A 104,654-nucleotide genomic window follows, 5' to 3' on the forward strand; every position below is an offset into this window, starting at 1 on the left:
GGCGGAGGCCATGTCGAGGCGGTGTTCGGCGAACCGCCAGCTGGTGTCGGCGCTGTAGGCGGTGCAGGCCATCGCGGCGAGGGAGGCGACGGCGACGGCGGCCGGTGTCCTGCGGAGCGCCCGGAGGAGCAGGCCGAGGACGGCGAGCGCGAGGACGAGGGCGGCGAGCGCGAGGACGGGCTGGGCGACGGTGTTCACTGGCCCCCACCCGCCTTCAGCGCCGCGATGTACTCGTCGACGGTCCGGTAGTCGGCCGGGCGCAGTTCGCTCTGCTTGCGGAGGTAGTCGGCCTCCCACTGGAGTCCGAGGATGGCGTCGCCGCCGAGGACGTCGCGGATGGTGGCCTGGATCCAGGTGATGCGGTCGCTGGCGTGCTGCTCGTACCCGGCGAGGTCGGTGTAGTCGCGGCCGGGGTGGGGCAGGGTGAGGGTCTCGCTGATCGCGGTGAGCAGGGCCCGGACCGGGCCGGTCAGGGTGTCGGGGGTCTCGCTCATCGGGTCACGCTCACCGTGTCGGCGGCGTGGATGGTGGCGAGGGCGTACTGGTCGCGGGCGGCGCCGGCGGACTGGGCGCGGCGGGCCTCGGCCTGCTCGTAGTCGGCGCGGCACTGGGCGTGCAGCTCGGCGGCGCGGGCCGCCGGGTCGCCGCCGGACTCGGGCGCGCTAGGGTTCTGCTGGGTCATGAGGAGGTCTCGTCTCTCTCGTGATCAAGTGCCCGGAGCGTTGCTGCGCTCCGGGGGCGTTGAGGGTCGGGCGGCGCGCGCGCCTCCGGGTGTTCCAGCACCTGGAGAGCTGCTGTCCGGCCCTCGCTTTATGCGGTTGTGTACTTTTTGATCGCGTTCGCCACGGCGGTCCAGCTCAGGTGCTGGTCCTTTGCCACGGCGTAGACGCTGCCGAGGTTGTCGGCCCCTTCTTTCAGGGCCTCCGCTCGTCGTCTGCGGGCCTGTTCCGCTTGGGCGTCGAGCTGTTCCAGCAGCTCATCTTCCGCGCGGATACGGTCCCGCCAGGGGGGCGTTTCCACCTCTCCGAGGCTATCACACCCCCGGTTGTATGTAACCCCGCATTGGATATCAGGCGGCCGGGACGGGCTGGTAGTGCAGCAGCAGGAGCAGTTCGGTCTGGCCCTCGTAGACGCAGCGGCATGCCCGGCACACGAGCCGGGTCTCTCCGGCCCGGTGGGTGATGGCCGCCCCGCACACGGTGCCCTGGTCGTCGGTGAGGGCGATGCACTGGCCGACCACCTTCCGCTGGGGCACGGGGTCCCCGACGACGGCCCGGGCGGCCGCCTCCAGGTCCCGGACCTCGCGGGCGAGGTCTCCGGCCGCCGGGTACTGCGCGACGATCCAGTCCAGCTCCTGGACGAGCCACCGGCAGTCCTCCGCGAGGCCACCCGGCGGCGTCTCCCCCCGGTGAGGCCAGCGGAGACGGCGGACATCTTCGCGCCAGGACCGGAGGATCTCGGCCGCCCGGCCCCAGTTGACGGTGTCGAGAATGTCCTCGTTGATTGGGGAGCGGGGGCCGGCCGCGGCCTTGGTCGCCACGATGTTGCCCCACCCGGTACGCCGGGGGACGAGGCACTCGCCGACCTCGGCGTACAGCGCGGGGAGGGCGCGGAGCCGCGCATCCAGCTTGGCCCGGTGCCAGGTGCACAGGTAGCCGGTGGAGCGGTTGCACGGGTCGCAGGTCACAGGTACCTCCCGGTGGGCACATTGGTCTGGGCGGGCCGGGCGCCGGTGGGGGTGCTGTCTGCGGGGCGGTGGCGGTCCCGGGGCGGGTAGGTGGGCGGCAGGGTGTCTATCTCGTGCTCCAGGGCGGCGGCCAGGGTCAGCCACTCCACAGCTTGTGGACCGTGCGGCCGGACGCCCGCCGCGACGTACAGGGCCTCGATCAGCCGGTCGGCGGCCCGGACGTCGTCAAGGAGTACGCGGATCACGATGCCCTCCCCACGTTGTCGGTCGTGACGATTACGCACAGCGACGGGGGCGTGTCGCTGGTCCACCAGCCGGTGCTCGGCATGTCGCAGTCGGCGCGGGCCAGGTGCCGGTCGGCGTAGACGAACAGCCACTTCGCGGCCTCCATGTGGTCGGCGCACAGGAGCGAGAAGGAAGCGTTGCCGGGGGTGAGGCTCCAGGCGATGTGCCATTCGGCGGGCGCACCGCAGGGCGGAGCGGTGGCGGTGGCCTTCCAGCCGCAGCGGACGAGTCCGGTACGGGGGTTCGTGGTGAGCTGGGGGATGTTCACGGTCGTCTCCCGGTGATGCGGGAGACGTCGGTCTCGTCGGTCATCGGTTCCTCCGTGCTGCGCGCGCGGCGGCGCGGCGGGTGGCTCGGTTCGGTCGGGGGTCGGGGGCGTCGTCGTCGACGAGCTGCTCGATACGGACGAGGTGGGTCTGCCAGGTGGCCCCGGGGCGGGGCGTGTGCTCGCCCCGGGGCGTGGTGCTGGGGCCGGTCACGGCTGGCCGAGGAGCTGTTGGGCGACCGCGAGGGCCTGGGGGCTGGCGCCGATCTCCTGGGCGTCTGCGGCGGCGGCCTCCAGCCAGTCGGCGAGGGCCAGGCCGACGGCGGGGCCCATCGTGGCGGCGTAGGCGGCGTGGTTGACGTACATGTACGACGGCCGGCGGAAGTCGCCGCCGCGGACAAGGCTGGGCCAGGAGACGACGCGGTCGTCATCGAGGGTGAGATGGTCGCCGTGGAGGCTGGCGCGACCGAGCCGTAGGGCGGTGTAGTGCCAGTGGGCGGTGGGGGTGCCGTCGGGGTCGGTGCTGGCTGCGGTGGCGAGGCGCCGAAGGAGCGCGGCGGCGGCGCGGAGTTGGTCGGCGGGGCAGGTCATGGGTCTCCTCGGGGTGGCCGCCCGGCCGTGACAGGCCGGGCGGCAGACAACAGGTCAGGCAGGGCCGGTCACGGCTGTTCCCCCTCGGGCCCTCCCACGCCACGCAGCCGGGTCGTGCTTGTGGTCGCGGTCGGGCATGACGATGGGGTCCCGGCGCAGGCTGTAGCCGATGACCGCTCCGGGCCGCAGGTGCGGGTTCCCGGCGGACGCTCCGGTGCAGGCGCCGTCGGGTCCGCAGGCGTCGCCCTGGTGGCGGCCGTGCTGGCAGCGGTCGAGGTCGATGAGGATCCCGATCCAAGGACAGGTGCCGTCGTGGTGGCCGGCCGGGGGCTTCAGCGCAGTGGCTGTCACGGCTTCCTGGGTGCGCTCCAGGGCGTGCTCGATCCCGGCGATGGCGGCGGTGACCTTGGCGTGCAGCGGCGAGTAGAACACCTCGCTCGCGCAGTGAAGCGCGGCGTTCATCTGGGCGTGAGCGGACAGATGCGATTGGGCGTCGACGAGGGTGAGGCGGGCCTTCTCCAGCTCGCGGCGGAGGTCGATGATGGTGGGGTTCATGGGTGTCTCCCGGTGAGTGCGTGGCGGAGGAGGGTCTGGGCGAGGCGGAGGCTGGTGTCGATGGCGGCGGCGAGGAGGTCGGCGGCGAGGGTGCTCGCGGCGGCGAGGACGGCGATCAGAGCGGGGAGAGGCCAGCCGAGGGTGCGGGCGGCGGCGAGGGCCTCGACCATCACGCCACCCCGCTCGGCCGGGACTTCGCCGTCTCGTAGCGCTGCCTCGCCGCGATGAACGCCTCGCTGCTCCCGCCCCGGTCGGGGTGCGCGGCGGCCATCTGCTGCTTCAGCTCCGCCAGGGATACCGGCTTGGCCTGGTGGGGGATCTCCGGCGGCGCCAGGTGGAGGCGGCGCAGGGTGGCCCCGTGGTAGACCTCGCCGTCGGCCTCGATCTGCTGCCGGTCGACGAACGAGGGCCGGGTCTGGTTCAGGTAGGTGAAGTAGATCCGGCGGCTGGTCTTCTTCGTGATCGGGTGGGCGTGGATCTTGTAGTTGCCGAGGGGGCCGTCATCCCAGTTGGCGTCGTACAGCTCGTACAGGTACTCGGTGGGCGCGAGGTCAGCCACGGTCCGCCCCGTCCTGTCGGGTGGTGCCGCAGTTGGGGCATAGGTCCCGGAGGTGGCCGCCGCGCCGCCGCCGGGACCACCCGGCGGCCCGCCCGTCCGCCCGGACCTCCCGCGCGGTCCACGACGCGAACCGGGCGGCGACGGCGGCGTTCTCGGGGCAGTCGGTCTGCTCGGCCGGCCCGTCGCAGGAGACCTCGACACCGAGCGGGGTGACGGTCATCGCTGCGCCCCGTCCTGCCACGCCCCGGCGGCGGACTGCTCCACGGTGTACGTGGTCGTCTCGCGGACAAGACGGCGCTGCACCGGCGTGCCGTCGGTCCACGAGGGGCGCCTCGCGCTGGACATCCGGAGCTGGTCGACGGCCTGGGCGCGGTCGCGGCGTAGCCCGCTTGCAGGCATCCACTCGTCGCCGTCGAGGATTTCCACGCGCCAGTGGTGAAGCGGCTTGTGCCCCTCGGTCTCGGTGGCTGCCGTCTCGTCGGCCAGGCTGCGCAGCTCGGCCGGGCAGCTGGTGGCCGTGTAGTGCACGGCGCCCTCACCGCAGTCGCACGGGCCGGACAGGCCCTCGTCGTCCTCGGGCTCTGTCTCGTCGGCCACGCGACGCAGCCCGGAAGCAATCGCGTTGGACACGCAGGAGCCGCAGCCACCGCAGCCGCAGGTGTCGTCGTTGCCAGCGAAGTCCGCGGCTTCGCGGAGGGCAGCGGCCCGGACGGCGCGTGCCTTCAAGGCGGCCTGCCTCCATCGGGTGATCACCTCGGCGGCGTCTCGGGGTTCCAGGTAGTCGCCACACCCGCAGGTCTGGCAGACGTCCTCGAAGTGCCTCTCGGCGGGGTGTCCGCAGATGCAGACGGGCGCGGAGACGTGATTCGTGGTCGTGGAGAACGCGGCGGCGAGGCGCAGCAGGCTGCACGCTTCGCCGCGCTCGATCCGTGCAGCGTCCGCCTCCAGCGTCGCTGCGGCGTCGTCAGCCCATTCGCCGCTGTATGTGTCGCGGACGAACGACGCGCAGGCGCGGACCAGCGCGGCGGCCCGGTCGGCGGGCGCGGTGCGGTGGGCGGCAGGGTCGCAGGATGGACAGTGGCAGGGGCCGTCGGCGTAGTCGGGGGTCAGGCACCCAGCGGGCGCGGGCAGCACGGCCAGCACCGCGTCGGCGAGGTCGCCGCGCCGCATGTCGGGCCGGTAATCGGCGCGTTCGAGGGCGTCGGCGATGAGGTCGCGGAGCGCGGCCCGGTCCACGACCGGCGCGGGGACGGGCGGGGTGGTGGGATCGGTCATCAGGGGTTCCTCGGTGTGGAAGGGTGGGGGCACCGGCCGCCCGCGCTCCCTGCGGGCGGCCGCACTGCGGTCACGAGGCGGCGGCGTCCTCGCGCTTCCACTGCTCCTCGCGGTCCTGGAGACGGCACTGGACTTCGACGGCGCCCTCGTAATCGCGGATCTCGCGGGCGGCGGCAGCCAGCTCGGCGAAGGACTGGCGGATCTCGGCCCGCTTCGCCTCGACGGCCGGGCGCTCCAACTCCCTGACGCGCGCGTCGAGGCGGCGGATCTCGGCGAGCAGCACGGGCACGTCGGTCCGGGCGTGAGCCACGAACTCGGCGTCGGCCTGGACCTGCTCCCAGTCCTCCTCGCCCGTCCACTCGGTGTGCGTCGGGTCGTTGTCCATCGGCTCGTCTTCCAGACGGCAGATCTCCCGCCGGGCCCGGTAGCCGGTGCCGGTCTCCTCCAGCCCGGCGGCGATCTCGATGAGGGTGTCGCCGCCGAACTCGTAGGTGCCCCAGGGGCCGTCGGTGGCGGCGTTGGTGCGGGTCTCGATGTCGGCGAGCTGCTGGGCGGTCAGGCGGTCGGTCACGGGGTTCTCCTGGTGGTTTGCGGGACTACCGGTCCCTCGGCGGCGGGTAGGGTGCGGGGCTGGCCCGGCCGGCTATCTCCCGGCCGGGCCGCCGTGTTCACGGGGTGCGGCCGGTCTTGGCGGCGAGCGTGGCGACGGCCATGTCGAACAGGGCGCGGATGCCGGCGGCGAGGGCGAGTGCGGCTTCGTCCGTGCCGGGGGTGATGAGCGCGTCGAAGTGGGCGGCGGCGGTGTCCCGTTGGTGGTTGGCCCACGCAGCGGTGAACTGGGCGGCGAAGCGGACACCAGGAGGCAGGGCTGTGACGTTGACGTGCTTGCCGGTCCTGGAGTCGTAGACGAGGAGCCCGAAGCCTCCGTCCTTGGGCAGGGGCTGATGGCCCATGCGGACGATGACTTCGGCGAGGGCTGCGCAGAGGCCGAGGGCGGGGCCGCGTCCGCCGAGGATGAACGATTCGAAGAGCGGTGCGGCGTTCTCGGGGTGGCCGGTCATGCCGTGGGCGAGCGCGGCCATGATCGTGTCGGCGGGGTTGTCCTGCGGGGTGGTGGGGATGGCGTGGCTCATCAGAGGCTCCAGAGGGTGGGTGTGCGCGCGGGCGCCGGATATCCGAATGGGCGGCTCAGGTCGTGCGCTGTCCGGACTGGGTGGCGAGGTACTCGGTGCATCCCTGGCAGACGCCCGAGTCGCCGTAGGGAAGGGTGATGTCGCACTCGGCGCAGCGGGCGAGGGCCTCGCGGGCTTGCACGGCCGCGAGTGCGGCGTCCCGCGGTTTGGCCGCCTGCTTCTCCCTCGTCGATGACTCGTTCTTCACGGCCTCGCCCGCGCGCTTCGGTGGCTGAGGTGAAAGGCCAGCCAGAGTGTGGTCGGGGAGGGGGTCCCTACCGGAGGTAGGGATGTACTGGTAGACCCCCGACGCGGACGCTGTCCGGACAGCGTCCCCGGACGCGTTCCGGGGGCGTCCGCGGACGCTGTCCGGGGTGTCGGATGCGGGTGTGGAACCCCCGACGCGGACGCTGTCCGGAACCCCATGCGCGGACGCTGTCCGGACCGCGTCCGGGGACGCTGTCCGGGTCACGGCCTCCGCGGCCTTCTCCTTCTCCTTCCGGCGGGCGACGCGCTGCCGGGTCTCGGTCATGTGGTGGATGTGGGTCTGCCAGTCGAGGCCGCCGCCGAGCGGCATCAGCAGCTGGTACATCGCCGAGGCGTTCGGGCGTCGCTTCCGCGCGAGGACCCCGACGCCCATCAGGACACGCACGGCGCGGGTCACGGTCTCCTGCGAGCAGCCCGCCAGGGTGGCGAGGGTGTCGCGGCCGGGGAAGGCGTTGCTGCCGTCGGCGTCGGCGTAGGTGGCGATCCACATGCCGACCGTGACGACGCGCGCCACCTCGGGGATGCGTCGGCCGACGCGCAGGACCTCGGCCCGGAGGGCGTTGGTCCAGGCGTTACGGACGGACTGCACGCGGTCGTCAGTGCTCACCTGGGTCTCTCTCGTTCAGCGAAGCGGGGTGGGGTCTATGCGCGGCGGGCGTGGTGGCGCTGCTGGGGCCGGTGGCGGTCCAGGGCGGCCTGGCAGGGCGGGCACCGGGGCAGGCCGTCGCGGTCGTGGATGTCGGCCCCGCGGGTGGTGCCGCAGTGCCCGGTCCACTGGGGGATGGCGGCCGGGTCGTCGATCGTGTCGTCGTCCCACGCGGCCGGCGGCGCCCACCCGGCTGTTCCGGCCCGGTTGCGGGCGGCGCGGGCGGCGATGTGCGAGACACCGCACAGGCCGGGGCTGGCCCCGCCGAGGCGGGTGAAGGCGGCGGCGACCGCGCGGGCCTCGCTGGCGGACACGACGGCGACGGCGGCGGCCAGGAGCCGGTCGAGGCGGCCCGGGCTCAGGCCGGTCTCCCGGGACAGCCGGGCGGTCGGCCAGCCGACCACGGCCAGGGCCTGGAGACGGCGCACCGTGCCCAGGGAAGGCATGGCCGGGCCGCCGGCGGCCGTCACGCCGCGGCCCGGCGGTAGTCGGCGGTGCCCTGCCAGGTCCGGCAGGCGCTGGAGTGCACCGTGCGCCGCTTCGACTTGGCGTAGCCGACGGCCTCGATGACCCCGGCCGCCGACGCCCGCAGGAACGCGGGCCCCCAGCGCTGCGGGCTGTCGGGCTCGTCGACCAGGCCCTCGGCGATCAGGTCCGCCGCCTGGAAGACAACGCCCCGGCGGGCCATCAACTCGATCGCCGCGGCGCACGCGTCCGCCCACTCGACGGGGGTGTTCGCCGCGGCGCGCGCCATGCCGGCGCTCTTCGCTCTCTCCCCGGCGGCCGGGTCGACGGTGCCCTGCACGGGCTCGGGGAACTGGAGCTGGAGCTGGGTCATGCCTGCCTCCGGTGCAGGTGGGACATGGCGTCGCCGACCATCGCGGCGAGCTGCTCGTCCGAGGCGGCGAAGAACGCGTCCGGCACGGTCACCTGGTCCCAGAGGTCGCGGACCCAGCGGGCGTCGCCCAGCGCGGTGTGCGCGACGTCCGGCGCCGGGGGCTCGACCTGCACGAGCCGGGACACGTCGCGGGAGTGCCACGGCCAGCCGACCGCGCGGGCGACCTTGCTGTACCAGGTGGCGTCGCAGTCGGCGCGGGTCCGCTCGGCGGCCCTCCCGTACAGGGCGCCGACGGCCAGGGTGGTGGTGTCGATGGTCCGGTAGTGCCAGGGGCGGGGCTGGTCGAAGTACCGGCCGAGCAGGTGGGTGAGCATCTCGGCGTCGAACGCCGGGTTCGAGCCGACGAGGACCGCGCCGTCCAGCAGGGGGTGCAGGCGGCGGGCTGCGGCCTCACGCTTGTCCCAGACCCACGCCGGGTCCGCCGTCCGCGCGTGGAAGCGGTTGATGCGGAGGGCCTCGGGGGTGGCGTTCGTGAGGTCCGGCTCGATCCGCAGGATGTGCTCCTGGTCCTGGCCGTCGGCCCGGAGGATGACCGCGATCTCCCACGCGTCGTGCAGGAAAGGGTCCAGGCCCGTGGTCTCGGTGTCCACGAAGGCGATGAGCGGCGGCGGCTTGCGGGTACTGGGCATGGTGGTGCTCGCTTTCAGGGAGGGGCTGTTGACACCGGCCGGGCGGGACGGATGCACCGCCCGGCCGGTGCGCTACTCGTCGCCCTGGCGGGCGAGGCCGAGGACATCGAGGAGGAAGCGGAGGTCCTCCCGGTCGCGGGCCTCACGGAGGACGAGGCGGGACGCGGCGACGCGCTCCTCGGGGGTCGTCTCGCGGACGGCGGTGACGATGCGGTCGCTGCCGCGCTCGCGGTTCACCGCTGGACCTCGACCGGGCTGGTGGTGAGGCATTCGCCGCAGGTCCAGCCGCCGGTGTGGGCGGCGCCGGCGGTGGCCTTCCCGCAGGGCGGGCAGTCGGCCCAGCACGGGGTGAAGGACTCACCGGTCCGGGGCTCGGGCCAGGGCCCGCCGAGCAGGTCGTCGAGCAGAACAGGCGTGTGGCCGGTGGGGGCGACGATCTGGTGAAGGGTGGCCAGCGGGCTCATGCCGACCCCTCCCGCGCGGCGGGCGTCTTCCGGTACGCGCGCCTGAGCCGTCCGACCGCGGTCATCTCCCACTGGATGGGGCCGTGGCACTTCCGGTACGGGTCGTGGAACCATGCGCGCCGGATCTCCTCGCGTCCGCACCCGGGGCACCGGATCAACGGGCCGATCGTCCGCTCCTGCCGGGTCGCAGCCGCCCGGAACGCCTCCTCCCGCTGGTGCCTGTCGGGCCGCTCGAAGTCCAGGTAGCCGTCGATGACCACGGCGTCCTTGAGGGGAATGTCGCAGTAGTCGTCGGCCCAGTAGGCGAGTGCCTTGTCCTCGGTCTCGGCGTCCACCCAGAGCACGCGGGTGACGGTCTCGGTCACGATGATCGGGAATCTGCGCTTGTTCACGCCCCACGCGTCAGCGGGGGTCGCGTCCTCCAGCAGTTCGTTGACGTCCCAGTCCGGGGCGGCGGGCTGGACTCGCGGCCAGCTACCGCCCAGGTAGGCGTGACGGCCGCGGTGCCCCAGCTCCTCGTCACAGGTCTGGTAGGTGCCGTCAGGCTTCGGCTCACCGCACTTCACTGGGCACCCCCCGTCTCGCCCTTCAGGCGGGCGATCTCCGCGCGGGCCTCAGCGAGTTCCTTCTGGGCGGCCCGCTCGCGGGTGGCCTTCTCGACGGTGTCGTCGCGCCAGCGCTGGACAGCGGCCAGGACCCGGTCCGCGATGACGACCTGCTCGTCCAGCGGCATGTCGGATCCGAACAGCAGCGACAGGTGGGGACCGGAGCCCATCCCGTCCGGGTCGATGTACAGGGACCCGAGCGGAGGCGGATACGACCGGACGTCCGCCCGCTTGCCCCAGAACATGGTGATCTGCACGCTCACTTGTCGACCCCCTCGTGGTAGTCGGAGGTGACCTCCAGAGCGGTGACGACGTAGCCGGTCGGCCGCTCGTCCTCACTGAACGCGGCGACCAGCTCGGCGACGCCGTCCTCGTCGTCCTCGATCCAGTCGAGGGAGGCGCCCGGGATGTCGCGCCGCATCTCGGTCTCGCAGTGCCGCCGGGCCTCGGCGGCCGTGATGTACAGGCCCATCACGATCGACTCGTGCGACGCCTGGTAGAACTTCGGCACGGTCTCGCCCGGCTGCATCGGCGTGCCGTGCGTGGCCTGCTGAAGGAGGTAGAGGGCCCCGAGCGCCGCGGTGCCGGGGTCCGGGTGGTCGTGGCAGAAGGAGGCGAGCGCGGCTCGTCCCTCGACGGCGGCCTTCTCCAGCGCGGCGATGCGGGCGGTGGCCGTCTCGTACTCGTGGTCGTTCGCCGCCTGGTCGTCCCGCAGCCGCTGCATCGCGGCGGCGGTCTCGGGGGACTGAAGGAGTCGGGCGGAGTCCAGGGCGTTGGCGAGCGCGGCCGGCAGGGTGCAGCCCTGCTGCATCGCGCGGGAGATGACGCCTGCGGCCGTGTCGACGAGCCGGGTGCTCCTGCTGGACCCGGCGGTCCGGGTACTGTGTGTGGTCACGGTGACCTCTGCTTTCTCAAGTGAGTGGGGGCGCCGGTCGGGGGTCGCCAGGCGGGCAAAGCTGGGCGGCCCTTCGGCGCGTTAAGGGCGGGTCAGACCTTCGAGGGCCGACGAGGCCGACGGGCACTCAGGGGCTCCGGAGGCCGGAGCTGGGTTGCAGCCCTGCGGTTCGACGGGCGGTCGTCCGACAACTGCGCTGCCTCGAACGCCTCCACGGCGGTGATCGGGAACAGCAGGCCGGTACCGCGCTTGAAACCCTGAGGGGCCTTCCCCCGGTGCCGCGCGATGTAGATCGCGTTGGGGGTGGTCTGCCACCTGGCGGCGAGTTGCTTCGCGGTGAGGTGAGGGGAGCCTGCGCTCTCACTCTGAGGGCTGCTCATCGCCCTGCCTTTCGGTGTCGGTGATCTCTGCGATGGCCTCCCGGGCCCGCTGCTCCTTGCGGAGTTCCTGGGCGATGCGCCGCATGACGCCCGGGCTGGGGTTGGCCTGGTCTCGTTCGATCCGGGACAAGTACGAGGGGGAGATCCCGATGCGGTTGGCGAACTCCGTCAGGCCACGGCCCGACTCCTCGCGATTGCGCCGGATGCTCTGTCCTCGCGCCTTCACAGTGGAAAGATTAGGAAAGAAAACGCAGGGTTGCAAGCCGTCAACAGGAAAAGACTGGAAAGTTCCCGGAGGTGCAGGTCGGAGACGGAATCTCGTCTGTTAGGCGGGCCTAACCGATTGGTAGGTTGTTTCCTGTTGTTGCTTCTCATTGCCTCTGGAGACCCGAGCGGAGACCCGATGAACCACGACCCCACGGCGTGGGCAGCGCTGGGCCGCGCTATCCGTAGTGACCGCAACCGGCAAGGCATCACGCGCGAGCAGCTCGCGGAGCGCGTGCGCGACCGGGGCGGGGAGATCAGTGCTCGCAGCATCGCCAGCCTGGAAACGGGCAAGGTGCCCAAGCGGGCCAAGCCGCCAACCCTGGAGCCGACGGTGGCGGCGCTCGGCTGGCGGGCGGGATGGACCGATCGCATCCTCGCGGGTGAAGATCCGGGCGCGGTCCTGGAGGGGGCGGAGGCCGCGGTCGCGAAGGAGGCCACGCCGAGGCAGCGGCTCTATGAGCTGCTGCCGGGTGTGTACGAGTTCGCACGCACGGCTGTGCTGTGCGGTGCACCTGTCAAGACTCGCGACGACTTCGAGATCGCCGTGCAGCGACTCCTGGCCGACGCCACCACCGGGGGAGGGGGGCGGAGCGGCTACGAGCTGGCTGCCTACCGGCCGCACGCCGTTGGTGAGGGAGTGCCGGCCGACGATGCAGCCCGCATACGCAACGCCCTTGAGCGGGGCGACGGCTGACCGTACAACCAATCGGCCCGGTGAACCGTCTGTCGCCCCCCGCGGTGCAGCCCTGCGGAAGCCCCGTCAGGGTGCCTGACGCTGTCCCGAATCGCCGGGACGCGAAGGAAGTTGAAAGACTTCCTACCGTTTCCTTCCATTGCCTGTGACTCTTCGGGTAGGAATGAACACTCCGGCGCGCTTCCCACCCGTCCGACCCCTGGGGGGCGCATGTCCATAACGTCCTCGCTGCTGAACGCCCAGACGGGCCTTCAGTACGCGCCTGCGGTGATCCTGGAACAGTTGGGGATCACCATCATGCGGATGTGGCTCCGGGACACCTGGGGAGCGTGGTCCCGGGAGCACCGCCGCGTCGTCGTCGCGTCTGGGCTAAGTGCTGTCCAGGAGCGGTGCGTCCTCGCCCACGAACTGGAACACGTCATCGCCGACGACGTCGGCTGCACAGACCGTGCCGCATCGATCCGTCAAGAGCACCGTGCCGACCGCGAGGCCGCCCGTAAACTGATCGGCATCTCGGACCTCGCCGAGGTCGCCCAGTGGACGACCGACCTCCACACCGCAGCAGCCGAACTGCAAGTGACGGAGCGCCTGCTTGAGGTCCGCCTCAACGACCTGCGGGGGGAGGGCTGGCCGTGGCGACGTCAGGGTGGATCGAGGACCGTTGGCTGACCAAACGACCCAACCCGGAGACCGGGAAACGTGAGCGCACTGCGCTCTACAAGAAGTGCTTGCGCTACCGGGTGGCTGGCATACCCGGCGTCAGAAAGCGCTCCTTCGCCACGCTCGACGAAGCGAAGGAGTGGAAGACCAAAGCCATCCTGACGACGAAGAAGAAGGAGTTCATCGACGACCGAGACGGGGCGATCCTCCTCGGCGACTACATCCGGGACGAGTGGTGGCCCAAGCGCACCGACCCGGTGAACACCGCGACGACGATGCGGTCGAAGATTTTCAACCACATCGTGGACACCAGCCTCGGCAGGACACCGATGAACGTCATCGGTGACACCCACCTGATGGAGTGGAAGCGTGAACTCGCAGGCCGCGGGCTGGCCGCCTCCACCCTTGAGGTGATCTGGAACCACCTGTCGAGCGTCTTCAAGTCGGCTGTCGGCAAGCGCATCGCGAAGAACCCGTGCCGGGAGGCAGACAAGGGAGTGCGCCCGGCAGGAGCAGGTCACACGAAGGCCCGCGCCTGGTCCAGGGCAGAGGCGGAGGCGATCCGCGCAGCGATGCCCAGCCGGTACCAGATCGTCGCCGATCTCGGTATGCGTGCCGGCATGCGTCAGGCGGAGACCTTCGGCTTCAGCCCGGACGACATCGACCGTGACCTGATGGTGCTGCACCTCCGTCGGCAACTTCTCTGGGAGAACAGCACGCGCCCGTACTTCAAGCTGCCGAAGGGCGACAAGGAGCGGGACATCCCGCTGTCCCCCGGGCTGCTGAAACAGCTCGACGAGTACCTGGTGGCCTACCCGCCGGTTGTGGTGACGCTGCCGTGGAAGGGGCCGGGAAACCACAACCGTCCGAACGCCACCGTGCAGGTGCTGGCCACGAGCGCACACAGGAACCGCATTCACCCGTCCACGTTCAACCAGAGGGTGATGAAGCCCGCGCTCGCCGCGGCGGGCCTGATCGCCCCGCGCGAGGACGGCGCGAGCTGGGAACCGTCCCGGGAGATGATGCACCACCGGTGGCGACACACCTACGCGAGCGTGCAGCTCGGCGCAGGCGAAGACGTCATCTCGATCTCTCACTGGATGGGGCATGCCTCACCCGACATCACCCTCAAGATCTACGCACACTTCATGCCGGACCGAGGCATGCGCGGGCGCACGGCCGTCGACAACTGGCTGGACCCTGGGGCCGGAGCAGCGGTGCGGCCGGCGGCGCCGGACCTCTGGGCGGTCGAGCCGCTCGCCTTCACGGAATCCACGTCGATGTCCCCGCCCGCGAAACGGAACCTTGAGTCGGTGGAGGTGTACGTGCAGGGAGCCCGGTACGCGCGTGGCCCGTGGACAGTGGGCGCCATGCTGACCGCGGCCGGACTGCCCGAGGGGGAGATCCGCACGGAGCCGGATGACAACCCTGACCGTGCGCTGGCCTCGGCACTGGTCTGGGTCAAGGAGTACGCTGCGGTGCACGGGATGGCTGTGAGGCGAGCAGAGAACCTGAACGATCAGGTGGCCGATCCGCTCAGGCCGTTCCAGGCGCTGGGGCGGTTCCTGCTCGTGCCGCATGAGGGAGTGATGTGACCTCCCACCAAAACCCCCTGAGAACTCCCTGAGAGGCGTAGCGATCTTGAAGGGCCGTTGCCGAGATCACCGGTGACGGCCCTTCAACGTGCTCGGGAGCGGGGGCGTGGCGAGTGTCCGAGGATCTGTTTGCGCAGGTCAGCCGTAGCTGTAGAAGCCGGAGCCGCTCTTCCGGCCCAGACGGCCCGCGTCGACCATCCGCTGGAGCAGCGGGGGAGCGGCGTACAGCGGCTCCTTGAACTCCTCGTACATCGAATGGGCGACCGAGGCGACCGTGTCCAGGCCGATCAGGTCGGAGAGCTTCAGCGGACCCATCGGATGCGCGCAGCCCAGCTCCATGCCGTTGTCGATGTCCTCACGGCTGGCGATGCCCGACTCGAACATCCGGACCGCGGAGAGCAGGTACGGGATCAGCAGTGCGTTGACCACGAAGCCGGACCGGTCCTGGGCGCGGATGGCGTGCTTGCCGAGCACCTTCTCCGTGAAGAGCTGCGCCCGGCCGAGCGTGCCCTCCGACGTGGTCAGCGCCGGGATCAGCTCGACGAGCTGCTGCACGGGGGCCGGGTTGAAGAAGTGGATGCCGATGACGTGGTCGGGCCGAGAGGTGGCGACCGCCAGCTTCACCAGCGGGATGGAGGAGGTGTTGGAGGCCAGGATCGCGTCCGGCCGGGTCACGATCTGATCGAGGACCTGGAAGATCTCGGTCTTGACCTGCTCGTTCTCGACGACCGCCTCGATGACGAGGTCGCGGTCGGCGAACTCGCCGAGGTCGGTGGTGAAGGTCAGCCGGGCCTGGGCCGCCTCCAGCTCCTCCTCGGTGATCTTGCCGCGCGCGGCGGCCTTGGTCAGGGAGGTGAACAACCGGGTGCGACCGATCTCCAGCGCCTCGCCGGTGGTCTCCGCGACCTTCACCTCCAGTCCGGAGCGGGCGAACACCTCCGCGATGCCCGCCCCCATCTGCCCACAGCCCACCACGCCGACGCGTGCGATATCTCCCGAGGTGCCGGTCACATCGTCCCTTTCGCTGGTCCACGGCGGTGGCAGCAGACCTCTCCGGGGTCTCCGGCGCCTGCTCCGATCGTGCACGTTACCTCCGACGAGCCGTGGATCGGGCCTCCGGGTGGGGCATGCTGAGGGGCTGTGTCCGAAGAGTCACCGGATGTGTGTGCAACGTCACGGAGGTGGTGTCATGGGCCGGATGTCGCGTCGGGCCTTCACTGCGGCGGCGCTGTCGGCTGTCGCGGTGCGGCCCGGCACCGTGTCGGCCTCGTCCCCGCCCCCCTCCCTCCGCGACCGGGGCCCGCGGAGCGCGGGCCACCGAGCCGCCACCGGGATGCGGGGCATGTGGCTGGCCACCGTGGCGAACCGGGACTGGCCGAGCCGCGCGGGACTGCGGCCGGGGGAGCAGCGGGCCGAGCTGCTCGCGCACCTCGACACCGCCGTCCGCCGCGGGCTGAACGCGGTGTTCCTCCAGGTGCGGCCCACCGCCGACGCCCTGTGGCCGTCGGCGGTGGAGCCGTGGTCCTCGTACCTGTCCGGCAGCCAGGGCCGCGATCCGGGCTGGGACCCGCTGGACACCGCCGTGCGGGAGGCCCACGCCCGCGGACTGGAACTGCACGCCTGGTTCAACCCCTACCGGGTCGCCGTCGACGACGACCCGGCGCGCCTGCTGCCCTCGCACCCCGCCCGCGAGCACCCCGACTGGGTCGTGCCGTACGGGGGCGGGCTGTACTACGACCCGGGCCGCCCCGAGGTGCGCGCCTTCGTGCAGGACGCGGTCTTCGACGCGGTGGAGCGGTACGCGGTGGACGGCGTCCACTTCGACGACTACTTCTACCCGTACCCGGTGGCGGGGCAGCGCTTCGACGACGACGCCTCCCACCGCGCCCACGGGGCGGGCTTCGCCACCCGGGCCGACTGGCGGCGGGACAACGTGAACCGACTGGTGCGCGAGACGGCGGCGCGGCTGAGGACCACCCGGCCCGCCGCCCGCTTCGGCGTCAGCCCCTTCGGGGTGTGGCGGAACGCGGCCACCGATCCGCGCGGCTCCGACACCGCCGCCGGCGTCCAGTCGTACGACGACCTCCACGCGGACACCCGCACCTGGGTCCGGGAGGGCTGGATCGACTACGTCGTGCCGCAGCTCTACTGGGAGATCGGCCGCCCCGGCGCCGACTACGCCACGCTGCTCGACTGGTGGTCGGGCGTCGCCGAGGGCAGCCGGACCCGCCTGTACGTGGGGGAGGCGCTGTACAAGGCCGGGGATCCGGCGCGGTCCGCCGCCTGGCAGGACCCGGCGGAACTCTCCCGGCACCTCGCCCTGGCCGCCCGCACCCCCGGGGTTCGGGGGCACGTCTTCTTCGCGGCGCGGGAGGCCGCCGAGGACCGGATCGGCGCGATGGCGCGGGTCACCGCCGACCACTACCGGGAGGCCGTGGGCCCGCCCCGCTGATCCGTGCCGACCGGTCGGGCCCGCCGGTCAGGTCCGCATCTCGCGGTGCCTGATCTCGGAGTCGGGCCCCGGGGAGCAGACGGCCTCGTGCCCGTCCTGGAAGCGGACGCGGTACGGGGGACCGCCCCGCGGACCCATCACCTCGACGATCTCCGCGACCTTGTCGTGCTCGCCCACCACACGGCCGTGCTGGACCAGTTCGTCGCCCTTGGATGCGCGCATCTGTGAGGCCTCCTCGCCTGTCTGCCGCTCACCCCCGGGCCCGCTGGGTGACCGCGATGCACACCAGCACCGCCACGGCCGTCAGCGGTGCGGCAACCGTCAGCCGCTCGCCCAGGAGAAGTACCGACCACACCAGTGTGAGCAGCGGCTGGGCGAGCTGCAACTGGCTGGCCCGGGGGATGCCGACGGCGGCCATGCCCCGGTACCAGAACACCAGGCCGAGGAACTGCGATCCGGCGGCCACCCACAGCAGCCCGGCGACGCCGTGCCCGGTCAGCCGCACCGGCTCGTGCGCCAGGGCCACCGCGGTGAGCGGCACGGCCAGCGGCAGGGACAGTACCAGCGCCCAGCCGATGACCCGCCAGCCCGGCATCACCCGCGCCAGCCGCCCGCCCTCGGTGTATCCGGCGGCGCACACCAGCAGCGCCCCGAAGAGATAGGCGTCGGCCACCGTGAGCGCACCCCCGCTCTGGGCGACGGTGAAGACGGCCACGGCCGCGGCGCCCGCGCAGGCGGCGGCCCAGAAGGCGCGCGAGGGCCGGGCGCCCACGCGCAGCGCGGACAGCAGCGCGGTCGTCAGCGGCAGCAGGCCGACCACGACGGCGGCGTGCGCGGTGGTGGAGGTCCGCAGCGCGAGCGTGGTCAGCAGGGGGAAGCCCAGCACCACCCCGGCGGCCACCACGGCCAGCCCCGGCAGGTGCCGCCGTTCGGGCAGCGGGGCCCGCAGCACCAGCAGGCAGCCGCCCGCCAGCACCGCCGCGAGCACACTGCGCACCGCGACCAGCGACCAGGGGCCGAAGCCCTCCAGGCCCCAGACGGTGGCGGGGAAGGTGAGGGAGAAGGCGACGACGCCGAGCGCGGCCTGGGCCGTGCCGAAGGAGGAGGTGGTGGTGCCCCCGGCCGGTCCGTCCGGGCCCGCCGCGCGGTCGGGGGCGAGGGTGCCGACCGATATCGTCCGTGATTCGGTAGCGCTACTCTTTGCTCTCATGTATGAGCGTAGCAGTGTGACGGAGTTGGCTGGTCTCCTGCGAAGAGAGCTGGACCGCTACTCTCCCGGTGAGAAGCTGCCGTCCAGTCGGGCCCTCGTCGAGCGCCACCGGGTGAGCCCGGTGACCGTCTCGCGCGCGCTGGCCCGGCTCGCCGCCGAGGGGCTGGTCGTCACCCGGCCCGGCGCCGGGGCATTCCGCGCCGCTCCGCACCCCGCCGCGGCTCCCGCCGGGGACACCTCCTGGCAGGAGGTCGCCCTCAGCGCCGACGGCGCCGCGGATCTCGTACCGCGCTCCGTGGACGCCTCCGGGGTCCTCGCCTCGCTGGCCGGGCCGCCGCCCGGGGTCATCGAGTTCAACGGCGGCTATCTCCACCCCTCGATGCAGCCCGAGCGGGCCATGGCGGCGGCGCTGTCCCGGGCGGGGAGGCGTCCCGGTGCCTGGGGCCGGCCGCCCATGGAGGGGCTGCCGGAGCTGCGGGAGTGGTTCGCGCGCGGCATCGGGGGCACCGTCACCGCCGCCGAGGTCCTGGTCACCGCGGGTGGCCAGGCCGCCCTGACCACGGCCCTGCGGGCGCTGGCACCGCCCGGAGCCCCCGTCCTCGTCGAGTCGCCCACCTACCCGGGCATGCTGGCCATCGCCCACGCCTCCGGCCTCCGCCCGGTCCCGGTGCCGGTCGACGCGGACGGCGTCCGCCCCGGGCTGCTCGCCGAGGCGTTCCGGGCGAGCGGTGCCCGTGTGTTCGTCTCCCAGCCCCTCTTCCAGAACCCGACCGGCGCCGTGCTCGCCCCCCACCGGCGCGCCGAGGTGCTGGGCATCGCCCGCGCGGCCGGTGCCTTCGTGATCGAGGACGACTTCGCCCGGCGCATGGTCCACGAGGACGCGGGGCCGCTGCCGAGCCCGCTCGCCGCCGACGACCCCGACGGCGTCGTCGTCCACGTCGCCTCGCTGACCAAGGCCACCTCGCCCAGCTTCCGGGTGAGCGCCCTCGCCGCCCGGGGCCCGGTGCTGGAACGGCTGCGGGCCATCCAGGTCGTCGACACCTTCTTCGTGCCCCGGCCGCTCCAGGAGGCGGCGCTGGAACTGGTCGGCTCGCCCGCCTGGCCGCGTCATCTGCGCGCCGTCTCCGCGGAGCTGAGGGCCCGCCGGGAGGCCATGACCGCCGCGCTGCGCGGCGGTCTGCCGGAGTTCGCCCCGGCCCACGTCCCGTCCGGCGGCTACCACCTCTGGCCGCGCCTGCCCGACGGCACCGACGAGGCGGCCCTCGCGGCGGCGGCCCTGCGCGCGGGTGTCGCGGTCGCCCCGGGCCGTCCGTACTTCAGCGCCGAACCCCCCGCCCCCCACCTGCGGTTGAGCTTCGCCGCGGTGGCCGGGACCGCGGAGATCACGGAGGGCGTACGGCGGCTCGGCACCGCCCGGCGGGAGACGCGCGGATGAGCCGATAACCGCTCGACGCCGCCCGCCCCGCGCTGGGAACCTCTCGCCATGACCGACACGCCGGCCCTCCCCGAGGGCTACGAGACATCCACCGACCCGGACCGCCTCGACGCCGCCCGCGTCCACCACTGGCTCTCCACCGACGCCTACTGGGCGCTCGGCCGCCCCCGCGACAAGCAGGACCGGGCCATCGCCAACTCCCTCAACTTCGGGGTCTACGACACCGTGTCGGGAGAGCAGGCGGCGTACGCGCGGGTCGTCACGGACCTGGAGACCTTCGCCTACCTCTGCGACGTCTACGTCGACCGCGCGGTCCGCGGCAAGGGCCTCGGCGGGGCGCTCGTCGCCGCCGTCCGCGACCACCTGCGGCCGTACGGGCTGCGCCGCATCCTGCTCGCCACCCACGACGCGCACGGGGTCTACGAGAAGCTGGGCTTCGCGCCGCTGGAGCGGCCCGACGAATGGATGCTGCTCCCCTTCGCCCCGTGACCCCCGCGCCACGCCAAGTCACCCGTCGGCGGCACCCCTTGACCGGCCCCTCCCCGGGGCCCACCATCACGGCATGGCGCTTCGGGTCACGTTCGTCGCGGCGGCGCGCAGCTCCCCGCTGCTCGCGGAACGCTTCGGGGACGACCGGCCGCTGGACGGGGCCGGCCGGCAGGAGGTGCTGCGCGCGGCCCCGGACCTCCCGTACTTCTCGGCCGCCGAGCTGCGCTACTGCTCGCCGACCCCGCGCAGCCGGGCCACCGGGGACGCCCTCGGCTACGCCCCGCTGCTCCAGCCCGCCCTGCGGGAGTGCGACATGGGCCGCTGGCGGGGGCTGACGCTCGGGGAGGCCATGGCCAGGGAGCCGGCGGCGGTGGACGCCTGGCTGGCGGACCCGCGCTCCGCCCCGCACGGCGGCGAACCGCTGCTCGGGTTCATCACCCGGATCGGCGGCTGGCTGGACACCCGGCCCGGCGAGGACGGCGGCCGGCTGGTGGCCGTGGCCGAGCCCTCGGTGATCCGGGCGGCGCTGGTCTACGTGCTGAAGGCGCCGCCGTCGAGCTACTGGAACCTGGACGTCCGTCCGCTGTCGGCGACCACCGTGGCGGGCGGCGCGGGCCGCTGGAGCCTGCGCCTCGACGGTGCCGCCGCTCAGTTCTCACGGGTGTAGCCGGTGCTCAGCAGCAGGTCCTTGGCCGGGCCGCGCACCCGCCACACCAGATGCCAGTGGTCCCGGTCGCGGACGGTGAACTCGCCCCGGTAGTGGTCGGCGGCGCAGGGGTGTTCGGCGACGTGGTGCCCCGTGCCGAGGTCCAGGGTGTGGAAGGGGCGCCCGTCGGCGAAGCGGACCTCGGCCGTGCCGGGCGCGCCGCCCGCGGCGTAGCGCAGGGTCCTTCCGGCGGGCCGGGTCGCACCCCGCCAGGTGAGGGTGCCGGACTCGCGGCAGAGCAGTTCCCCGTCCGCCGCCGCCCGGAACACTGTGGTGCCCTCGAAGCGGCCGGTCACGTCGCCCGCGAGGTCCCGCACCGTCCGCCCGGTGTGCCAGCGGCCCGTCAGATACGCCAGTACGTCCGGTACCGGCCAGTGCCCGTCCATCCGGTGCGGCCTCCCTCCGCCGCGCCGGGGGCGCGGCCCGGTCACCATGGTGCCGGAGACGGCGCGGCTCAGTCCGCCCGGCCGGGCCAGGGCGTGAACCGGGCGCACTCGACGGGGTCGTCCTCCTCGTCCAGGGCGTACAGCCCGGCGGTCGAGAGGCGGCCGCGCTGCCAGCGCAGCAGGGTGTCGGTCAGCCCCTGCTCCAGCGGCGGTCCCTGGTCGGCGTGGCGGGGCCAGACGGTCAGCGGCCAGGCGTCGGGGTCGTCGCCCGTGGTGAGCCAGCCGAGGTGGTCGCCTTCGACGGTGTGGGCGAAGGGCAGGAATCCGCCGGGCCGGGGCCAGGTGACGAGCGGGAAGTCCTCCGGGTCGTCGGCCCGCAGCACCTCGTACCCCGCCAGGATCTCCTCGGCGTGGGTCGCCAGGTCCCGGCCGGGGGCGCCCAGCGGCGGGGGGAAGCAGAGCCATCGGTTCCAGCAGCCCGCCCCGTACGTCTCCATCAGCCGCACGTACTCCCCGGGGAGGGCGAGGCCCAGCGCCCCGCTCGTCCGCTCCCAGTCACCGTCCCCCAGGTGGGGGCGCGCGGGTGGCGGGGTCAGCAGACGCAGGGCGTCGAGGCCGGTGCCGGTCTCCAGGGCGACGCGCCGCTCGCCCTCGGTGAGGCGCGGCGGCACCGGTTCCGGCGGGGTCCAGGGGGCGGCCGCCGGCAGGAAGGCGGTGCGCCCGAAGACGCCGGGCAGGGGGCGGACCGGCGCGGCGGGGTCCGGGTCGGCGCGGACGGCCTGCCGCAGATACGCGGTGAGCGTGAGGTCGTACGCCTGCCAGGGGGCCGGTGTGCCGCCGGGGACGCCGTCCCGGTGCCGGACGACGACCGTCCACGCGTCGGGGTCGGCGGAGACGGAGGTGTCCCAGAAGAGGACGTCGGTGGCACGGGTGTACCCCCAGGCCAGCAGCCCGCCCGGCTCGGGATGGACGGGGCGGTGCTCCCCGGCGGGCAGTTCGCGCCGGGCGATGCGGGTCTCGCGGTGGATCGCGCGCAGCCAGTCGCCGTAGTCGAAGCGGCCGTCCTGGGCGCAGGGAACGTGGATCCAGAGGAAGCGCCCGAAGTCCAGGGGGCCGTACCGGTCCGCGAGCCGCCGGTAGTCGCCCGGGAGCCGTGTGCCGAGCCATGCCTCGACCGCCGCCCAGTCCACGGGCACGGCGGCGGGCGGCCGCTCGGCGGACGGCTCGGCGAACTCGGCGATGTCGGTGGTGTCGGCGGTGTCGGCGTCCACGGGGCCTCCGGGGGTCGGTGGTGACGGCGCCGATTCTCCCGCCCGGCGGTGGGCCCCGGACGGCGGGGCGGGTGTGCCGGGGCCCGGGCGGCGACCGCCGGGGTTCCGGCGGGCCGGGACGGCACGGGCTCCGGCCGCCGCCCTCGCCGAGGGCCGGGAGCCGGCGGTGCTGGTCCTCGCCCGCGCGCCGTCCGGGGAGCGGGTGCGGACCGGGACGGACCGGGCCGTGGCGGCCCACCGCCTCACGATGGCCCTGGTGGACGGCCCGCGCCCGGTGGCCGACCCCCGGGGCACGGCCCCCGCGGCGGGCCGCCTGCTCGCCGACCAGGTCCGCGCCCTCATGACGGAGCACGGCCCCACCCGCGCCCGGCCGGCACCCCCGCCCCGCTCCCGCACCCCCGGGAACAACCGCTGACACCCCGCCGCGCCGGTCCCTTTCCCGACCGGCTGCGCCGGAGGACCCACCGCAGGTCCGGCACGGCCGTGCCGGAACTCGTTGCATAAACCTGCGTCGGTACGTATAGTCATGCCATCGAGGAGGAGGGTTTTCTCATGGCGGTACGTGCGGCGGTTGCCGGGGCCAGTGGGTACGCGGGAGGGGAGCTGCTGCGTCTGCTGCTCGCGCACCCCGGGGTCGAGATCGGCGCCCTGACCGGGAACTCCAACGCGGGACAGCCGCTCGGTGCGCTCCAGCCGCATCTGGCGCCGCTGGCCGACCGCGTGCTGGAGCCCACCACGACCGAGGTCCTCGCCGGGCACGACGTGGTCTTCCTCGCCCTGCCGCACGGCCAGTCCGCCGCCGTCGCGGAACAGCTCGGCCCGGATGTGCTCGTCGTCGACATGGGCGCCGACTTCCGGCTGAAGGACGCCGCCGACTGGGAGAGGTTCTACGGCTCCCCGCACGCCGGCACCTGGCCCTACGGCCTTCCCGAACTGCCGGGCGCCCGCGCCGCGCTGGAGGGGTCCAAGCGCATCGCGGTGCCCGGTTGCTACCCGACCGCCGTCACCCTGGCGCTGTTCCCGGCCTACGCCGCCGCCCTCGCCGAGCCGGAGGCCGTGATCGTCGCCGCCTCCGGCACCTCCGGCGCGGGCAAGGCGGCCAAGCCGCACCTGCTGGGCAGCGAGGTCATGGGCTCCATGTCGCCCTACGGCGTCGGCGGCGGCCACCGCCACACCCCGGAGATGATCCAGAACCTCGGCGCGGTGGCGGGCGAGCCGGTCACCGTCTCCTTCACCCCGACGCTCGCCCCCATGCCCCGGGGCATCCTCGCCACCTGCACCGCCACGGCGAAGCCCGGCGTCACCGCCGAGGCCGTCCGCGCCGCCTACGAGAAGGCGTACGCCGACGAGCCGTTCGTCCGCCTCCTGCCCGAGGGCCAGTGGCCGGCGACGGCGTCCGTCCACGCTTCCAACGCCGTTCAGGTACAGGTCGCGTACGACGCCGCCACGCACCGGATCATCGCCATCAGCGCCATCGACAACCTGACCAAGGGCACCGCGGGCGGTGCCGTCCAGAGCATGAATCTCGCCCTCGGCCTCGACGAGGCCACCGGGCTGACGACGATCGGAGTCGCGCCGTGAGTGTGACGGCAGCACAGGGATTCACGGCGGCGGGGATCGCCGCCGGGATCAAGGAGAGCGGCAACCCCGACCTGGCCCTCGTGGTCAACACCGGCCCCCGCCGCGCCGCCGCGGGCGTCTTCACCTCCAACCGCGTCAAGGCCGCGCCCGTCCTCTGGTCCGAGCAGGTCCTCAAGGGCGGCGAGGTGACCGCCGTCGTCCTCAACTCCGGCGGCGCCAACGCCTGCACCGGCCCCAAGGGCTTCCAGGACACCCATGCCACCGCCGAGCGGGCCGCCGCGGTCCTCGGCACCGGCGCGGGCCAGGTCGCCGTCTGCTCCACCGGGCTGATCGGCGTCCTGCTCCCGATGGACAAGCTGCTCCCCGGCGTGGAGAGCGCGGCCGCGCAGCTCTCCGAGCACGGCGGCGAGAAGGCCGCCATCGCCATCAAGACCACCGACACCGTGCACAAGACGTCCGTCGTCACCCGGGACGGCTGGACGGTCGGCGGCATGGCCAAGGGCGCCGGCATGCTCGCCCCCGGCCTCGCCACCATGCTCGTCGTCCTCACCACCGACGCCGACCTCGGCGGCGACGTCCTGGACGCGGCGCTGCGGGACGCCACCCGGGTCACCTTCGACCGCGTCGACTCCGACGGCTGCATGTCCACCAACGACACGGTGCTCCTGCTCGCCTCCGGCGCCTCCGGCGTCACCCCCGGGCAGGCCGACTTCGCCGAGGCCGTGCGCGCCGTCTGCGACGACCTCGGGCAGCAGCTCGTCCGGGACGCCGAGGGCGCCAGCAAGGACATCCGGATCGAGGTCGTCAACGCCGCGACCGAGGACGACGCCGTCGAGGTGGGCCGCTCCATCGCCCGCAACAACCTGCTCAAGTGCGCCATCCACGGCGAGGACCCCAACTGGGGCCGGGTGCTGTCCGCCATCGGCACCACCTCCGCCGCCTTCGAACCGGACCGGCTGGCCGTCGCCATCAACGGCGTGTGGGTCTGCAAGGACGGCGGGGTGGGCGAGGACCGCGAGCTCGTCGACATGCGCTACCGCGAGGTGCACATCGTCGCCGACCTCGCCGCCGGCGACGCCACCGCGACGATCTGGACCAACGACCTCACCGCCGACTACGTCCACGAGAACAGCGCGTATTCCTCATGAGCACCCGCAAGCACACCGCCCTGCCGAAGGCCCGCATCCTCATCGAAGCCCTGCCCTGGCTCACCCGCCACCACGGCCGCACCGTCGTCATCAAGTTCGGCGGCAACGCCATGGTGAACGAGGACCTCAAGGCCGCCTTCGCCCAGGACGTCGTCTTCCTGCGCCACGCCGGGCTCAAACCCGTCGTCGTGCACGGCGGCGGCCCGCAGATCAGCGCCGCCCTCGACCGGCACGGCATCGTCAGCGAGTTCAAGTCCGGCCTGCGCGTCACCACCGAGGAGGCCATGGACGTCGTGCGCATGGTGCTCGCCGGGCAGGTGCAGCGCGAGCTGGTCGGGCTGCTCAACCAGCACGGCCCGTTCGCCGTCGGGCTCACCGGCGAGGACGCGCACACCATCACCGCCACCCGGCACCGGCCCGAGATCGACGGCGAACGCGTCGACATCGGCCGGGTCGGTGAGATCACCGCGATCGACACCGGCGCCATCGAGGCGCTGCTCGCCGACGGCCGCATCCCGGTCGTCTCCTCGATCGCCCGCTCGCAGGACGACGGCCACGTCTACAACGTCAACGCCGACACGGCGGCCGCGGCACTCGCCGCGGCGCTGGGTGCCGAGACGCTCATGGTCCTCACCGACGTCGAGGGCCTCTACGAGGACTGGCCGGAGTCGGACGAGGTGATCAGCCGCCTCACCGCCGCCGAGCTGGAGGACCTGCTGCCCGACCTGTCGGCCGGCATGGTGCCGAAGATGGAGGGGTGCCTGCACGCCGTGCGCAACGGCGTCACCACCGCCCGCGTCATCGACGGCCGGGTCCCGCACTCGATCCTGCTGGAGATCTTCACCGACGAGGGCATCGGCACCATGGTCGTGCCCGACGGGGCCGGGGAGCGGGGCGCCACCGGGCGGAACGAACCGAACGAACCCAACGAACCGAACGAGCAGGGGGAGTCGTGAGCAACGAGGAACTCACCACGCGGTGGCAGGGCGCGCTGATGAACAACTACGGCACGCCGCGCCTGCCCCTGGTCCGCGGCGAGGGCAGCAGGCTCTGGGACGCCGACGGCACCGAGTACCTCGACTTCGTCGGCGGCATCGCGGTCAACGCCCTCGGCCACGCCCACCCGGCGGTCGTCGAGGCCGTCTCCCGGCAGATCGCCTCCCTCGGCCACGTCTCCAACCTCTACGTCGCCGAGCAGCCGGTCGCCCTGGCCGAGCGACTCCTCCAGCTCTTCGGCCGCGACGGCAAGGTCTTCTTCTGCAACTCCGGCGCCGAGGCCAACGAGAGCGCCTTCAAGATCGGCCGGCTGACCGGCCGGCCCCGCATGGTGGCCACCCAGGGCGGCTTCCACGGGCGCACCATGGGCTCCCTGGCCCTGACCGGCCAGCCCGGCAAGCAGGAGCCGTTCCTGCCGCTGCCCGGCGACGTCACCCATGTGCCCTACGGCGACCCGCAGGCGCTGGCCGCCGCGGTCACCGAGGAGACCGCCCTGGTGATCCTCGAACCGGTCCAGGGCGAGAACGGCGTGATCGTCCCGCCGCCCGGCTATCTCAAGGCCGCCCGCGCCATCACCGCCGCCACCGGCGCCCTGCTGGTCCTCGACGAGGTGCAGACCGGCGTCGGCCGTACCGGGCACTGGTTCGAGTACCAGGCCCACGAGGGCGTCCTGCCCGACGTGGTCACCCTCGCCAAGGGGCTCGGCGGCGGGCTGCCGCTCGGCGCCACCGTCGCCTTCGGCCGGGCCGCGGAGCTGTTCGGGCCCGGTCACCACGGGACGACCTTCGGCGGCAACCCCGTCGCCTGCGCCGCCGGGCTCGCCGTCCTCGACACCATCGCGGGCGAGGGGCTGCTGGAGAACGTCAAGCGCCAGAGCGCGGAGCTGCGCGGCGGGATCGAGGGCCTCGGCCACCCGCTGGTCGCCCATGTCCGGGGCGCGGGCCTGCTCCTCGGTATGGTGCTCACCGAGCCGCTCGCGCCGCAGGTGCTCCAGGCGGCTCAGGACGCCGGTTTCCTCGTGAACGCGCCCGCCCCCGACGTCGTACGGCTGATGCCCGCGCTGAACCTCGGCGACGACGCGGTGGCGGCCTTCCTCGGGGCCCTGCCCGGCATCCTGGACCAGGCCCAGCAGGCCGCCCACGGGGACGGACGATCCGGAGAATGAGTCGACGATGAGCCAGGCGCAGGACCACGAGCAGACCGCCGGGCCTGCCGTACCGCAGACCCGCACCGCACGCCACCGCCGGATCGTGGACATCCTCAACCGGCAGGCGGTGCGCTCCCAGAGCCAGTTGGCGAAGCTGCTCGCGGACGACGGCCTGACCGTCACGCAGGCGACGCTCTCACGGGACCTGGACGAGCTGAACGCGGTGAAGATCCGCAACCCCGACGGCGACCTGATCTACGCGGTGCCCAGCGAGGGCGGCTTCCGTACGCCCCGGGCGCCGCTGGGCGGGTCGGTGAAGGAGGAGCGGATGCGCAGGCTCTCCGCGGAGCTGCTGATCTCCGCGGAGGCGTCCGCCAACCTCGTGGTCCTGCGCACCCCGCCGGGTGCCGCCCAGTTCCTCGCCTCGGCCATCGACCAGGCGGAGCTGCACGACATCCTCGGCACCATCGCCGGGGACGACACCGTGCTGCTGATCAGCAGGGAGCCGACCGGCGGGCAGGCGCTGGCCGACCACCTCCTGCGGCTGGCCCAGAACGACCACTGAGCGGCCGGGTGCGGCGCCCCGTCCAGGCCCGGGCGTGGCGCCCCGCTCAGTAGCGGGTGACGGCCGTGGCTCCGTCCCCGGTGCCGATGGCGATGTGCGGGCGGGCCGCCGGGCTCGCCCAGCGCAGCAGCCGCCGCATCGCCTCGGCCGGTACGGACACGCATCCGGCGGTCGCCCCCCGCCCGTCGACGTGCAGGAAGATGCCCGCGCCGCGCCCGCGCACCGGGTGGCGGTAGTTGAAGCCGACGACGAGGGCGTGGGCGTACTGCGCCGGATAGCCGGCCAGCCGCTCGGCCTCCCCGGCGCGGCAGTCGGCGGGCAGCGGCGCGGCCCAGCGGTTGTAGGAGCGGGACGCGTTGTCCTGGCACCACCAGGAGTCCTCGCGCACCGGCCGGTAGGGGTACACCGTGCCGGGCGGCGCCGGGGCGGTGCCGAAGGCGAACGGCAGCCCGTACAGCCCGGTGGGGGTGGTCTCCGTGCCCTGGCGGCGGGTCGCGCCGTCGGCCAGCCCGTTCGCCCCGAAGCGGGCGGGCGCGGTACCGGCCTGGACCCATCCGCCGTCGCGGCGGTCCCACCAGGTGAGCGTGCCGGTCGTGGAGGCGGTCCGCGCGGCCACCGCCGTGATGAGCTGGTCGCCGCCTCCGGTGTCCGCCATCCGGTACGGCAGCGGTGGCTCCCCGGCGGCCCGGGCGGGGGCGGCGGCGAGCAGCAGGGAGGCGGACACCAGGACGGACAGGGCACCGGGGCGCATGGCTCGGACGGTAGACGGGGGCGGCGGCGACGGCAGCCCGGGGACGTCCGTTCGGGCCCGTGGCCGTGTGGTCCTTCCCGGTGACGCGGGCGTCGGGGGCGTCGTCCGCGTCGCGGAGCGCCGGGCGTGCGGTCCCGGTCGTCCTCGTGGGCCGGGGAGAGGACGGCGGATCCGCGGATGTCACGGACGGAGGGGAGTCCGCAGGCCGGCCCCGCGCGGCAAATTGACGAAACATGCAGTGTTCTGCATAATCATGCAGGCCATGTCGGTACGGTGAGGAGCGCAACCAGTGAGCAGCAACAGCGGTGACGTACGGCTCTGGGGCGGCCGTTTCGCCGACGGTCCCGCCGAGGCCCTGGCGAAGCTGTCCGCGTCGGTCCACTTCGACTGGCGCCTCGCGCCCTACGACATCGCGGGCTCCCGCGCCCACGCGCGCGTCCTGCGCGGTGCCGGACTGCTCACCGACGACGAGCTGACCCGCATGATCGCCGGGCTCGACCGGCTGGAGGCCGACGTGGTCTCCGGCGATTTCACCGGCACCATCGCCGACGAGGACGTCCACACCGCGCTGGAGCGCGGCCTGCTGGAGCGGCTCGGCCCCGACCTCGGCGGCAAGCTCCGCGCCGGGCGGTCCCGCAACGACCAGGTCGCCACCCTCTTCCGGATGTACCTGCGCGACCACGCCCGCACCCTGGGCGGCCTGATCGCCGACCTCCAGGGCGCCCTGGTCGGTCTCGCCGAGGCCCACCCCGACGTGGCCATGCCCGGCCGCACCCATCTCCAGCACGCCCAGCCGGTCCTCTTCGCCCACCATGTGCTCGCCCACGTCCAGGCCCTGTCCCGGGACGCCGAGCGGCTGCGCCAGTGGGACGAGCGCACCGCGGTCTCCCCGTACGGCTCCGGCGCCCTGGCCGGCTCCTCGCTGGGCCTCGACCCGGAGGCGGTCGCCCGCGACCTCGGCTTCGAGCGCGGCAGCGCCGCCAACTCCATCGACGGCACCGCCTCCCGCGACTTCGTCGCCGAGTTCGCCTTCGTCACCGCGATGATCGGCGTCAACGTCTCCCGGATCGCGGAGGAGATCATCATCTGGAACACGAAGGAGTTCTCCTTCGTGACCCTGCACGACGCCTTCTCCACCGGCTCCTCGATCATGCCGCAGAAGAAGAACCCGGACATCGCGGAGCTGGCCCGGGGCAAGAGCGGACGCCTGATCGGCAACCTGACCGGTCTGATGGCGACGCTCAAGGCCCTCCCGCTCGCCTACAACCGCGACCTCCAGGAGGACAAGGAGCCGGTCTTCGACTCCATCGACCAGCTCGAGATCCTGCTGCCCGCCTTCACCGGCATGATGGCCACCCTCACCGTGCACCGCGAGCGCATGGAGGAGCTGGCCCCGGCCGGGTTCTCGCTCGCCACCGACATCGCGGAGTGGCTCGTCCGGCAGGGCGTGCCGTTCCGGGTCGCGCACGAGGTGGCCGGCGAGTGCGTCAAGGTCGCCGAGGGCGAGGGCAAGGAACTCGACGAGCTGACCGACGAGCAGTTCGCCGGGATCTCCGAGCACCTCACCCCCGAGGTCCGCACGGTCCTCGACGTCCCCGGCGCCCTCGCCTCCCGCGACGGCCGCGGCGGCACGGCCCCGTCGGCGGTCGCCGTCCAGCTCGCCGAGGTCAAGGAGGACCTGGCGGTCCAGTACGCGTGGGCCGGCGCCGGGAAGTAGCGCCGGTTTGCCCGGAGGGCATCGCGGTTACGTTGGTCGCAGGCCCACCGCAGCCGACCGAACGGAGCCCGCGATGCCCTTCGCCCGCCTGGCCGCCGCGACGACCCCGACCTGCCACCTCGGCCTCGGCCTCGCCGCCGTCGGCCGCCCGGGGTACCTCACCCTCGGCCGGGACCGGGACCTGGGCCCCGACCGCGGCGCCGGGGCGCTGCGCACCCGGACGGCCGAACTCCTCGACGCCGCCTACGCCCAGGGCGTGCGGTACGTCGACACCGCGCGCTCCTACGGGCGGGCGGAGGAGTTCCTCGCGGAGTGGCTGCGCTCCCGCCCGGACGCCGACGACGTGGTCGTGGGCAGCAAGTGGGGCTACGCCTACACCGCCGACTGGTCCACCGAGGCCGAGCGGCACGAGGTCAAGGACCACTCCCTCGCCGCCTATCGGCGCCAGCGCGCCGAGACGGACGGACTGCTCGGCGACCGGCTCGACCTCTACCAGATCCACTCGCTGACCCCGGAGAGCCCCGCCCTGGCCGACCGGGAGCTGCACGCGGCGCTCGCGGAGGCCGCGGCCGGCGGCCTCACCGTCGGCTTCTCCACCAGCGGTCCCGACCAGGCCGCCGCCATCCGCGCCGCCCTCGCGGTCACCGTCGGCGGCGAGCCCCTCTTCCGCACCGTCCAGGCCACCTACAACGCGCTGGAGACCTCCGCCGGTCCCGCTCTGGCCGAGGCGCACGACGCCGGGCTCACCGTGATCGTCAAGGAGGGCATGGCCAACGGGCGCCTCGCCGCGCCGCACGCGCCCTCCGCGCTGTGGGCGGTGGCCGACGAGACGGGCCTGGGCTGCGACGCGGTCGCCCTCGCGCTGGTCCTGCGGCAGCCCTGGGCGGGCGTCACCCTCTCCGGCGCCGCGACCACCGCCCAGCTCGGCTCCAACCTGCACGCCGCCGCCGTCGACCTCGACGAGGACCAGGCGGCCCGTCTCGACGCCCTCGCCGAGGACCCGCGGGCCTACTGGGACCAGCGCGGACGGCTGCCCTGGCACTGACGCCGGGGCAGCGCCCCGGTGGCCCCGGGCAGCGTTCCGGCGGCTCCGGAGCAGTGCCGCGGGCCCCACCGCTGCGGCGCCCCGCCGGGTTCGCCGCCCCGTCGCCGCGGTGCCTCCACCGGCTTCGCCGCTCCTGCTCGGCACCGCTCAGTGCGCCCCGCCCCTTGCAGCCGACCGCCCGACGACCCCGGCCCTCCGTCGTCCCGCCGCCCGGCCCCCTCCGCCGCCCTGGGGCGGTCCGGCCCTCCGCCGCCCTGGGCCCCCGCCGCCCCGGCGCGGGCCTCCCGCCGTACTCCCCGCCCAGGTGAGCCCGCCCACCGGGGCGTCCGGGCCCCGCCCGGCCCCGTGCCCCGCCTCCGCCGCCGGTCCCGGGAGCCCCCTCCGTGAGTGACGTGTCACACATACCCACGGTGAGACAAAAATGTCTCATGTGCTCTACCTTCGTCTCATGGCTGTTGACCGAGAGCAGGTACTGCGCAGCGCCGCCGCCCTGCTGTCCCGCAAGGGCGCCGCGACGATGGACGAGGTCGCCCGGGCCGCCGGGATCAGCCGGGCCACGCTGCACCGCCACTTCGCCGGGCGCGACGCCCTGGTCCGGGCCCTGGAGGCGCTGGGCATCGCGGAGTGCGAGGCCGCCCTGGAGGCTGCCCGCACCGACGAGGGCCCGGCCGCCGGGGCGGTGCGCCGCCTGGTGGGGGAGCTGCAGTCCGCCGCCGGGCTGCTGTCCTTCCTCTACAGCGAGAACCAGCTCTTCGAGGGCGAGGAGCAGAACGCGGGCTGGGCCCGGCTGGACGCCCGCCTCACCGAGCTGTTCCGCCGGGGGCAGGAGAGCGGCGAGTTCCGCATCGACCTCACCCCGGCGTGGCTCACCGAGGCGCTGTACGGCCTGCTGGCCTCCGGCGCCTGGGCGGTGGCCGAGGGCCGTGTGGCCCGCAACGACTTCACCCGCATGATCGTCGAGCTGCTGCTCGGCGGCGCACTTCGGAGAGAGTGACCCATGACCCGCACCCTGAGCCCGGCGCCGCCCGCCGAGGAGGTCAGGAACCCCGGCCGCTGGCTCGCGCTGTCCGTCCTGGTCCTGGCCGTCCTGCTGGTGGCCGTCGACGCCACCGTGCTCGGTCTCGCGACCCCCTACATCAGCGAGGACCTCGCGCCCTCGGGCACCCAGCTGCTCTGGATCGGCGACGTCTACTCCTTCGTCATCGCCGGACTCCTGGTCTCCATGGGCAGTCTCGGCGACCGGATCGGCCGCAAGCGCATCCTGCTGGTCGGCGCCACGGCCTTCGGCGCGGTCTCCGTGCTGAACGCCTACGCCTCCACGCCCGAGACGATGATCATCGCGCGGGCGCTGCTCGGCGTCGCGGGCGCCACCCTGATGCCCGCCACCCTCGCCCTGATCCGCAACATCTTCCACGACCCGCGCGAACGCAGCCTCGCCGTCGGCATCTGGGGCGCCACCGCCTCGGCCGGGATGGCGGTCGGCCCGATCGTCGGCGGGGTCCTGCTGGAGCACTTCTGGTGGGGCTCGGTCTTCCTGATCAACCTGCCCGTGATGGCCGTCCTGGTCGTGGTCGGCATCAGGTTCCTGCCCGAGTCGCGCGATCCGTCCCCGGGGCCGTGGGACACGCCCAGCGTCGCCCTCTCCCTGGTCGGCATGGTCGGCGTCGTCTACGCCGTCAAGGAGGCCGCCGCGGACGGCTTCGCCTGGGGCACCCTCGGGGCGGCCCTGGCGGGCACCGCCGCGCTCTACGGCTTCGTACGCCGTCAGCTCACCATGCCGGTGCCGCTGCTGGACATGCGGCTGTTCCGCAGCCGGGGGTTCAGCGGGGCCGTCCTGGCCGATCTGCTGACCATCCTGGGCCTGTCCGGGCTGGTCTTCTTCCTCTCCCAGTACCTGCAACTGGTGCAGGGCAGGGGACCGTTCGAGGCGGGGCTGGCCGAGTTGCCCGCCGCGATCGGCGCGGTGGCCGCCGGTCTGATCGCGGGGCGCGCGGCCCGGCGCTTCTCGGTCCGGGCCGTGGTCAGCGGGGGCCTCGCGGGCATCGGCCTGGCGCTCGCCGCGCTGACCGTCCTCGGGCAGCACACGGGCTACCCGCTGCTCGGCGCCGCCCTGCTGGTCGTCGGCCTGGGGGCCGGGTTCGCCTTCACGGTCACGGCCGACGTGATCCTCTCCAGCGTGCCCGAGGAGAAGGCCGGGGCCGCCTCCGCGGTCTCCGAGACGGCCTACGAACTGGGCGCCGCCCTCGGCATCGCCCTGCTCGGCTCCATCGTGACCGGCGTCTACCGGGGCTTCACCGGCCCGGCGGGCACCCCCGACGCCGCCCACGAGTCGCTCGGCGGGGCGGTGGAGGCCGCCGCCCACCTGGACCCGGCGACGGCCGCCGGGATGCTGGACGCCGCCCGGCAGTCCTTCGTGGACGGGCTCACCCTGGCCGCGGGCATCGGCGCGGCGGTCCTCCTGGCGGCCTCGGCGGCGGCGTGGTACCTGCTGCGCGGACAGCGCCTGGAGGACACGGCGCCGCACGCCTGACGGGGGTCACGGGGCGGGCGCGGGCGCTCGGGCCGGGGCACGGGCGGTCCCTGCCGGCGGCCCGGGGCGGCCCGGGGCGGCCGGGGGCGGCCGGGGGCGGCCGGGGGCGGATGCGGAGCCACCCGCGAGGGCGCCCCGGCGGCCCGCGAACCCCGGCTCCGCCCGGCGGGGCCGGGGTTCGCGGCTCCGCTCGGAGCAGTCCCCGCCCGCCGGCGCATCTCCGTCCGACGGGTGAGTCCCCGTCAGCCCGCGCGGGACTCACCCGTCGGACGCCTGTTCGTCCGGTCGGCAGGGCCCGCAGCCACGCGGGCGCCCCACCCGGTGGCGAGGTGCCTGCCCCGGAGCGATCCACGACGGCGACCGCTGCCCTTAGGGGGACGCCCCGCCTCCGTGGGCGGACGCCCCGTCCCCTGGGGGATGCCCCCGGCCGTGGGGACCGGCCTTCCGCACCGGGGCGGGACCGCCGTACGCGTGCGCGCGCCGCCCCGGTGGCCGGGCCGCGCCCTCATGGGGCTACGCCCGGCCCGCAGGGGATGCCTTCACCCGTACGGGCCGCCCCCGGCTCCGTACGGGCCGCCCCGACTTTGCAGGGGGCGCCTCCACCCGTACGGGTCACTCCTGCCTGGAGGGCCCCTACCCGTACGGGCGGCCCGGCGAAAGCCATGGGCTCCGCCCGTAGAGGGATGGGACGCCCCCGAAAGCCGCAGGCACCGTTGCCCGTAGGGGCGCCCCCGGCGCGGGACCGGAGCGCGTGAGGGCGGGCCGCCGTTGTGGCGGCCCGCCCTCACGCGGTGCCCGGTGCGGTGGCGCCGAGCCCGGCGCCGGCCGTCAGGCGGCCTTGGCCTTGCTCGCGTAGATGTCCACGTACTCCTGGCCGGACAGCTGCATGACCTCCGTCATCACGGAGTCCGTGACGGCTCGCAGGACGTAGCGGTCGCGGTCCATGCCCTCGTAGCGGGAGAACTCCATCGGCTCGCCGAACCGCACCGTGACCTTGCCCGGCCGGGGCAGGCCCGAGCCGCCGGGCTGCAGCTTGTCCGTGCCGATCATCGCGAACGGCACCACCGGCGCCCCGGTCATCAGGGTCAGCCGGGCGATGCCCGTGCGCCCCCGGTAGAGGCGGCCGTCGGGGGAGCGGGTGCCCTCGGGGTAGATGCCGAAGATCCGGCCCTCCTCCAGCACCCGGCGGCCCGTCATCAGCGCCGCCACCCCGCCCCGGCCGCCGTCCCGGTCGACCGGGATCATGCCGACGCCGGTGAAGAACCACGCCATCAGCCGGCCCTTGAAGCCCTTGCCCGTGACGTACTCGTCCTTGCCGATGAACACCACCTGCCGGTCGCACACCAGCGGCAGGAGCATCGAGTCGATGAAGGTGAGGTGGTTCCCGGCCAGGATGACCGGACCGTCACCGGGGATGCGCTCCGCGCCCTCCACCCGTAGACGGAACACCAAGCGCAAGACCGGACCGAGCACTGCCTTGATGAACGCGAAACGGGACAACGGAATCCTCCGGTCGGGGATGCGTGCGACTCTGTGCAGGTGAGGACATTACTCGCGGCCCCGGTGGTTGCGCACGTCGGTCGTACGGCCTTCCGGCCCCCTCGTCCACCCGTGTCCACCTGCGGCGCCGGGCCCGCGCGGGCCCTCCTTCCGTTCCCCCGAATGTGAGCCAACTCGCGCTCCCGGAACCGGCGAAACGTCACCCCCCGTCCCTCGCGGCCCCCTTCGCGGCCGTACGTCATCCCGCGTCGTCCCAGTGTTCCGGTGGCGGTCCCTCCGGCGTCACGGACGCGGTCCTACGATCGGCGCGCACCGGAGGTCGACGGCGGGAGAGTGCTGATGGCAACGCAGGAGTCGGACAACCGGACGGCCGGGACCGCGCGGCGCACGCTGCTCGGGGTGGCGGTCCTCGGCGCGGGCGGCGGTGTCCTCGGACCGGTCGGCGCGGCGCACGCGGGGACCGGGCGGGACGGACAGGGGGACAGGGGCGACCGGGGCGACCGGGGCGGGGGCCGCGGGCTGAAGGGGCTCCCCGTCCCCGCGATCATCGGCCACCGGGGGGCCAGCGGCCACCGCCCCGAGCACACCTTCGGCTCCTACGAACTCGCCCTCGACATGGGCGCCGACATCGTCGAGGCCGGTGATCTGGTCCCCACCCGCGACGGCCACCTCGTCTGCCGCCACGAGCCGGAGATCGGCGGCACCACCGACGTGGCCGTGCACCGGGATTTCGCCGACCGCAGGCGGACCAAGGTGGTCGACGGCGTCCCCACCACCGGCTGGTTCACCGAGGACTTCACGCTCGCCGAGCTGAAGACGCTGCGCGCCACCGAGCGCATCCCCGGGAACCGTCCCCACAACACCCTCTACGACGGCCGCTGGGAGATCCCCGCCTTCGAGGAGGTGCTGCGCTGGCAGACCGAGCAGAGCCGCCGCCGCGGCAGGGAGGTCTGGATCTACCCCGAACTGAAGCACCCCACCTACTTCCGCAAGCTGGGCCTGCCCACCGAGGAGCGGCTCGCCGGGCTGCTGCGGCGGTACGGCCGGGACCGGAAGAACTCGCCGGTCATCATCCAGTCCTTCGAGCCCACCAGCATCCGCCGGATGAGCCGGCTCGTCGGCAACCCCCTCGCCGTGCTGCTCTCCGGTGCCGCCGTCCGCCCCTGGGACTTCACCGAGACCGGCGACCCGCGCACCACCGCCGACCTCATCACCCCGCAGGGCCTCAAGGAGATCGCCTCCTACGCCCGGGGCATCGGCCCCACCCTCGACCTGATCATCCCCAGGGACGCGGCCGGCCGCCTCACCGAGCCCACCGCGCTCGTCCGCGACGCGCACCGCGCGGGCCTGGTCCTCCACCCGTACACGATGCGCAACGAGAACCCGTTCCTGCCCGCCGACCTCCGCCGGGGCGCCGCGGCCGACGGATACGGCGACGCGTTCGGCGCCTTCCGCGCGTACTTCGCCACCGGCATCGACGGCGTCTTCACCGACCACCCGGACACCGGGGTGCTCGCCCGCGCGGACTTCGTCAACCGCTGATCCACGCCCACCGGTCCGGGTGGTCTTCGGTCGCCCGGGGCAACCGCCGCCCCGGGCGACCGCGCCGGACCGCCCATGACCGCGCCGCACCGATGATCACCGCGGAGCCGCCCGTCGCTCGCGCCCGGCGCCCGCCGCGGAGTTGGGTATCTCACAGCGGGATCTTGGGGTGGAAAGATCGCTGTGTCCCGGTATGTCCCCGGAGATTGCTCACGCCGGAGGTTGCGGCCGAGCGGGGACGGGGATAGCTCTAGGGGACCATAGTGATCAGGTGAGCGGGAGGCATGCGCACATGGGCATGAGCGTGACCATCTCGGAGGCGGTCGAGCGGGACGCCGAGCAGATCTTCCGGTTGCAGTACCTCTGCTTCCAGAGTGAGGCCGCGCTGTACGGCAACTACCGCATCGAACCCCTCGTCCAGACCCTCGAATCCGTTCGCGCGGAGGTCACCGGCGACTGCGTCTTCGTGGCGCGGCTCGGTGACGAGGTCGTCGGCTCGGTGCGCGGCCGGCTCGCCGAGGACGGCTCCGCCGCCATCGGCCGGCTCTGCGTGCACCCGCGCCTCCAGGGGCACGGCATCGGCGCCCGGCTGCTCCGCGCGGCCGAGACGGCGCTCGCGGGGGAGCGCGGCGCCACGCGGTTCCGGCTGTACACGGGACACCGCAGCGAGGGGAACCTGCGGCTGTACCAGCGCGTCGGCTACCGCACGGTCGGCACCGAGCAGGGCACCGACGGCGTACGGATGATCGTGCTGGAGAAGCCCGCCGAGGAGTACGCGGCGACGGCGTGAGGGCGGTGCCCGGGGGCGCGGCCGACGGCCCGCCCCCGTCCGGTCCGCTCAGGCGGCGGCCGTCTCCCGGGCGCCCCGGCGCAGCCAGTACAGCGCCGACAGCGGCAGCAGCACCGGGATGAAGAGGTAGCCCATCCCGAAGTCCGACCACACGGTCGTGTCGGGGAAGGCGGAGGGGTCGGCCAGCGTCCAGGTGCCGACCGCCACCACGCCCACCAGTTCGGCCGCGCAGCAGATCCGCGCCGCCCGGCGCGCCGTCTCGCCGCCGCGCACCAGGGTGTAGGTGATGAAGCCGTAGACGATCCCCGCGACCGCGGAGAGCGTGTACGCCAGCGGCGCCCGGTCGAACTCGGTGGAGATCTGGTACGCGGAGCGCGACACCGCGCCCACCACCATCACCCCGTACAGCCACACCAGCAGGATCCCGGGCCCCGCGATCAGCCGCCGGCCGCCCGGCGCCTCCCGTGCCGCCACCGTCTCAGCCTCCCCAGATGTCATAGAGCCGCACCTCCAGGACGGCGAGGACGACACCGCCGGCGGCCACCGTGACGGAGCCCCAGCGGGTGCGCTCGGCCAGCGACAGGAACCCCGCCGCCGGGACGCAGGCGAAGGCGCCCAGCAGATACGCGACGAAGATGGTCGTCCCCTGCTCCGGCTCCTCGCCCCGCGCGAGCTGCACGATCCCGGTCACCAGTTGGACGAGGCCCAGCAGCGAGACCACGGCCATGCCGAGGAAGTGCCAGTCCTTCGTCGGCTGGTCACGGTAGGCCGCCCAGCCGCACCAGGCGGCCAGCAGCAGCGCGGCGACGCCGGTCACCAGCGTCAGGACGTCAAGCATGGCAGCGACCCTATTACGGTCCGCGCGGCCCGCCGTCCCCGCCCCCGCGCGAGCCCCGTACCCCGCGGCGGGACCGGCCGGACCTCCCCGTCCGCCTCCGCGCGCGGCGCCTGCGCACCGGCGCCTCCGCGCGCGGCGCCTGCGCACCGGCGCCTCCGCGCGCGGCGCCTGCGCACCGGCGGATCCGGCGGCGGCCCCGGCCACGGGTCCCCGCCGTGGCGTTGGCCACAGCGTGCCCGTGACGGGCGGTGCCCGCGGTGCCCGGGTCCGGGGGGCCGCCGCGCAAGGGGCCGCTGGTCAGCGGCGGTCGGGGCGCCGCACGGGTCGCGCGCCGGGCCCGTCCGCCCCCGTCCACCACCTGTCCATGAATGTCCAGTATCCGGACAACTGGTGCCCGCTCGGACCGGTACGTCTGCTTTACTGAGCCCATGAGCACGACGAGCTACCGCATCCTTGCGACCGAGGCGACCATGACGCCCGGTGCTCGTTGTCTGTGCCGAATGCGCGCCTTCTAGAGGGCCCCCGCACCATCCGCACCTCGCGCCCCGAAGCGAGCGGCCGGTCCGCCGCAGTGCCCCGCGCACAGGACTGAGCCACGCCCCGCGCCCACTGACTCCTCCCGGTCGCGCCGTCCCGGCGCGCCACCGCGGGGACGCGTGCCGCGCCCAAGGACCCGGAACCCGAAGAACAATGCCCCGTGCCCGGAGCGCCCCCGCGCTCCGCGCACTCGACAGTGACGGATATCCACGTGATCACCACATCGGGCCTGACGAAGGTCTACCGCTCACGCGGCCGAGAGGTCACCGCCCTGGACGGCGTCGACCTGCACGTCCGCGAGGGCGAGGTGTACGGCGTCATCGGCCAGTCCGGCGCCGGGAAGTCCTCTCTCATCCGCTGTGTCAACCTCCTGGAGCGTCCCACCTCCGGCACGGTCACCGTCGCCGGGCGGGAGCTCACCGCCCTCGCCGGGCGCGGCGCCCGCGCCGGCCGGGAACTGCGGCAGGCGCGCAGCCGCATCGGCATGGTCTTCCAGCACTTCAACCTGCTGTCCACCCGGACCGTGCGGGACAACGTCGAGCTGCCCCTGGAGATCCTCGGCGTCTCGGGGAAGGAGCGGTCCGTCAAGGCGCTGGAGCTGCTCGACCTGGTCGGGCTCGCCGACAAGGCCAAGGCCTACCCCGCGCAGCTCTCCGGCGGCCAGAAGCAGCGCGTGGGAATCGCCCGGGCCCTCGCCGGCGACCCCAAGGTGCTGCTCTCCGACGAGGCCACCAGCGCCCTGGACCCGGAGACCACCCGCTCCATCCTCCACCTGCTGCGCGACCTCAACCGGCAGCTCGGGCTGACCGTCCTGCTGATCACCCACGAGATGGACGTCGTCAAGAGCATCTGCGACTCGGCCGCCCTCATGGAGAACGGGCGCATCACCGAGTCCGGCACCGTGGCCGACCTGCTGGCCACCCCCGGCTCCCAACTGGCCGCCGCGCTCTTCCCGGTCGGCGGCGAGGCCACCGGCGAGGACCGGACCGTCCTCGACGTCACCTTCCACGGCGACGCCGCGACCCAGCCGGTCGTCTCCCAGCTCTCCCGTACCTACAACATCGACATATCGATCCTCGGCGCCGCCATCGACACCGTCGGCGGCCTCCAGGTCGGCCGGATGCGCATCGAACTGCCCGGCCGCTACGAGGACAACGTCGTGCCGGTCGGCTTCCTGCGCGAGCGGGGCCTGCAGGTCGACGTCGTGGGCGCCGACCGCGCCGCGGTGAAGGAAGGTGCCAAGTGACCTGGTCCGAGATGCGGCCCCTGCTGGAGCAGGCGTCCTGGGAGACGCTGACCATGGTCGGCTGGTCCACCCTGATCGCGGTCGCCGTCGGCCTGCCGGTGGGCGTGCTCCTGGTCCTCACCGACCGGGGCGGCCAGCTCCAGAGCACCGTGCTGAACAAGGCCATCGGCCAGATCGTCAACGTCGGCCGCTCGATGCCGTTCATCATCCTCATGGTCGCCCTCATGGGCTTCACCCGCTGGGTGACCGGGACCAGCATCGGCAGCGAGGCCGCCATCGTGCCGCTCGCCATCGGCGGTATCCCGTTCTTCGCGCGCCTGGTCGAGACGGCCGTCCGCGAGGTGGACGGCGGGCTCGTCGAGGCCGTCGAGTCCATGGGCGGCAGCACCTGGACCGTGGTCCGCAAGGTCCTGGTCCCGGAGGCGCTCCCGTCGCTGATCGCCAGCACCACCACGACGGTCATCGCCCTCATCGGCTACTCCGCCATGGCCGGCACGGTCGGCGGCGGCGGCCTCGGGGACCTCGCCGTCCGCTACGGCTACCAGCGCTTCGAGACCGGCCTGATGTGGATCACCGTCGCGCTGCTCGCCGTCGCCATCTCCGTCATCCAGTTCGCCGGCGACCGGGCGGCCCGTTCCGTGCAGCGCCGCGGCACCCGCACCGGTGCGGCCGGCCGGGGCCGACTCCGGCCGGTGAGGCCCGCGAAGGCCGCGAAACCCGCTCCGGCCGACGCCGGCGAGGCCGCGTAACCCGCCGCACCGCACTACCCCCCCAGGACTTCCCCGTTCCACCGAGACGGGGTCGCATCACCCCGTACCACCCTCAGGAAAGGCACTTTTCGTGCGTAACGCCGCCAAGATCACCACCGCCGTCCTCGCCGCCGGAGCCCTCACCCTCGGCCTCAGCGCCTGCGGCTCGGACAAGGACGACGCCTCGGACTCCTCCGGCGCGCTCGTCGTCGCCGCCAGCCCCGTCCCCCACGCCGAGATCCTCACCTTCATCAAGGAGAACCTCGCCGAGAAGGCCGGCCTCGACCTCCAGGTCAAGGAGTTCACCGACTACGTCACGCCGAACACGGCGACGGAGGACGGCTCCGTGGGCGCCAACTTCTTCCAGACCAAGCCCTACCTCGACGACTTCAACAAGAAGAAGGGCACCCACATCGTGCCCGTCGTCGACGTGCACCTGGAGCCCCTCGGCCTCTACTCCAGCAAGATCGACAAGGCCGACGACCTCAAGAGCGGCGCCACCGTCGCCGTGCCGAACGACACGGTCAACGAGGGCCGCGCACTCCAGCTCCTCGCCGCCAACAAGATCATCACCCTCAAGGACGGCGTCGGCACCACCGCGACCCCCGCCGACATCACCAGCAACCCGAAGAACCTCAAGTTCAAGGAGCTGGAGGCGGCCCAGACCCCGCGCTCCCTCGCCGACGTCGACGCGGCCGTCATCAACGGCAACTACGCCATAGAGGCCGACCTCAAGCCGGCCGAGGACGCCCTCGTCCTGGAGGCCGCGAAGGGCAACCCGAACAGCAACCTGCTCGCCGTCAAGGAGGGCCAGGAGAAGGACCCGCGCGTCCAGAAGCTGGTCAAGCTCCTCACCTCGCCCGAGGTGAAGAAGTTCATCGAGGACAAGTACGACGGGGCCGTCCTCCCCTCCTTCTGATCCGCCTCCCGCCCGCACCGCGGCCGGTCCGGCCGCACCACGGGGCCCCCTCCGCACCGGAGGGGGCCCCGTGGTGCACCGGGGTGCTTTCATGCTGCATGCTGGACAGCTCAGCGGGTCTGACGGTCACCCAGGTTACGGAGCGGCGCATGACGAGCACCTTCCCCAACATCTCCATCAGCACGGAGCGGTTGGTGCTGCGCCCCCTCGAAGAGGAGGACGTCCCCGCCCTCCAGGCCATGATGAACGACGAGCAGGTCGCCGCCTGGACCCACGTCCCCCAGCCCTTCACCGCCGAGGACGCCCGCGTCGCGGTCACCGAGTCCGCGCCCGCCCGCCGCGCCGACGGCCGCGGCATCTCGCTGGCCGTCACCGAGTTCCTCACCCAGCGCCTGGTCGGCACCGTCCAGCTCACCAGGACCGACTGGCACGTGCGGTCCACCGAGCTGTCGTACGTCGTCGCCCCCTGGGCCCGCGGCGAGGGCTACGCCTCCGAGGCCGCCCTCGCCACCGCCCAGTGGCTCTTCGGCGACCAGAAGTTCGAGCGCGTCGAGCTGCGGACCGCCGCCGACAACACCGCCGCCCAGCAGGTCGCCCAGCGGATCGGCTGCATCAGCGAGGGCGTCCTGCGCAACGCCTGCATAGCGCGGGTGCGCACGGACGACGGCATCTGGAGCGAGGTCCGCACCGACCTCATCGTCTGGAGTCTGCTGCCCGAGGACCTGGAGGGCGCCGCCGAACACCTGGCCGACGGCGGCGGTTTCACCACCTTCCCCGACTGGAACTGAGTACCGGGGCGCCGTCGGCACCCCACCGCCCCGCGCACCGGGTACGCTCACGGAGCCCGCCCGGCAGGGAACCCGCGCCCGCGGCACACCGACTCGCCCCGCGACTTCCTGGAGACTGACGACGATGGCCGACCGGGTCACGGTGATCGGCTGGGACGGTTCGCCGCTGACCGAAGCGGCCCGCGGCGCCCTCGGCGCCGCCACCCTGGTGGCCGGAGCCGCCCACCACCTCGCCCTCCCCGAGGTGCCGCCCGCCGCCGAACGCGTCCGGCTCGGCAGCGTCCCCCTCGCCGCCCGCCGCATCGCCGCCCACCGCGGCACCGCCGTCGTCCTCGCCGACGGCGACCCCGGCTTCTTCGGCGTCGTCCGCAGCCTGCGCGCCCCCGAACACGGCCTGGAGGTCGAGGTCGTGCCCGCGGTCTCCTCCGTCGCCGCCGCCTTCGCCCGGGCCGGCATGCCCTGGGACGACGCCCACGTGGTCGTCGCCCACGCCCGCACCCTGCGCCGAGCGGTGAACGTGTGCCGGGCCCGGACCAAGGTCGCCGTGCTCACCTCGCCCGGCGCCGGGCCCGCCGAACTCGGCCTGCTGATGGAGGGCGTCCACCGCACCTTCGTCATCTGCGAGGAACTCGGCACCGCTCGCGAGCGGGTCACCGTCGTCACCTCCGACAAGGCCGCCGGCCACACCTGGCGCGACCCCAACGTCGTCATCGTCGCCGGCGGCTCCCACGGGCCGTCCCCCGCCCCGGGGGACGGCGGCTGGATCGCGGGCCACGCCCCGGTCACCGGACCGCGCGGCTGGTCGCTGCCCGCCGGGGCGTACGGCGGCACCCCGGGCGAGGGCGAGAGCGAACCGCTGCGCACCGCCCAGCTCGCCCGTCTCGGGCCCCGACTCGGGGACCTCGTCTGGGACATCGGCTGCGGCGGCGGTGCCTTCGCCACCGAGGCGGCGCGCGGCGGCGCCGCCGTCATCGCCGTCGACCTCGACCCCGGTGCCTGCGCCCGCACCGGCGCCACCGCGCGGCGCTTCGGCGTCCAGATGCAGATCGTGCGGGGCACCGCCCCGCACGTCCTGGAGAACCTCCCCGAACCCGACGTGGTCCGCGTCGGCGGCGGGGGAGCGCCGGTGGTCTCCGCGGTCGCCGACCGCCGCCCCCAGCGCATCGTCACCCACGCCGCCACCCGCGACGCCGCCGAACTCGTCGGCCGCGCCCTGACGGAACACGGCTACCAGGTGGAATGCGCCCTCCTCCAGTCCGTCGGCCTGGACAGCCGGTCCTGGACGGAGACGGAGCGGAGCGTCGCGTTCCTGCTCAGCGGCGTCCTCGCGGACCGCTCCCAATGATCAGGTTGTCCCACCACCGGGGTAGGCTGGCCGATTGTTGTGCCGCACCAGGGCCACCGGCGGTTCGTCGGCCAATGTCCTGAAAAGCCGCCAGTTCCGACGGTGGTGTGGTACGGCGGCAGGGGAGGGACGCGCAACGTGGCGCAGTCCACAGCGGGCCGTCACGGATCTTGCCGCCATGACGGGGGGACGAGCGCGACAATGCCACTGAATGGCTTTGTCGTCTTTGCCGGCGGGTCGTTCGTGCCGCTGGGCACGCACGCTCGTTCTTCACTGGGGCGGTCGGTGCGCCGCCCCGGGCGTAGGAGCACCAACCGATGGGCGAGGGGTTACGCATGACCGACACCGGCCAGATCCCGGGCGAGGGGCTGCCGGAGAACGCAGGGATGGTGGAGCAGCCGGACGTCCACGCGCCCGGTGCGTACACCTACCTCTCCGAGAGCACCGCCGAGGACGAGGACCTGTTGCTGCCGGGCGCGCAGAGCGCCTGGGGCAACGAGGTGGCGCCGCCCGCGCCGGAGCCGGTCGTCGAGACCGTGCACCAGCCGGGCCCCAACGGGACCCTGGGCCCCGACACCGGCTCGGTCGACCTCGGTGCCGTCCGCGCCGCCGAACAGGCCGCGACGCGCCGCCCGTTGCACCTGGGCCCGCCCATCCCGGACGCCTCCGCGAGCCCGGTCCGCTCCCTGGCCGACCGGGGGCCCGCCGACGCCCCGGTGCGCCCGGGGCCCGCGGTCCCCGGTGCCGATCCCGACGGACGGCAGGGCGCCGTCCGGGCCCCGCGGGGAGCGGCGCCCCGGGGCGCCCGGGCGAGGGTGGCCACCGGCGCGCCGGGGGTGGCTGCGGAAACGGTTGCTCCGGTTCCCGGACAGCGGGGCGAGCCGGTCGGCGCCGCCGAGGCCGTGGTCGCCCGGGTGGCGACGCAGGCGGCGACGGCGGGATCGGCGGAGTCCCCGGCGGCCGACGCGGCCGTGACCGGAGCACCCTCGGCCGGAGCGGCTGAGGGTGGCCCAGAGACCGTGCCGTCGACGGTGGAGGCCGCCGAGGGCGGGGCCGCGGACGGTGCGCCCCAGGCCGGTGCCGACGAGACCGGCGAGGGTGGGGCCGCCGTGGGGACCGACGCCGTGGAGACCTCCGCCTCGCAGCCCGGCGCTTCGGAGACCGACGGCGCGGCGGGCCGCGAGCCCGCCGGGACCGACGCGGACGGCGCGGTCCAGGAGACGGCTCCGGGCGAGGACACCCAGGAGGGCACGGGTACCGACGGGGCGAGCGCGGACGGCGCGACCGCCGACGACGGTGCCCCCGAGGATGAGGGGACCGAGGGCGCGGCCGCCGACGCCGGGAGTCCCGAGGGCGTGACCACGGAGGGCGTGACCCCGGAGGGCACCACCGGTGCCGTCCCGGCGGGCGCCCCCGGAACCGGGGCCGCTCAGGAGACGGGCGCCGCACCGGCCCCCGAGGCTGTACCGGCGCCCGAGGCCGCATCGGCGCCCGGGACCGTGTCCGCGTCCTCGTCCGGGACGGCGGAGGAGCCCGGGTCCATGACCCCGCAGGCGGTGGAGGCTCCCGCCGACGGGACGTCCACCGAAGCGGCCCCCGCCGGTGCGGCACCGGACGGCGCGGCCCCCGAGGCCGCTCCCGCCCCGGAGACGGCGACCGTCCCCGAGCCGGCGAGGGAGCCGGAGGCCCTCGGCACCGCGGAGGCGGACCCGGAACCCGTTCCCGGCACCCCGGCCGACGCGGCGTCCGACGTGCCCGGCCCCGGGCCGGCGGCGCGGGCCGACGGAGCGCCCGAGGGCGAGCAGACGGGGGCCCCGGAGGCTTCGCTGCCCCGGGAGACCTCGGGCACCCCGGAGCCGGAGCGGTCCCCGGCGGCTTCGGAGCCGGTGGAGACCCCGGGGCCGATGGAGACCCTGGAACCGGCGGAGACCTTGGAACCGGTGGAAGCCACCGGGGCCCCCGCACCGGAGGCCGACCCGGCCGCCCCGGAGACCGCCCCGGCGGCGGACGGAACGCCCGCTCCCGCGCAGGCGGACGGGGCCGCCGTGACCGCCGAGGGCGGGACCCCGCCGTCGGCCCCGCCGCCCGGGGCGGCGCCCCGGGCCGACGAAGCGTCCGAGGCCGGGCCCGCGCAGGCCGCCTCCCCGGAGACCGGTGCCCCGCAGACCGGCGCCCCGGCCGGCGGCCCGCCGGAGGCCGACGCCTCCGCCGCCGAACCGGTCGCCACCGGGCAGGCACCCGACGCCGTGGCGCAGCCCGCGCCCGCCCCGGTGCGGTCCTCCCCGGCACCGGAGGGGGCCGATCGGGCCCCCGTACCGGAGGCCCAGGAGGCCCCGGGGAACCCCGGGCCCGCGGCGGCCGAGGCCGCCCCCGCGGCAACCGCCGCCGAAGCCGCCGGGGCCGACGTCCCGGAGGAGAGCCCGGAGAACGGCACCGGGACCGCCCCCGCCGAGGACGCGTCCACGCCCGTGGAGGAAGGCACCCCGGCGCAGCCGGAGACCGCCCCTGCGGAGGTGCCCGCCGCAGCCTCGGACACCACCTCCGTCGGCGACGGACCCGCGTCCGCCGAGGACACCTCGGCGGAGCAGGAACCCGCGTCTGCGGAGGAAGCGGCCCCCGTGGAAGAACCTGCGTTTGCGGAGGAAGCGGCACCCGGGGAGGAACCCGCGCCTGCGGAGGAGGCGGCCCCCGTGGAGGAAGCGGCCCCCGCCCCGGAGGCCGGAGCCCTGCCCGGCACGGTGGGGCAGACCCGGCCGGAGGCCCCCGGACCCGCCGACGGCGCGCCCGTGTCCGCGGACCGGCTCGCCACCGAGGACCCGTCCGTAACCGAGGGACGGCCCTCGGACGAGAATCAGCCCACCGCCGAGGACCGGCCCACCACTGAGGGGCAGTCCGCCGCCGGGGATCAGCCCCCCGCCGGGGAACAGCCCGTCCCCGCCGACCGAGCCGGGTCCGAGGCCGCCGTCGCCCCGGAGGCGCCGCACCCCGCCCCGGAGCCCGGCCCCGCCCAGGAGCAGCCGCACCCCGTCCAGGACACCGGCCCCGCCCCGGACGCGCAGCCCCTTCGCGATGACCGGGCGGCCGAGGCGCCCCGGCCGGTCGTCGCCCGGGCGACCGCCCCCGGCCACCCGGAGGACGCGGCGGCCCAGTTGCCCGAGGAGCAGCCCGCGCCCTCTGCCCCCGGCGCCCCGACCGCCACGCAGGGCACCGACGGCACCGCCCCGGCAGCCACCGACAGCACCGTCCCCACAGACGCCGAGGGCGCGGAGGCCGCCGCCGGCACCGGAGCCGTCTCCGCCCCCCTGCCGCAGTCGGAGGACACCCCCGACACTCCCGACCCGGCGACCGGGACCCCGCCCGCTGAGGACGGGCCCGCCCCGGCCGACGGCGAGGAGACGCCCGAGTCCCGGGGGGACGACGGGACCCGGACACCCCCGGCCCACGACCGGGCCCTCCCGCCGGAGGCGGCCGTCACCGCCTCCTCCCCCCGCGAGCCCGGAGCCGACGGCACCGCCGCCCCCGCCGGGGACCCGGCGGCACCGGACGCCGAGGGTGCGCCCGCGGCGGCCGCCCCGCGCAGACCCGCCGGACCGGCGGCACCCGGGTACGACGACGCCGAGCGCGAGGCCGTGCTGAAGGTCATGCGGGAGCGCCGCGACATCCGCAACGGCTTCCGCGACGACCCCATCCCGCACGAGGTGCTGCTCCGGGTCCTGGAGGCCGCCCACACCGCGCCCTCCGTCGGCCACTCGCAGCCCTGGGACTTCGTCGTCATCCGCTCCGGCGAGACCCGCCAGGCAATGCACGAACTGGCGATGCGGCAGCGCGACGCCTACGCGAAGTCGCTGCCCAAGGGCCGGGCCAAGCAGTTCAAGGAACTGAAGATCGAGGCCATCCTCGACACCCCGGTCAACATCGTCGTCACCGCCGACCCCACCCGGGGCGGACGGCACACCCTGGGCCGGCGGACGCAGCCGCAGATGGCGCCCTACTCCTCGGCGCTCGCCGTCGAGAACCTGTGGCTCGCCGCCCGCGCCGAGGGCCTCGGCGTCGGCTGGGTCAGCTTCTTCGACGAGCGCGAGATGGTCCGCGCCCTCGGCCTCCCCGAGCACCTGGAGATCGTGGCCTACCTGTGCGTCGGCTACGTCGACGAGTTCCCCGACGAGCCCGAGCTGGTGCGGGCCGGCTGGTCCAAGCGCCGCCCGCTGTCCTGGGTCGTGCACGAGGAGACGTACGGCCGCCGCGCACTGCCCGGCGAGGAGCCGCACGACCTGCTCGCCGAGACCGTCGCGCAGATCCGCCCGCTGGACGCCAAGGCGCTCGGCGAGGCGTGGGAGCGGCAGAAGCGCATGACCAAGCCGTCCGGCGCGCTCGGCATGCTGGAGATCATCTCCGCCCAGCTCTCCGGACTCTCCCGGCAGTGTCCGCCGCCCGTCCCTGAGCCCGCGGCAGTCGCCGTCTTCGCGGGCGACCACGGGGTGCACGCCCAGGGCGTCACCCCCTGGCCGCAGGAGGTCACGGCCCAGATGGTGGCCAACTTCCTGGGCGGGGGAGCGGTCTGCAACGCCTTCGCCACCCAGGTCGGCGCCGAGGTCTGCGTCGTCGACGTCGGTGTCGCCGCCGATCTGCCCGCCACCCCCGGGCTGCTGCCGCGCAAGATCCGCGGCGGCACCTCCGACATGACCGCCGGACCCGCGATGACCCGCGAGGAGGCCAAACGGGCCGTCGAGGTCGGCATCGAGACCGCCCGCGACCTCGTGGCGGCCGGGAACAAGGCCCTGCTCACCGGTGAGATGGGGATCGCGAACACCACCGTGTCCGCCGCGCTCATCTCCGTCTTCACCGGGGTCGATCCGGCCGAGGTCACCGGGCGGGGCACCGGCATCAGCGACGAGACCCTGGTGCGCAAGACCGAGGTGGTGCGCCGCGCCCTCGAACTGCACCGGCCCGACCCGGCCGACCCGCTCGGGGTCCTCGCCGCGATCGGCGGGTTCGAGCACGCCGCCATGGTCGGCCTGCTCCTCGGCGGTGCCTCGCTGCGCACGCCGGTGATCCTGGACGGGGTCAGCGCCGGTGCCGCCGCGCTCGTCGCCCGCGCCATCGCCCCCGAGGTCCTCGCGGCCTGCATCGCGGGCCACCGCAGCGCCGAGCCCGGTCATGTCGCCGCGCTCAACACGCTGGGCCTGCGCCCGCTGGTCGACCTCGACCTCCGCCTCGGGGAGGGCACCGGCGCGCTGCTGGCCCTGCCGATGGTGCAGAGCACGGCACGGGCCATGCACGAGGTGGCGACGTTCGACTCGGCGGGCGTGACCGAGAAGTAGCCCCCGGCCGGGGGCTTCCGGAGGGACGGTGAGCACCGCGCCCTCCGGGGGATCCCCGGCCCCGGCAACCCCGGCCTCTCGGGGATCTCCCGGAGCCGGGGCGCCGCCCAGGGGGCCACGCCGCCGCCGTCCCCGGGCGCGCGCCCCGCCCCCCCAGGGGCATCCGTCCCTCCCGTGGGGGACATCCGTCCCGGGGGAGGCGGCACCCGCGCACGGCCCGCCCCACCCGTAGGGTCGACCACGGCGCACCCCGCCCCATCCGCGTCTTCTAGAATTCCGCACGTCAGGGCCGCTCCGGAGCCGAAGCGTCCCACCGCACCGCCAGGACGAGGAGCCCCGCCTCATGGCCGAACAACCCGCCTACCCCGTAGGCCTCCGCCTCGCCGGACGCCGCGTGGTCGTCCTGGGCGGCGGACAGGTGGCCCAGCGCCGCCTTCCGGCGCTCATCGCGGCGGGCGCCGACATCCGCCTCGTCTCGCCGGAGGCCACGCCCTCCGTCGAGGCCATGGCCGACGCGGGCGAGATCACCTGGGAGCGCCGCCCGTACGCCGAGGGCGACCTCACCGACGCCTGGTACGCCCTGATCGCCACCAGCGACGCCGACGCCAACACCCGCGCCTCCGCCGAGGGCGAGCGCGGCCGCGTCTGGTGCGTCCGCTCCGACGACGCCGAGGCCGCCACCGCCTGGACCCCGGCGACCGGGCACAGCGAGGGCGTCACCGTCGCCGTCCTCACCGCCAGCCTGCGCGACCGCGACCCCCGGCACACCGCCGCCATCCGCGACGCGGTCGTCGAGGGCCTGCGCGACGGCACCCTCGTCGCCCCCCACCACCGCCGCCGCGGCGGCCACGTCGCCCTGGTCGGCGGTGGCCCCGGCGATCCGGATCTCATCACCGTCCGCGGCCGCCGTCTGCTGGCGGAGGCCGACGTCGTCATCGCCGACCGGCTCGGCCCGCGCGACCTGCTCGCGGAGCTGCCGCCGCACGTCGAGGTGATCGACGCCGCGAAGATCCCCTACGGCCGGTTCATGGCCCAGGAGGCCATCAACGCCGCCCTCGTCGAGCACGCCCGGAAGGGCAGGGCCGTGGTCCGCCTCAAGGGCGGCGACCCCTTCGTCTTCGGACGCGGCATGGAGGAGGCCCAGGCCCTCGCCGAGGCGGGCGTGCCGTGCACCGTCGTCCCCGGCATCTCCAGCTCCATCTCCGTCCCCGGCGCGGCCGGCATCCCCGTCACCCACCGGGGCGTCGCCCACGAGTTCACCGTCGTCAGCGGCCATGTGGCGCCGGACGACCCGCGCTCCCTGGTCGACTGGCCCGCGCTGGCCCGGCTCACCGGGACCCTCGTGATCCTCATGGGCGTCGACAAGATCGGCCGGATAGCCGAGGCGCTCGTCGCCCACGGCAAGTCCCCCGACACCCCCGTCGCCCTCGTCCAGGAGGGCACCACGGCGTCCCAGCGCCGGGTCGACGCCACCCTCGCCACGGTCGCCGGGGCGGTCGTCGCCCGCGAGGTCAGGCCGCCCGCCGTCATCGTCATCGGCCCCGTCGTCGACGTGGGCCCGGGAGAGACCGCCGGACGGCCGGGGGAGGGTGCCTGACATGGCGGAGCCCATCACCGTCGACGACCCCGACGACCCCCGCCTCCGCGACTACACCGACCTGACCGACGTCGAACTGCGCCGCCGCCGCGAGCCCGCCGAGGGACTGTTCATCGCCGAGGGCGAGAAGGTGATCCGGCGGGCCGGGGACGCGGGCTTCGCGATGCGCTCCATGCTGCTGTCGGCCAAGTGGGTCGACGCCCTGAGCGACGTCATCGACCGGTCCACCGCCCCCGTGTACGTCGTCGAACCGGCCCTCGCGGAACGCGTCACCGGCTACCACGTGCACCGCGGCGCCCTCGCCTCCATGGAGCGCAGACCGCTGCCCGCCCCGGCCGACGTCCTGGGCGCCGCCCGCCGGGTCGTCGTCATGGAGTCCGTCAACGACCACACCAACATCGGCGCGATCTTCCGCTCCGCCGCCGCCCTCGGCATGGACGCCGTCCTGCTCTCCCCGGACTGCGCCGACCCGCTGTACCGGCGCAGCGTCAAGGTCTCCATGGGCGCCGTCTTCTCGGTGCCGTACGCCCGGCTCGACCGCTGGCCGGGCGGGCTGGACGAGGTCCGGGGGGCGGGCTACACCCTCCTCGCCCTCACCCCCGACCCGGAGGCCCGCACCCTGGCGGAGACCGCCCCGCAGCACATGGAGCGGGTCGCGCTCATGCTCGGCGCCGAGGGGAGCGGACTCTCCCGCCGGGCCCTGGCCGCCGTGGACAGCCGGGTGCGCATCCCCATGTCCCACGGGGTCGACTCGCTCAACGTCGGAGCGGCGGCCGCCGTCGCCTTCTACGCCGTGGCCACCGGAGGATAGCCGCCCGGACCGTCGACACCCGGTCCCGCCGGTGACGGCGGGTGCTCCGGAGGCGCCGGGGAGAGGAGCCGGGCGTGCTGCGCGCGCGGGCCGCCCCGCTCGCCGCCGAGCCCGTTCGACGGGCCCTGGCAGCCCTGGGCCGCCGCGATGCCCAGCGCGACCAGCAGCGTCACGACGACGAACACGAACAGCCGCTGGCGCAGCAGTCGCGGGTTGGCGGGCCGCAGCCCGGTCCCGGTGGGCCTGGGCCGCGGGCGCCCCGCCCCGCTGCGGGGGCCCGTGCGGCCGGGGCCGGGACGCGTGGCGGTACGGCCCGTCCCGGTGCCGCTGCCGCCACGGGCGGACCGGGGCATGGCGGGCGTGGGGCGCGCGCCCGTCCCGGTGCCCCGGGAGCCGCCGCGCGCCTGGCCGCCGCCCCGGGAGGACGTGCCGCCGCGCGAAGGGGTCCCGCCGCGCGCGGGGCCGGAGCCCCGGCCGGGCAGCGAACCCGGCTCGGCCCCGGAGGCGGGACCGCGGGAGCCGGTGCCCCGCGCGGCCGGGGTGCCCCGGCCCCCGGCGCGGCCGGGGGAGCGCCTCGGCGTCCGTTCCGGGTAGGTGTCCGCGAGCCGGCCGGAGTGCTGGTCCGCCTCCGCCGGGCGGGGCGCGGGAGGTCTCGCGTCGGCGAGGCCCTGGGCCTCCCGGGTGGCGATCTCCCTGAGCCGCAGCGAGAGCTGCAGGGTGGTGGGCCGGTCCTCGGGGTCCTTCGCCAGACAGGCCCGCACCAGCGGGGCGAGGGCGTCCGGGACGCCCTGGAGCTGGGCCTCCTCGTGCACCACGCGGTACAGCATCACCTCGGAACTCCCGTGCCCGAAGGGCGAGTCGCCCATCGAGGCGTAGGCGAGGGTGGCGCCGAGCGAGAACACGTCCGTGGCCGGGGTGACGGCGGCGCCCCGGACCTGCTCGGGGGCGAGGAAGCCGGGGGAGCCGACGGCCGTGCCGACGTGGGTCAGCGTCGAGGCCCCCGTGGCCCAGGCGATCCCGAAGTCGATGATGCGCGGCCCCTTGGGGGAGAGCAGGATGTTGGACGGCTTCAGGTCCCGGTGCACCACGCCCGCCTCGTGGACGGCGACCAGGCCCTCCGAGAGGGCGGCGCCCACGGAGGCGACGTCGGCCGCGCAGAGCGGCCCGTCGTCGACGACCTTGTCGTGCAGGGACGGACCGGGCACGTACTGGGTGGCGAACCAGGGGCGCTCCGCGTCCAGGTCGGCGGCGACCAGCCGGGCGGTGCAGCCGCCGCGGATGCGCCGAGCCGCCGACACCTCCCGGGCGAAGCGGGAGCGGAACTCCTGATCCTCCGCCAGATCCGGGCGGATGACCTTCAGCGCGACCCGCTGCCCCTTCTTGTCGGAGCCCAGGTAGACCACGCCCATCCCGCCCGCGCCCAGCCGTCGGTGAAGCCTGAACGAGCCGACGACGCGCGGGTCCTCGCGCCTCAGGCGCATCATCGCCATGTTCATCCCCGCTGCCCGGTCCTGTGACGTGCCCCAGCTTACGTTTCCCCACCCGTCCGGGGGCAGAGGCCGCGCCCTCCCGGGGCGGCGGATTGTCGGTACGGAACGGGAGAGTTGAGGGAGCGTCGACGGGCCCCGGCGCCGGGCGGCACGCCGCGGTACGGGGCCAACGTCCCAGCGTTCCGCGGGGGTTGGCCATGAGCCGGGACGGGTCCGGGACGTAGGGGGCGGGCGGGGCGGAAGTGGCCTCGGGGTTCCCTGAGGGGAGTGAGGGAAGTCACCCGGGGGATGACCCGGACGACCCTTCCGGGAAGACCCCGAGGCGGGGAAGCCCGTCTCCACCCAGAGGAGTACACCGCGGGCGGCGGCTCATCCTCCGGGAGGCCCGGCAAGCGGTACGAGGGCATGACGTCGGGGAATCGGCGGACGCCTAGATTTGTGGTCGAGCGGCGGGTGGCGTACTCGTCCCCCGAGGTCAGACGCCCGCCGCCATCAGGACGGACCACCGGTACGACATGCGAGACGGCCAGGAGAGGACCATGATCCGGACGGCAGCGCGGACCCCGCTCCGCCCGCGGGACGACCGCGACCGCCCGGAACGCCGCCACCCCGCTGTGGCGACGCTGATGGCCCTGCCCCTGGCGGTCCTGCTCCTCCTCGTCTTCGACGGGTGGGAGACGGTGGCCACACAGGCGTCGTCCGTGGGTGCGGTGCTGGGGCGCTGAGCGGCGCCCCCAGACCCGGAAGAGCGGTCCGGGCAGTGGGCACCCACCCGGGAAACCCCGTGGGGACGGGGGTGCGGCGGACGGCACGATGCCGGCGCGGCTGGGGAAGCCGCGCCGGCATCTCCTCCCGCCCTCCGGCGCGAGGCTCTCCCCTCCGGGCGACCCGCTTCCGTACGGGGGCCCGGCCACCCGGCCCACCCCGCACATGACTCCGCCCCCGCCGCCCGGCATCCGGCCCCCGTCGGTCGCGCCCTCGCGTCCCGCCCGGCGCTACGCTCACCCACCGTGACCCCCGCCCCCCTCCTCGCCGCGCTCGCCGACCGTGTCCGAGCGTTCGCCCACACCCCCGCCGGGCAGGACCCCCCGCCCGCCGTGCCGCACTGCGACTGCCCGTCCGCCACCCTCGTGCAGCACCCCGACACCACCGTCGTCCGCCATGCCGCCGCCGTCGCCAAGGCGCACGCGCCGGACAGCGACCCCGACGGCCTCGCCCACCGGGTCGCCGTCGCCACCGGACTCCCCGGCGTCCTGCTGCCCCCGCTCGCCCCGGCCCCGGCCACCCTCCACGGCCGTCTCGTGACCTACTGGCCCCACGGCCGCCCGGTGGACCCCGGCGACCCCGACGCGGCCCCCTGGGAGGCCGCCGCCACCCTCCTCGCCCGCCTGCACCGCAGCCCCCTGCCCCCGGGGCCGCCCCCGATGCGCGGCCCCGCCAAGACCGCCCGGGCCGTCGCCGCACTGCGGGCCCTGCCCCGCCCCGCGGCCGACACCGCGGCCGTGCTGCGGGCCTGGGACACCCTCCCCGCCTGGGCCCGCGGCGAGGCCCCGATGCCCCGGGAGGGCGCCGCCCTGTGCCACGGCGACTTCCACCTCGGCCAACTCGTGCGGCACCCCGTCCCCCGGGGCCCCTGGCTGCTGATCGACGTCGACGACCTGGGCGCGGGCGTACCGGCGTGGGACCTGGCCCGCCCCGCCGCCTGGTACGCCTGCGGTCTGCTCCCGTCGGGGGAGTGGGACCGCTTCCTGGCCGCCTACCGGGCGGCGCGCGGCCCGGCCGTCCCTCCGGACGGGGACCCCTGGCCCGTCCTGGAGGTCCCGGCGCGCGCCCTCACCGTGCAGACCGCCGCCCGCGCCCTCACCAAGGCGGCGGAGGCGGACCGGCGACCGGACGAGGGGGAGCGCCGCGTCATCGACGCGTGCGCGCGCATGGCCGCCCTCCCCCTGGCCTCCTCGCGCGGCTGAGCCCAGCCGGCGGGCAGTAGGGTGCAACCGACCGCGGCCGGACGGAGTCTGTTCCGGCGAGACGCGAAGCAGTAGCGAACGGCGAGGAGTTGAGCCGACCATGCAGTGCCCCAAGTGCCACGCACCGATGCACACCTACAACCGCAACGGCGTGCAGATCGAGCAGTGCAGCGGATGCCGGGGGATCTTCCTCGACTACGGCGAGCTGGAGGCGCTGACCCGCCTGGAGGCCCAGTGGGCCCAGCCCGCCCCGCCGCCGCCCGCGGCTCCGCAGGCGTACCCGGCCGCCGCGCCCCCGGCCTACCCGGCGGCCCAGGCCCCCGCCTGGGGCGCGCCGCAGGGCCACCACGGGCACTACCGCCAGCGCGGCTTCGGGCGGATGCTCTTCTCCAGCTGAGGACCGTCCCGCGCTCCGCGGTGGACCGGCGCGCGGCGTGCGCCCACCGGGGAGCGCGGGACGGCCTCCGGGGGGAACGCGGAAGCCCCGGCCGTGTGGAACGGCCGGGGCTTCCGGATGCGTGGACGATACTGGGATTGAACCAGTGACCTCTTCCGTGTCAGGGAAGCGCTCTCCCGCTGAGCTAATCGTCCTTGGAGGTGNAGACGGGATTTGAACCCGTGTAGACGGCTTTGCAGGCCGTTGCCTCGCCTCTCGGCCACTCCACCAGGAGTGAAGGGGCCCGGGAGGCCCCATCGTTTCGCGAGCGGACGACGAGGTTCGAACTCGCGACCTCAACCTTGGCAAGGTTGCGCTCTACCAACTGAGCTACGTCCGCCTGTCGGTTCGGTCCGCTTGCGCGTCCCGGCGACGTGTTGAACTCTAGCGGATTCCCGGGCCAGCACAAAAACGCGTTTGCGCAGCGTGCTGCGGTGGCTCCGGTACGGGACCGGGCCGGGGCCCGCCGAACACGGCGTCCGGGCCGCCTCCGTACGGCCAGCCTAGACTCGGACATGTGCACGAACACCCTCCCCTGGCGCGTTTCGGGGACCGCCTCGCGACCGGCCTCCTCGACGTCACGAGCGACCCCGCCGCCCTCGACTCCACCGGCTTCTGGGCCGTCTGCGCCGACTTCGAGGGCCGTCTGACCTGCGCGCGCTTCGCGGATGTACGGACCGTTCCGGTGCCCCCGCCGGTGCCCGGGGGATGGCGCGGACCGGGGCCCGGCGACTGGACGACCTCGCTGGACCGCGCCGCGTACACCGCCGGGGTACGGCGGATCCGCGAGCACATCGCGGCCGGGGAGGTCTACCAGGCCAACCTCTGCCGCGTCCTGTCCGCCCCGGTCGGCCCCGACGCCGACGTCGACGCCCTCACCGCCCTGCTGGCGCGCGGCAACCCGGCACCGTACGCCATGACGATCCGCGTCCCCGGCCACGGTGTGGAGATCGCCGGCGCCTCCCCCGAGCTGTTCCTGCGGCGCGCCGGGCGCGTCGTGGAGTCCGGACCGATCAAGGGCACCGGGGCGACCGAGGGCGATCTGCTGGAGAAGGACTTCGCCGAGAACGTGATGATCGTGGACCTCGTCCGCAACGACATCGGCCGGGTCTGCGTCAGCGGCAGCGTGACGGTGCCCGATCTGTGCGCGGTCGAGAAGCACCCCGGACTGGTGCACCTCGTGTCCACCGTGCGCGGCGAACTGCTCCCGGGCGCGGGCTGGCCGGAGCTGCTCGACGCGGCGTTCCCGCCCGGTTCGGTGACCGGGGCGCCCAAGTCGAGCGCCCTGCGGATCATCGACGCCCTGGAGACCGCCCCCCGGGGCCCCTACTGCGGCGGCACCGGCTGGGTCGACGCCGACCGGCGGACGGGGGAGCTGGCCGTCGGCATCCGCACCTTCTGGATCGACCGCGCCGAGGGGGCCCTGCGCTTCGGCACCGGGGCCGGGATCACCTGGGGGTCCGATCCCGGACACGAGTGGCGGGAGACCGAACTCAAGGCGTCCCGGCTGCTCGCGGTAGCGTCTGGCACGTACGAGGCGAACGGCACGGGAGAGGCACTGCACACGTGAAGATCTGGCTCGACGGCGGGCTCCAGGACATCCGGTCCGCCCGCGTCTCCGTCCTCGACCACGGGCTGACCGTGGGCGACGGCATCTTCGAGACGCTCAGGACGACGGACGGCAGGCCGTTCGCCCTCACCCGGCACCTCGACCGGCTGACCCGCTCGGCCCGCGGCCTCGGCCTGCCCGACCCGGACCTCGACGAGGTCCGCCGCGCCTGCGCCGCGGTCCTGGAGGCGAACCCGATGCCGCTGGGCCGGCTGCGGATCACCTACACCGGCGGCCACGGCCCGCTCGGCTCGGACCGCGGCGAGCAGGGCACCACGCTGGTCGTGGCCCTCGGCGGGACCGAACGCCGCCCCGACACCACCGCCGTGATCACGGTGCCCTGGACCCGCAACGAACGCGGCGCGCTCACCGGCCTGAAGACGACCTCCTACGCCGAGAACGTCGTCGCCCTCGCCCGCGCGCGCGAACGGGGCGCCAGCGAGGCCCTGTTCGGCAACACCGCGGGGCGGCTGTGCGAGGGCACCGGCTCCAACGTCTTCGTCGTGCTCGACGGCGAGATCCACACCCCGCCGCTCGCCTCCGGCTGCCTCGCCGGCGTCACCCGGGCCCTGGCCGTGGAGTGGACCGGCGCCCGGGAGACCGATCTGCCGATGGACGTCCTGGACCGCGCCGACGAGGTCTTCCTCACCTCCACGCTGCGGGACGTGCAGGCCGTGCGCCGGATCGACGACCGCACCCTGCCCGGCGCCCCCGGCCCGGTGACCGCCAAGGCCATGCGGGTCTTCGAGGAGCGAGCCGCGGACGACCTGGACCCGTGACCTCCACGGCCCCCGGGGGCTCAACGGGACTCCCGGGGGCCCACGGGTCCCGGGAGTCCCGCGCGTCCGCCGCGTCCCCCGGAACCCCCGTGTCTCCCCGGCATCCCCGCGTCCCGGGCCGGGCGGCATCGGGAGCGGGCCAACAACCCTGGGAAAAGGGCTGATTCACGCGCTCCCGCCGGGTAGAAATCGCAGGATGACCACTACCCTGCGGCCGACCGAGCCGCTCCAGCAGGCGGCCGACGGGACCCGTTCCCGCCACTTCCAGGTGTGCGTGAACAGCCGTCCCGTCGGTGCGGTGCACCTCGCCACGGATCCCTCGTCCGGTGGCGCGGCGGCCCTGATCCACTCCCTGAGCATCGACGAACCCGACCGCCGCCGCGGCCGGGGCACGGTCGCGGCGCTCGCCGCCGAGGAGGTGGCGCGGAGCTGGGGCTGCCGCAGGCTCGAAGCGGCCGTCCCGGCGGGCTCCGAGGCGGGCACCGCGCTGGCCCGCGCCCTCGGCTACACCCTGCGCAACAGGAACATGGCCAAGCGGCTCGGCGGCGCCCCGCCCGCCCTGCCCCCGGGCAGCACCGCGCGGGCCATGGCGCCGGACGAGTTCGGGGACTGGCTCGCGGCCGAGACGGAGTCGTACGTCCGGGCCTGGACCGAGCGTGGCATGACCGAGGAGCAGGCCCGCGCCAAGGCCCGGCACGACCACGAGAAGCTGCTGCCGCGCGGCGCGGACACCGAGGGCATGCTGATCAGCGTGCTGGAGCACGAGGGCACCCGGGTCGGCACCCTCTGGCTCGCGCTCCAGGACGAGCGGTCGTTCGTCTTCGACGTTGAGGCCGACGCCGCCCACCGGGGCCGCGGGCACGGCCGCACGCTGTTGCTGCTGGCCGAGGCCCAGACCCTGGCCGCCGGGCGCGGTGCGATCGGCCTCAACGTCTTCGCGGGCAATACCCCGGCCGAGCGGCTCTACGAGGGACTCGGCTACGTGACGACGCTGTACGCGTACTACAAGCCCCTGCTGTAGGGGGCGGGACGCGGGCGGTACGGCCGCCGGGCCGTTCCCGACGCGTGCGGGCGTCCGCCCCGGGGGCCGCCGCCACGCGCGCGGCGGCGGCCACGCGCGGGGAGGTCCTGGCTGCCGGTCCCGGCACTTCGGGCACCCCGTGCCCCCGGGACGCCCGCCGGGGGCACCCGGGATCCCGGAGAGCCGGGCCCCGGGACCCCGGATCTCCGGGAACGCCCGCGGGGCGCCCCGGGGACGCGGCCCCGCGGCCCGGATTCCGGCGCGGTGGCTCAGTCCTGCGGGGCGGTGGCCAGCAGCCGGTCCGCGATCTCCTCGATCCGCTCGCGCAGCCCCTCCTGGCTCCTGCCGCCGTCCAGCCGCTCACCGCCGATCACATAGGTGGGGGTGCCGGTCACGCCGATCGCCTTGCCTTCGGCCTGGTCGGCGTCCACGATCAGGATGTGCCGTCCGTCGATCAGGGCGGTGTCGAACTCCTCGGCGTCCAGCCCCAGCCCCCGGGCCACCTCGACGAGCAGCGGCTCACCACCGCGGTCCAGCTCCTCGACCCGCTCCAGCACGGCCTCCGCGTACGGCCACCCCCGGCCCTGCGCCGCGGCCTCCTCGGCGGCCTGGGCGGCGGGGAAGGCCTGCTTGTGCTTCTCCAGCGGGAAGTGCCGGAGCCTGATGTCCAGCCGTTCGCCGTACCGGGCGCGCAGGGCGCGCAGATCGTCGAGAGCGGTACGGCAGTCGGGGCACTGGAGCTCGAACCAGACGTCGAGCACGGCCGCGGGGGAGCGGTCGGGGGCGGAGTCACTCATCCCCCCAGTCTTCCAGCCCGCGCCCGGCCCCCTCGCATCGCCCGGGGCGGCACGGGCCCGGCCGGGGGCGCGGTGGGAGGGTGACCCCGAGATGTCCCTGATGTTCACCCCGGGACGTGGCGCCCGGGGGTGCGGGCGGGGCAGGATGGAAGGGAGACGCGCCACCGCACGACCGAGCCTGGAGGACCGCATGATTGCCGAGACCGTCTGCTCAGCGGTGTCCGCGGCCGGCCTGGGCATCGCCGCGGTCACCGCGTACCGGAGGTGTTTCCTCGCGGCCGTCCGCGTCGCCGCCTACGCCCTCGTCCCGCTGGGCCTGGTGCTCACCGGGGCCGTGAAGTGGCTGTCCGGCCTCGCCGTCAGCCCGACCGCCTGGGTCGGCTTCGCCCTGCTCGGCGTCTCCTGGCTGCTGTTCATGATCGTTCGTACGGTGGAGCGCCGCCGCGCAGGCACCCCGCGCGAGGAGCGCGGAGCGGCCGGGGCCGCACCCCGCGGCGAAGCGGTGGCCCCGGCCGCCTCCAAGCCCGCCGTGGGCGGGGCGTCCCGCGCGGTCGCCCGGCCGGGGAGCGGATCGTCCCGCGGCGAGGACGACTTCAGCGACATCGAGGCCATCCTCAAGAAGCACGGCATATGACGGGGCGGGCGCCCGGCCCCGCCCGGTGCCCGCCCGCTGCCCCGTCGGGCCTGCGGTCCCCCGAGGTCCACGGCCGCTCCGGAACGATCACAAGCCGAACCGGGCAGAGCGGGATCTTGCGGAATTCGGCGAACTCCCGGTCAATGCGGGCAAGGTGATCGCGCGCGGCACCTGAACTGCGCCATCATCGCCGCGAGATGCAGGACACCACTCAGCTGGACACACAGCTGGACACGAGACAGAGCGACCCCGCGCTCCCGGAGCATGAACCGCGCGGCTGCCTCTTCGCCCTTTCCCAGCCACCGCTCATGATCTTCCTCGCGGTGATCGGGTGTCTGCTGCTCATGGCCGCGTTGCACGACCTGCTGTTGCTGTGAGCCGTACCCGCGCTCCCCGGCGTCACCCGCCGGGGGCCGCGACTCAGCCCGCGGCCTCCTTGCGGCGCGCCCGGTAGGCGGCCACGTGCAGCCGGTTCCCGCAGGTACGGCTGTCGCAGTAGCGCCGGGAGCGGTTGCGCGACAGGTCGACGAAGGCCCGCCCGCAGTCGGGGGCCTCGCAGCGGCGCAGCCGCTCCTGCTCCCCGGCGACCACGAAGAAGGCCAGCGCCATCCCGCAGTCGGCGGCCAGGTGGTCCGCGATCGAGGCGCCGGGCGCGAAGTAGTGGATGTGCCAGTCGTAGCCGTCGTGGTCGGTGAGGCGGGGCGTGGTGCCGGCCGCGGCGACCAACTCGTTGATCAGCTCTGCGGCGGCCCGCGCGTCGGACGCGGCGAAGACGGTCGAGAACCGCCCGCGGATCTCCCGCACCGCCGTGAGATCCTCCTCGGTCAGGGAGCCCACGTCGCTGATCTCGTGCGCCGCCACGAACTGCTCCAGGGCCGCGAGGTCCGACAGCCCGTCCGCCGCCGAGGTCTCCTCCGGCACGGTGTTCACCAGATCCACCACGGTGTCGAGCGCGCACCGGGTGTCGTGGGTGATCAGCACGATTCGCTCCCTGGCCTGGGGGTCGGGCGGGCGCCCGCCGATGCTGGCCGATGGTAGTGGCTTCCGCGGCGCGGGGCCCGGGGGAGCGCGCACCGGTGCCGCCCCCGTGCGATCGCGCGGTGACGGCGTCGGCGTGTGCCGTATGCGGTTGTCCGTACCCGTGCCGTCACCCCGAGTCGACGGCGCCGGGCGGCCTGGTGCGCCCTCGCGCCCTAGCTTTCCGCCAGGATGTGCGAGAGCTCCTGATCAAGGTCGAAGTGCCGGTGCTCCGTGCCCGGCGGCACGGCGGCGTCGGTGCGCTTCAGGAAGGACTCCAGGGCCCGCGCGGGGGCCTCCAGCAGCGCCTCGCCCTCCGGGGAGCTGAGGGCGATGCACACGACGCCCTGGCCGTGGCTGCGCGACGGCCAGACGCGGACGTCGCCGGTGCCGGTGGGCCGGTGGAGGCCTTCGGCGAGGAGGTCGCGGGCGAACACCCACTCGACGGTCTCCTCGGCTCCGGTGTGGAAGGTGGCGTGCACGGCGTAGGGATCGGCCGTGTCGTACCGCAGGCCTGCGGGGACAGGCAGGGAGGACTCGCTCGACACAACGAGGCGCAGGTGCAGCTCGCAGCTGACCGTGGTGTTCATAAGCGCCAGGGCCTTTCGCTCAGTGTGCGCTCGGGGATTCGCACGTCGGCGAAATCGACATGCCACCTACGCTGCCGTTGTAAACCCCTCTGCGTGTTTTGCCTGCCTTTATGTAACTCATCCGGCCGAGAGATCGTTTGTCGAGGTGCGTCCATTCCGGTGATCGGATTGCTCGGGTAGGGTTCCGTCATATGAATACGGGGAGTGACGGGCCCGGCGACGGCGGCCCGGAGGAAGACGGAGCGGGGTCGAGCGGCACGGGGCCGGACCGGACCGGGGGCGGGCGGGCGCTCGGCTCCCGGGCGCCGGAGTTCATCAGGGCCCGCCGCGCCCTCCACGTGAGCTGGCAGGTCGGCGTCTTCGTGATCGGGCTGGCGGTCGTGGTCGTCGGCGTGATCATGCTGCCGCTGCCCGGTCCCGGCTGGGTCGTGATCTTCGGCGGCATGGCGATCTGGTCGACCGAGTTCGTCTGGGCCCAGCTCGTGCTGCGCTGGACCAAGCGGAAGGTCACCGAGGCCGCCCAGCGGGCCCTCGACCCCCGGGTACGACGGCGCAATATCGCCCTGACCTCCGTCGGGCTGGTGATCATGGCCGCATTCATCGGCTTCTACGTGTGGAAGTTCGGCCTGGTCGCGCCCTGGAAGGTCGACGACCAGTGACCGGCGGCGGACGGCTGCGGGCGATGGTCACGGGCACCCCCTGACATGGGGTAATGTTCTTCCTGCACCCGGGGCGATTGGCTCAGTGGTAGAGCGCTTCGTTCACACCGAAGAGGTCACTGGTTCGAACCCAGTATCGCCCACCGGATCATCGAATGGCCCGGCCCGAGATCGTGGGCCGGGCCATTTCGTTGGTCGCGCGAGCGGGCGCCGGCGCGGGTGGTACGGCGTCGGAGGTGACGGTCCGTCATCGCCCTTCCCGGCGCGGGCCCCGGGGTGAATCCGGCGGCGCCGACGCGGCGTTCCGCCGCCACAACCGCCGCGAGGCGAAATCAAGGGCCGCTTCCGGCCGTTCATCCGCATACCCGGGAAGCCCAACGCGTGGGCGTCCGGCGGGAATCCGGCGAACGCCTTCCGGGAATGCGCCCGGTTTTTCCCGGAACACCGCGGAGTGAATACCGGCCCGTCCGGCACTCGCGCCGCGGGGGAGCCCGCCACACTGTCCCCATGGACTGGAACCATTACCGCTTCCGCAGCCTGTGGGACCTGCCCGCGCCCCTCCCCGCCGCCCATCGGGCCCTGGACCGGCTGGAGGACTACCCCCGCTGGTGGCCCCAGGTGCGCGAGGTCACCCGGCTCGACCGCACCCACGCGCTCGTCCGCTTCCGCTCCCTCCTCCCCTACGACCTCACCGCCACCCTGCGGGAGACCCGGCGCGACCCCGAGGCCGGGGTGCTGGAGGCGGCGATGGGCGGGGACATGGAGGGCTGGGCACGCTGGACCCTGGCCCCCCGGGGAGAGGGCACCCTCGTCCACTACGACCAGGAGGTGAACGTCCGCAAGGACCTGCTGCGCCGGTTCGCCGTGCCGGGCCGCCCGCTGTTCCGGGCCAACCACCGGCTGATGATGCGCGCCGGGCGGCGCGGCCTGGCCGCGCACCTGAAAGCGGTTTGAACCAACCCCTCGGAGCCCTGTATTGTTCAGTGCGTTCCCGGGCGATTGGCTCAGTGGTAGAGCGCTTCGTTCACACCGAAGAGGTCACTGGTTCGAACCCAGTATCGCCCACCGGGAAGAAACCGGTCCGCGCAGGCGGACCGGTTTTCTCATGCCCGGAGCCCGGAGCCCGGAGCCCGGAGTTCTGGGGCGGGGCGTGTGGACCGCGCCCGGTGTCCGGTGTCCGACGCGCACCTGACGGGGGAGCGGTGCGCGGGGCGGGTCCGCACCACCCCTCACGCCGCCGCGGGCACCGCCGGGCGCAGCGGCCAGGCCGGGTCCACCGGCTCCTCCGAGCCGTTCAGCGCGAACCACGCCTGGAGCCCGCGTGCCTGCCCCGCGTGCCAGGCCGCCTGCCGGGCGTGCAGTTCGGCGGGGGAGAGCCGCTCCAGCCGGGCCGGGAAGCGGCGGCCCAGTGCCCGGACCACATCCATCGCCGCCAGCGCGTCGGCCGCCGCGTCGTGCGCGCCCTCCAGGGGGACGCCGTAGTGCGCGCAGAGGTCGGAGAGGGTGCGGCGGCCCTTGCGGTACCGGTCCAGGTGCTTGTCCAGCACCCACGGGTCGAGCACATGCAGCGCCGCCCGGTCCAGCCAGCGTCCCAGCGAGGAGGCCCGGTGCCGCCGCAGCTCCCGGTCCAGCAGTGTCAGGTCGAACGGCGCGTTCATCACCACCAGCGGGCGCCCGGCCCGCGCCTGGTCGGCCAGCGCCTCCGCCACCTCGTACATCACGGGCGCCGGCCAGCGCCCGTGCCGCTGGAGGTGCTCCTCCGTCAGCCCGTGCACCGCCGTGGCCGCGCCCGGCACCGTCACACCCGGGTTGACCAGCCAGCGGGTGATCCGCGGCCTGAGTCCCGGGGCGTCCTGGAGGACGAGGGCGGCCGACACTATCCGGTCGGCCTCCACGTCCACCCCCGTCGTCTCCGTGTCGAAGGCGGCCAGCGGCCCCTCGAACCAGCTCGCCATGAGGCACCAACTCCTTCACCCTGAGCGGCGGCTGACAAGCCGTCGTCCGTCCCGATCGGGTGATACCCGGGCGGTTCGCGGCGTACGCCGGAAGGGGGAGACGGGAGTGCGGGCGCGGTGGGGCCCGTGCGGTGCGGTGACCCGCCGGGCCCGACGGACCGTCGGCCGGGAAAGCGGACCGTCGCCGCGCCACCGCGCCACCGCGCCTGCCCGCCGATGGCAGCACCCGCTCGCCGACGGCAGCGCCCGGCACGTCCCGGCACCGCCCCGCCCCTGGAGGCCGACCGCCCGGCACCTGCCGGAGCCCGTCCGGCCCCGGCACCTGCCGGAGCCCGTCCGGCCCCGGCACCCCCGTCGGACACGGACTACCACTGCCCGGTGCCGACCGTCAGCACCGGGCGCGGGCAACCGCACGGGCACGCGTGGCGCCCCCGCTCCCTCCGCCTCCTCGATCAGCTCCGCCCCCGAGCGGCCCCGGCCTCCTCCGCCTTCGGCCGGACACGGCCGAAGGCTTCGCCCCGGTACCGTCGGCCCGCCCCGCGCGGGCGCCCCGCCCGCGGCCCGCCCGCCCGCTACCCGCGCAGGGCACCGGCCGAGCACCGCCCCCCGCAGGGCACAGGCGGGGCGCCGCACGCGCAGTGCACCGCGCGCCGTCCCACGGACACCGGCCCGCGTCCGGCCCGCGCCCCAGGAGTCTCCCGGGGCTTCGGGGGCTTCGGGGGTTCGGGTGCTCCGGGGCGCGGGCCGGTGCCGGACGGCGGCACGGCACTGACCGGCGGAACGACGGAGGCCCCCGTGACCCCCGGGCGGGAATCGGCTTCGACCCGGGGCGTGCGGGGTCGGTACGATCGGCGGGTGCGTGCGCTCCGGTATGGCGCCGCAGCCCCCTTCAGTCAGGAGAGACCGGTGTCAGACGTCCGTGTGATCATCCAACGCGATTCCGAGCGGGAAGAACGCGTGGTGACGACGGGCACTACGGCCGCCGAGCTCTTCGCCGGCGAGCGCTCGGTCATCGCCGCCCGCATCGGTGACCGTCTGGTGGACCTCGCCCACGAGGTCGGGGAGGGCGACACCGTCGAGGCCGTCGACATCTCCTCCGAGGACGGTCTCGGCATCCTGCGCCACTCCACCGCACACGTCATGGCCCAGGCCGTGCAGGAGCTCTTCCCCGAGGCCAAGCTGGGCATCGGCCCGCCGGTCCGGGACGGCTTCTACTACGACTTCGACGTCGAGAAGCCGTTCACGCCCGAGGATCTCAAGGCCATCGAGAAGAAGATGCAGGAGATCCAGAAGCGCGGCCAGCGCTTCTCGCGCCGTGCGGTCACCGACGACGCGGCCCGGGAAGAGCTGGCGGACGAGCCGTACAAGCTGGAGCTGATCGGCCTCAAGGGCTCCGCCTCCCACGACGACGGCGCGGACGTCGAGGTCGGCGCCGGTGAGCTGACGATCTACGACAACCTGGACGCCAAGACCGGCGACCTGTGCTGGAAGGACCTCTGCCGGGGTCCCCACCTGCCCACCACCCGGAACATCCCGGCCTTCAAGCTGATGCGCAACGCCGCCGCCTACTGGCGCGGCAGCGAGAAGAACCCGATGCTCCAGCGCATCTACGGCACGGCCTGGCCGTCCAAGGAGGAGCTGAAGGCACACCTGGAGTTCCTCGCCGAGGCCGAGAAGCGCGACCACCGCAAGCTGGGCGCCGAGCTGGACCTGTTCTCCGTCCCGGAGCAGATCGGCTCCGGCCTGGCCGTCTTCCACCCCCGGGGCGGCACCATCCGCCGGGTCATGGAGGACTACTCGCGGCGCCGCCACGAGGAGGAGGGCTACGAGTTCGTCTACACCCCGCACGCGACGAAGGGGAAGCTCTTCGAGACCTCGGGCCACCTGGACTGGTACGCCGACGGCATGTACCCGCCCATGCAGCTCGACGAGGGCGTGGACTACTACCTCAAGCCCATGAACTGCCCGATGCACAACCTGATCTTCGACGCGCGGGGCCGCTCCTACCGCGAGCTGCCGCTGCGCCTCTTCGAGTTCGGGACCGTGTACCGGTACGAGAAGTCCGGTGTGGTGCACGGCCTGACCCGGGCCCGCGGCTTCACCCAGGACGACGCGCACATCTACTGCACCCGCGAGCAGATGGCGGACGAGCTCGACACGACGCTCACCTTCGTGCTGAACCTGCTGCGGGACTACGGCCTCACCGACTTCTACCTGGAGCTGTCCACCAAGGACCCGGAGAAGTTCGTCGGCACCGACGACGCCTGGGAGGAGGCGACCGAGACGCTCCGCCAGGTCGCGGAGAAGCAGGGCCTGCCGCTGGTCCCGGACCCGGGCGGCGCCGCCTTCTACGGTCCCAAGATCTCCGTCCAGGCCAAGGACGCCATCGGCCGCACCTGGCAGATGTCGACCATCCAGCTCGACTTCAACCTGCCGGAGCGCTTCGGTCTGGAGTACACCGGCGCGGACGGCACCAAGCAGCGGCCGGTCATGATCCACCGCGCGCTGTTCGGCTCGATCGAGCGGTTCTTCGCGGTGCTCCTGGAGCACTACGCGGGCGCCTTCCCGGCCTGGCTGGCGCCGGTCCAGGCGGTCGGCATCCCGGTCGGGGACGCGCACGTGGAGTACCTGGAGACGTTCGCCGCCCAGGCCCGCAAGAAGGGCCTGCGGGTGGAGGTCGACTCCTCCTCCGACCGCATGCAGAAGAAGATCCGCACGGCGCAGAAGCAGAAGGTGCCCTTCATGATCATCGTCGGGGACGACGACATGAACGCGGGCACGGTCTCCTTCCGCTACCGCGACGGTTCGCAGGAGAACGGGGTCCCGGTCGACGAGGCCCTCGCCAAGCTGGCGCGGGTGGTCGAGGAGCGGGCCCAGGTCTGATCCGCCCGCCGGAGGCCCCCGGGAGTTCCCGGGGGCCTTTCCCGTCGCCGGGCACGACGCCATATGCTGCACACATGACGATTGAGCCGGAGCAGCAGCGGGGAGTGGGGACGCCGGACGCGTTCCAGCGACTGTGGACGCCCCACCGGATGGCGTACATCCAGGGGGAGAACAAGCCCAGCGGCCCGGGGGCCGACGACGGCTGCCCCTTCTGCTCGATCCCGGCCAAGTCCGACGAGGACGGGCTGATCGTCCGCCGCGGCGAGCTGGTCTACGTGGTGCTCAACCTGTACCCGTACAACGGCGGCCATCTGATGGCGGTCCCCTACCGTCATGTCGCCGACTACACGGAGCTGACCGACGCGGAGACCGCCGAGCTGGCCGTCCTGACCAAGCAGGCGATGACGGCGCTGCGCACCGCTTCCGGTGCCCATGGGTTCAACATCGGCATGAACCAGGGCACGGTGGCCGGCGCGGGCATCGCCGCGCACCTCCACCAGCACATCGTGCCCCGCTGGGGCGGCGACACGAACTTCATGCCGGTCGTCGGCCACACCAAGGTGCTGCCCCAGTTGCTCGGGGACACCCGCGAGATGCTCGCGAAGGCCTGGCCCACGGACTGACGCCGGACCGGCACCGCAGCCCCGCCCCGGGACCGGCATCCGCCCGGCCCCGCCCCGGACCGGCATCCGCCCGGCCCCGCCCCGGCACCGGCATCCGCCCCGGTCCGCCGCACCACGGTCCGCCGCGCCGGGCACCAGCCGCGTCCCGGCGGGCCCGGTCACGGCGGAAGGGGCGGCGCCGCAGCGGCACCGCCCCTCCCGTTCGCTCCCGCCCCCCGGGCCCTCCGCCCGTGGGCGTCACGCCTCGCACGCGGGCGTCACGCGTTGTAGAGGTCCGCCTTCCCCGGCGACGGATCCTGTACGGCCGTGCTGAGGGACGAGGAGCGGCTGCCGAACTTCTCGGTGTCCACCCCGTTCTCCGCCAGCACCCGGATCGCCGCCGTGTGCACCACGCGCAGCACCGGCGTCGCCGCCCGCAGCGCGTCGTCGGCCATGAAGCGGTGCCTCCAGGGCTGGTCCGCCCACACATGCCGCAGCCCGAAGGGCTCGGGCAGGCCGATGGTGCCGCCCAGCCAGTTCAGCAGCGGCGGGTACCAGGTGAGGGGGGCGCGCAGCGCGAGCCGCACCACCTCGTTGGCGTCGACCAGCGGGAGCATCACCTTGCGGGACTCCCACGGCTTGAACGACTTGGTCACCGACTTCGAGGGGGCCTCCGGCTTCCCCATGAACAGCCCGTTGATCGGGCCCAGGGCGTGGCCGGTGACCTCGATGCGCAGGGTGGAGTGCAGCACCGTCACCGTGATCAGCATGGTGAGGACGAGCTGCCCGTCCCACAGCGTCCACTGGACGCCCAGGTAGTGCCGGTCCCCGGCGCCGAACTGCTGCTTGTTGCAGATCTCCTGTATGGCGTGCGGCTTGACCTGGTGCGCCTCGACGTCCGCCCCGGCCGGACGGGAGACGCCCTTGGCGTTCTCCCCGACGGGGGTGACGATCCAGTGCCGGATGGACGGCTTGGTGAAGCCGCCGGTGTTCAGCGGGCCCCGCTCCAGCAGGCTGAGCTGGTCGTGGATGGCGCGTATGACGTCCCAGCTCCGGAAGGGGTGGATCTCGCGGGACGGGTCGGCGGGCACCAGCTCCTCCGCGAGCTGCCAGCTCCCCCAGCGGGTGCCCATGCCGAGGATGCCCTTGGGCCCGGCGTAGAACACGGAGTTGGACTGCTGCTCGGCGCCGAGGTTGGCCAGGGACTGGCGGAGCTGCTCGGCGGCGGTCTCGTTGGGGTTGCTCGGGACGGCCTCGGGGACCTTGGCGCCGATGCCGCCGCCCGAGAGCAGGCCCGACCAGCGGTCGCGCAGCTCGTTGGCCGTGCTCTCGCAGATCCGCTTGGCCCAGAACCAGCCGACGACGGGCATCACGATCGCCGCCCGCCCGTACCAGGCCCAGAAGCCGGTGAAGGGCATCCTGAGCAGGAACAGCACGGCCAGCACGCCGATGGCGAAGAGCACCGCGGTGCCCAGGGCGCCGGCCTGCTTCCGCTCGGTCCTGGCGACGCCCGCGCGGATCTGGAAGCCGAGCAGCCAGACCAGGGTGCCGGGCAGGAACAGCAGGCCGCAGACCATGCTGATCAGGGTCAGCCGGCTGTCGCGGGCCTTGCGGATGCCGTTGGCGGCCAGGCAGTGCTCGACGACCATCTGGGGCTCGGCGCCGAAGGACTGGATCAGCGGCGCGCGCCCGGAGCCCAGCATGCGGGCGGTCACCGCGCGGGAGAACGCCTCCCCGAGGTTGGGCCGGAACAGCTTCGCCCAGGGGCGGCCCGCGTTGACCGAGGTCTCGTACCAGTCGTTGTCGGCCTTCTTGATGTCCTCCACCGGGTTGTCCCGGTAGGCGGCCGACGCCAGCGCGAAGGTGGGCGTCTGCCCTCCGTCGCCCGCGCGCGGCACCTGCGGCCCGAAGAAGTCCGCGAAACCGCCGTCACCGCTCATTCCCGCCCCCGATCGCCACCACTGTCCCTCCTGCGGCCTTCCCGACCGGCCTGCTGCGCACACCTGTTGATCAGGTCATCAGCGTATCCGCCGCCTCCCGGATGCGTCAGTGGTCGTCCAAAGCCGCCCCCGTGTGCGCGGGTTGCACCCGGGATGCGCCGTCGCGCGCCGGGCGCCCGACGCGTCCCGGGCCCCGCGCGGGAGGCCCCGCCGCACCCGCTCCGTACTCGCCCCGCGCCCACCCCGCGCCCGGCCCCGCACCGGCGCTGTCCCGGTCGTCCCGGGGACCGCGCCAACGGGTGAACGGCCCCGGGAACCGCGCCAACGGGTGAACGGCACAGGGGCGTTGACACCGGTGCCGTCGCCCCGGGCCCGCCCGTCGCGGCGCCCGGTGCCGTGAGCCCGGCGCCGTGGCCCGGTGCCGTCCGCGCCGCGGACCCTCCCGTGCCTACGGTTCCTCCCGTGCCTACGGTTCCTCCCGTGCCTACGGTTCCTCGCGCCCCGCCCCGCGCATCCGCCGCGCCACCCGCTCCGGGACCGGCTCGTACCGCGCGCGGCGGCGCTCGAAGCGGGCGGTGCCGTGGGAGAGCGAGCGCAGTTCCGCCGCGTACCGGTCCAGTTCCACCTCGGGCACCTCGGCGCGGACCCGTGTGCGTCCCCCGGCGGCCTGTTCGGTGCCGAGGACCCGGCCGCGCCGTGCGGACAGATCGGTCAGCACCGCGCCCACGAGGTCGTCCCCGGCCAGCACCCGCACCTCCGCCACCGGCTCCAGCAGCCGCAGCCCGGTGCCGGCCGCCGCCTCCCGCAGGGCCAGCGCGCCCGCCGCCTGGAAGGCGGCGTCGGAGGAGTCCACCGCGTGCGCCCTGCCGTCCCGCAGGGTGACGCGGACGTCGGTGAGCGGGTGGCCCGAGCCGAGGTCCCTGGCGGCCTGGGCGCGCACCCCCTTCTCGACGGAGGCGACGAACTGCCGGGGGACCGCGCCGCCGACGACCCGGTCCGCGAACTCGACGCCGGAGCCGCCCGGCAGCGGTTCCACCCCGATCCCGCAGACGGCGTACTGGCCGTGCCCGCCCGACTGCTTGACGTGCCGTCCGGTCCCGGTGGCGGGCGCGGCGAAGGTCTCCCGCAGCGCGACCCGGTGCGGCACGACGTCGACCCGGACGCGGTGCCGGTCGCGCAGCCGCTCCAGGGCGACCTCGGCGTGGGCCTCGCCCAGGCACCACAGCACGACCTGCCGGGTGTCCGGGTCGTGCTCCAGCCGCAGGGCCGGGTCCTCGGCCGTCAGCAGGGCCAGGCCCCGGGAGAGCCGTTCCTCGTCGGGGCCGCCGTGGGCCTCCAGGGCGACCGGGAGCAGCGGGTCGGGCGGCTCCCACGGGGCGATCAGCAGCGGGTCCTCCGGGTCGGACAGGGTGTCCCCGGTCCCCGCGGTGTCCAGCCGGGCCACGAGGCCCAGGTCGCCCGCGATCACCCGGCCGCCCGGCCGGCGCCCGCCCCGGGGCGCGGGCGGGGCCGCGGCGCGCTCGTCGGCGCCGTGGTCCCCGCCGTCCCGGCCGTGCCCGCCGACGTGCACCTCCCGGTCGGCGCGGAGCGTCCCGGAGAAGACCCGCACCAGGGAGATCCGGCCCGCGTAGGGGTCGTCGGAGGTGCCGACGACCTCCGCCGCCAACGTCGCCCCGGGGTCGCAGGCCGGCGTCGGGCGCGGTGTGCCGTCGGGCGCGGTCACCGGGGGGACCGGGCGCTCCAGCGGACTGGGGAAGCCGTGGACGATCAGCTCCAGGATCTCCACCGCGCCGAGCTCCTGCCGGGCGTCCCCGGCGGCCATCAGCACCGGGAAGAGGGCGCCGCGCGCGACGGCCCGCTCCAGGTCCCGGAGCAGGATCCCGTCCTCGATCTCCCCGCCGCCGAGGTAGCGGTCCATCAGGGACTCGTCCTCGCTCTCCGCGATGATCCCCTCGATGAGCCGGGCGCGGGCGTCCTCCAGCGCGGGCACCAGGTCCGGGTCGGGCGGGATCTCCACCCGCCGGCCCGAGGAGTGGTCGGCCCAGGTCCGCGACAGCGCCCCGGCCAGCCCGGTCACCGGCGCGTGCCCGTCGGCCGCCGCGGGGCCGCGCAGCGGCAGGACGAGGGGAAGGACGGCGTCGGGGTCACCGGCGCCGAACGCCTCGGCGCAGAGCCGGGCCGTCTCCTCGAAGCCGCCGCGGCCCGACCCCGGGCGGGTGACCACGACGGCGCGCGGTGTGCCGGCCGCCGCGCACTCCTCCCAGAGCGCCGGGGCGGTGCCGTCGAGGCCGTCGGAGGCCGGGACGACGAAGAGGGCCGCGTCCGCGGCGCGCAGTCCGGCCCGCAGCTCCCCGGTGAAGTCGGCGTATCCGGGGGTGTCCAGCAGGTTGATCCGGACACCGTCCCAGGTGACCGGGGTCAGGGCCAGGCGCACCGAGCGGCGCCGCCGGTGCCCGCTCCCCTCGTGGTCCGGGGCGCCGCCGTCCCCGGGGCAGCCCGGCCGGCCCGTCGCCCCGGCGGTCAGCGCGAGCGCCTCCACCAGGGCCGTCTTGCCCGCCCCGGAGGGGCCGACCAGCGCCACGTTGCGCACGGCGGCGGGCCCCCGCGGGCCGCCGTCCCCGTGCCGGGGGTGTGCCCTGTCGCCCATGTCCTCGCCTCCCGTGCGCGCTGGGGGCGCCGCGGGGGCGGGTACGCGGCACCGTGTGCTCGGCGTCCGGGTGGCTCCCGCGGTCCTTCGAGCCTTCCACTCCCGCCGGTCCGCGTCCAGGCGAACGGCCCGGGGCAGCCGCGCGGCCGTCCCGTGCCGGGCGGACGGGTGCCCGGCGTCACGGGTGCCCCGGCGTGACTACGATGGGCCAGCCGGTGGCCATCAAGGGCCGCGCGGCCACACCGACCGTCGGGAAGGCCATGCTGAACAAGTACGCGCGTGCATTCTTCACGCGTGTCCTCACACCGTTCGCCGCGTTTCTCATCCGCCGGGGCGTCAGCCCCGACACGGTCACGCTGATCGGAACGGCCGGGGTGGTCGCGGGCGCGCTGGTCTTCTACCCCATGGGCGAGTTCTTCTGGGGCACGGTCGTGATCACCCTCTTCGTCTTCTCCGACCTGGTCGACGGCAACATGGCCCGCCAGCTCGGACGCTCCAGCCGATGGGGCGCCTTCCTGGACTCCACCCTCGACCGGGTCGCGGACAGCGCGATCTTCGCCGGGTTCGCCCTCTGGTACGCGGGCCGCGGCGACGACAACGTGCTGTGCGCCGTGTCGATCTTCTGCCTGGCCAGCGGGCAGGTGGTGTCGTACACCAAGGCACGCGGCGAGGCCATCGGCCTGCCGGTGGCCGTCAACGGCCTGGTCGAGCGCGCCGAGCGGCTCGTCGTCTCGCTGGTCGCGGCCGGTTTCGCCGGGCTGCACGCGTTCGGTGTGCCGGGCATCCAGTACCTGCTGCCGGTCGCCCTCTGGATCGTCGCCGTCGGCAGCCTCGTCACGCTGGTGCAGCGGGTCGTCACGGTCCGCCGCGAGTCCGCCGAGGCGGAGGCGGCCGCCCAGCAGGACCAGGACACCGGGGCGGCGAAGTGACGGTCCGGGAGCGACTGGCCGACTCCCTGTACGGGGCCGGCTGGAGCACCGTCCGCCGGCTGCCCGAACCGGTCGCCGTACGGCTCGGCCGGACCGTCGCCGACATCGCCTGGAAGCGGCGCGGCGCGGGCGTCCGCCGCCTGGAGGGCAACTACGCGCGGGTGCGGCCCGGCGCGAGCCCCGACCAGCTCGCCGCGCTCTCGCGCGCGGGCATGCGCTCGTACCTGCGCTACTGGATGGAGTCCTTCCGGCTCCCCGCGTGGAGTCCCGAGCGGGTCCGCGACGGCTTCGATCCCCAGGACGTGCACCATCTCACCGACGGCATGGCCGAGGGCAGGGGCGTCATCCTGGCCCTGCCCCACCTGGGCAACTGGGACCTGGCCGGCGCCTGGGTCACCACCCGGCTCGGCATCCCCTTCACGACCGTCGCCGAGCGGCTGCGGCCGGAGTCCCTCTACGACCGCTTCGTCGCCTACCGCGAGGGCCTCGGCATGGAGGTCCTGCCGCACAGCGGCGGTGCCGCCTTCGGCACCCTGGCCCGGCGGCTGCGCGCGGGCGGCCTGGTCTGCCTGGTCGCGGACCGGGACCTGTCCGCCTCCGGCGTGGAGGTCGACTTCTTCGGCGAGACGGCCCGCATGCCCGCCGGCCCCGCCCTGCTCGCCCAGCAGACCGGCGCGGCACTGCTCCCGGTGACCCTCTGGTACGACGACTCGCCGGTCATGCGGGGCCGGGTGCACCCGCCCGTCGGCGTCCCCGGCGACGGCACCCGGCGGGAGCGGACCGCCGTCATGACCCAGGCCCTGGCCGACGCGTTCGCCACGGGCATCGCGGACCACCCGGAGGACTGGCACATGCTCCAGCGCCTGTGGCTGAAGGACCTCGACCCCGCGCGGGCGCCGGGGACCGGGGGACGGGACGCCTCGTGAGGATCGGCATCGTCTGCCCGTACTCCTGGGACGTGCCGGGCGGCGTCCAGTTCCACATCCGCGACCTCGCGGAGTACTTCATCCGCCTCGGCCACGAGGTGTCCGTCCTCGCCCCCGCCGACGACGACACCCCGCTGCCGCCGTACGTCGTCTCCGCCGGCCGCGCCGTCCCGGTGCCGTACAACGGCTCGGTGGCCCGGCTGAACTTCGGCTTCCTGTCGGCGGCCCGGGTGCGCCGCTGGCTGCACGAGGGCGCCTTCGACGTCATCCACATCCACGAGCCCACCTCGCCGTCGCTGGGACTGCTGACCTGCTGGGCGGCGCAGGGCCCGATCGTCGCGACCTTCCACACCTCCAACCCGCGCTCCCGCGCGATGATCGCGGCCTACGCCATCCTCCAGGCGGCCCTGGAGAAGATCAGCGCGCGGATCGCGGTCAGCGAGTACGCCCGCCGCACCCTCGTCGAACACCTCGGCGGGGACGCCGTGGTGATCCCCAACGGGGTCGACGTCGACTTCTTCGCCCGCGCCGAGCCCCGGCCCGAGTGGCAGGGCGGCACCATCGGCTTCATCGGCCGCATCGACGAGCCCCGCAAGGGCCTGCCGGTGCTGATGCGGGCGCTGCCGGGGATCCTCGCCGCCCGGCCGGAGACCCGGCTGCTGGTGGCCGGGCGCGGCGACGAGGAGGAGGCCGTGGCCACGCTCCCGGCCGCGCTGCGCTCCCGGGTGGAGTTCCTCGGCATGGTCAGCGACGAGGACAAGGCCGCCCTGCTGCGCAGCGTCGACCTGTACGTCGCCCCCAACACCGGCGGCGAGAGCTTCGGCATCATCCTCGTCGAGGCCATGTCGGCGGGTGCCCCCGTGCTCGCCTCCGACCTGGACGCCTTCGCCCAGGTCCTGGACCAGGGCGCGGCCGGCGACCTGTTCCCCAACGAGGACGCCGACGCCCTGGCCGACGCGGCGGTGCGGCTGCTGGCGGACCCGGAGCGCCGCGCCGGGCTGCGGGAGCGGGGCAGCGCCCATGTGCGGCGCTTCGACTGGTCGACGGTGGGCGCGGACATCATGTCCGTCTACGAGACGGTGACGGCGGGCGCGGCGGCTGTGGCGGCGGACGACCGCGCCACGGGCCTGCGCGCGCGCCTGGGCCGCTCCCGCGACTGAGCCCCCGCGGGCCGGGCCCGCGCGACGTGCCCTCCAAGCGAACCCCCCGACGTGCACTCCCGCGACCGGGACCGGTCCGGTGCGGGCCCCGGACCCGGGACTGCCCGTCCCGGGGCCGCCGGGGGCAGGACCCGCCCCCGCCCCCGCCCCCGCCCCGCCGGCCGGGGCACCGGTCCGGACCGCCCGGTGACCGGCGGGCACTCCGGCGGGCGGCGGCGCCCCGCGGACGCGGCGGCCGTGCCCGCCCGGCGGCACGTGACCTCCGCGGCACGCCCTAGGCTTGCGGCCCGTGACCGCAACCCTGATCTGGACCCTGGTCGTCCTCGTGGCGATCGGCCTCTACCTGAGCTGGACGGCGGGCCGCCTGGACCGGCTGCACGCCCGGATCGACGCCGCCCGCGCCGCGCTCGACGCGCAACTGCTGCGCCGGGCCTCGGTGACCCAGGAACTCGCGACGTCGGGCGTCCTCGACCCGGCCGCCTCGATCGTGCTGTACGAGGCAGCCCACGCCGCCCGGCAGGCCGAGGAGGAGCAGCGGGAGGTCGCGGAGAGCGCGCTCAGCCACGCGCTGCGGGCCGTGTTCGAGGACGCGGCGCAGGTGGAGGCCGTACGGGAGGCGCCCGGGGGAGAGGAGGCGGCCCGGGAACTGGCCGAGTCGGTGCGCAGGGTGCCGATGGCCCGGCGCTTCCACAACGACGCGGTGGGCGCCGCCCGGCGGCTGCGCGAGCACCGCAAGGTCCGCTGGTTCCGCCTCGCCGGACACGCCCCCTTCCCACTGGCCTTCGAGATGGACGACGAACCCCCGGCGGCCCTGGTCGAACGGGCCGGGTGACGGCGCGCCGCACCCCCGCCCGGGCCGTGCGCCCCGCCCGATCCGCCGGGCGAAAACGATCCACCGCCCGATCATTGGCCCTTGCCGTGGACCGGTCCCCTCGCGTTGGCTCGGGGTTGCAGAAACCCCCTCTTCCACAGCGAGGTATCCCGTGTCCAGCACGCTCTCCGCACATCCGTCCCCCGAGACCGGCACCGCCCGCGTCAAGCGCGGCATGGCCGAGCAGCTCAAGGGCGGCGTGATCATGGACGTCGTCACCCCGGAGCAGGCGAAGATCGCCGAGGACGCGGGAGCCGTCGCCGTCATGGCCCTGGAGCGGGTCCCGGCCGACATCCGCAAGGACGGCGGCGTGGCCCGCATGTCCGACCCGGACATGATCGACGGCATCATCGGCGCCGTCTCCATCCCGGTCATGGCCAAGTCCCGGATCGGCCACTTCGTCGAGGCCCAGGTCCTCCAGTCGCTCGGTGTCGACTACATCGACGAGTCCGAGGTCCTCACCCCGGCCGACGAGGTCAACCACTCCGACAAGTGGTCCTTCACCACCCCCTTCGTGTGCGGGGCCACCAACCTCGGCGAGGCCCTGCGCCGGATCGCCGAGGGCGCCGCGATGATCCGCTCCAAGGGCGAGGCCGGCACCGGCAACGTCGTGGAGGCCGTCCGCCACCTGCGCCAGATCAAGAACGAGATCGCCCGGCTGCGCGGCTTCGACAACCACGAGCTGTACGCCGCCGCCAAGGAGCTGCGCGCCCCCTACGAGCTGGTCAAGGAGGTCGCCGAGCTGGGCAAGCTGCCGGTGGTCCTCTTCTCCGCCGGCGGTGTCGCCACCCCGGCCGACGCCGCGCTGATGCGCCAGCTCGGTGCCGAGGGCGTCTTCGTCGGCTCCGGCATCTTCAAGTCCGGCGACCCGGCCAAGCGGGCCGCGGCCATCGTCAAGGCGACCACCTTCTACGACGACCCGAAGGTCGTCGCGGAGGCGTCCCGCAACCTGGGCGAGGCCATGGTCGGCATCAACTGCGACACCCTCCCCGAGTCCGAGCGCTACGCCAACCGCGGCTGGTAGGCGCGCGGATGAGCGGCACACCCGTGATCGGCGTCCTGGCCCTCCAGGGCGACGTCCGGGAGCACCTCACCGCCCTGGCCGCGGCCGGCGCCGAGGCCAGGGCGGTGAGGCGCCCCGGGGAACTCGCCGGTGTCGACGGGCTGGTGCTGCCCGGCGGCGAGTCCACCACCATGTCCAAACTGGCCGTCCTCTTCGGCCTGATGGACCCGCTGCGCGCCCGAGTGCGCGCGGGCCTGCCCGCCTACGGCACCTGCGCGGGCATGATCATGCTGGCCGACAGGATCCTCGACCCGCGCTCCGGTCAGGAGTCCGTCGGCGGCATCGACATGGTCGTGCGCCGCAACGCCTTCGGACGGCAGAACGAGTCCTTCGAGACCGCCGTCGAGGTCGCCGGAGTGCCGGGCGGTCCCGTGGAGGGCGTCTTCATCCGCGCCCCCTGGGTGGAGTCCGTCGGCGCCGCCGTCGAGGTGCTCGCGGAGCACGACGGCCACATCGTCGCGGTCCGTCAGGGGGCGGCGCTGGCCACGTCCTTCCACCCGGAGCTGACCGGTGACCACCGGGTGCACCGGCTCTTCGCGGACATGGTGCGCGAGAACCGCGGGGCCGACTCCTTGTAGGATTCCTGCGTTCGTTGCAGGGATGGGTTACGCGAAGGAGACAGGCAGATGTCCGGCCACTCTAAATGGGCCACGACGAAGCACAAGAAGGCCGTCATCGACGCCAAGCGCGGCAAGCTCTTCGCGAAGCTGATCAAGAACGTCGAGGTCGCGGCGCGGATGGGCGGCTCCGACATCGAGGGCAACCCGACGCTCTACGACGCCATCCAGAAGGCCAAGAAGCAGTCGGTCCCGAACAAGAACATCGACTCCGCGGTCAAGCGCGGCGCCGGCCTGGAGGCCGGCGGCGCCGACTACGAGACGATCATGTACGAGGGCTACGGTCCGAACGGCGTCGCGGTGCTCATCGAGTGCCTCACCGACAACCGCAACCGCGCCGCCTCCGACGTGCGCGTCGCCATGACCCGCAACGGCGGCTCCATGGCGGACCCCGGCTCGGTGTCGTACCTGTTCCACCGCAAGGGCGTCGTGATCGTCCCCAAGGGCGAGCTGGGCGAGGACGACGTCCTCACCGCCGTCCTGGAGGCGGGCGCCGAGGAGGTGAACGACCTCGGCGAGAGCTTCGAGGTGCTCAGCGAGGCCACCGACCTGGTCGCGGTCCGCACCGCGCTCCAGGAGGCCGGCATCGACTACGAGTCGGCCGACGCCAGCTTCGTGCCCACGATGCAGATCGAGCTGGACGAGGACGGCGCCCGGAAGATCTTCAAGCTGATCGACGCCCTGGAGGACAGCGACGACGTGCAGAACGTCTACGCCAACTTCGACGTGAGCGACGAGATCATGGCAAAGGTCGACGCCTAGGGCCTCTCATTCGGATCAGGCCGGATCCGGACGAAAGACCCTGGGCCCCGCTTCCGGGCCGTGCCGCCCCGGGGCGGGACACGTCCGTGCCGCGGCGCCCCCGGTGGCGCGACCGCGGGCACGGTGAGGATTCCGGCGGGCCGGAGGGACGGACACGTCCCCCGGCCCGCCGCCGTTGTCGGCACCACCCGATAGCCTGCACAAACAGGTGATCGACGGAAGGGGCCCGCCGTGCGCGTGCTGGGGGTGGACCCGGGGCTGACCCGCTGCGGGATCGGCGTCGTGGAGGGGGTGGCGGGCCGGCCGCTCACCATGATCGGCGTCGGTGTCGTCCGCACCCCCGCCGACGCCGACCTCGGCCCCCGCCTCGTCGCCGTCGAGCGGGGCATCGAGGAGTGGCTCGACGAGCACCGCCCGGAGTACGTCGCCGTGGAGCGCGTCTTCAGCCAGCACAACGTGCGCACCGTGATGGGCACCGCCCAGGCAAGCGCCGTCGCCATCCTCTGCGCCTCCCGCCGCGGCATCCCCGTCGCCCTGCACACCCCCAGCGAGGTCAAGGCCGCCGTCACCGGCTCGGGGCGCGCCGACAAGGCCCAGGTCGGCGCCATGGTGACCCGGCTGCTGCGGCTCGCCGCGCCGCCGAAGCCGGCCGACGCGGCGGACGCCCTCGCCCTCGCCATCTGCCACATCTGGCGCGCCCCCGCGCAGAACCGCCTCCAGCGCGCCGCCGCCCTGCACGCCGCGGCCGGCCGGGGCCGGGCCGCCGTCCCCGGGGCCGCCCAGGCCCCCCACCCGTCGAAAGGCCGTACGCCATGATCGCCTTCGTCAGCGGCACGGTCGCCGCCCTCGCCCCCGACTCCGCGGTGGTCGAGATCGGCGGCGTCGGCATGGCCGTCCAGTGCACCCCGGGCACGCTGGCCGGGCTCCGTGTCGGCCGGCCCGCGCGGCTCGCCACCTCCCTCGTCGTCCGAGAGGACTCGCTGACCCTGTACGGCTTCGCCGACGACGACGAGCGCCAGGTCTTCGAGCTGCTCCAGACCGCCAGCGGCGTCGGCCCCCGCCTCGCCCAGGCCATGCTCGCCGTGCACGCCCCCGACGCCCTGCGCAGGGCGGTGTCCACGGGCGACGAGAAGGCGCTGACCGCCGTCCCCGGCATCGGCAAGAAGGGCGCCCAGAAGCTCCTGCTGGAACTGAAGGACCGCCTCGGCGCCCCCGTCGGGGCCCCCGCCGTGGGCGCCCCGGTCAGCGCCGGCTGGCGCGACCAGTTGCACGCCGCCCTGATCGGCCTCGGCTACGCGACCCGCGAGGCCGACGAGGCCGTGACCGCCGTCGCCCCCCAGGCCGAGGCCGCCGACGGGACGCCCCAGGTGGGGCAGCTCCTCAAGGCGGCCCTGCAGAGCCTCAACCGCGCCCGGTGACCCGCCCCCCGGCGCCCCCGCGGACCGGGGGGCCCGGACCCGCTCCGACCGGCGGCCCCTGGGCCCAGCCGTCACCTCCCCGTCCGCCCGGCGGCGCCGTGCGCGCGCCCGGCACCGCCGGACCCGCCCTCCGGGCGGACGGGGGCGGGGTGACGACGGGCCCCGGCGGGCGCCCGACCTCCCCCAGCCCGTACCGAGAGCCGAGGCACACCTGATGAACTGGGACGACACGACCGACGCGGACGCGGCCGAGCGGCTCGTCGGCGCCGCTGCCGACGGCGAGGACCAGGCCGTGGAGGCCGCCCTCCGGCCCAAGGACCTGGACGAGTTCATCGGACAGGAGAAGGTCCGCGAACAGCTCGACCTCGTGCTGCGCGCCGCCCGCGCCCGCGGTGCCACCGCCGACCACGTCCTGCTCTCCGGCGCTCCCGGCCTCGGCAAGACCACCCTCTCCATGATCATCGCCGCCGAGATGGGCGCCCCCATCCGCATCACCTCCGGCCCCGCCATCCAGCACGCCGGGGATCTCGCCGCGATCCTCTCCTCCCTCCAGGAGGGCGAGGTCCTCTTCCTCGACGAGATCCACCGCATGTCCCGGCCCGCCGAGGAGATGCTCTACATGGCGATGGAGGATTTCCGGGTCGACGTCATCGTCGGCAAGGGCCCCGGCGCCACCGCCATCCCCCTGGAACTGCCGCCGTTCACCCTGGTCGGCGCCACCACCCGGGCGGGACTGCTGCCGCCCCCGCTGCGCGACCGCTTCGGCTTCACCGCGCACATGGAGTTCTACGGCCCCGCCGAACTGGAGCGCGTCGTCCACCGCTCCGCCGGCCTCCTCGACGTCGGCATCGACCCCGCGGGCGCCGCCGAGATCGCCGGCCGCTCCCGGGGCACCCCCCGCATCGCCAACCGCCTGCTGCGCCGGGTCCGCGACTACGCCCAGGTCAAGGCCGACGGCCGGGTCACCCGGGAGATCGCCGCCGCGGCCCTCGCGGTGTACGAGGTCGACGAGCGCGGCCTCGACCGGCTGGACCGGGCCGTCCTCCAGGCGCTGCTGAAGCTCTTCGGCGGCGGTCCGGTGGGCCTGTCCACGCTCGCCGTCGCCGTCGGCGAGGAGCGTGAGACAGTGGAGGAGGTCGCGGAACCGTTCCTCGTCAGGGAGGGGCTGCTCGCCCGTACCCCGCGCGGACGGATCGCGACCCCCGCCGCATGGGCGCACCTCGGCCTCACCCCGCCGGGCCCGCGGTCCGCAGGAAACGGACAACGGGATCTCTTCGGGACGTGACGGTCCCATGGCGTCCCCGCCGGGGCCCGGCACATTCGCCGGTCCAGGAACCCCGGTGCCGTGCTGAGCGTTGTTCCCTGCGCGCGGACTCGCTTAGACTCCGCCGATGCCGTCGTGTCGGCGGCGTACACACCCCCAACCAGCAGGCCGCGCGCCAGCGCGGTCGTGTGAAGGAAGTACCGACCCGTGAGTCTCGTGACCCTCCTCCCGTTCGTCGTGCTCATCGGGGCCATGTTCCTGATGACGCGGTCGGCGAAGAAGAAGCAGCAGCAGGCCGTCGACATGCGGAACCAGATGCAGCCCGGTTCGGGCGTCCGAACCATCGGGGGCATGTACGCCACGGTCAAGGAGGTGAGCGAGGACACGGTCCTCCTCGACGCCGGACCCGGCGTCGAACTGCTCTTCGCCAAGAACTCCATCGGTGCCGTTCTCACCGACGACGAGTACAACCGCATCGTCCACGGCATCGAGCACGACCTGAAGTCCGACGCCGACATCGTCCCCGACGACGCCTCCTCCCTCACCGAGACCGACGCCTCCCACGCCGACGACTCCGACGACACGGCCGACAAGGACGGCCGGTCCGTCGACCTCGGCAAGAAGGACGCGCCCGACGAGCAGACGGCCGACTCCGAGCCCGCCCAGGCGGACAAGGAGGACGACCCGAAGAAGTCCGACGGCGGCTCCGAGGCGAAGTAGCCGTGTTACGGGGTGCGCGGACCGTTCCCGCGCACCCCGCTCCACGTGCGGCTCGAACAGCACCCCACACCATGTGACGGCCGCCGGTGCGCCGGTCTCGGCGTGAGCGGCCCCGAGAGGGAGTACGAACAGGTGGTTTCAGTCAAAAAGGGAAAGAACGCGAGCGCCCAGAGCAAGCCCGGGCGCTCGCTGGCCCTGATTCTGATCGCCATTGTGGCGCTCACCGGAGGGATGTTCGCCTCCGGAAACACCGCTCCGCGTCTCGGCATCGATCTCGCCGGGGGGACGAGCATCACTCTCCGGGCGGTCGCGGAACCCGGCCAGGCGTCCGCGATCAACAAGACCAACATGGACACCGCGGTCGAGATCATGGAGCGCCGTGTCAACGGACTGGGCGTCTCCGAGGCCGAGGTGCAGACCCAGGGCGACCGGAACATCATCGTCAACATCCCCAAGGGGATGAACTCGAAGGAAGCCCGGGCCCAGGTCGGCACCACGGCCAAACTCTACTTCCGCCCCGTCCTCGCCACCGGGCTCTCCGGCCCCGGCATGAACGCCAGCCCGTCCGCCGCCCCCTCGGACAGCCCCTCCGGCGCACCGAGCGGTGAGGCCACGGACAAGGCCACCGGCAAGGCGACCGACGAGGCCACCGGCCCCGCGGACGGACAGGACGGGGCGAGCACCCCGCCGTCCGGCACCCCCACCGACGGCGCCACCACCCAGGGCCGCGCCGTCACCGGCGCCCTGAAGGCCGATCCCAGCCCCTCCGCGAGCCCCTCCGGCGCGGCCTCCCCGTCCCCGGCCGCCAGCACCCCCGCCGACGACGGCAACGCCAAGCTCCAGGCCGCCTACGACGCGCTCGACTGCACCAAGGAGTCCCAGCGCGCCAAGGCGGGCGAGGGCGCCAGGCCCGGCGACACCACGCTAGCCTGCGGCACCAACTCGGACGGCATCTGGCAGAAGTACATCCTCGGCCCGGCCGAGGTCGACGGCACCGAGGTGGACAAGGCCCAGGCCGTCTACAACACGCAGAGCGCCGCCGGCTGGACCGTCACGATGAAGTTCACCGACAAGGGCGCCAAGAAGTTCGCCGACATCACCGGCAAGCTCGCCAACAACCAGACCCCGCAGAACCAGTTCGCCATCGTCCTGGACAACGAGGTCGTCTCCGACCCGTACGTCCGCCAGGCGCTCACCGGCGGCAACGCGGAGATCTCCGGCAGCTTCGACCAGCAGGAGGCCCAGAGCCTCGCCAACATGCTGAGCTACGGCGCGCTGCCGCTGAGCTTCCACGAGGACAGCGTCACCACCGTCACCGCCGCCCTCGGCGGCGAGCAGCTCCGCGCCGGACTGATCGCCGGTGCCATCGGCCTCGCGCTGGTCATCATCTACCTGCTGGTCTACTACCGCGGCCTGTCCTTCATCGCCATCGCCTCGCTGGGCGTCTCCGCCTCGCTGACGTACGTGATCATGTCGTTGCTCGGCCCGACCATCGGCTTCGCGCTGAACCTGCCCGCCGTCTGCGGCGCCATCGTCGCCATCGGCATCACGGCGGACTCGTTCATCGTCTACTTCGAACGGGTCCGCGACGAGATCCGCGAGGGACGCTCGCTGCGCCCCGCCGTGGAGCGCGGCTGGCCCCGCGCCCGGCGCACCATCCTGGTCTCCGACTTCGTCTCGTTCCTCGCGGCGGCGGTGCTCTTCATCGTCACCGTCGGCAAGGTGCAGGGCTTCGCCTTCACCCTCGGCCTCACCACCCTGCTCGACGTCGTCGTGGTGTTCCTCTTCACCAAGCCGCTGCTCACGCTGATGGCCCGCCGCAGGTTCTTCGCCAGTGGGCACAAGTGGTCCGGCCTCGATCCGACGGCACTGGGGGCCAAACCCCCGCTCCGCCGCACCCGCCGTCCGGCCGCCGGCCCCGTCGACCCGAAGGAGGCGTGAGATGTCGAAGCTCGGCAACCTCGGCGCACGCCTGCACCATGGCGAGATCAGCTACGACTTCATCCGCAACCGCAAGCTCTGGTACGGGATCTCGATCCTGATCACCATCACGGCGATCGTCGGCCTGTCGGTCCGCGGTCTCCACATGGGCATCGAGTTCCAGGGCGGCGCGGTCTTCACCACCCCGAAGAAGATGAGCGCCTCGGTGGCCCACGCCGAGGAGCTCGCGGAGAACGCCTCCGGACACGACGCGATCGTCCAGAAACTCGGCGACGGCAGCCTGCGTATCCAGATCTCCGGCATCGAGACCGCCAAGTCGGACGACATCAAGGAGGCGCTCGCCAAGGACCTGAAGGTCGACGCGGAGAAGATCAACGCCGACCTCGTCGGCCCGAGCTGGGGCGACCAGATCGCCAACAAGGCATGGCAGGGCCTCGGGATCTTCATGGTCCTGGTGGTGATCTACCTGGCCATCGCGTTCGAGTGGCGGATGGCCGTCGCCGCCCTGATCGCGCTGGTCCACGACATCACCATCACGGTCGGTGTCTACGCCCTCGTCGGCTTCGAGGTCACCCCCGGCACGGTGATCGGCCTGCTGACCATCCTCGGCTACTCGCTCTACGACACCGTCGTGGTCTTCGAGAGCCTCAAGGAACAGGCGAAGGACATCACCAAGCAGTCCCGCTGGACCTACAGCGAGGTCGCCAACCAGTCGATCAACGGCACCCTGGTGCGCTCCATCAACACCACCGTGGTCGCCCTGCTGCCCGTCGCCGGCCTGCTCTTCATCGGCGGCGGCTTCCTCGGCGCGGGCATGCTCAACGACATCTCGCTCTCGCTCTTCGTGGGCCTCGCGGCCGGCGCCTACTCGTCGATCTTCATCGCCACACCGCTCGTCGCCGACCTCAAGGAGGCCGAGCCGCAGATGAAGGCCCTCAAGAAGCGCGTCCTCGCCAAGCGCGCCCAGGGCGGCGCCAAGGACGGGGGCGAACCGGCCCCGGCACCCGCCGAGGCCGGCCACGGCGACGGGGACGAGGTGGCGGCCGCCGCGGTCGTCGGTCCCCGCAGCCAGCCCGCATCCCGCGGCAGGGGCCGCGGACGACCCTCGGGGAAGCGCCGATGACCGACATCCGGGACCTGCTGCTCAGCCGTATCCGGGACGTGGCCGACTATCCGGCCCCGGGCGTGGTGTTCAAGGACATCACGCCGCTCCTGGCGGACCCGGCGGCCTTCTCGGTGCTCACCGACGCCCTCGCGGACGTCGCCCGGCGCACCGGCGCCACCAAGGTCGTCGGACTGGAGGCCCGGGGCTTCATCCTGGGCGCCCCGGTCGCCCTGCGGGCCGGCCTCGGCTTCGTCCCGGTGCGCAAGGCGGGCAAGCTCCCCGGAGCCACCCTCGGCCAGTCCTACGACCTGGAGTACGGCTCCGCCGAGATCGAGGTGCACGCCGAGGACCTCGCCGTCTCCGACCGTGTCCTGATCGTCGACGACGTGCTCGCCACCGGCGGCACGGCCGAGGCGTCGGTCCAGCTCGTCCGCCGGGCCGGGGCCGCCGTCGCAGGCCTCGCCGTCCTGATGGAGCTGGGCTTCCTGAACGGCCGGGCCCGGCTGGCGCCGTCCCTGGACGGTGCCCCGCTGGAGGCGCTGCTCCTCGTCTGACGGCCACCGGAGGCGGGCACCGGAGGAATCCGGCGCCCGCCTCCGGTGTTGTTCCTGGCGGAGCCCCCCACAATGGCCTGAAGGCGATGCTCGGACACGGGATCGCTACGATGGGGTATCCGGAGCCTGACCGGGGGACCCGGATCGCGCACGAGGAGTCCTCTTGCCAGACGAGGCCCAGCCACTGACCGCCGCCAAGCCCGAGTCCGTCTCGGCAGCCGCGGCGAAGCCCGCACCGAGCGCGCCGCACGCGAAGAACGACCTCCGCGGGCCCATCGAGCACGCCCGGTCGGCGCCGGTCGACAAGCCCGCCGACGAGCAGTCGCGGCCCAAACCCGCCCCGCCCGAGCGCGACCGGAACTCGCCGGTCGTCCGCGCCCCCGCCGGGCAGCCCGCCCGCTCCGGCTCCTCCAACCGCGTCCGCGCCCGGCTGGCCCGCCTCGGGGTCCAGCGCGCCAACCCGTACAACCCGGTCCTGGAACCCCTGCTGCGGATAGTGCGGGGCAACGACCCCAAGATCGAGACGGCCACGCTGCGCCAGATCGAGCGCGCCTACCAGGTCGCGGAGCGCTGGCACCGCGGCCAGAAGCGCAAGAGCGGCGACCCGTACATCACCCACCCGCTCGCCGTCACCACCATCCTCGCGGAACTGGGCATGGACCCCGCCACCCTGATGGCCGGGCTGCTCCACGACACCGTCGAGGACACCGAGTACGGCCTGGAGGACCTGCGCCGCGACTTCGGCGACGTGGTGGCCCTGCTCGTCGACGGCGTCACCAAGCTGGACAAGGTCAAGTTCGGCGAGGCCGCACAGGCCGAGACCGTCCGCAAGATGGTCGTCGCCATGGCCAAGGACCCCCGGGTCCTGGTCATCAAGCTCGCCGACCGCCTGCACAACATGCGCACCATGCGCTATCTCAAGCGCGAGAAGCAGGAGAAGAAGGCGCGCGAGACCCTGGAGATCTACGCGCCGCTCGCCCACCGCCTGGGCATGAACACCATCAAGTGGGAGCTGGAGGACCTCGCCTTCGCGATCCTCTACCCCAAGATGTACGACGAGATCGTCCGCCTGGTCGCCGAGCGGGCCCCCAAGCGCGACGAGTACCTGGCCGTCGTCACCGACGAGGTCCAGCAGGACCTGCGCTCGGCCCGGATCAAGGCGACCGTCACCGGCCGCCCCAAGCACTACTACAGCGTCTACCAGAAGATGATCGTCCGCGGCCGGGACTTCGCGGAGATCTACGACCTGGTGGGCATCCGCGTCCTCGTGGACACCGTCCGCGACTGCTACGCGGCGCTCGGTACCGTGCACGCGCGGTGGAACCCGGTCCCCGGCCGGTTCAAGGACTACATCGCGATGCCCAAGTTCAACATGTACCAGTCGCTGCACACCACGGTGATCGGCCCCGGGGGCAAGCCCGTCGAGCTCCAGATCCGCACCTTCGACATGCACCGCCGCGCCGAGTACGGCATCGCCGCGCACTGGAAGTACAAGCAGGAGGCCGTCGCCGGCGCCTCCAAGGTGCGCACCGACGCCCCGAAGTCCTCCGGCAAGGACAAGGACGCCATCAACGACATGGCGTGGCTGCGGCAGCTCCTGGACTGGCAGAAGGAGACCGAGGACCCGGGCGAGTTCCTGGAGTCCCTGCGCTTCGACCTCTCCCGCAACGAGGTGTTCGTCTTCACCCCCAAGGGCGATGTCATAGCGCTCCCCGCCGGGGCGACCCCGGTGGACTTCGCCTACGCCGTCCACACCGAGGTCGGCCACCGCACCATAGGGGCGCGCGTCAACGGCCGCCTGGTGCCGCTGGAGTCCACCCTGGACAACGGCGACCTGGTCGAGGTCTTCACCTCCAAGGCGGCCGGCGCCGGGCCCTCCCGCGACTGGCTCGGCTTCGTGAAGTCGCCGCGCGCCCGCAACAAGATCCGGGCCTGGTTCTCCAAGGAGCGCCGGGACGAGGCGATCGAGCAGGGCAAGGACGCCATCGTCCGCGCCATGCGCAAGCAGAACCTCCCGATCCAGCGCATCCTGACCGGCGACTCCCTGGTCACCCTGGCGCACGAGATGCGGTACTCGGACATCTCCGCGCTGTACGCGGCGATCGGCGAGGGCCATGTCTCGGCGCCCAACATCGTGCAGAAGCTCGTCCAGGCACTCGGCGGCGAGGAGGCCGCCACCGAGGAGATCGACGAGTCGGTCCCGCCCGCCCGGGGCCGCGGCCGCAAGCGCCGCACCAACGCCGACCCCGGGGTCGTCGTCAAGGGCGTCGAGGACGTGTGGGTCAAGCTGGCCCGCTGCTGCACCCCCGTGCCCGGCGATCCGATCATCGGCTTCGTCACCCGGGGCAGCGGCGTCTCCGTGCACCGCAGCGACTGCGTCAACGTGGACTCGCTCTCCCGCGAGCCCGAGCGCATCCTCGACGTGGAGTGGGCGCCCACCCAGTCCTCGGTCTTCCTGGTCGCCATCCAGGTCGAGGCGCTGGACCGGTCCCGCCTGCTGTCCGACGTCACCCGGGTCCTGTCCGACCAGCACGTCAACATCCTCTCGGCGGCCGTGCAGACCTCCCGCGACCGGGTCGCCACCTCCCGCTTCACCTTCGAGATGGGCGATCCCAAGCACCTCGGACATGTCCTCAAGGCCGTCCGCGGCGTGGAGGGCGTCTACGACGTCTACCGGGTCACCTCGGCCCGCAGGCCCTCGTAGCACCGCCTACGCGTGGGGCCCCGCACCGACCGGTGCGGGGCCCCACGCGTAGGCACGGCGGCGGGGATCAGCCGCCGAACTCCTGCAGACCCTTGAGCGCCTGGTCCAGCAGGGCCTGGCGGCCCTCCAGCTCACGCGCCAGCTTGTCGGCCCGGGCGTTGTTGCCCTGGGCGCGCGCCTGCTCGATCTGCCCGGCGAGCTTGTCCACCGCGGCCCGGAGCTGACCGGTCAGACCCTCGGCACGCGCGCGCGCCTCCGGGTTCGTCCGGCGCCACTCGCTCTCCTCGGCCTCCTGGAGGGCCCGCTCGACGGCGTGCATCCGGCCCTCGACCTTCGGCCGCGCGTCGCGCGGCACGTGCCCGATGGCCTCCCAGCGCTCGTTGACCGAACGGAACGCGGCACGGGCCGCCTTCAGATCTGTCACCGGGAGCAGCTTCTCGGCCTCCCCGGCCAGCTCCTCCTTGAGCTTGAGGTTCTCCGCCTGCTCCGCGTCCCGCTCGGCGAAGACCGAGCCGCGGGCGGCGAAGAACACGTCCTGGGCGCCGCGGAAGCGGTTCCACAGGTCGTCCTCGTGCTCGCGCTGCGCGCGGCCCGCCGCCTTCCACTCGGCCATCAGGTCGCGGTAGCGGGCGGCCGTCGTACCCCAGTCCGTGGAGTTCGACAGGGCCTCGGCCTCCGCGACCAGCCGCTCCTTGATCCGGCGGGCGTCCTCGCGCTGGGAGTCGAGCTGCGCGAAGTGCTGCTTGCGCCGCTTGGAGAACGCCGAGCGCGCGTGCGAGAAGCGGTGCCACAGCTCGTCGTCGGACTTGCGGTCCAGCCGCGGCAGGCCCTTCCAGGTGTCCACCAGGGACCGCAGCCGCTCGCCGGCCGCCCGCCACTGGTCGGACCGCGCCAGCTCCTCGGCCTCCGCGACCAGCGCCTCCTTGGCGCCGCGCGCCTCGTCGGACTGCTTCGCCCGCTGGACCTTGCGCTCCTCGCGGCGCGTCTCCACCAGCTCGGTGAGCCTGTCCAGCCGCGCTCTGAGCGCCTCCAGGTCACCGACCGCGTGGTGCGCGTCGACCTGCTCGCGCAGATGACCGACCGCGGCCGTGGCGTCCTTGGCCGACAGGTCGGTGGTCCTCACCCGCTTCTCGAGGAGGCCGATCTCCACAACCAGGCCCTCGTACTTGCGCTCGAAGTAGGCCAGCGCCTCCTCGGGGGAGCCGGCCTGCCAGGAACCGACTACCTTCTCGCCGTCGGCCGTACGCACGTACACGGTCCCCGTCTCGTCGACGCGGCCCCACGGGTCGCTGCTCACAGCGCCTCCTCCACATGATGCCTGCGGAGGGCTTTGCTCCCCCGGGCATCGTCCACAGTTTCGTCACCGCCAACATAGGCGAACGACAGGTGGCCTGTCCGCATCCCGCGGACCGAAATTTCGCAGCGTACGGTCAGGATTTCGCGACCGTCGCCTTGTTGATCACCACCGTCGCGTTGGGCGCGGTCATCCCCGTCGTGGGGTCCGCGGGCTGCGCCCCGGCGGCGGAGATCTTCTCCAGGACCTTCATGCCGTCCGCGCCCACGGTGCCGAACGGGGTGTAGTTGGGCGGCAGCGGACTGTCCTTGTAGACCAGGAAGAACTGGCTGCCGCCGGTGTCGGGCTGGCTGGTGTTGGCCATCGCGACGGTGCCCGCCGGGTAGGTGTCGCCCTTCAGGCTCGGGTCCTTCAGGTTCTCGTCCGGGATGGTGTAGCCCGGCCCGCCGTTCCCCTTGCCCGTCGGGTCGCCGCACTGGAGGACGAAGATGCCCTCGGTGGTGAGCCGGTGGCACGGCGTGTGGTCGAAGTAGCCCTTGCCGGCGAGGAAGTCGAAGGAGTTCACCGTGCGCGGCGCGTCCTTCGCCTTGAGCGCGATGTCTATGTCACCGCAGTTCGTCGCCAGCTTCATCGTGTAGTCCGCCGACTTGTCGACGGCCAGCGCCGGCTCCTTCTTCCAGGTCAGCTCGGCGGGCTTGCCCCCGGCCGGCTTGTCGCAGGGGTCCGGCGCCTTGCCGGTGGGCACCGTGCTCGGCGTCACCTCGGCGCTCGTCGTCGTCTTGTCGTCGTCGCCCTTGAGGGCACCCGTCGTGTAGAGCGCGACACTGCCGATCAGGACGACGCCGAGCACCGACGCGATCACCGCGTTGCGCGTGCGGGCCTTGCGGCGCGCGGAGGTGCGTCGCTGCTGCTGCCGCAAGAACTTCTCCCGGGCGAGCTGACGCCGCCGCTGCTCCTGGGTGACCACCGGGTTCTCTCCTCATGCGTCGTGGATACCGACCGGCACGCGTGCGGACGGACGGGCCGACCGCCCGCGTGTAGCCCGTACCGTATAGGGGTTCGCTGAGGAAACGGCACCGCCGGTAGTCTCTGACCACGGGCGCGGCCGTCCGCAGCGCCGCTCCTGCCGACCGAAGCGAAGGACGAACGTGCTGATTGCCGGGTTCCCCGCGGGCGCCTGGGGGACGAACTGCTATCTCGTCGCCCCCGCCGCGGGTGAGGAGTGCGTGATCATCGACCCCGGCCACCGGGCCGCCGAGGGAGTCGGGGAAGCGCTCGCCAGGCACCGTCTCAAGCCCGTCGCCGTCGTCCTCACGCACGGCCACATCGACCATGTGGCCTCGGTCGTCCCCGTCTGCGGGGCGCACGGCGTTCCGGCGTGGATCCACCCCGAGGACCGGTACATGATGAGCGACCCCGAGAAGGGCCTCGGCCGCGCCATCGGCATGCCGCTGATGGGCGAGCTGACCGTGGGGGAGCCGGACGACGTCCACGAGATGACCGACGGCACGACGCTGGAGCTGGCGGGGCTGGAGCTGACGGTCGCGCACGCGCCGGGCCATACCAAGGGGTCGGTGACCTTCGGGCTGCCCGAGGCGGCGGACATCCCGCCGGTGCTCTTCTCGGGCGACCTGCTGTTCGCCGGCTCCGTCGGACGCACCGACCTGCCCGGCGGCGACATGGCCGAGATGCTCGACTCGCTGGCCCGCGTGTGCCTGCCGCTCGACGACTCGACCGTGGTGCTGTCCGGCCACGGCCCCCAGACCACCATCGGCCAGGAGCGCGCCACCAACCCGTATCTGCGGCAGGTGGCCTCCGGCCAGGGAGCCCCCGGGGCTCCCCGACGAGGAATGTGACGAAAGCTTCCGTGAGCACCTTCAAGGCCCCCAGGGGCACGTACGACCTGCTGCCGCCGGACTCCGCGACGTACCTGGCCGTCCGCGAGGCCATCGCCGCCCCGCTGCGCGCCTCCGGCTACGGCTACATCGAGACGCCCGGTTTCGAGAACGTCGAACTGTTCGCCCGCGGGGTGGGCGAGTCCACCGACATCGTGACCAAGGAGATGTACGTCTTCGAGACCAAGGGCGGCGACCGGCTCGCCCTGCGCCCGGAGACGACGGCCCCCGTGCTGCGCGCCGTCCTGGAGGCCAACCTGCACAAGGCGGGCAACCTGCCGGTCAAGGTCTGGTACTCGGGCTCCCAGTACCGCTACGAGCGCCCGCAGAAGGGCCGCTACCGCCACTTCTCCCAGGTCGGCGCCGAGGCCATCGGGGCCGAGGACCCGGCCCTGGACGCGGAGCTGATCATCCTCGCCGACCAGGCGTACCGCTCCCTGGGCCTGCGCGGCTTCCGCATCCTGCTCAACAGCCTGGGCGACAAGGAGTGCCGTCCCGTCTACCGGGCCGCCCTCCAGGACTTCCTGCGCGGTCTCGACCTCGACGAGGAGACGCTGCGCCGCGCCGAGATCAACCCGCTGCGCGTCCTGGACGACAAGCGCGCGGACGTCCAGCGGCAGCTCACCGGGGCCCCCCTGCTGCGCGACTACCTGTGCGACGCCTGCAAGGCGTACCACGAGGAGGTCCGCGAGCTGATCACCGCGGCGGGCGTGGCCTACGAGGACGACCCCCGGCTGGTGCGCGGCCTGGACTACTACACGCGCACCACCTTCGAGTTCGTCCACGACGGCCTCGGCTCGCAGTCCGCGGTGGGCGGCGGCGGCCGCTACGACGGCCTGTCCGAGATGATCGGCGGCCCCGCGCTGCCGTCCGTCGGCTGGGCCCTCGGCGTCGACCGCACCGTCCTCGCCCTGGAGGCCGAGGGCATCGAGCCGGACGTCCCCGCGACCACCTCCGTCTTCGCCGTGCCGCTCGGCGAGGAGGCCCGCCGGGTCCTGTTCGCCAAGGTCACCGAACTGCGCAGGAACGGCGTCGCCGCCGACTTCGCCTACGGCGGCAAGGGGCTGAAGGCGGCCATGAAGGCGGCCAACCGCTCGGGCGCCCGCTACGCGCTGGTGCTGGGCGAGCGGGACCTCGCGGACGGGGTCGTCCAGCTCAAGGACATGGAGTCCGGAGAGCAGACCGCGATCGGCGTGAACGAGGTCGTCGCGGAGCTGGAGTCGCGGCTCGGCTGACCCGCGCCGGAGCCGCGGCCCGGCCCGTCCGGGCGGCGCGGCCCCTCCGCGCCGCCCCGGCTCCCCGCGCCGAGCAGGCTCCCGTGCCGCCCCTTTCCCCGGGGCGGCACCGCCGTCCGGGGCCCGAGCGCCGTCCCCGCCCCGGCCGGGAGCGCGGCTCCTCGTCCGTGTGTGCGCCCGGCGAACGGGCGTCGGTCCCGCCCCGATCCCTGAGGGCGATCGTCAGTACGTTCTTATGAAGAACGAACGGTGGGCTCACAGGCGCGTCCGGCACAATGGCCCTGCCCGAAGCAGGTCCCGACCCCGAACGACGGAATCGGTGTGATGAGCAAGACGACTGTGAAGGATGCCTCCACCGTGGCAGAGCCAGCGCCGGACCCCACCACCGGCCGTTCGCGCACCGAGGGCGGCAGCCGAGCCCTCGCCCTGCTGTTGATCATCACCGGCGCGGCGGGCCTGCTCGCCGCGTGGATCATCACGATCGACAAGCAGAAGATCCTCGAGGCCAAGATCGCCGGCACCACGTTCACCCCCGGCTGCAGCCTCAACCCCGTCGTCTCCTGCGGCAACATCATGGAGAGCGAGCAGGCCTCCGTCTTCGGCTTCCCCAACCCGCTGCTCGGGCTGGTCGCCTACGGCATGGTCGTCTGCGTCGGTGTGACCCTGCTCACCGGGGCCCGCTTCCCGCGCTGGTACTGGCTCACCTTCAACGCGGGCTGCCTGTTCGGCGTCGGATTCGTCACCTGGCTCCAGTTCCAGTCCCTGTACCGGATCAACTCCCTGTGCCTCTGGTGCTGCCTGGCCTGGGTCGCCACCATCGTGATGTTCTGGTACGTCACCTCGCTCAACATCCGCAAGGGCTTCCTGCCCGCGCCCGGCTGGCTGCGCTCCTTCTTCGGCGAGTTCACCTGGGTGCTGCCCGTGGTGCACGTCGGCATCATCGGGATGATGATCCTCACCCGCTGGTGGGACTTCTGGACGAGCTGACGGTCGGGCTTTCGGACGAGCCCACGGACGGGCCGGTCCCCGGACCGGCCCGACCCGTTGTCGGCGCTGTCGCTTAGGGTTCAGGACGTGGAGCCCGACCTGTTCACCGCCGCAGCAGAAGAACGCCAGGAGAAGGACCCGGCCGGCAGCCCCCTCGCCGTCCGGATGCGGCCGCGCACCCTCGACGAGGTCGTCGGCCAGCGCCATCTCCTCAACCCCGGCGCCCCCCTGCGCCGCCTCGTGGGGGAGGGCGCCGCCGGGCCCGTCGGCCCCTCCTCGGTGATCCTCTGGGGCCCGCCCGGCACCGGCAAGACGACCCTCGCCCACGTGGTCTCCAAGGCCACCAACAAGCGGTTCGTGGAGCTGTCGGCCATCACCGCGGGCGTCAAGGAGGTCCGCGCGGTCATCGACGGCGCCCGCCGAGCGGTCGGCGGCTACGGCCGGGAGACGGTCCTCTTCCTCGACGAGATCCACCGCTTCAGCAAGGCCCAGCAGGACTCCCTGCTCCCGGCCGTCGAGAACCGCTGGGTCACCCTGATCGCCGCGACGACGGAGAACCCGTACTTCTCGGTGATCTCCCCGCTGCTCTCCCGCTCCCTCCTGCTCACCCTCGAACCGCTCACCGACGACGACGTGCGGGACCTGCTCCGCCGGGCCCTCGCCGACGAGCGGGGCCTCAAGGGCTCCGTCGCCCTGCCCCCGGACACCGAGGAGCACCTGCTGCGCATCGCCGGCGGCGATGCCCGCCGCGCCCTGACGGCGCTGGAGGCCGCCGCCGGGGCCGCCCTGGACAAGGGCGAGGCGGAGATCGCGCTGACCACGCTGGAGGAGACGGTCGACCGCGTCGCGGTCACCTACGACCGCGACGGGGACCAGCACTACGACGTGGCCAGCGCCTTGATCAAGTCCATCCGCGGCTCGGACGTCGACGCCGCCCTGCACTACCTGGCCCGGATGATCGAGGCCGGCGAGGACCCCCGGTTCATCGCCCGCCGCCTGATGATCTCCGCCAGCGAGGACATCGGTCTCGCCGACCCGAACGCGCTGCCCCTCGCGGTCGCCGCCGCCCAGGCCGTCGCCATGATCGGCTTCCCCGAGGCCGCCCTCACCCTCAGCCACACCACCATCGCCCTGGCCCTCGCCCCCAAGTCCAACGCCGCGACCACCGCCATCGGCGCCGCCCTGGACGACGTCCGCAAGGGGCTGGCCGGACCGGTCCCGGCCCATCTGCGCGACGGCCACTACCGGGGCGCGGGCAAGCTCGGCCACGGCAAGGGCTACGTCTACCCGCACGACCTGCCCGAGGGCATCGCCGCCCAGCAGTACGCGCCGGACGCCCTGGCCGAGCGGACCTACTACACGCCCACCCGGCACGGCGCCGAGGCCCGGTACGCCGACGCCGTCGAATGGACCCGGGGGCACCTCGGTCGCAAGGGGTCCTGAGCGGCCTGTAGAATCGCCCGGAGTGCCGAGTCCCGTGCTGTCAGAACGGGACGTCCGGCCGGAGCCCCCAGCGGGCTCCAGGAGCGTCGCGCACCGTCGAACGGTGTCGCGGGCAGCCCACCACCCACGGGGCATCCCGGAGGGCCGGTGGGCCACTCGCGTGCTGCACGTATGTGCCCAGACCAGGGAAGCGGCTGCCCGACGGGTCCCTCGTGGCCCCGCGGGTTCTCCCGGCTGCGGATGCGACCTCCCTCAACCCTGACAAGCCGGAAAACCCAGAAAAGAGACACAGACAGTGGCGAACCAGTCCCGCCCCAAGGTCAAGAAGTCGCGTGCGCTCGGCATCGCGCTGACCCCGAAGGCCGTCAAGTACTTCGAGGCCCGCCCCTACCCGCCGGGCGAGCACGGCCGCGGCCGCAAGCAGAACTCGGACTACAAGGTCCGTCTGCTGGAGAAGCAGCGTCTGCGCGCGCAGTACGACGTGAGCGAGCGCCAGCTCGTCCGCGCCTACGAGCGTGCCGCCAAGACCACCATGAAGACCGGTGAGGCCCTGGTCATCGAGCTGGAGCGCCGTCTCGACGCCCTGGTCCTGCGGTCGGGCATCGCCCGCACCATCTACCAGGCCCGCCAGATGGTCGTCCACGGCCACATCCAGGTCAACGGCCAGAAGGTCGACAAGCCGTCCTTCCGCGTCCGCCCGGACGACGTGGTGCAGGTCCGCGAGCGCAGCAAGGACAAGACGCTCTTCACCATCGCCCGTGAGGGCGGCTTCGCCCCCGAGGGCGAGACCCCGCGCTACCTCCAGGTGAACCTCAAGGCCCTGGCGTTCCGCCTGGACCGCGAGCCGAACCGCAAGGAGATCCCGGTGATCTGCGACGAGCAGCTCGTCGTCGAGTACTACGCCCGCTGATCCAGCCGGACGCAGTACCACCCGGTGGTGCCTCGGCCCGCCGTCCTCCCGCCGTCCCGGCGGGCGGGGCGGCGGGCTTCGCCGTCCCCCGCCCCGGGCCCGGCCGCCCCGCGGATCCCGCGGCGCCCCGGCCGGAATCCGGTACGGAGTCCGGTGCCCGGCGCGATAGGCTCGGGGCACGACTTTCTCGATGTTCAGGCACGTTTTCAGGGAGCGGGTGCGCGGTGTCCGGTGGTGAGGTGGCCGGGATCCTGGTGGCCGTCTTCTGGGCGATCCTGGTCTCCTTCCTCGCCGTCGCGCTGGCGAGGCTGGCCCAGACGCTCAGGGCGACCACCAAACTGGTGGCGGACGTGACCGACCAGGCCGTCCCGCTGCTCTCCGACGCCTCCTCCGCGGTGCGCTCGGCGCAGACCCAGCTCGACCGGGTCGACGCCATCGCCTCGGACGTGCAGGAGGTCACCTCCAACGCCTCCGCCCTGTCGACCACGGTGGCCTCCACCTTCGGCGGGCCCCTGGTGAAGGTCGCGGCCTTCGGCTACGGGGTGCGCCGCGCCCTCGGCGGACGCCGGGAGGCGGCGGCCCCCGCCCCGGAGCCCCGGCGCACCGTGATCGTCGGCCGTACGCTCGGCGCCGGGCGACGCACCAAGCGGAAGAAGGACTGACGCAGGGATGTTCCGCCGTACGTTCTGGTTCGGCACCGGCGTCGCCGCCGGTGTGTGGGCCACCGCCAAGGTCAACCGGAAGCTCAGGCAGCTCACCCCCGAGAGCCTCGCCGCGACCGCGGCGAACAAGGCGCTCGACGCGGGCACCCGGATCAGGGACCGCGCGGTGGGCTTCGCCCTCGACGTCCGCGACAACATGGCCCAGCGGGAGGCCGAACTCGGCGACGCGCTCGGGATCGGCGCCCCCGTCGACCGGGAGCTGCCCGCACCCCGGCACTACGCCGTCATCGAGAACCGCAACGACCCGACGTACGCCGACCGCACGACGTACCCGCACAACCGGAATGAGGACCACTGATGGAGTCGGCCGAGATCCGCCGCCGCTGGCTGAGCTTCTTCGAGGAGCGCGGTCACACCGTCGTCCCTTCGGCGTCGCTCATCGCGGACGACCCGACTCTGCTGCTGGTCCCGGCCGGCATGGTGCCCTTCAAGCCCTACTTCCTGGGTGAGGTCAAGCCGCCGTTCGACCGCGCCACCAGCGTGCAGAAGTGCGTGCGCACCCCCGACATCGAAGAGGTCGGCAAGACCACGCGCCACGGCACGTTCTTCCAGATGTGCGGCAACTTCTCCTTCGGGGACTACTTCAAGGAAGGCGCCATCGCCTTCGCCTGGGAGCTGCTCACCGGTTCCCGGGACAAGGGCGGCTACGGCCTCGACCCCGAGCGCCTGTGGATCACCGTCTACCAGGACGACGACGAGGCCGAGCGCATCTGGCACGACGTCGTGGGAGTCCCCTCCGAGCGCATCCAGCGCCTCGGCAAGAAGGACAACTACTGGTCCATGGGCGTCCCCGGCCCCTGCGGCCCCTGCTCCGAGATCAACTACGACCGCGGCCCCGAGTTCGGCGTCGAGGGCGGCCCGGCCGTCAACGACGAGCGGTACGTGGAGATCTGGAACCTCGTCTTCATGCAGTACGAGCGGGGCGAGGGCACCGGCAAGGAGGACTTCGAGATCCTCGGTGAACTGCCGAGCAAGAACATCGACACCGGTCTCGGCCTGGAACGCCTCGCCATGATTCTGCAGGGCGTGCGGAACATGTACGAGATCGACACCTCGATGGCCGTGATCGACCGGGCCACCGAGCTGACCGGCGTGGCCTACGGCGACGCCCACGCCTCGGACGTCTCGCTGCGGGTGGTCACCGACCACATGCGCACCTCCGTGATGCTCATCGGCGACGGAGTCACCCCCGGCAACGAGGGCCGCGGCTACGTGCTGCGCCGCATCATGCGCCGCGCCATCCGCAACATGCGGCTGCTCGGCGCCACCGGTCCGGTCGTCAAGGACCTGATCGACGTGGTGATCACCATGATGGGGCAGCAGTACCCCGAGCTGATCACCGACCGTGAGCGGATCGAGAAGGTCGCCCTCGCCGAGGAGAACGCCTTCCTGAAGACGCTGAAGGCCGGCACCAACATCCTCGACACCGCCGTCAGCGACACCAAGGCCGCCGGGGGCTCCGTCCTCGCCGGTGACAAGGCCTTCCTGCTCCACGACACCTGGGGCTTCCCGATCGACCTCACCCTGGAGATGGCCGCCGAACAGGGCCTCTCCGTGGACGAGGACGGCTTCCGGCGCCTGATGAGGGAGCAGCGGGAGCGCGCCAAGGCCGACGCCCGCGCCAAGAAGACCGGCCACGCCGGGACGGGCGCCTACCGCGAGATCGCCGACCAGGCCGGGGCCACCGACTTCGTCGGCTACACCGACACCGAGGCCGAGTCCACCATCGTCGGCATCCTCGTCGACGGCGTCTCCTCTCCGGCCGCCACCGAGGGCGACGAGGTCGAGATCGTCCTCGACCGCACCCCCTTCTACGCCGAGGGCGGCGGTCAGATCGGTGACACCGGCCGGATCAGGGCCGACTCGGGTGCCGTCATCGAGGTCCGGGACTGCCAGAAGCCCGTCCCCGGCGTCTATGTCCACAAGGGCGTCGTCCAGGTGGGCGAGATCACGGTCGGCGCCAAGGCGCACGCCTCCATCGACGGGCTGCGCCGCAGGGCCATCGCCCGCGCCCACTCGGCCACCCACCTCACCCACCAGGCCCTGCGCGACGCCCTCGGCCCGACGGCGGCCCAGGCCGGTTCCGAGAACCAGCCCGGCCGCTTCCGCTTCGACTTCGGCTCCCCGGCCGCCGTTCCGACGGCCGTGATGACCGATGTCGAGCAGAAGATCAACGAGGTGCTGGCCCGCGACCTGGACGTGCGCGCCGATGTCATGGGCATCGACGAGGCCAGGAAGCAGGGCGCCATCGCGGAGTTCGGAGAGAAGTACGGCGAGCGGGTCCGGGTCGTGACCATCGGCGACTTCTCCAAGGAGCTGTGCGGCGGCACCCATGTGCACAACACCGCCCAGCTCGGCCTGGTCAAGCTGCTGGGCGAGTCCTCCATCGGCTCCGGGGTGCGCCGCATCGAGGCCCTGGTCGGCGTGGACGCCTACCAGTTCCTCGCCCGTGAGCACACGGTCGTCGCCCAGCTCCAGGAACTGGTCAAGGGCCGCCCGGAGGAGCTGCCGGAGAAGGTCTCCGCCATGCTCGGCAAGCTGAAGGAGGCCGAGAAGGAGATCGAGCGGTTCCGCGCCGAGAAGGTCCTCCAGGCCGCCGCCGGTCTCGCCGAGTCCGCCCGGGACGTGCGGGGCGTGGCCCTGGTCACCGGCCGGGTCCCGGACGGCACCACCGCCGACGACCTGCGCAAGCTGGTTCTGGACGTGCGGGGCCGCGTCCAGGGCGGGCGGGCCGCGGTGGTGGCCCTGTTCACCACCGCCAACGGCCGGCCGCTCACCGTCATCGCCACCAACGAGGCGGCCCGGGAGCGCGGCCTCAAGGCCGGTGACCTGGTGCGCACCGCCGCGAAGACGCTCGGCGGCGGCGGTGGCGGCAAGCCCGACGTCGCCCAGGGCGGCGGCCAGAACCCGGAGGCCATCGGGGAGGCCGTCGCGGCCGTCGAGCGCCTCGTCGCCGAGACCGCGAAGTAGGCGGACGATGCGCAGAGGACGCCGCCTCGCCATCGACGTCGGGGACGCCCGGATCGGGGTCGCCTCCTGCGACCCCGACGGGATCCTGGCCACGCCGGTGGAGACCGTCCCGGGCCGCGACGTCCCGGCGGCCCACCGCCGGCTGCGGCAGCTGGTGGAGGAGTACGAGCCGATCGAGGTCGTCGTCGGGCTCCCGCGTTCCCTCAAGGGGGGCGAGGGCCCGGCCGCGGCCAAGGTCAGGGGCTTCGCCCGGGAACTGGCCCGGGGCGTCGCGCCGTTGTCCGTGCGGCTGGTCGACGAGCGGATGACGACGGTCACGGCCAGCCAGGGGCTGCGCGCCTCCGGCGTGCGGTCCAGGAAGGGCCGTGCGGTCATCGACCAGGCCGCCGCCGTGATCATCCTCCAGCAGGCCCTCGAATCCGAACGGGTGTCAGGTGAGGCACCCGGCGAGGGCGTCGAAGTGGTCATGTGATCGCGATACGGTAACGTTCCGCGCGATGCGGCAGTGTTCGAACAGCCGCCGCTCAGCAAGAGACGGAACGGGAGCGGGCCACCAGGATTCGGCCGCTCACACCGCCGCCTCGCGGCTCTAGGGGATCGATGACCGAGTATGGCCGGGGCCAGGGCTCCGAACCGTGGCATCCGGAGGACCCGTTGTACGGGGACGGCGGATGGGGGGGGCAGCAGGCCCATCCGGACCCGCAGTCCCCCTACGGCGGCGGCCGGCCACAGGACTATCCGCAGCAGCCCCAGCAGCCGCAGGCGCAGTACGAGACCTGGGGCGACGGCGGGCAGCAGTACGACCCCTACGGGCAGCAGCACCCGGGGCAGCACCAGGGCGCGCCGCAGCCCGGACAGCAGCATTCCGGCCAGGGGTACGACCCCTACGGGCAGCAGGGATACGACCAGGGCGGCCAGTACGGGCAGCAGCCCCCGGGACAGCAGCAGTACGACCCCTCGCAGTACGACCCGCGCTACGGCTCCCCGGCACAGGACCAGCACGGCCACGACGGCGGCTGGGACGGCGGGGGCCACCCGGGCGGCCACCCTCCCGCGGCCCACCCCCAGGCCCCCGGGCCGCATCCCGGCGCCGCCTACCCCGGCGATCCCTCCGACCCCTACGGGCAGCGGGGCGCCGGCTACGGGGCGGAGCGGCCGGACCAGTACGGCACCCAGGAGGCGTATCCGCCGCCCGAGCCGCCGGGCCGCCGCCGCGCCGAGCCCGCGCCGGAGCGGCGGGACGAGTGGGAGGACGGGCCGGAGGGCGAGGAGCACGCCTTCTTCGCGGACGGCGACCCCGACGACCGCGACGGCGACCGCGACCGCCGCCGGGCCTCCGGCGACGGAGACCACGACGGGGACGACGGTCCGCGCGGCGACGGCCCCCGGGGCGGCGGCCGGGGGGAGCGCCGGGGCCGGGGCGCCCGGCCGCGGAAGCGCCGCAACGGCACGGCCTGCCTGGTGGTCTGCCTGGTCCTCGGCGGCGGTGCCGCGGGCGTCGCCTACTTCGGCTTCCAGTTCTACCAGGACCGCTTCGCGGCCGCCCCGGACTTCGCGGGCGAGGGCAGCGGCGAGCAGGTCATGGTCACCATCCCCAAGGGCGCCGGGGGCTCCGTGATCGGGCAGGAGCTGAAGCGGGCGGGTGTCGTCAAGAGCGTGGACGCCTTCGTCGCCGCCCAGCAGAGCGACCCGCGCGGCAAGAGCATCCAGGACGGCGTCTACACCTTGCAGAAGGAGATGTCGGCCAAGAGCGCGGTCGAACTGCTCCTCAGCCCGCGCAGCCGCAGCAACCTGATCATCGCCGAGGGCCGCCGCAACGTCGCCGTCTACAAGGACATCGACAAGCGCCTCGGCGTGAGCGAGGGCACCACCGCCGCCGTCGCCAAGAAGGAGTGGAAGAACCTCGGGCTGCCCGACTGGGCGCAGAACCACAAGGACGTCAAGGACCCGCTGGAAGGATTCCTCTTCCCGTCCAGCTACTCCGCGGCCAAGGGACAGAAGCCCGAGGACGTGCTGAAGCAGATGGTGGCGCGTTCCACGGAGAAGTACGAGCAGCTCGGCCTGGCGGAGAAGGCCGACGACCTCGGCCTGGACGGGCCCTGGCAGCTGCTGACCGTGGCGAGCCTGGTGCAGGCCGAGGGCAAGACCCACGACGACTTCCGCAAGATGTCCGAGGTCGTCTACAACCGCCTCAAGCCGACCAACACCGAGACCAACCAGAAGCTCCAGTTCGACTCGTCCTTCAACTACCTGATGGGCCAGAGCAAGATCCACATCAGCGAGTCCGAGATCAACACCAACCCGGACCCGTACAACACCTACTACCACCGGGGCCTGCCGCCGGGTCCCATCGGCAACCCGGGCGACGAGGCGTTCCAGGCGGCGCTGGACCCGACGGCCGACGGCTGGATCTACTTCGTGGCCACCGACGGCCTGAACAAGACCGAGTTCGCCAAGACCCACTCCGAGTTCCTGAAACTGAAGGACAAGTTCGATGCCAGCTCGGGCAACTGACCGCCGCCGCGCCGCCGTGCTCGGCTCCCCGATCGCCCACTCCCTCTCGCCGGTCCTGCACCGCGCCGCCTACGCCGAGCTGGGGCTCGACCACTGGTCGTACGACGCCTTCGAGGTGGACGAGCGGGCGCTGGAGGACTTCGTGGGGAAGCTGGGCCCGGAGTGGGCGGGCCTGTCGCTGACGATGCCGCTCAAGCGGGCGGTGATCCCGCTGCTGGACGGGATCAGCGAGACGGCCGCCTCGGTGGACGCCGTGAACACCGTGGTGTTCGGCGAGGACGGCCGCCGCAGGGGTGACAACACCGACATACCCGGCATGGTCGCGGCCCTGGCCGAGCACGGCGTCGAACAGGTCGAGAGCGCCGCCGTCCTGGGCGCCGGCGCCACCGCCTCCTCCGCCCTGGCCGCGCTGGCCCGCGTCTGCACCGGTGAGATCGCCGTCTACGTCCGCAGCCCCGAGCGGGCCGCCGAGATGCGCGGCTGGGCCGAACGGCTGGGTACCGAGGTGCGCGTCGTCGACTGGGCCCGCGCCGAGGAGGCACTGAGCGCCCCCCTGGTGGTGGCCACCACCCCGGCCGGCAGCACCGACGCGCTCGCCACCGCCGTACCGGAACGGCCCGGCACCCTCTTCGACGTGCTCTACGACCCCTGGCCCACCGCTCTCGCCGCCCGCTGGTCGGCGCACGGCGGCGCGCTGGTCGGCGGCCTCGACCTGCTGCTGCACCAGGCGGCGCTCCAGGTGGAGCGCATGACGGGGCGCGTCCCTGCCCCCCTGGCGGCCATGCGGAAGGCCGGCGAGCGCGCCCTGGCGGAACGCTAGGACGCCGCGCCGCCCGCCGCCGCGCCCGGCCGGGCCCCCTGACGCGGGCACCGGTGGTGTCCGCCCCGGTCACCCCGGCCGCGCCCCCGGACCGTGGGAGCGCGGGCGCCGGGTCCCTCCGGCGACGCTACGCGCTCGTCCGCCAGATGGACCGGCCGCCGGATCCGCCGGCCGGACGTGGGAGGATCGGACCCGGCGGGCCGGGGCCGCGCACCGGTCGAGCCGTCGCCGTACGCGAGCAGACGCGTACGCAGGGATTACCGGGGCGCGAGCACGGAGGAGCACCGTTGAGCAGGTTGCGCTGGCTGACGGCGGGGGAGTCGCACGGTCCCGCACTGGTGGCGACGTTGGAGGGGCTTCCGGCCGGGGTGCCGGTGACCACGGAGCTGGTCGCGGGTCATCTGGCGCGGCGGCGGCTGGGGTACGGGCGTGGTGCGCGGATGAAGTTCGAGCGGGACGAGGTGACGTTCCTGGGGGGTGTGCGGCACGGGTTGTCGCTGGGGTCGCCGGTGGCGGTGATGGTGGGGAACACGGAGTGGCCGAAGTGGGAGCTGGTGATGTCGGCGGATCCGGTGGACCCGGAGGTGCTGGCGGCGTCGGCCCGCAATGCTCCGCTGACCCGGCCGCGTCCGGGTCACGCCGATCTCGCGGGGATGCAGAAGTACGGGTTCGGTGAGGCGCGTCCGGTGCTGGAGCGGGCTTCGGCGCGGGAGACGGCGGCGCGGGTGGCGCTGGGTGCGGTGGCGCGGTCGTTCCTGTGGGAGGTGGCGGGTGCGGAGGTGGTGTCGCACGTGGTGGAGCTGGCGGGTGCGCGGGCTCCGTACGGTGTGGTGCCGGTGCCGGGTGATGTGGAGCGGCTGGACGCGGATCCGGTGCGCTGTCTGGACCCGGACGCGTCGGGGGCGATGGTCGAGGAGATCGACCGGGCGCACAAGGACGGCGACACCCTGGGCGGTGTGGTGGAGGTGCTGGCCTACGGGCTTCCGGTGGGCCTGGGCTCGCA

110 protein-coding genes, 5 tRNA genes and 1 pseudogene are annotated in these 104,654 nt (G+C 73.8%); 68 read left to right on the forward strand and 48 right to left on the reverse strand.

All coding sequences use genetic code 11. The features are described 5' to 3' along the window. The 27 genes and pseudogenes from GTY84_RS22310 to GTY84_RS22430 all read right to left on the reverse strand — a co-directional run. A pseudogene (locus GTY84_RS22310) lies at positions 1-198 on the reverse strand (hypothetical protein); the annotation flags it as partial. Then, positions 195-494: a hypothetical protein gene (locus GTY84_RS22315; RefSeq protein ID WP_161228100.1), complete on the reverse strand. Its 300-nt coding sequence runs from the start codon at positions 492-494 to the stop codon at positions 195-197. The gene GTY84_RS22315 and the pseudogene GTY84_RS22310, both read right to left, overlap by 4 nt. Further along, positions 491-682, reverse strand: coding sequence for a hypothetical protein (locus tag GTY84_RS22320; RefSeq protein ID WP_161228101.1), 192 nt, complete (start codon positions 680-682; stop codon positions 491-493). Before GTY84_RS22320 ends, GTY84_RS22315 begins: the two co-directional genes overlap by 4 nt. A gap of 128 nt (positions 683-810) precedes the next feature. Continuing rightward, the gene (locus GTY84_RS22325; protein ID WP_202551630.1) at positions 811-1,020 is read right to left on the reverse strand and encodes a hypothetical protein; all 210 of its coding nucleotides are present in this window, start codon (positions 1,018-1,020) and stop codon (positions 811-813) included. Positions 1,021-1,069: 49 nt separating this feature from the next. Further along, complete coding sequence (locus GTY84_RS22330; protein ID WP_161228102.1) at positions 1,070-1,687, reverse strand: hypothetical protein; 618 nt, start codon at positions 1,685-1,687, stop codon at positions 1,070-1,072. Next, positions 1,684-1,932 carry a hypothetical protein gene (locus GTY84_RS22335; RefSeq protein WP_161228103.1) on the reverse strand — a complete coding sequence of 83 codons (249 nt, stop codon included), beginning with the start codon at positions 1,930-1,932 and terminating at the stop codon, positions 1,684-1,686. The genes GTY84_RS22330 and GTY84_RS22335 overlap by 4 nt, the downstream gene beginning before the upstream one ends. Then, positions 1,929-2,240 carry a hypothetical protein gene (locus GTY84_RS22340; RefSeq protein WP_161228104.1) on the reverse strand — a complete coding sequence of 104 codons (312 nt, stop codon included), beginning with the start codon at positions 2,238-2,240 and terminating at the stop codon, positions 1,929-1,931. The genes GTY84_RS22335 and GTY84_RS22340 overlap by 4 nt, the downstream gene beginning before the upstream one ends. A gap of 40 nt (positions 2,241-2,280) precedes the next feature. After that, positions 2,281-2,451 carry a hypothetical protein gene (locus GTY84_RS33095; protein WP_202551591.1) on the reverse strand — a complete coding sequence of 57 codons (171 nt, stop codon included), beginning with the start codon at positions 2,449-2,451 and terminating at the stop codon, positions 2,281-2,283. Beyond that, complete coding sequence (locus tag GTY84_RS22345; RefSeq protein ID WP_161228105.1) at positions 2,448-2,828, reverse strand: hypothetical protein; 381 nt, start codon at positions 2,826-2,828, stop codon at positions 2,448-2,450. The genes GTY84_RS33095 and GTY84_RS22345 overlap by 4 nt, the downstream gene beginning before the upstream one ends. 54 nt (positions 2,829-2,882) lie before the next feature. Next, positions 2,883-3,383 (reverse strand): hypothetical protein, encoded by a 501-nt coding sequence (locus GTY84_RS22350; RefSeq protein ID WP_161228106.1) that lies wholly within the window; start codon positions 3,381-3,383, stop codon positions 2,883-2,885. Beyond that, on the reverse strand, positions 3,380-3,553 hold the full coding sequence (locus GTY84_RS22355; RefSeq protein WP_161228107.1) for a hypothetical protein: 174 nt from the start codon (positions 3,551-3,553) through the stop codon (positions 3,380-3,382). Before GTY84_RS22355 ends, GTY84_RS22350 begins: the two co-directional genes overlap by 4 nt. Further along, positions 3,553-3,942, reverse strand: coding sequence for a hypothetical protein (locus GTY84_RS22360; protein WP_161228108.1), 390 nt, complete (start codon positions 3,940-3,942; stop codon positions 3,553-3,555). Before GTY84_RS22360 ends, GTY84_RS22355 begins: the two co-directional genes overlap by 1 nt. Next, a complete protein-coding gene (locus GTY84_RS22365) occupies positions 3,935-4,162 on the reverse strand; it encodes a hypothetical protein (protein WP_161228109.1) in 228 nt (75 codons plus the stop codon). Before GTY84_RS22365 ends, GTY84_RS22360 begins: the two co-directional genes overlap by 8 nt. After that, positions 4,159-5,217 (reverse strand): hypothetical protein, encoded by a 1,059-nt coding sequence (locus tag GTY84_RS22370; protein WP_161228110.1) that lies wholly within the window; start codon positions 5,215-5,217, stop codon positions 4,159-4,161. The genes GTY84_RS22365 and GTY84_RS22370 overlap by 4 nt, the downstream gene beginning before the upstream one ends. A 70-nt stretch (positions 5,218-5,287) precedes the next feature. Then, the gene (locus GTY84_RS22375) at positions 5,288-5,788 is read right to left on the reverse strand and encodes a hypothetical protein (RefSeq protein ID WP_161228111.1); all 501 of its coding nucleotides are present in this window, start codon (positions 5,786-5,788) and stop codon (positions 5,288-5,290) included. 97 nt (positions 5,789-5,885) lie between these two features. After that, complete coding sequence (locus tag GTY84_RS22380; RefSeq protein WP_161228112.1) at positions 5,886-6,350, reverse strand: hypothetical protein; 465 nt, start codon at positions 6,348-6,350, stop codon at positions 5,886-5,888. A 55-nt stretch (positions 6,351-6,405) separates the two neighbouring features. Further along, a complete protein-coding gene (locus tag GTY84_RS22385; RefSeq protein ID WP_161228113.1) occupies positions 6,406-7,263 on the reverse strand; it encodes a helix-turn-helix domain-containing protein in 858 nt (285 codons plus the stop codon). 35 nt (positions 7,264-7,298) lie between these two features. Next, the gene (locus GTY84_RS22390) at positions 7,299-7,730 is read right to left on the reverse strand and encodes a hypothetical protein (protein ID WP_161228114.1); all 432 of its coding nucleotides are present in this window, start codon (positions 7,728-7,730) and stop codon (positions 7,299-7,301) included. Positions 7,731-7,768: 38 nt separating this feature from the next. After that, on the reverse strand, positions 7,769-8,140 hold the full coding sequence (locus GTY84_RS22395; RefSeq protein WP_161228115.1) for a hypothetical protein: 372 nt from the start codon (positions 8,138-8,140) through the stop codon (positions 7,769-7,771). Next, positions 8,137-8,829, reverse strand: a complete 693-nt coding sequence (locus GTY84_RS22400) for an exonuclease domain-containing protein (RefSeq protein WP_161228116.1) — start codon at positions 8,827-8,829, stop codon at positions 8,137-8,139. Before GTY84_RS22400 ends, GTY84_RS22395 begins: the two co-directional genes overlap by 4 nt. Before the next feature lie 72 nt (positions 8,830-8,901). Continuing rightward, the gene (locus tag GTY84_RS33100) at positions 8,902-9,066 is read right to left on the reverse strand and encodes a hypothetical protein (protein ID WP_202551592.1); all 165 of its coding nucleotides are present in this window, start codon (positions 9,064-9,066) and stop codon (positions 8,902-8,904) included. After that, entirely contained in the window at positions 9,063-9,293 is a 231-nt protein-coding gene (locus GTY84_RS22405) for a hypothetical protein (protein WP_161228117.1), read from the reverse strand. Before GTY84_RS22405 ends, GTY84_RS33100 begins: the two co-directional genes overlap by 4 nt. Further along, a complete protein-coding gene (locus GTY84_RS22410; RefSeq protein ID WP_161228118.1) occupies positions 9,290-9,859 on the reverse strand; it encodes a hypothetical protein in 570 nt (189 codons plus the stop codon). Before GTY84_RS22410 ends, GTY84_RS22405 begins: the two co-directional genes overlap by 4 nt. Then, a complete protein-coding gene (locus GTY84_RS22415) occupies positions 9,856-10,161 on the reverse strand; it encodes a hypothetical protein (RefSeq protein WP_161228119.1) in 306 nt (101 codons plus the stop codon). The genes GTY84_RS22410 and GTY84_RS22415 overlap by 4 nt, the downstream gene beginning before the upstream one ends. Then, a complete protein-coding gene (locus GTY84_RS22420) occupies positions 10,158-10,793 on the reverse strand; it encodes a hypothetical protein (protein WP_161228120.1) in 636 nt (211 codons plus the stop codon). Before GTY84_RS22420 ends, GTY84_RS22415 begins: the two co-directional genes overlap by 4 nt. 92 nt (positions 10,794-10,885) lie before the next feature. Next, positions 10,886-11,173: a DNA-binding protein gene (locus GTY84_RS22425; protein ID WP_161228121.1), complete on the reverse strand. Its 288-nt coding sequence runs from the start codon at positions 11,171-11,173 to the stop codon at positions 10,886-10,888. Then, positions 11,154-11,399: a helix-turn-helix transcriptional regulator gene (locus GTY84_RS22430; protein WP_161228122.1), complete on the reverse strand. Its 246-nt coding sequence runs from the start codon at positions 11,397-11,399 to the stop codon at positions 11,154-11,156. The genes GTY84_RS22425 and GTY84_RS22430 overlap by 20 nt, the downstream gene beginning before the upstream one ends. Positions 11,400-11,576: 177 nt before the next feature. Between GTY84_RS22430 and GTY84_RS22435 the strand changes: the two genes are divergently transcribed. From GTY84_RS22435 to GTY84_RS34095, 3 genes are all read left to right on the forward strand, one after another. Beyond that, the gene (locus GTY84_RS22435; protein ID WP_161228123.1) at positions 11,577-12,134 is read left to right on the forward strand and encodes a helix-turn-helix transcriptional regulator; all 558 of its coding nucleotides are present in this window, start codon (positions 11,577-11,579) and stop codon (positions 12,132-12,134) included. A gap of 210 nt (positions 12,135-12,344) precedes the next feature. After that, on the forward strand, positions 12,345-12,803 hold the full coding sequence (locus tag GTY84_RS22440) for an ImmA/IrrE family metallo-endopeptidase (RefSeq protein ID WP_161228124.1): 459 nt from the start codon (positions 12,345-12,347) through the stop codon (positions 12,801-12,803). Further along, the gene (locus GTY84_RS34095) at positions 12,767-14,389 is read left to right on the forward strand and encodes a site-specific integrase (protein ID WP_161228125.1); all 1,623 of its coding nucleotides are present in this window, start codon (positions 12,767-12,769) and stop codon (positions 14,387-14,389) included. Before GTY84_RS22440 ends, GTY84_RS34095 begins: the two co-directional genes overlap by 37 nt. A gap of 138 nt (positions 14,390-14,527) precedes the next feature. On the opposite strand, the gene GTY84_RS22450 is transcribed toward GTY84_RS34095, so the two are convergent. Then, positions 14,528-15,400 carry a 3-hydroxybutyryl-CoA dehydrogenase gene (locus tag GTY84_RS22450; protein ID WP_161228126.1) on the reverse strand — a complete coding sequence of 291 codons (873 nt, stop codon included), beginning with the start codon at positions 15,398-15,400 and terminating at the stop codon, positions 14,528-14,530. 178 nt (positions 15,401-15,578) lie between these two features. Between GTY84_RS22450 and GTY84_RS22455 the strand changes: the two genes are divergently transcribed. Continuing rightward, positions 15,579-16,841 carry a family 10 glycosylhydrolase gene (locus GTY84_RS22455; RefSeq protein WP_161228127.1) on the forward strand — a complete coding sequence of 421 codons (1,263 nt, stop codon included), beginning with the start codon at positions 15,579-15,581 and terminating at the stop codon, positions 16,839-16,841. A 27-nt stretch (positions 16,842-16,868) separates the two neighbouring features. Here GTY84_RS22455 and GTY84_RS22460 read toward each other — a convergent pair whose 3' ends face one another. Next, positions 16,869-17,063 carry a DUF1918 domain-containing protein gene (locus tag GTY84_RS22460; protein ID WP_161228128.1) on the reverse strand — a complete coding sequence of 65 codons (195 nt, stop codon included), beginning with the start codon at positions 17,061-17,063 and terminating at the stop codon, positions 16,869-16,871. 28 nt (positions 17,064-17,091) lie between these two features. Continuing rightward, positions 17,092-18,051, reverse strand: a complete 960-nt coding sequence (locus GTY84_RS22465) for a DMT family transporter (RefSeq protein WP_161228129.1) — start codon at positions 18,049-18,051, stop codon at positions 17,092-17,094. Between GTY84_RS22465 and GTY84_RS22470 the strand changes: the two genes are divergently transcribed. The 3 genes from GTY84_RS22470 to GTY84_RS22480 all read left to right on the forward strand — a co-directional run bounded on the left by GTY84_RS22470 (position 18,050) and on the right by GTY84_RS22480 (position 20,642). Then, entirely contained in the window at positions 18,050-19,486 is a 1,437-nt protein-coding gene (locus GTY84_RS22470; RefSeq protein WP_161228130.1) for a PLP-dependent aminotransferase family protein, read from the forward strand. The genes GTY84_RS22465 and GTY84_RS22470 overlap by 2 nt on opposite strands. A 48-nt stretch (positions 19,487-19,534) precedes the next feature. Next, the gene (locus GTY84_RS22475) at positions 19,535-19,975 is read left to right on the forward strand and encodes a GNAT family N-acetyltransferase (RefSeq protein WP_161228131.1); all 441 of its coding nucleotides are present in this window, start codon (positions 19,535-19,537) and stop codon (positions 19,973-19,975) included. Positions 19,976-20,048: 73 nt separating this feature from the next. Next, entirely contained in the window at positions 20,049-20,642 is a 594-nt protein-coding gene (locus tag GTY84_RS22480) for a histidine phosphatase family protein (RefSeq protein ID WP_161228132.1), read from the forward strand. On the opposite strand, the gene GTY84_RS22485 is transcribed toward GTY84_RS22480, so the two are convergent. Continuing rightward, positions 20,624-21,067 carry a DUF6314 family protein gene (locus GTY84_RS22485; RefSeq protein ID WP_161228133.1) on the reverse strand — a complete coding sequence of 148 codons (444 nt, stop codon included), beginning with the start codon at positions 21,065-21,067 and terminating at the stop codon, positions 20,624-20,626. The genes GTY84_RS22480 and GTY84_RS22485 overlap by 19 nt on opposite strands. Before the next feature lie 68 nt (positions 21,068-21,135). Then, a complete protein-coding gene (locus tag GTY84_RS22490; RefSeq protein WP_161228134.1) occupies positions 21,136-22,338 on the reverse strand; it encodes a hypothetical protein in 1,203 nt (400 codons plus the stop codon). A 166-nt stretch (positions 22,339-22,504) separates the two neighbouring features. Here GTY84_RS22490 and GTY84_RS22495 point away from each other — a divergent pair, with 166 nt between their 5' ends. From GTY84_RS22495 to GTY84_RS22520, 6 genes are all read left to right on the forward strand, one after another. Continuing rightward, positions 22,505-22,753, forward strand: coding sequence for a hypothetical protein (locus GTY84_RS22495; protein ID WP_161228135.1), 249 nt, complete (start codon positions 22,505-22,507; stop codon positions 22,751-22,753). A 137-nt stretch (positions 22,754-22,890) separates the two neighbouring features. Then, a complete protein-coding gene (gene argC / locus GTY84_RS22500) occupies positions 22,891-23,919 on the forward strand; it encodes an N-acetyl-gamma-glutamyl-phosphate reductase (protein WP_161228136.1) in 1,029 nt (342 codons plus the stop codon). Next, entirely contained in the window at positions 23,916-25,067 is a 1,152-nt protein-coding gene (argJ, locus tag GTY84_RS22505; RefSeq protein ID WP_161228137.1) for a bifunctional glutamate N-acetyltransferase/amino-acid acetyltransferase ArgJ, read from the forward strand. The genes argC and argJ overlap by 4 nt, the downstream gene beginning before the upstream one ends. Next, positions 25,064-26,023, forward strand: coding sequence for an acetylglutamate kinase (gene argB / locus GTY84_RS22510; RefSeq protein WP_161228138.1), 960 nt, complete (start codon positions 25,064-25,066; stop codon positions 26,021-26,023). The genes argJ and argB overlap by 4 nt, the downstream gene beginning before the upstream one ends. Continuing rightward, positions 26,020-27,228, forward strand: coding sequence for an acetylornithine transaminase (locus GTY84_RS22515; protein WP_161228139.1), 1,209 nt, complete (start codon positions 26,020-26,022; stop codon positions 27,226-27,228). The genes argB and GTY84_RS22515 overlap by 4 nt, the downstream gene beginning before the upstream one ends. A 7-nt stretch (positions 27,229-27,235) precedes the next feature. Then, positions 27,236-27,775, forward strand: a complete 540-nt coding sequence (locus GTY84_RS22520; protein ID WP_161228140.1) for an arginine repressor — start codon at positions 27,236-27,238, stop codon at positions 27,773-27,775. A gap of 46 nt (positions 27,776-27,821) precedes the next feature. Here the strand turns inward: GTY84_RS22520 and GTY84_RS22525 are convergent, their stop codons facing one another. Beyond that, positions 27,822-28,526, reverse strand: a complete 705-nt coding sequence (locus GTY84_RS22525; protein ID WP_161228141.1) for a L,D-transpeptidase family protein — start codon at positions 28,524-28,526, stop codon at positions 27,822-27,824. Between the two features lie 289 nt (positions 28,527-28,815). Between GTY84_RS22525 and argH the strand changes: the two genes are divergently transcribed. The 4 genes from argH (at position 28,816) to GTY84_RS22545 (ending at position 33,818) form a co-directional block, all read left to right on the forward strand. Next, positions 28,816-30,243 (forward strand): argininosuccinate lyase, encoded by a 1,428-nt coding sequence (gene argH, locus GTY84_RS22530; protein WP_161228142.1) that lies wholly within the window; start codon positions 28,816-28,818, stop codon positions 30,241-30,243. 73 nt (positions 30,244-30,316) lie between these two features. After that, positions 30,317-31,288, forward strand: coding sequence for an aldo/keto reductase (locus tag GTY84_RS22535; protein ID WP_161228143.1), 972 nt, complete (start codon positions 30,317-30,319; stop codon positions 31,286-31,288). A gap of 448 nt (positions 31,289-31,736) precedes the next feature. Continuing rightward, complete coding sequence (locus GTY84_RS22540) at positions 31,737-32,282, forward strand: TetR/AcrR family transcriptional regulator (RefSeq protein ID WP_202551593.1); 546 nt, start codon at positions 31,737-31,739, stop codon at positions 32,280-32,282. Positions 32,283-32,285: 3 nt separating this feature from the next. Then, positions 32,286-33,818, forward strand: coding sequence for an MFS transporter (locus tag GTY84_RS22545; RefSeq protein WP_161228145.1), 1,533 nt, complete (start codon positions 32,286-32,288; stop codon positions 33,816-33,818). Between the two features lie 828 nt (positions 33,819-34,646). On the opposite strand, the gene GTY84_RS22550 is transcribed toward GTY84_RS22545, so the two are convergent. Further along, a complete protein-coding gene (locus tag GTY84_RS22550) occupies positions 34,647-35,318 on the reverse strand; it encodes a lysophospholipid acyltransferase family protein (RefSeq protein ID WP_161228146.1) in 672 nt (223 codons plus the stop codon). Between the two features lie 339 nt (positions 35,319-35,657). On the opposite strand from GTY84_RS22550, the gene GTY84_RS22555 reads away from it, so the two are divergent. Together GTY84_RS22555 and GTY84_RS22560 are read left to right on the forward strand one after the other, a co-directional pair. Further along, on the forward strand, positions 35,658-36,860 hold the full coding sequence (locus GTY84_RS22555) for a glycerophosphodiester phosphodiesterase (RefSeq protein ID WP_161228147.1): 1,203 nt from the start codon (positions 35,658-35,660) through the stop codon (positions 36,858-36,860). Between the two features lie 292 nt (positions 36,861-37,152). Next, positions 37,153-37,650 (forward strand): GNAT family N-acetyltransferase, encoded by a 498-nt coding sequence (locus tag GTY84_RS22560; RefSeq protein ID WP_161228233.1) that lies wholly within the window; start codon positions 37,153-37,155, stop codon positions 37,648-37,650. A gap of 48 nt (positions 37,651-37,698) precedes the next feature. Here the strand turns inward: GTY84_RS22560 and GTY84_RS22565 are convergent, their stop codons facing one another. After that, on the reverse strand, positions 37,699-38,148 hold the full coding sequence (locus GTY84_RS22565) for a hypothetical protein (protein WP_161228148.1): 450 nt from the start codon (positions 38,146-38,148) through the stop codon (positions 37,699-37,701). Then, on the reverse strand, positions 38,129-38,488 hold the full coding sequence (locus GTY84_RS22570) for a hypothetical protein (protein WP_161228149.1): 360 nt from the start codon (positions 38,486-38,488) through the stop codon (positions 38,129-38,131). Before GTY84_RS22570 ends, GTY84_RS22565 begins: the two co-directional genes overlap by 20 nt. A 748-nt stretch (positions 38,489-39,236) precedes the next feature. Between GTY84_RS22570 and GTY84_RS22575 the strand changes: the two genes are divergently transcribed. From GTY84_RS22575 to GTY84_RS22610, 8 genes are all read left to right on the forward strand, one after another. Further along, a complete protein-coding gene (locus GTY84_RS22575; protein ID WP_161228150.1) occupies positions 39,237-40,271 on the forward strand; it encodes an ATP-binding cassette domain-containing protein in 1,035 nt (344 codons plus the stop codon). Further along, entirely contained in the window at positions 40,268-41,020 is a 753-nt protein-coding gene (locus tag GTY84_RS22580) for a methionine ABC transporter permease (RefSeq protein ID WP_161228151.1), read from the forward strand. The genes GTY84_RS22575 and GTY84_RS22580 overlap by 4 nt, the downstream gene beginning before the upstream one ends. A 91-nt stretch (positions 41,021-41,111) precedes the next feature. Further along, positions 41,112-41,939: a MetQ/NlpA family ABC transporter substrate-binding protein gene (locus GTY84_RS22585; RefSeq protein WP_161228152.1), complete on the forward strand. Its 828-nt coding sequence runs from the start codon at positions 41,112-41,114 to the stop codon at positions 41,937-41,939. A 149-nt stretch (positions 41,940-42,088) separates the two neighbouring features. Further along, the gene (locus GTY84_RS22590; RefSeq protein WP_161228154.1) at positions 42,089-42,727 is read left to right on the forward strand and encodes a GNAT family N-acetyltransferase; all 639 of its coding nucleotides are present in this window, start codon (positions 42,089-42,091) and stop codon (positions 42,725-42,727) included. Positions 42,728-42,851: 124 nt separating this feature from the next. After that, positions 42,852-44,072 carry a precorrin-6y C5,15-methyltransferase (decarboxylating) subunit CbiE gene (cbiE, locus tag GTY84_RS22595; protein WP_161228155.1) on the forward strand — a complete coding sequence of 407 codons (1,221 nt, stop codon included), beginning with the start codon at positions 42,852-42,854 and terminating at the stop codon, positions 44,070-44,072. Between the two features lie 335 nt (positions 44,073-44,407). Continuing rightward, a complete protein-coding gene (cobT, locus tag GTY84_RS22600) occupies positions 44,408-49,393 on the forward strand; it encodes a nicotinate-nucleotide--dimethylbenzimidazole phosphoribosyltransferase (protein WP_161228156.1) in 4,986 nt (1,661 codons plus the stop codon). Between the two features lie 343 nt (positions 49,394-49,736). Further along, positions 49,737-50,990 (forward strand): uroporphyrinogen-III C-methyltransferase, encoded by a 1,254-nt coding sequence (gene cobA, locus GTY84_RS22605; RefSeq protein WP_161228158.1) that lies wholly within the window; start codon positions 49,737-49,739, stop codon positions 50,988-50,990. A gap of 1 nt (position 50,991) precedes the next feature. Then, positions 50,992-51,801, forward strand: a complete 810-nt coding sequence (locus tag GTY84_RS22610; protein WP_161228160.1) for an RNA methyltransferase — start codon at positions 50,992-50,994, stop codon at positions 51,799-51,801. On the opposite strand, the gene GTY84_RS22615 is transcribed toward GTY84_RS22610, so the two are convergent. Beyond that, positions 51,777-53,297 (reverse strand): serine/threonine-protein kinase, encoded by a 1,521-nt coding sequence (locus GTY84_RS22615; protein WP_161228162.1) that lies wholly within the window; start codon positions 53,295-53,297, stop codon positions 51,777-51,779. The genes GTY84_RS22610 and GTY84_RS22615 overlap by 25 nt on opposite strands. A 533-nt stretch (positions 53,298-53,830) precedes the next feature. On the opposite strand from GTY84_RS22615, the gene GTY84_RS22620 reads away from it, so the two are divergent. The 3 genes from GTY84_RS22620 (at position 53,831) to GTY84_RS22630 (ending at position 55,655) form a co-directional block, all read left to right on the forward strand. Further along, positions 53,831-54,016 carry a hypothetical protein gene (locus GTY84_RS22620; RefSeq protein ID WP_161228163.1) on the forward strand — a complete coding sequence of 62 codons (186 nt, stop codon included), beginning with the start codon at positions 53,831-53,833 and terminating at the stop codon, positions 54,014-54,016. 285 nt (positions 54,017-54,301) lie between these two features. Beyond that, positions 54,302-55,258: a phosphotransferase gene (locus GTY84_RS22625; RefSeq protein ID WP_161228164.1), complete on the forward strand. Its 957-nt coding sequence runs from the start codon at positions 54,302-54,304 to the stop codon at positions 55,256-55,258. Between the two features lie 100 nt (positions 55,259-55,358). Then, positions 55,359-55,655 carry a zf-TFIIB domain-containing protein gene (locus tag GTY84_RS22630; protein WP_161228165.1) on the forward strand — a complete coding sequence of 99 codons (297 nt, stop codon included), beginning with the start codon at positions 55,359-55,361 and terminating at the stop codon, positions 55,653-55,655. 122 nt (positions 55,656-55,777) lie between these two features. Here GTY84_RS22630 and GTY84_RS22635 read toward each other — a convergent pair. The 3 genes from GTY84_RS22635 to GTY84_RS22645 form a co-directional block, all read right to left on the reverse strand. Then, positions 55,778-55,849: transfer RNA gene (locus tag GTY84_RS22635), tRNA-Val, on the reverse strand. 1 nt (position 55,850) lies between these two features. After that, positions 55,851-55,924, reverse strand: a tRNA-Cys gene (locus tag GTY84_RS22640). Positions 55,925-55,961: 37 nt separating this feature from the next. Further along, positions 55,962-56,034 (reverse strand) — tRNA-Gly (locus tag GTY84_RS22645). Positions 56,035-56,211: 177 nt separating this feature from the next. On the opposite strand from GTY84_RS22645, the gene GTY84_RS22650 reads away from it, so the two are divergent. From GTY84_RS22650 to GTY84_RS22660, 3 genes are all read left to right on the forward strand, one after another. Continuing rightward, positions 56,212-57,264: a chorismate-binding protein gene (locus tag GTY84_RS22650; RefSeq protein ID WP_161228167.1), complete on the forward strand. Its 1,053-nt coding sequence runs from the start codon at positions 56,212-56,214 to the stop codon at positions 57,262-57,264. Beyond that, positions 57,261-58,082, forward strand: coding sequence for an aminodeoxychorismate lyase (locus GTY84_RS22655; RefSeq protein ID WP_161228169.1), 822 nt, complete (start codon positions 57,261-57,263; stop codon positions 58,080-58,082). The genes GTY84_RS22650 and GTY84_RS22655 overlap by 4 nt, the downstream gene beginning before the upstream one ends. 196 nt (positions 58,083-58,278) lie before the next feature. Continuing rightward, a complete protein-coding gene (locus GTY84_RS22660; RefSeq protein WP_161228171.1) occupies positions 58,279-59,103 on the forward strand; it encodes a GNAT family N-acetyltransferase in 825 nt (274 codons plus the stop codon). Between the two features lie 269 nt (positions 59,104-59,372). On the opposite strand, the gene GTY84_RS22665 is transcribed toward GTY84_RS22660, so the two are convergent. Beyond that, positions 59,373-59,900, reverse strand: a complete 528-nt coding sequence (locus tag GTY84_RS22665; RefSeq protein WP_161228172.1) for a DsbA family protein — start codon at positions 59,898-59,900, stop codon at positions 59,373-59,375. A gap of 190 nt (positions 59,901-60,090) precedes the next feature. Here GTY84_RS22665 and GTY84_RS22670 point away from each other — a divergent pair, with 190 nt between their 5' ends. Next, positions 60,091-60,534 carry a hypothetical protein gene (locus tag GTY84_RS22670; protein WP_161228173.1) on the forward strand — a complete coding sequence of 148 codons (444 nt, stop codon included), beginning with the start codon at positions 60,091-60,093 and terminating at the stop codon, positions 60,532-60,534. A gap of 197 nt (positions 60,535-60,731) precedes the next feature. After that, on the forward strand, positions 60,732-60,911 hold the full coding sequence (locus GTY84_RS22675) for a hypothetical protein (RefSeq protein ID WP_161228175.1): 180 nt from the start codon (positions 60,732-60,734) through the stop codon (positions 60,909-60,911). Between the two features lie 43 nt (positions 60,912-60,954). Here the strand turns inward: GTY84_RS22675 and GTY84_RS22680 are convergent, their stop codons facing one another. Both GTY84_RS22680 and GTY84_RS22685 read right to left on the reverse strand, forming a co-directional pair. Further along, positions 60,955-61,515, reverse strand: a complete 561-nt coding sequence (locus GTY84_RS22680; protein WP_161228176.1) for a CGNR zinc finger domain-containing protein — start codon at positions 61,513-61,515, stop codon at positions 60,955-60,957. Positions 61,516-61,727: 212 nt separating this feature from the next. Continuing rightward, entirely contained in the window at positions 61,728-62,141 is a 414-nt protein-coding gene (locus tag GTY84_RS22685) for an SsgA family sporulation/cell division regulator (protein WP_004002642.1), read from the reverse strand. A gap of 191 nt (positions 62,142-62,332) precedes the next feature. On the opposite strand from GTY84_RS22685, the gene GTY84_RS22690 reads away from it, so the two are divergent. The 4 genes from GTY84_RS22690 to GTY84_RS22705 all read left to right on the forward strand — a co-directional run bounded on the left by GTY84_RS22690 (position 62,333) and on the right by GTY84_RS22705 (position 63,865). Further along, the gene (locus GTY84_RS22690; protein ID WP_161228177.1) at positions 62,333-62,800 is read left to right on the forward strand and encodes a TIGR02611 family protein; all 468 of its coding nucleotides are present in this window, start codon (positions 62,333-62,335) and stop codon (positions 62,798-62,800) included. 71 nt (positions 62,801-62,871) lie between these two features. After that, positions 62,872-62,943: transfer RNA gene (locus GTY84_RS22695), tRNA-Val, on the forward strand. A gap of 364 nt (positions 62,944-63,307) precedes the next feature. After that, entirely contained in the window at positions 63,308-63,754 is a 447-nt protein-coding gene (locus tag GTY84_RS22700; RefSeq protein WP_161228178.1) for an SRPBCC family protein, read from the forward strand. 39 nt (positions 63,755-63,793) lie between these two features. Continuing rightward, positions 63,794-63,865, forward strand: a tRNA-Val gene (locus GTY84_RS22705). A 164-nt stretch (positions 63,866-64,029) separates the two neighbouring features. Here GTY84_RS22705 and GTY84_RS22710 read toward each other — a convergent pair. Then, positions 64,030-64,755 (reverse strand): 3'-5' exonuclease, encoded by a 726-nt coding sequence (locus tag GTY84_RS22710; protein WP_161228180.1) that lies wholly within the window; start codon positions 64,753-64,755, stop codon positions 64,030-64,032. Positions 64,756-65,661: 906 nt separating this feature from the next. Here GTY84_RS22710 and thrS point away from each other — a divergent pair. Further along, entirely contained in the window at positions 65,662-67,638 is a 1,977-nt protein-coding gene (thrS, locus tag GTY84_RS22715) for a threonine--tRNA ligase (RefSeq protein WP_161228182.1), read from the forward strand. Positions 67,639-67,712: 74 nt separating this feature from the next. After that, complete coding sequence (locus GTY84_RS22720) at positions 67,713-68,261, forward strand: HIT domain-containing protein (RefSeq protein ID WP_161228184.1); 549 nt, start codon at positions 67,713-67,715, stop codon at positions 68,259-68,261. A 257-nt stretch (positions 68,262-68,518) separates the two neighbouring features. Here the strand turns inward: GTY84_RS22720 and GTY84_RS22725 are convergent, their stop codons facing one another. Together GTY84_RS22725 and GTY84_RS22730 are read right to left on the reverse strand one after the other, a co-directional pair. After that, positions 68,519-70,180, reverse strand: coding sequence for a hypothetical protein (locus tag GTY84_RS22725; RefSeq protein WP_161228186.1), 1,662 nt, complete (start codon positions 70,178-70,180; stop codon positions 68,519-68,521). 484 nt (positions 70,181-70,664) lie between these two features. Next, positions 70,665-72,827 (reverse strand): elongation factor G-like protein EF-G2, encoded by a 2,163-nt coding sequence (locus GTY84_RS22730; RefSeq protein WP_161228188.1) that lies wholly within the window; start codon positions 72,825-72,827, stop codon positions 70,665-70,667. 203 nt (positions 72,828-73,030) lie between these two features. Here GTY84_RS22730 and pgsA point away from each other — a divergent pair, with 203 nt between their 5' ends. From pgsA to relA, 15 genes are all read left to right on the forward strand, one after another. Then, positions 73,031-73,756: a phosphatidylinositol phosphate synthase gene (gene pgsA / locus GTY84_RS22735; RefSeq protein ID WP_161228235.1), complete on the forward strand. Its 726-nt coding sequence runs from the start codon at positions 73,031-73,033 to the stop codon at positions 73,754-73,756. Continuing rightward, positions 73,753-74,682, forward strand: coding sequence for a phosphatidylinositol mannoside acyltransferase (locus GTY84_RS22740; RefSeq protein WP_161228189.1), 930 nt, complete (start codon positions 73,753-73,755; stop codon positions 74,680-74,682). The genes pgsA and GTY84_RS22740 overlap by 4 nt, the downstream gene beginning before the upstream one ends. Beyond that, positions 74,679-75,842 (forward strand): glycosyltransferase family 4 protein, encoded by a 1,164-nt coding sequence (locus GTY84_RS22745; RefSeq protein WP_161228190.1) that lies wholly within the window; start codon positions 74,679-74,681, stop codon positions 75,840-75,842. The genes GTY84_RS22740 and GTY84_RS22745 overlap by 4 nt, the downstream gene beginning before the upstream one ends. Before the next feature lie 289 nt (positions 75,843-76,131). Beyond that, positions 76,132-76,674: a hypothetical protein gene (locus tag GTY84_RS22750; protein WP_161228191.1), complete on the forward strand. Its 543-nt coding sequence runs from the start codon at positions 76,132-76,134 to the stop codon at positions 76,672-76,674. 151 nt (positions 76,675-76,825) lie between these two features. Next, on the forward strand, positions 76,826-77,737 hold the full coding sequence (gene pdxS, locus GTY84_RS22755; protein WP_161228192.1) for a pyridoxal 5'-phosphate synthase lyase subunit PdxS: 912 nt from the start codon (positions 76,826-76,828) through the stop codon (positions 77,735-77,737). Positions 77,738-77,745: 8 nt separating this feature from the next. Next, entirely contained in the window at positions 77,746-78,354 is a 609-nt protein-coding gene (gene pdxT / locus GTY84_RS22760) for a pyridoxal 5'-phosphate synthase glutaminase subunit PdxT (protein ID WP_161228193.1), read from the forward strand. Positions 78,355-78,402: 48 nt separating this feature from the next. Continuing rightward, on the forward strand, positions 78,403-79,155 hold the full coding sequence (locus GTY84_RS22765) for a YebC/PmpR family DNA-binding transcriptional regulator (RefSeq protein WP_161228194.1): 753 nt from the start codon (positions 78,403-78,405) through the stop codon (positions 79,153-79,155). 231 nt (positions 79,156-79,386) lie between these two features. After that, positions 79,387-79,971 (forward strand): crossover junction endodeoxyribonuclease RuvC, encoded by a 585-nt coding sequence (gene ruvC / locus GTY84_RS22770; RefSeq protein ID WP_161228195.1) that lies wholly within the window; start codon positions 79,387-79,389, stop codon positions 79,969-79,971. Next, positions 79,968-80,573, forward strand: coding sequence for a Holliday junction branch migration protein RuvA (gene ruvA / locus GTY84_RS22775; RefSeq protein WP_161228196.1), 606 nt, complete (start codon positions 79,968-79,970; stop codon positions 80,571-80,573). Before ruvC ends, ruvA begins: the two co-directional genes overlap by 4 nt. A 214-nt stretch (positions 80,574-80,787) precedes the next feature. Further along, complete coding sequence (gene ruvB, locus GTY84_RS22780) at positions 80,788-81,858, forward strand: Holliday junction branch migration DNA helicase RuvB (protein ID WP_161228198.1); 1,071 nt, start codon at positions 80,788-80,790, stop codon at positions 81,856-81,858. A 186-nt stretch (positions 81,859-82,044) separates the two neighbouring features. Then, positions 82,045-82,557, forward strand: a complete 513-nt coding sequence (gene yajC / locus GTY84_RS22785) for a preprotein translocase subunit YajC (RefSeq protein WP_161228200.1) — start codon at positions 82,045-82,047, stop codon at positions 82,555-82,557. Positions 82,558-82,689: 132 nt separating this feature from the next. After that, positions 82,690-84,498, forward strand: coding sequence for a protein translocase subunit SecD (gene secD, locus GTY84_RS22790; RefSeq protein ID WP_161228202.1), 1,809 nt, complete (start codon positions 82,690-82,692; stop codon positions 84,496-84,498). 1 nt (position 84,499) lies between these two features. Further along, positions 84,500-85,621: a protein translocase subunit SecF gene (secF, locus tag GTY84_RS22795; RefSeq protein WP_161228204.1), complete on the forward strand. Its 1,122-nt coding sequence runs from the start codon at positions 84,500-84,502 to the stop codon at positions 85,619-85,621. Continuing rightward, positions 85,618-86,157, forward strand: a complete 540-nt coding sequence (locus GTY84_RS22800) for an adenine phosphoribosyltransferase (RefSeq protein WP_161228206.1) — start codon at positions 85,618-85,620, stop codon at positions 86,155-86,157. Before secF ends, GTY84_RS22800 begins: the two co-directional genes overlap by 4 nt. Positions 86,158-86,320: 163 nt before the next feature. Next, a complete protein-coding gene (gene relA / locus GTY84_RS22810; RefSeq protein WP_161228207.1) occupies positions 86,321-88,861 on the forward strand; it encodes a GTP pyrophosphokinase in 2,541 nt (846 codons plus the stop codon). A 67-nt stretch (positions 88,862-88,928) separates the two neighbouring features. On the opposite strand, the gene GTY84_RS22815 is transcribed toward relA, so the two are convergent. Both GTY84_RS22815 and GTY84_RS22820 read right to left on the reverse strand, forming a co-directional pair. Beyond that, positions 88,929-90,158: a DUF349 domain-containing protein gene (locus GTY84_RS22815; RefSeq protein ID WP_161228209.1), complete on the reverse strand. Its 1,230-nt coding sequence runs from the start codon at positions 90,156-90,158 to the stop codon at positions 88,929-88,931. A 133-nt stretch (positions 90,159-90,291) separates the two neighbouring features. Beyond that, on the reverse strand, positions 90,292-91,122 hold the full coding sequence (locus GTY84_RS22820) for a peptidylprolyl isomerase (protein ID WP_161228211.1): 831 nt from the start codon (positions 91,120-91,122) through the stop codon (positions 90,292-90,294). Positions 91,123-91,303: 181 nt separating this feature from the next. Here GTY84_RS22820 and GTY84_RS22825 point away from each other — a divergent pair, with 181 nt between their 5' ends. The 12 genes from GTY84_RS22825 to aroC form a co-directional block, all read left to right on the forward strand. Further along, positions 91,304-92,011 carry an MBL fold metallo-hydrolase gene (locus GTY84_RS22825; RefSeq protein WP_161228213.1) on the forward strand — a complete coding sequence of 236 codons (708 nt, stop codon included), beginning with the start codon at positions 91,304-91,306 and terminating at the stop codon, positions 92,009-92,011. An 11-nt stretch (positions 92,012-92,022) separates the two neighbouring features. Then, positions 92,023-93,285 carry a histidine--tRNA ligase gene (gene hisS, locus GTY84_RS22830; RefSeq protein ID WP_161228214.1) on the forward strand — a complete coding sequence of 421 codons (1,263 nt, stop codon included), beginning with the start codon at positions 92,023-92,025 and terminating at the stop codon, positions 93,283-93,285. Positions 93,286-93,609: 324 nt separating this feature from the next. After that, positions 93,610-94,272, forward strand: a complete 663-nt coding sequence (locus tag GTY84_RS22835; protein ID WP_161228216.1) for a vitamin K epoxide reductase family protein — start codon at positions 93,610-93,612, stop codon at positions 94,270-94,272. A gap of 87 nt (positions 94,273-94,359) precedes the next feature. Next, the gene (locus tag GTY84_RS22840; protein ID WP_161228218.1) at positions 94,360-95,715 is read left to right on the forward strand and encodes a replication-associated recombination protein A; all 1,356 of its coding nucleotides are present in this window, start codon (positions 94,360-94,362) and stop codon (positions 95,713-95,715) included. 295 nt (positions 95,716-96,010) lie between these two features. Next, positions 96,011-96,625 carry a 30S ribosomal protein S4 gene (gene rpsD / locus GTY84_RS22845; RefSeq protein WP_161228220.1) on the forward strand — a complete coding sequence of 205 codons (615 nt, stop codon included), beginning with the start codon at positions 96,011-96,013 and terminating at the stop codon, positions 96,623-96,625. 224 nt (positions 96,626-96,849) lie between these two features. Further along, complete coding sequence (locus GTY84_RS22850; RefSeq protein ID WP_161228222.1) at positions 96,850-97,287, forward strand: DUF948 domain-containing protein; 438 nt, start codon at positions 96,850-96,852, stop codon at positions 97,285-97,287. 7 nt (positions 97,288-97,294) lie between these two features. Continuing rightward, the gene (locus GTY84_RS22855; protein ID WP_161228223.1) at positions 97,295-97,645 is read left to right on the forward strand and encodes a hypothetical protein; all 351 of its coding nucleotides are present in this window, start codon (positions 97,295-97,297) and stop codon (positions 97,643-97,645) included. Next, the gene (gene alaS, locus GTY84_RS22860) at positions 97,645-100,317 is read left to right on the forward strand and encodes an alanine--tRNA ligase (RefSeq protein WP_161228224.1); all 2,673 of its coding nucleotides are present in this window, start codon (positions 97,645-97,647) and stop codon (positions 100,315-100,317) included. Before GTY84_RS22855 ends, alaS begins: the two co-directional genes overlap by 1 nt. Positions 100,318-100,324: 7 nt before the next feature. Then, positions 100,325-100,789 (forward strand): Holliday junction resolvase RuvX, encoded by a 465-nt coding sequence (gene ruvX / locus GTY84_RS22865; protein WP_161228225.1) that lies wholly within the window; start codon positions 100,325-100,327, stop codon positions 100,787-100,789. Between the two features lie 128 nt (positions 100,790-100,917). Further along, positions 100,918-102,831, forward strand: coding sequence for an endolytic transglycosylase MltG (gene mltG, locus GTY84_RS22870; protein WP_161228226.1), 1,914 nt, complete (start codon positions 100,918-100,920; stop codon positions 102,829-102,831). Continuing rightward, positions 102,812-103,651, forward strand: coding sequence for a shikimate dehydrogenase (locus tag GTY84_RS22875; RefSeq protein WP_161228228.1), 840 nt, complete (start codon positions 102,812-102,814; stop codon positions 103,649-103,651). Before mltG ends, GTY84_RS22875 begins: the two co-directional genes overlap by 20 nt. A 287-nt stretch (positions 103,652-103,938) precedes the next feature. Continuing rightward, the coding region (gene aroC, locus GTY84_RS22880; RefSeq protein WP_161228230.1) for a chorismate synthase at positions 103,939-104,654 on the forward strand (716 nt) is incomplete at its 3' end.

Source organism: Streptomyces sp. SID8352 (assembly GCF_009862265.1).
Lineage (GTDB): Bacteria > Actinomycetota > Actinomycetes > Streptomycetales > Streptomycetaceae > Streptomyces.

Bases quoted from the DNA above. Each gene is read 5' to 3' on its own strand.
- GTY84_RS22315 (WP_161228100.1), bottom strand. From the start codon at position 494: ATGAGCGAGACCCCCGACACCCTGACCGGCCCGGTCCGGGCCCTGCTC.
- GTY84_RS22320 (WP_161228101.1), bottom strand. From the start codon at position 682: ATGACCCAGCAGAACCCTAGCGCGCCCGAGTCCGGCGGCGACCCGGCG.
- GTY84_RS22345 (WP_161228105.1), bottom strand. From the start codon at position 2,828: ATGACCTGCCCCGCCGACCAACTCCGCGCCGCCGCCGCGCTCCTTCGG.
- GTY84_RS22350 (WP_161228106.1), bottom strand. From the start codon at position 3,383: ATGAACCCCACCATCATCGACCTCCGCCGCGAGCTGGAGAAGGCCCGC.
- GTY84_RS22355 (WP_161228107.1), bottom strand. From the start codon at position 3,553: ATGGTCGAGGCCCTCGCCGCCGCCCGCACCCTCGGCTGGCCTCTCCCC.
- GTY84_RS22365 (WP_161228109.1), bottom strand. From the start codon at position 4,162: ATGACCGTCACCCCGCTCGGTGTCGAGGTCTCCTGCGACGGGCCGGCC.
- GTY84_RS22370 (WP_161228110.1), bottom strand. From the start codon at position 5,217: ATGACCGATCCCACCACCCCGCCCGTCCCCGCGCCGGTCGTGGACCGG.
- GTY84_RS22380 (WP_161228112.1), bottom strand. From the start codon at position 6,350: ATGAGCCACGCCATCCCCACCACCCCGCAGGACAACCCCGCCGACACG.
- GTY84_RS22395 (WP_161228115.1), bottom strand. From the start codon at position 8,140: ATGACCCAGCTCCAGCTCCAGTTCCCCGAGCCCGTGCAGGGCACCGTC.
- GTY84_RS22400 (WP_161228116.1), bottom strand. From the start codon at position 8,829: ATGCCCAGTACCCGCAAGCCGCCGCCGCTCATCGCCTTCGTGGACACC.
- GTY84_RS22405 (WP_161228117.1), bottom strand. From the start codon at position 9,293: ATGAGCCCGCTGGCCACCCTTCACCAGATCGTCGCCCCCACCGGCCAC.
- GTY84_RS22425 (WP_161228121.1), bottom strand. From the start codon at position 11,173: ATGAGCAGCCCTCAGAGTGAGAGCGCAGGCTCCCCTCACCTCACCGCG.
- GTY84_RS22435 (WP_161228123.1), top strand. From the start codon at position 11,577: ATGAACCACGACCCCACGGCGTGGGCAGCGCTGGGCCGCGCTATCCGT.
- GTY84_RS22440 (WP_161228124.1), top strand. From the start codon at position 12,345: ATGTCCATAACGTCCTCGCTGCTGAACGCCCAGACGGGCCTTCAGTAC.
- GTY84_RS22455 (WP_161228127.1), top strand. From the start codon at position 15,579: ATGGGCCGGATGTCGCGTCGGGCCTTCACTGCGGCGGCGCTGTCGGCT.
- GTY84_RS22460 (WP_161228128.1), bottom strand. From the start codon at position 17,063: ATGCGCGCATCCAAGGGCGACGAACTGGTCCAGCACGGCCGTGTGGTG.
- GTY84_RS22470 (WP_161228130.1), top strand. From the start codon at position 18,050: ATGTATGAGCGTAGCAGTGTGACGGAGTTGGCTGGTCTCCTGCGAAGA.
- GTY84_RS22465 (WP_161228129.1), bottom strand. From the start codon at position 18,051: ATGAGAGCAAAGAGTAGCGCTACCGAATCACGGACGATATCGGTCGGC.
- GTY84_RS22475 (WP_161228131.1), top strand. From the start codon at position 19,535: ATGACCGACACGCCGGCCCTCCCCGAGGGCTACGAGACATCCACCGAC.
- GTY84_RS22480 (WP_161228132.1), top strand. From the start codon at position 20,049: ATGGCGCTTCGGGTCACGTTCGTCGCGGCGGCGCGCAGCTCCCCGCTG.
- GTY84_RS22485 (WP_161228133.1), bottom strand. From the start codon at position 21,067: ATGGACGGGCACTGGCCGGTACCGGACGTACTGGCGTATCTGACGGGC.
- argC (WP_161228136.1), top strand. From the start codon at position 22,891: ATGGCGGTACGTGCGGCGGTTGCCGGGGCCAGTGGGTACGCGGGAGGG.
- argB (WP_161228138.1), top strand. From the start codon at position 25,064: ATGAGCACCCGCAAGCACACCGCCCTGCCGAAGGCCCGCATCCTCATC.
- GTY84_RS22520 (WP_161228140.1), top strand. From the start codon at position 27,236: ATGAGCCAGGCGCAGGACCACGAGCAGACCGCCGGGCCTGCCGTACCG.
- GTY84_RS22525 (WP_161228141.1), bottom strand. From the start codon at position 28,526: ATGCGCCCCGGTGCCCTGTCCGTCCTGGTGTCCGCCTCCCTGCTGCTC.
- GTY84_RS22535 (WP_161228143.1), top strand. From the start codon at position 30,317: ATGCCCTTCGCCCGCCTGGCCGCCGCGACGACCCCGACCTGCCACCTC.
- GTY84_RS22540 (WP_202551593.1), top strand. From the start codon at position 31,737: ATGGCTGTTGACCGAGAGCAGGTACTGCGCAGCGCCGCCGCCCTGCTG.
- GTY84_RS22545 (WP_161228145.1), top strand. From the start codon at position 32,286: ATGACCCGCACCCTGAGCCCGGCGCCGCCCGCCGAGGAGGTCAGGAAC.
- GTY84_RS22555 (WP_161228147.1), top strand. From the start codon at position 35,658: ATGGCAACGCAGGAGTCGGACAACCGGACGGCCGGGACCGCGCGGCGC.
- GTY84_RS22560 (WP_161228233.1), top strand. From the start codon at position 37,153: ATGGGCATGAGCGTGACCATCTCGGAGGCGGTCGAGCGGGACGCCGAG.
- GTY84_RS22565 (WP_161228148.1), bottom strand. From the start codon at position 38,148: ATGACATCTGGGGAGGCTGAGACGGTGGCGGCACGGGAGGCGCCGGGC.
- GTY84_RS22570 (WP_161228149.1), bottom strand. From the start codon at position 38,488: ATGCTTGACGTCCTGACGCTGGTGACCGGCGTCGCCGCGCTGCTGCTG.
- GTY84_RS22590 (WP_161228154.1), top strand. From the start codon at position 42,089: ATGACGAGCACCTTCCCCAACATCTCCATCAGCACGGAGCGGTTGGTG.
- cbiE (WP_161228155.1), top strand. From the start codon at position 42,852: ATGGCCGACCGGGTCACGGTGATCGGCTGGGACGGTTCGCCGCTGACC.
- cobT (WP_161228156.1), top strand. From the start codon at position 44,408: ATGACCGACACCGGCCAGATCCCGGGCGAGGGGCTGCCGGAGAACGCA.
- cobA (WP_161228158.1), top strand. From the start codon at position 49,737: ATGGCCGAACAACCCGCCTACCCCGTAGGCCTCCGCCTCGCCGGACGC.
- GTY84_RS22610 (WP_161228160.1), top strand. From the start codon at position 50,992: ATGGCGGAGCCCATCACCGTCGACGACCCCGACGACCCCCGCCTCCGC.
- GTY84_RS22615 (WP_161228162.1), bottom strand. From the start codon at position 53,297: ATGAACATGGCGATGATGCGCCTGAGGCGCGAGGACCCGCGCGTCGTC.
- GTY84_RS22620 (WP_161228163.1), top strand. From the start codon at position 53,831: ATGATCCGGACGGCAGCGCGGACCCCGCTCCGCCCGCGGGACGACCGC.
- GTY84_RS22630 (WP_161228165.1), top strand. From the start codon at position 55,359: ATGCAGTGCCCCAAGTGCCACGCACCGATGCACACCTACAACCGCAAC.
- GTY84_RS22660 (WP_161228171.1), top strand. From the start codon at position 58,279: ATGACCACTACCCTGCGGCCGACCGAGCCGCTCCAGCAGGCGGCCGAC.
- GTY84_RS22665 (WP_161228172.1), bottom strand. From the start codon at position 59,900: ATGAGTGACTCCGCCCCCGACCGCTCCCCCGCGGCCGTGCTCGACGTC.
- GTY84_RS22670 (WP_161228173.1), top strand. From the start codon at position 60,091: ATGATTGCCGAGACCGTCTGCTCAGCGGTGTCCGCGGCCGGCCTGGGC.
- GTY84_RS22675 (WP_161228175.1), top strand. From the start codon at position 60,732: ATGCAGGACACCACTCAGCTGGACACACAGCTGGACACGAGACAGAGC.
- GTY84_RS22685 (WP_004002642.1), bottom strand. From the start codon at position 62,141: ATGAACACCACGGTCAGCTGCGAGCTGCACCTGCGCCTCGTTGTGTCG.
- GTY84_RS22690 (WP_161228177.1), top strand. From the start codon at position 62,333: ATGAATACGGGGAGTGACGGGCCCGGCGACGGCGGCCCGGAGGAAGAC.
- GTY84_RS22700 (WP_161228178.1), top strand. From the start codon at position 63,308: ATGGACTGGAACCATTACCGCTTCCGCAGCCTGTGGGACCTGCCCGCG.
- GTY84_RS22710 (WP_161228180.1), bottom strand. From the start codon at position 64,755: ATGGCGAGCTGGTTCGAGGGGCCGCTGGCCGCCTTCGACACGGAGACG.
- GTY84_RS22720 (WP_161228184.1), top strand. From the start codon at position 67,713: ATGACGATTGAGCCGGAGCAGCAGCGGGGAGTGGGGACGCCGGACGCG.
- GTY84_RS22725 (WP_161228186.1), bottom strand. From the start codon at position 70,180: ATGAGCGGTGACGGCGGTTTCGCGGACTTCTTCGGGCCGCAGGTGCCG.
- GTY84_RS22730 (WP_161228188.1), bottom strand. From the start codon at position 72,827: ATGGGCGACAGGGCACACCCCCGGCACGGGGACGGCGGCCCGCGGGGG.
- pgsA (WP_161228235.1), top strand. From the start codon at position 73,031: ATGGGCCAGCCGGTGGCCATCAAGGGCCGCGCGGCCACACCGACCGTC.
- pdxT (WP_161228193.1), top strand. From the start codon at position 77,746: ATGAGCGGCACACCCGTGATCGGCGTCCTGGCCCTCCAGGGCGACGTC.
- GTY84_RS22765 (WP_161228194.1), top strand. From the start codon at position 78,403: ATGTCCGGCCACTCTAAATGGGCCACGACGAAGCACAAGAAGGCCGTC.
- ruvA (WP_161228196.1), top strand. From the start codon at position 79,968: ATGATCGCCTTCGTCAGCGGCACGGTCGCCGCCCTCGCCCCCGACTCC.
- ruvB (WP_161228198.1), top strand. From the start codon at position 80,788: ATGAACTGGGACGACACGACCGACGCGGACGCGGCCGAGCGGCTCGTC.
- secF (WP_161228204.1), top strand. From the start codon at position 84,500: ATGTCGAAGCTCGGCAACCTCGGCGCACGCCTGCACCATGGCGAGATC.
- GTY84_RS22800 (WP_161228206.1), top strand. From the start codon at position 85,618: ATGACCGACATCCGGGACCTGCTGCTCAGCCGTATCCGGGACGTGGCC.
- GTY84_RS22835 (WP_161228216.1), top strand. From the start codon at position 93,610: ATGAGCAAGACGACTGTGAAGGATGCCTCCACCGTGGCAGAGCCAGCG.
- GTY84_RS22855 (WP_161228223.1), top strand. From the start codon at position 97,295: ATGTTCCGCCGTACGTTCTGGTTCGGCACCGGCGTCGCCGCCGGTGTG.
- alaS (WP_161228224.1), top strand. From the start codon at position 97,645: ATGGAGTCGGCCGAGATCCGCCGCCGCTGGCTGAGCTTCTTCGAGGAG.
- ruvX (WP_161228225.1), top strand. From the start codon at position 100,325: ATGCGCAGAGGACGCCGCCTCGCCATCGACGTCGGGGACGCCCGGATC.
- mltG (WP_161228226.1), top strand. From the start codon at position 100,918: ATGACCGAGTATGGCCGGGGCCAGGGCTCCGAACCGTGGCATCCGGAG.
- GTY84_RS22875 (WP_161228228.1), top strand. From the start codon at position 102,812: ATGCCAGCTCGGGCAACTGACCGCCGCCGCGCCGCCGTGCTCGGCTCC.